At 57.7% G+C, this 110,208-nt stretch carries 115 protein-coding genes and 8 pseudogenes (1 of these 123 running past the window's edge); 54 read left to right on the top strand and 69 right to left on the bottom strand.

The window, feature by feature from the left end; translation table 11 throughout:
- Positions 1-137 precede the first annotated feature (137 nt).
- From ASD52_RS06225 to ASD52_RS06215, 4 genes are all read right to left on the bottom strand, one after another.
- Complete coding sequence (locus ASD52_RS06225) at positions 138-737, bottom strand: hypothetical protein (RefSeq protein WP_057223702.1); 600 nt, start codon at positions 735-737, stop codon at positions 138-140.
- Between the two features lie 285 nt (positions 738-1,022).
- Complete coding sequence (locus ASD52_RS39805; RefSeq protein WP_082571742.1) at positions 1,023-1,214, bottom strand: hypothetical protein; 192 nt, start codon at positions 1,212-1,214, stop codon at positions 1,023-1,025.
- A complete protein-coding gene (locus tag ASD52_RS36960; RefSeq protein ID WP_244497431.1) occupies positions 1,201-1,911 on the bottom strand; it encodes a UdgX family uracil-DNA binding protein in 711 nt (236 codons plus the stop codon). The genes ASD52_RS39805 and ASD52_RS36960 overlap by 14 nt, the downstream gene beginning before the upstream one ends.
- A gap of 95 nt (positions 1,912-2,006) precedes the next feature.
- Positions 2,007-2,300: a BON domain-containing protein gene (locus ASD52_RS06215; RefSeq protein ID WP_156612927.1), complete on the bottom strand. Its 294-nt coding sequence runs from the start codon at positions 2,298-2,300 to the stop codon at positions 2,007-2,009.
- A gap of 354 nt (positions 2,301-2,654) precedes the next feature.
- Between ASD52_RS06215 and ASD52_RS39800 the strand changes: the two are divergent.
- The 6 genes and pseudogenes from ASD52_RS39800 to ASD52_RS06175 all read left to right on the top strand — a co-directional run.
- Positions 2,655-2,795 (top strand): annotated as a pseudogene (locus ASD52_RS39800) (DUF2934 domain-containing protein); the annotation flags it as partial.
- Between the two features lie 904 nt (positions 2,796-3,699).
- Positions 3,700-4,164, top strand: a complete 465-nt coding sequence (locus tag ASD52_RS06195; RefSeq protein ID WP_057223616.1) for a CBS domain-containing protein — start codon at positions 3,700-3,702, stop codon at positions 4,162-4,164.
- On the top strand, positions 4,161-4,430 hold the full coding sequence (locus tag ASD52_RS06190; RefSeq protein WP_057223614.1) for a DUF982 domain-containing protein: 270 nt from the start codon (positions 4,161-4,163) through the stop codon (positions 4,428-4,430). The genes ASD52_RS06195 and ASD52_RS06190 overlap by 4 nt, the downstream gene beginning before the upstream one ends.
- Before the next feature lie 111 nt (positions 4,431-4,541).
- Positions 4,542-4,736, top strand: a complete 195-nt coding sequence (locus ASD52_RS36955) for a hypothetical protein (protein ID WP_082571740.1) — start codon at positions 4,542-4,544, stop codon at positions 4,734-4,736.
- 575 nt (positions 4,737-5,311) lie between these two features.
- Positions 5,312-6,340, top strand: coding sequence for a substrate-binding domain-containing protein (locus ASD52_RS06180; protein WP_057223610.1), 1,029 nt, complete (start codon positions 5,312-5,314; stop codon positions 6,338-6,340).
- Positions 6,341-6,467: 127 nt separating this feature from the next.
- A complete protein-coding gene (locus tag ASD52_RS06175) occupies positions 6,468-7,565 on the top strand; it encodes an ROK family protein (protein WP_057223608.1) in 1,098 nt (365 codons plus the stop codon).
- A gap of 6 nt (positions 7,566-7,571) precedes the next feature.
- Here the strand turns inward: ASD52_RS06175 and ASD52_RS06170 are convergent, their stop codons facing one another.
- From ASD52_RS06170 to ASD52_RS06145, 6 genes are all read right to left on the bottom strand, one after another.
- Complete coding sequence (locus ASD52_RS06170) at positions 7,572-9,848, bottom strand: xanthine dehydrogenase family protein molybdopterin-binding subunit (protein ID WP_057223606.1); 2,277 nt, start codon at positions 9,846-9,848, stop codon at positions 7,572-7,574.
- Between the two features lie 14 nt (positions 9,849-9,862).
- A complete protein-coding gene (locus ASD52_RS06165; RefSeq protein ID WP_057205472.1) occupies positions 9,863-10,885 on the bottom strand; it encodes a xanthine dehydrogenase family protein subunit M in 1,023 nt (340 codons plus the stop codon).
- Positions 10,882-11,385 (bottom strand): 2Fe-2S iron-sulfur cluster-binding protein, encoded by a 504-nt coding sequence (locus ASD52_RS36950; RefSeq protein WP_082523460.1) that lies wholly within the window; start codon positions 11,383-11,385, stop codon positions 10,882-10,884. The genes ASD52_RS06165 and ASD52_RS36950 overlap by 4 nt, the downstream gene beginning before the upstream one ends.
- A 156-nt stretch (positions 11,386-11,541) precedes the next feature.
- Positions 11,542-11,793, bottom strand: coding sequence for a WGR domain-containing protein (locus ASD52_RS06155; protein WP_057205477.1), 252 nt, complete (start codon positions 11,791-11,793; stop codon positions 11,542-11,544).
- A gap of 226 nt (positions 11,794-12,019) precedes the next feature.
- Positions 12,020-12,388: a hypothetical protein gene (locus ASD52_RS06150; RefSeq protein ID WP_057223602.1), complete on the bottom strand. Its 369-nt coding sequence runs from the start codon at positions 12,386-12,388 to the stop codon at positions 12,020-12,022.
- Between the two features lie 282 nt (positions 12,389-12,670).
- Positions 12,671-13,246, bottom strand: coding sequence for a TetR family transcriptional regulator (locus tag ASD52_RS06145; RefSeq protein WP_057205481.1), 576 nt, complete (start codon positions 13,244-13,246; stop codon positions 12,671-12,673).
- A 125-nt stretch (positions 13,247-13,371) separates the two neighbouring features.
- On the opposite strand from ASD52_RS06145, the gene ASD52_RS06140 reads away from it, so the two are divergent.
- The gene (locus ASD52_RS06140; RefSeq protein ID WP_234908117.1) at positions 13,372-14,415 is read left to right on the top strand and encodes an aldo/keto reductase; all 1,044 of its coding nucleotides are present in this window, start codon (positions 13,372-13,374) and stop codon (positions 14,413-14,415) included.
- Between the two features lie 523 nt (positions 14,416-14,938).
- A pseudogene (locus ASD52_RS39795) lies at positions 14,939-15,352 on the top strand (nitrilase-related carbon-nitrogen hydrolase); the annotation flags it as partial.
- A gap of 288 nt (positions 15,353-15,640) precedes the next feature.
- Here ASD52_RS39795 and ASD52_RS06135 read toward each other — a convergent pair.
- Both ASD52_RS06135 and ASD52_RS06130 read right to left on the bottom strand, forming a co-directional pair.
- Positions 15,641-15,847 carry a hypothetical protein gene (locus ASD52_RS06135; protein ID WP_057221707.1) on the bottom strand — a complete coding sequence of 69 codons (207 nt, stop codon included), beginning with the start codon at positions 15,845-15,847 and terminating at the stop codon, positions 15,641-15,643.
- A gap of 216 nt (positions 15,848-16,063) precedes the next feature.
- A complete protein-coding gene (locus tag ASD52_RS06130) occupies positions 16,064-16,600 on the bottom strand; it encodes an NUDIX hydrolase (protein ID WP_082571750.1) in 537 nt (178 codons plus the stop codon).
- Between the two features lie 1,987 nt (positions 16,601-18,587).
- Here ASD52_RS06130 and ASD52_RS06125 point away from each other — a divergent pair.
- Positions 18,588-20,609, top strand: coding sequence for a methyl-accepting chemotaxis protein (locus ASD52_RS06125; protein WP_234908116.1), 2,022 nt, complete (start codon positions 18,588-18,590; stop codon positions 20,607-20,609).
- A gap of 295 nt (positions 20,610-20,904) precedes the next feature.
- Here the strand turns inward: ASD52_RS06125 and ASD52_RS06120 are convergent, their stop codons facing one another.
- The 4 genes from ASD52_RS06120 to ASD52_RS40710 all read right to left on the bottom strand — a co-directional run bounded on the left by ASD52_RS06120 (position 20,905) and on the right by ASD52_RS40710 (position 23,012).
- Positions 20,905-21,294, bottom strand: coding sequence for a GNAT family N-acetyltransferase (locus tag ASD52_RS06120; protein ID WP_244497430.1), 390 nt, complete (start codon positions 21,292-21,294; stop codon positions 20,905-20,907).
- A 155-nt stretch (positions 21,295-21,449) separates the two neighbouring features.
- The gene (locus ASD52_RS06115; RefSeq protein ID WP_156612924.1) at positions 21,450-21,758 is read right to left on the bottom strand and encodes a DUF1778 domain-containing protein; all 309 of its coding nucleotides are present in this window, start codon (positions 21,756-21,758) and stop codon (positions 21,450-21,452) included.
- 754 nt (positions 21,759-22,512) lie between these two features.
- A complete protein-coding gene (locus ASD52_RS06110; protein ID WP_057223597.1) occupies positions 22,513-22,839 on the bottom strand; it encodes a BrnA antitoxin family protein in 327 nt (108 codons plus the stop codon).
- Entirely contained in the window at positions 22,836-23,012 is a 177-nt protein-coding gene (locus tag ASD52_RS40710; RefSeq protein ID WP_234908119.1) for a BrnT family toxin, read from the bottom strand. The genes ASD52_RS06110 and ASD52_RS40710 overlap by 4 nt, the downstream gene beginning before the upstream one ends.
- A gap of 10 nt (positions 23,013-23,022) precedes the next feature.
- Here ASD52_RS40710 and ASD52_RS06105 point away from each other — a divergent pair.
- Positions 23,023-23,316 (top strand): annotated as a pseudogene (locus ASD52_RS06105) (hypothetical protein); the annotation flags it as partial.
- A 58-nt stretch (positions 23,317-23,374) separates the two neighbouring features.
- On the opposite strand, the gene ASD52_RS06100 reads toward ASD52_RS06105, so the two are convergent.
- Both ASD52_RS06100 and ASD52_RS06095 read right to left on the bottom strand, forming a co-directional pair.
- On the bottom strand, positions 23,375-24,628 hold the full coding sequence (locus tag ASD52_RS06100; protein WP_057223593.1) for a HipA domain-containing protein: 1,254 nt from the start codon (positions 24,626-24,628) through the stop codon (positions 23,375-23,377).
- Positions 24,621-24,923 carry a helix-turn-helix transcriptional regulator gene (locus ASD52_RS06095; protein WP_057223591.1) on the bottom strand — a complete coding sequence of 101 codons (303 nt, stop codon included), beginning with the start codon at positions 24,921-24,923 and terminating at the stop codon, positions 24,621-24,623. The genes ASD52_RS06100 and ASD52_RS06095 overlap by 8 nt, the downstream gene beginning before the upstream one ends.
- A gap of 289 nt (positions 24,924-25,212) precedes the next feature.
- Here ASD52_RS06095 and ASD52_RS06090 point away from each other — a divergent pair, with 289 nt between their 5' ends.
- Positions 25,213-25,401: a hypothetical protein gene (locus ASD52_RS06090; protein ID WP_057205499.1), complete on the top strand. Its 189-nt coding sequence runs from the start codon at positions 25,213-25,215 to the stop codon at positions 25,399-25,401.
- Between the two features lie 169 nt (positions 25,402-25,570).
- On the opposite strand, the gene ASD52_RS06085 is transcribed toward ASD52_RS06090, so the two are convergent.
- The 5 genes from ASD52_RS06085 to ASD52_RS36580 form a co-directional block, all read right to left on the bottom strand.
- The gene (locus ASD52_RS06085; protein WP_057223590.1) at positions 25,571-26,425 is read right to left on the bottom strand and encodes an NmrA family NAD(P)-binding protein; all 855 of its coding nucleotides are present in this window, start codon (positions 26,423-26,425) and stop codon (positions 25,571-25,573) included.
- Between the two features lie 113 nt (positions 26,426-26,538).
- On the bottom strand, positions 26,539-26,802 hold the full coding sequence (locus ASD52_RS06080; protein ID WP_057205504.1) for a hypothetical protein: 264 nt from the start codon (positions 26,800-26,802) through the stop codon (positions 26,539-26,541).
- Positions 26,777-27,307 (bottom strand): pyridoxamine 5'-phosphate oxidase family protein, encoded by a 531-nt coding sequence (locus ASD52_RS06075; RefSeq protein ID WP_057223587.1) that lies wholly within the window; start codon positions 27,305-27,307, stop codon positions 26,777-26,779. The genes ASD52_RS06080 and ASD52_RS06075 overlap by 26 nt, the downstream gene beginning before the upstream one ends.
- Before the next feature lie 586 nt (positions 27,308-27,893).
- A complete protein-coding gene (locus ASD52_RS06070; RefSeq protein ID WP_057223585.1) occupies positions 27,894-28,421 on the bottom strand; it encodes a hypothetical protein in 528 nt (175 codons plus the stop codon).
- A 184-nt stretch (positions 28,422-28,605) separates the two neighbouring features.
- Positions 28,606-29,037, bottom strand: coding sequence for a transposase (locus ASD52_RS36580; protein WP_063978406.1), 432 nt, complete (start codon positions 29,035-29,037; stop codon positions 28,606-28,608).
- A gap of 1,434 nt (positions 29,038-30,471) precedes the next feature.
- Here ASD52_RS36580 and ASD52_RS06055 point away from each other — a divergent pair.
- Positions 30,472-31,449 (top strand): YihY/virulence factor BrkB family protein, encoded by a 978-nt coding sequence (locus ASD52_RS06055; protein WP_057221695.1) that lies wholly within the window; start codon positions 30,472-30,474, stop codon positions 31,447-31,449.
- Positions 31,450-31,640: 191 nt separating this feature from the next.
- Here ASD52_RS06055 and ASD52_RS06050 read toward each other — a convergent pair whose 3' ends face one another.
- The 3 genes from ASD52_RS06050 to ASD52_RS38185 form a co-directional block, all read right to left on the bottom strand.
- Complete coding sequence (locus tag ASD52_RS06050) at positions 31,641-32,714, bottom strand: PAS domain S-box protein (RefSeq protein ID WP_082555697.1); 1,074 nt, start codon at positions 32,712-32,714, stop codon at positions 31,641-31,643.
- A 302-nt stretch (positions 32,715-33,016) separates the two neighbouring features.
- Entirely contained in the window at positions 33,017-33,391 is a 375-nt protein-coding gene (locus ASD52_RS06045) for a hypothetical protein (protein WP_057218525.1), read from the bottom strand.
- A gap of 388 nt (positions 33,392-33,779) precedes the next feature.
- Positions 33,780-33,956 (bottom strand): hypothetical protein, encoded by a 177-nt coding sequence (locus ASD52_RS38185; protein WP_156408519.1) that lies wholly within the window; start codon positions 33,954-33,956, stop codon positions 33,780-33,782.
- 671 nt (positions 33,957-34,627) lie between these two features.
- Here ASD52_RS38185 and ASD52_RS40555 point away from each other — a divergent pair.
- The 4 genes and pseudogenes from ASD52_RS40555 to ASD52_RS39785 all read left to right on the top strand — a co-directional run.
- On the top strand, positions 34,628-34,870 hold the full coding sequence (locus ASD52_RS40555; RefSeq protein ID WP_255569864.1) for an autoinducer binding domain-containing protein: 243 nt from the start codon (positions 34,628-34,630) through the stop codon (positions 34,868-34,870).
- Between the two features lie 44 nt (positions 34,871-34,914).
- On the top strand, positions 34,915-35,115 hold the full coding sequence (locus ASD52_RS40550; protein WP_277996380.1) for a hypothetical protein: 201 nt from the start codon (positions 34,915-34,917) through the stop codon (positions 35,113-35,115).
- The gene (locus ASD52_RS39790; protein ID WP_337797724.1) at positions 35,076-35,246 is read left to right on the top strand and encodes a LuxR C-terminal-related transcriptional regulator; all 171 of its coding nucleotides are present in this window, start codon (positions 35,076-35,078) and stop codon (positions 35,244-35,246) included. Before ASD52_RS40550 ends, ASD52_RS39790 begins: the two co-directional genes overlap by 40 nt.
- A 40-nt stretch (positions 35,247-35,286) precedes the next feature.
- A pseudogene (locus tag ASD52_RS39785) lies at positions 35,287-35,400 on the top strand (GNAT family N-acetyltransferase); the annotation flags it as partial.
- 134 nt (positions 35,401-35,534) lie between these two features.
- Here ASD52_RS39785 and ASD52_RS06030 read toward each other — a convergent pair.
- The 3 genes from ASD52_RS06030 to ASD52_RS06020 form a co-directional block, all read right to left on the bottom strand.
- On the bottom strand, positions 35,535-36,173 hold the full coding sequence (locus ASD52_RS06030) for a BON domain-containing protein (protein ID WP_057221694.1): 639 nt from the start codon (positions 36,171-36,173) through the stop codon (positions 35,535-35,537).
- A gap of 333 nt (positions 36,174-36,506) precedes the next feature.
- The gene (locus ASD52_RS06025) at positions 36,507-36,875 is read right to left on the bottom strand and encodes a PRC-barrel domain-containing protein (protein ID WP_057223583.1); all 369 of its coding nucleotides are present in this window, start codon (positions 36,873-36,875) and stop codon (positions 36,507-36,509) included.
- Between the two features lie 99 nt (positions 36,876-36,974).
- On the bottom strand, positions 36,975-38,330 hold the full coding sequence (locus tag ASD52_RS06020; RefSeq protein WP_057221692.1) for a sorbosone dehydrogenase family protein: 1,356 nt from the start codon (positions 38,328-38,330) through the stop codon (positions 36,975-36,977).
- Here ASD52_RS06020 and ASD52_RS39780 point away from each other — a divergent pair.
- The gene (locus ASD52_RS39780) at positions 38,329-38,619 is read left to right on the top strand and encodes a hypothetical protein (RefSeq protein WP_057223581.1); all 291 of its coding nucleotides are present in this window, start codon (positions 38,329-38,331) and stop codon (positions 38,617-38,619) included. The two genes, ASD52_RS06020 and ASD52_RS39780, sit on opposite strands and share 2 nt — an antisense overlap.
- A gap of 226 nt (positions 38,620-38,845) precedes the next feature.
- Here the strand turns inward: ASD52_RS39780 and ASD52_RS06010 are convergent, their stop codons facing one another.
- Positions 38,846-39,295: an HD domain-containing protein gene (locus ASD52_RS06010; protein ID WP_057223700.1), complete on the bottom strand. Its 450-nt coding sequence runs from the start codon at positions 39,293-39,295 to the stop codon at positions 38,846-38,848.
- 37 nt (positions 39,296-39,332) lie between these two features.
- Positions 39,333-39,761: a CBS domain-containing protein gene (locus tag ASD52_RS06005; protein WP_057205530.1), complete on the bottom strand. Its 429-nt coding sequence runs from the start codon at positions 39,759-39,761 to the stop codon at positions 39,333-39,335.
- A 292-nt stretch (positions 39,762-40,053) separates the two neighbouring features.
- On the opposite strand from ASD52_RS06005, the gene ASD52_RS06000 reads away from it, so the two are divergent.
- Complete coding sequence (locus ASD52_RS06000; RefSeq protein ID WP_156408518.1) at positions 40,054-40,269, top strand: hypothetical protein; 216 nt, start codon at positions 40,054-40,056, stop codon at positions 40,267-40,269.
- A 252-nt stretch (positions 40,270-40,521) separates the two neighbouring features.
- On the opposite strand, the gene ASD52_RS05995 is transcribed toward ASD52_RS06000, so the two are convergent.
- The 6 genes from ASD52_RS05995 to coxB all read right to left on the bottom strand — a co-directional run bounded on the left by ASD52_RS05995 (position 40,522) and on the right by coxB (position 46,349).
- Entirely contained in the window at positions 40,522-40,797 is a 276-nt protein-coding gene (locus ASD52_RS05995; RefSeq protein ID WP_057221689.1) for a hypothetical protein, read from the bottom strand.
- Between the two features lie 123 nt (positions 40,798-40,920).
- The gene (locus ASD52_RS05990) at positions 40,921-41,943 is read right to left on the bottom strand and encodes a c-type cytochrome (RefSeq protein ID WP_162254150.1); all 1,023 of its coding nucleotides are present in this window, start codon (positions 41,941-41,943) and stop codon (positions 40,921-40,923) included.
- A 17-nt stretch (positions 41,944-41,960) separates the two neighbouring features.
- Positions 41,961-42,599 (bottom strand): cytochrome c oxidase assembly protein, encoded by a 639-nt coding sequence (locus ASD52_RS05985; protein WP_063991812.1) that lies wholly within the window; start codon positions 42,597-42,599, stop codon positions 41,961-41,963.
- Entirely contained in the window at positions 42,596-42,973 is a 378-nt protein-coding gene (locus ASD52_RS05980; RefSeq protein WP_057223575.1) for a hypothetical protein, read from the bottom strand. Before ASD52_RS05980 ends, ASD52_RS05985 begins: the two co-directional genes overlap by 4 nt.
- Positions 42,974-42,981: 8 nt before the next feature.
- Positions 42,982-45,501 (bottom strand): cytochrome c oxidase subunit I, encoded by a 2,520-nt coding sequence (gene ctaD, locus ASD52_RS05975; RefSeq protein WP_057218544.1) that lies wholly within the window; start codon positions 45,499-45,501, stop codon positions 42,982-42,984.
- On the bottom strand, positions 45,498-46,349 hold the full coding sequence (gene coxB / locus ASD52_RS05970; protein ID WP_057223698.1) for a cytochrome c oxidase subunit II: 852 nt from the start codon (positions 46,347-46,349) through the stop codon (positions 45,498-45,500). The genes ctaD and coxB overlap by 4 nt, the downstream gene beginning before the upstream one ends.
- Between coxB and ASD52_RS39775 the strand changes: the two genes are divergently transcribed.
- The 3 genes from ASD52_RS39775 (at position 46,254) to ASD52_RS05960 (ending at position 48,608) form a co-directional block, all read left to right on the top strand.
- Complete coding sequence (locus tag ASD52_RS39775) at positions 46,254-46,676, top strand: hypothetical protein (RefSeq protein ID WP_244497434.1); 423 nt, start codon at positions 46,254-46,256, stop codon at positions 46,674-46,676. The genes coxB and ASD52_RS39775 overlap by 96 nt on opposite strands.
- A gap of 32 nt (positions 46,677-46,708) precedes the next feature.
- Positions 46,709-48,043: a sorbosone dehydrogenase family protein gene (locus ASD52_RS05965; RefSeq protein WP_156612921.1), complete on the top strand. Its 1,335-nt coding sequence runs from the start codon at positions 46,709-46,711 to the stop codon at positions 48,041-48,043.
- A gap of 112 nt (positions 48,044-48,155) precedes the next feature.
- A complete protein-coding gene (locus tag ASD52_RS05960; protein WP_057218545.1) occupies positions 48,156-48,608 on the top strand; it encodes a hypothetical protein in 453 nt (150 codons plus the stop codon).
- Between the two features lie 59 nt (positions 48,609-48,667).
- Here the strand turns inward: ASD52_RS05960 and ASD52_RS05955 are convergent, their stop codons facing one another.
- From ASD52_RS05955 to ASD52_RS05940, 3 genes are all read right to left on the bottom strand, one after another.
- Positions 48,668-49,927 (bottom strand): DUF763 domain-containing protein, encoded by a 1,260-nt coding sequence (locus tag ASD52_RS05955; protein ID WP_057223573.1) that lies wholly within the window; start codon positions 49,925-49,927, stop codon positions 48,668-48,670.
- A gap of 239 nt (positions 49,928-50,166) precedes the next feature.
- Positions 50,167-50,772 carry a DNA-3-methyladenine glycosylase gene (locus tag ASD52_RS05950; protein ID WP_156612938.1) on the bottom strand — a complete coding sequence of 202 codons (606 nt, stop codon included), beginning with the start codon at positions 50,770-50,772 and terminating at the stop codon, positions 50,167-50,169.
- A gap of 403 nt (positions 50,773-51,175) precedes the next feature.
- Positions 51,176-51,490 (bottom strand): hypothetical protein, encoded by a 315-nt coding sequence (locus ASD52_RS05940; RefSeq protein WP_057218552.1) that lies wholly within the window; start codon positions 51,488-51,490, stop codon positions 51,176-51,178.
- Positions 51,491-51,668: 178 nt separating this feature from the next.
- On the opposite strand from ASD52_RS05940, the gene ASD52_RS05935 reads away from it, so the two are divergent.
- From ASD52_RS05935 to ASD52_RS05925, 3 genes are all read left to right on the top strand, one after another.
- Complete coding sequence (locus ASD52_RS05935) at positions 51,669-52,592, top strand: hypothetical protein (protein ID WP_057218554.1); 924 nt, start codon at positions 51,669-51,671, stop codon at positions 52,590-52,592.
- 127 nt (positions 52,593-52,719) lie between these two features.
- Entirely contained in the window at positions 52,720-52,947 is a 228-nt protein-coding gene (locus ASD52_RS05930) for a hypothetical protein (protein ID WP_057218687.1), read from the top strand.
- Between the two features lie 138 nt (positions 52,948-53,085).
- Positions 53,086-53,745: a DUF6766 family protein gene (locus tag ASD52_RS05925; RefSeq protein ID WP_057205612.1), complete on the top strand. Its 660-nt coding sequence runs from the start codon at positions 53,086-53,088 to the stop codon at positions 53,743-53,745.
- A 592-nt stretch (positions 53,746-54,337) separates the two neighbouring features.
- Here ASD52_RS05925 and ASD52_RS05920 read toward each other — a convergent pair.
- Both ASD52_RS05920 and ASD52_RS05915 read right to left on the bottom strand, forming a co-directional pair.
- Positions 54,338-54,952 carry a general stress protein gene (locus ASD52_RS05920; protein ID WP_057205552.1) on the bottom strand — a complete coding sequence of 205 codons (615 nt, stop codon included), beginning with the start codon at positions 54,950-54,952 and terminating at the stop codon, positions 54,338-54,340.
- A 38-nt stretch (positions 54,953-54,990) separates the two neighbouring features.
- Positions 54,991-55,305: a hypothetical protein gene (locus tag ASD52_RS05915; protein WP_057205554.1), complete on the bottom strand. Its 315-nt coding sequence runs from the start codon at positions 55,303-55,305 to the stop codon at positions 54,991-54,993.
- A gap of 528 nt (positions 55,306-55,833) precedes the next feature.
- Here ASD52_RS05915 and ASD52_RS05905 point away from each other — a divergent pair.
- The 3 genes from ASD52_RS05905 to ASD52_RS05895 all read left to right on the top strand — a co-directional run bounded on the left by ASD52_RS05905 (position 55,834) and on the right by ASD52_RS05895 (position 59,408).
- Positions 55,834-58,167, top strand: coding sequence for a PBP1A family penicillin-binding protein (locus ASD52_RS05905; protein WP_057223569.1), 2,334 nt, complete (start codon positions 55,834-55,836; stop codon positions 58,165-58,167).
- Positions 58,168-58,291: 124 nt separating this feature from the next.
- The gene (locus ASD52_RS05900; RefSeq protein WP_057218557.1) at positions 58,292-58,681 is read left to right on the top strand and encodes a hypothetical protein; all 390 of its coding nucleotides are present in this window, start codon (positions 58,292-58,294) and stop codon (positions 58,679-58,681) included.
- 211 nt (positions 58,682-58,892) lie between these two features.
- A complete protein-coding gene (locus ASD52_RS05895) occupies positions 58,893-59,408 on the top strand; it encodes an alpha/beta fold hydrolase (protein WP_337797723.1) in 516 nt (171 codons plus the stop codon).
- A 539-nt stretch (positions 59,409-59,947) separates the two neighbouring features.
- On the opposite strand, the gene aac(3) is transcribed toward ASD52_RS05895, so the two are convergent.
- Positions 59,948-60,766: an aminoglycoside 3-N-acetyltransferase gene (gene aac(3), locus ASD52_RS05890; protein WP_057218559.1), complete on the bottom strand. Its 819-nt coding sequence runs from the start codon at positions 60,764-60,766 to the stop codon at positions 59,948-59,950.
- A gap of 396 nt (positions 60,767-61,162) precedes the next feature.
- Here aac(3) and ASD52_RS05885 point away from each other — a divergent pair, with 396 nt between their 5' ends.
- Complete coding sequence (locus tag ASD52_RS05885) at positions 61,163-61,378, top strand: hypothetical protein (protein ID WP_057218560.1); 216 nt, start codon at positions 61,163-61,165, stop codon at positions 61,376-61,378.
- A 769-nt stretch (positions 61,379-62,147) separates the two neighbouring features.
- Positions 62,148-62,393 (top strand): hypothetical protein, encoded by a 246-nt coding sequence (locus tag ASD52_RS05880; protein ID WP_057218561.1) that lies wholly within the window; start codon positions 62,148-62,150, stop codon positions 62,391-62,393.
- 272 nt (positions 62,394-62,665) lie between these two features.
- Here the strand turns inward: ASD52_RS05880 and ASD52_RS05875 are convergent, their stop codons facing one another.
- From ASD52_RS05875 to ASD52_RS05845, 7 genes and pseudogenes are all read right to left on the bottom strand, one after another.
- On the bottom strand, positions 62,666-63,970 hold the full coding sequence (locus ASD52_RS05875) for an adenylate/guanylate cyclase domain-containing protein (RefSeq protein ID WP_057218562.1): 1,305 nt from the start codon (positions 63,968-63,970) through the stop codon (positions 62,666-62,668).
- A 31-nt stretch (positions 63,971-64,001) separates the two neighbouring features.
- Positions 64,002-64,721, bottom strand: coding sequence for a DUF4405 domain-containing protein (locus ASD52_RS05870; protein WP_057223566.1), 720 nt, complete (start codon positions 64,719-64,721; stop codon positions 64,002-64,004).
- A gap of 16 nt (positions 64,722-64,737) precedes the next feature.
- Positions 64,738-65,220, bottom strand: a complete 483-nt coding sequence (locus ASD52_RS05865; RefSeq protein WP_057223564.1) for a cytochrome P460 family protein — start codon at positions 65,218-65,220, stop codon at positions 64,738-64,740.
- Between the two features lie 13 nt (positions 65,221-65,233).
- Positions 65,234-65,776, bottom strand: a complete 543-nt coding sequence (locus ASD52_RS05860) for a cupin domain-containing protein (RefSeq protein ID WP_200954004.1) — start codon at positions 65,774-65,776, stop codon at positions 65,234-65,236.
- On the bottom strand, positions 65,773-66,135 hold the full coding sequence (locus ASD52_RS05855) for a carboxymuconolactone decarboxylase family protein (RefSeq protein ID WP_082557491.1): 363 nt from the start codon (positions 66,133-66,135) through the stop codon (positions 65,773-65,775). Before ASD52_RS05855 ends, ASD52_RS05860 begins: the two co-directional genes overlap by 4 nt.
- A gap of 142 nt (positions 66,136-66,277) precedes the next feature.
- Positions 66,278-67,341, bottom strand: a pseudogene (locus ASD52_RS05850) (alpha/beta hydrolase).
- Between the two features lie 62 nt (positions 67,342-67,403).
- Entirely contained in the window at positions 67,404-68,483 is a 1,080-nt protein-coding gene (locus ASD52_RS05845; RefSeq protein WP_057223561.1) for an alpha/beta fold hydrolase, read from the bottom strand.
- Positions 68,484-68,523: 40 nt separating this feature from the next.
- On the opposite strand from ASD52_RS05845, the gene ASD52_RS05840 reads away from it, so the two are divergent.
- Genes ASD52_RS05840 through ASD52_RS05830 form a run of 3 tightly spaced genes read left to right on the top strand, consistent with a single transcriptional unit; the run spans position 68,524 to position 70,927 of the window.
- On the top strand, positions 68,524-68,751 hold the full coding sequence (locus ASD52_RS05840) for a hypothetical protein (RefSeq protein WP_057218570.1): 228 nt from the start codon (positions 68,524-68,526) through the stop codon (positions 68,749-68,751).
- 29 nt (positions 68,752-68,780) lie between these two features.
- Positions 68,781-69,503 (top strand): response regulator, encoded by a 723-nt coding sequence (locus ASD52_RS05835; protein ID WP_057218571.1) that lies wholly within the window; start codon positions 68,781-68,783, stop codon positions 69,501-69,503.
- Positions 69,500-70,927 carry an ATP-binding protein gene (locus ASD52_RS05830; protein WP_057218572.1) on the top strand — a complete coding sequence of 476 codons (1,428 nt, stop codon included), beginning with the start codon at positions 69,500-69,502 and terminating at the stop codon, positions 70,925-70,927. The genes ASD52_RS05835 and ASD52_RS05830 overlap by 4 nt, the downstream gene beginning before the upstream one ends.
- A 499-nt stretch (positions 70,928-71,426) precedes the next feature.
- Here ASD52_RS05830 and ASD52_RS05825 read toward each other — a convergent pair whose 3' ends face one another.
- Positions 71,427-71,633, bottom strand: coding sequence for a hypothetical protein (locus ASD52_RS05825; RefSeq protein ID WP_057218573.1), 207 nt, complete (start codon positions 71,631-71,633; stop codon positions 71,427-71,429).
- A 503-nt stretch (positions 71,634-72,136) separates the two neighbouring features.
- The gene (locus tag ASD52_RS05820) at positions 72,137-72,547 is read right to left on the bottom strand and encodes a PAS domain-containing protein (protein ID WP_057218574.1); all 411 of its coding nucleotides are present in this window, start codon (positions 72,545-72,547) and stop codon (positions 72,137-72,139) included.
- Between the two features lie 363 nt (positions 72,548-72,910).
- Here ASD52_RS05820 and ASD52_RS40705 point away from each other — a divergent pair, with 363 nt between their 5' ends.
- The gene (locus ASD52_RS40705) at positions 72,911-73,318 is read left to right on the top strand and encodes an alpha-hydroxy-acid oxidizing protein (RefSeq protein ID WP_057218576.1); all 408 of its coding nucleotides are present in this window, start codon (positions 72,911-72,913) and stop codon (positions 73,316-73,318) included.
- Positions 73,319-74,168: 850 nt separating this feature from the next.
- Positions 74,169-75,445 (top strand): annotated as a pseudogene (locus ASD52_RS05810) (MgtC/SapB family protein).
- A gap of 855 nt (positions 75,446-76,300) precedes the next feature.
- On the opposite strand, the gene ASD52_RS05805 reads toward ASD52_RS05810, so the two are convergent.
- The 6 genes from ASD52_RS05805 to ASD52_RS05780 all read right to left on the bottom strand — a co-directional run bounded on the left by ASD52_RS05805 (position 76,301) and on the right by ASD52_RS05780 (position 83,087).
- Positions 76,301-77,611 carry an extracellular solute-binding protein gene (locus ASD52_RS05805; RefSeq protein WP_057218578.1) on the bottom strand — a complete coding sequence of 437 codons (1,311 nt, stop codon included), beginning with the start codon at positions 77,609-77,611 and terminating at the stop codon, positions 76,301-76,303.
- 77 nt (positions 77,612-77,688) lie between these two features.
- Entirely contained in the window at positions 77,689-78,540 is an 852-nt protein-coding gene (locus ASD52_RS05800) for a carbohydrate ABC transporter permease (protein ID WP_057221680.1), read from the bottom strand.
- Positions 78,537-79,418 carry a sugar ABC transporter permease gene (locus tag ASD52_RS05795; RefSeq protein ID WP_057223559.1) on the bottom strand — a complete coding sequence of 294 codons (882 nt, stop codon included), beginning with the start codon at positions 79,416-79,418 and terminating at the stop codon, positions 78,537-78,539. Before ASD52_RS05795 ends, ASD52_RS05800 begins: the two co-directional genes overlap by 4 nt.
- A gap of 1 nt (position 79,419) precedes the next feature.
- Positions 79,420-80,517 (bottom strand): sn-glycerol-3-phosphate ABC transporter ATP-binding protein UgpC, encoded by a 1,098-nt coding sequence (gene ugpC, locus ASD52_RS05790; RefSeq protein WP_057218581.1) that lies wholly within the window; start codon positions 80,515-80,517, stop codon positions 79,420-79,422.
- A gap of 26 nt (positions 80,518-80,543) precedes the next feature.
- On the bottom strand, positions 80,544-82,052 hold the full coding sequence (locus ASD52_RS05785) for an alpha-N-arabinofuranosidase (protein WP_057221678.1): 1,509 nt from the start codon (positions 82,050-82,052) through the stop codon (positions 80,544-80,546).
- Between the two features lie 114 nt (positions 82,053-82,166).
- The gene (locus tag ASD52_RS05780; RefSeq protein ID WP_057223694.1) at positions 82,167-83,087 is read right to left on the bottom strand and encodes a metalloregulator ArsR/SmtB family transcription factor; all 921 of its coding nucleotides are present in this window, start codon (positions 83,085-83,087) and stop codon (positions 82,167-82,169) included.
- Between the two features lie 388 nt (positions 83,088-83,475).
- Here ASD52_RS05780 and ASD52_RS05775 point away from each other — a divergent pair, with 388 nt between their 5' ends.
- From ASD52_RS05775 to ASD52_RS05740, 9 genes are all read left to right on the top strand, one after another.
- Positions 83,476-83,679 (top strand): hypothetical protein, encoded by a 204-nt coding sequence (locus ASD52_RS05775; protein ID WP_057209358.1) that lies wholly within the window; start codon positions 83,476-83,478, stop codon positions 83,677-83,679.
- Between the two features lie 361 nt (positions 83,680-84,040).
- Positions 84,041-85,693, top strand: a complete 1,653-nt coding sequence (gene ccoN, locus ASD52_RS05770; RefSeq protein WP_057221675.1) for a cytochrome-c oxidase, cbb3-type subunit I — start codon at positions 84,041-84,043, stop codon at positions 85,691-85,693.
- 4 nt (positions 85,694-85,697) lie between these two features.
- Positions 85,698-86,450, top strand: a complete 753-nt coding sequence (ccoO, locus tag ASD52_RS05765) for a cytochrome-c oxidase, cbb3-type subunit II (RefSeq protein WP_057209355.1) — start codon at positions 85,698-85,700, stop codon at positions 86,448-86,450.
- A 17-nt stretch (positions 86,451-86,467) separates the two neighbouring features.
- The gene (locus ASD52_RS05760; RefSeq protein WP_057209352.1) at positions 86,468-86,635 is read left to right on the top strand and encodes a CcoQ/FixQ family Cbb3-type cytochrome c oxidase assembly chaperone; all 168 of its coding nucleotides are present in this window, start codon (positions 86,468-86,470) and stop codon (positions 86,633-86,635) included.
- Positions 86,626-87,507: a cytochrome-c oxidase, cbb3-type subunit III gene (gene ccoP / locus ASD52_RS05755; RefSeq protein WP_057223557.1), complete on the top strand. Its 882-nt coding sequence runs from the start codon at positions 86,626-86,628 to the stop codon at positions 87,505-87,507. The genes ASD52_RS05760 and ccoP overlap by 10 nt, the downstream gene beginning before the upstream one ends.
- Complete coding sequence (locus ASD52_RS40700) at positions 87,507-87,698, top strand: hypothetical protein (protein ID WP_082571737.1); 192 nt, start codon at positions 87,507-87,509, stop codon at positions 87,696-87,698. The genes ccoP and ASD52_RS40700 overlap by 1 nt, the downstream gene beginning before the upstream one ends.
- A gap of 22 nt (positions 87,699-87,720) precedes the next feature.
- Positions 87,721-88,527: a DUF2189 domain-containing protein gene (locus ASD52_RS05750; RefSeq protein ID WP_057223555.1), complete on the top strand. Its 807-nt coding sequence runs from the start codon at positions 87,721-87,723 to the stop codon at positions 88,525-88,527.
- A gap of 2 nt (positions 88,528-88,529) precedes the next feature.
- Positions 88,530-90,779, top strand: coding sequence for a heavy metal translocating P-type ATPase (locus ASD52_RS05745; RefSeq protein WP_057223553.1), 2,250 nt, complete (start codon positions 88,530-88,532; stop codon positions 90,777-90,779).
- 186 nt (positions 90,780-90,965) lie between these two features.
- Positions 90,966-91,265: a hypothetical protein gene (locus ASD52_RS05740; RefSeq protein WP_063991811.1), complete on the top strand. Its 300-nt coding sequence runs from the start codon at positions 90,966-90,968 to the stop codon at positions 91,263-91,265.
- A gap of 463 nt (positions 91,266-91,728) precedes the next feature.
- Here the strand turns inward: ASD52_RS05740 and ASD52_RS05735 are convergent, their stop codons facing one another.
- Positions 91,729-92,985 carry an arsenic transporter gene (locus tag ASD52_RS05735; RefSeq protein WP_057223550.1) on the bottom strand — a complete coding sequence of 419 codons (1,257 nt, stop codon included), beginning with the start codon at positions 92,983-92,985 and terminating at the stop codon, positions 91,729-91,731.
- A 128-nt stretch (positions 92,986-93,113) separates the two neighbouring features.
- On the bottom strand, positions 93,114-93,563 hold the full coding sequence (locus ASD52_RS05730; protein WP_057223548.1) for a MerR family transcriptional regulator: 450 nt from the start codon (positions 93,561-93,563) through the stop codon (positions 93,114-93,116).
- Between the two features lie 78 nt (positions 93,564-93,641).
- Here ASD52_RS05730 and ASD52_RS05725 point away from each other — a divergent pair, with 78 nt between their 5' ends.
- A complete protein-coding gene (locus ASD52_RS05725) occupies positions 93,642-94,685 on the top strand; it encodes an SDR family oxidoreductase (RefSeq protein ID WP_057218588.1) in 1,044 nt (347 codons plus the stop codon).
- 369 nt (positions 94,686-95,054) lie between these two features.
- Here ASD52_RS05725 and ASD52_RS05720 read toward each other — a convergent pair whose 3' ends face one another.
- From ASD52_RS05720 to ASD52_RS36925, 4 genes are all read right to left on the bottom strand, one after another.
- Entirely contained in the window at positions 95,055-95,336 is a 282-nt protein-coding gene (locus ASD52_RS05720) for a hypothetical protein (RefSeq protein WP_057223546.1), read from the bottom strand.
- 8 nt (positions 95,337-95,344) lie between these two features.
- Complete coding sequence (locus ASD52_RS05715) at positions 95,345-95,644, bottom strand: DUF982 domain-containing protein (protein WP_057218591.1); 300 nt, start codon at positions 95,642-95,644, stop codon at positions 95,345-95,347.
- A gap of 66 nt (positions 95,645-95,710) precedes the next feature.
- Positions 95,711-96,187 carry an Hsp20 family protein gene (locus ASD52_RS05710; RefSeq protein ID WP_057218592.1) on the bottom strand — a complete coding sequence of 159 codons (477 nt, stop codon included), beginning with the start codon at positions 96,185-96,187 and terminating at the stop codon, positions 95,711-95,713.
- 240 nt (positions 96,188-96,427) lie between these two features.
- Positions 96,428-96,700: an usg protein gene (locus ASD52_RS36925; protein ID WP_082555694.1), complete on the bottom strand. Its 273-nt coding sequence runs from the start codon at positions 96,698-96,700 to the stop codon at positions 96,428-96,430.
- A gap of 275 nt (positions 96,701-96,975) precedes the next feature.
- On the opposite strand from ASD52_RS36925, the gene groES reads away from it, so the two are divergent.
- Together groES and groL are read left to right on the top strand one after the other, a co-directional pair.
- Positions 96,976-97,290 carry a co-chaperone GroES gene (gene groES, locus ASD52_RS05700; RefSeq protein ID WP_057218594.1) on the top strand — a complete coding sequence of 105 codons (315 nt, stop codon included), beginning with the start codon at positions 96,976-96,978 and terminating at the stop codon, positions 97,288-97,290.
- A gap of 41 nt (positions 97,291-97,331) precedes the next feature.
- Positions 97,332-98,960 carry a chaperonin GroEL gene (gene groL / locus ASD52_RS05695; RefSeq protein ID WP_057221670.1) on the top strand — a complete coding sequence of 543 codons (1,629 nt, stop codon included), beginning with the start codon at positions 97,332-97,334 and terminating at the stop codon, positions 98,958-98,960.
- Positions 98,961-99,403: 443 nt separating this feature from the next.
- Here the strand turns inward: groL and ASD52_RS36915 are convergent.
- Together ASD52_RS36915 and ASD52_RS05690 are read right to left on the bottom strand one after the other, a co-directional pair.
- Positions 99,404-99,556 (bottom strand): annotated as a pseudogene (locus ASD52_RS36915) (glutathione-dependent formaldehyde dehydrogenase); the annotation flags it as partial.
- 341 nt (positions 99,557-99,897) lie between these two features.
- The gene (locus ASD52_RS05690; protein ID WP_057221669.1) at positions 99,898-100,653 is read right to left on the bottom strand and encodes an SDR family oxidoreductase; all 756 of its coding nucleotides are present in this window, start codon (positions 100,651-100,653) and stop codon (positions 99,898-99,900) included.
- An 888-nt stretch (positions 100,654-101,541) separates the two neighbouring features.
- Here ASD52_RS05690 and ASD52_RS05680 point away from each other — a divergent pair.
- From ASD52_RS05680 to ASD52_RS05670, 3 genes are all read left to right on the top strand, one after another.
- On the top strand, positions 101,542-102,369 hold the full coding sequence (locus tag ASD52_RS05680; RefSeq protein ID WP_057221667.1) for a transporter substrate-binding domain-containing protein: 828 nt from the start codon (positions 101,542-101,544) through the stop codon (positions 102,367-102,369).
- A 61-nt stretch (positions 102,370-102,430) separates the two neighbouring features.
- Positions 102,431-103,711 carry an FAD-binding oxidoreductase gene (locus ASD52_RS05675; RefSeq protein ID WP_082555703.1) on the top strand — a complete coding sequence of 427 codons (1,281 nt, stop codon included), beginning with the start codon at positions 102,431-102,433 and terminating at the stop codon, positions 103,709-103,711.
- 22 nt (positions 103,712-103,733) lie between these two features.
- Positions 103,734-104,705: an amino acid ABC transporter permease gene (locus ASD52_RS05670; protein WP_057209309.1), complete on the top strand. Its 972-nt coding sequence runs from the start codon at positions 103,734-103,736 to the stop codon at positions 104,703-104,705.
- A 266-nt stretch (positions 104,706-104,971) separates the two neighbouring features.
- On the opposite strand, the gene ASD52_RS05665 is transcribed toward ASD52_RS05670, so the two are convergent.
- Positions 104,972-105,784 carry a PfkB family carbohydrate kinase gene (locus ASD52_RS05665; RefSeq protein WP_057218694.1) on the bottom strand — a complete coding sequence of 271 codons (813 nt, stop codon included), beginning with the start codon at positions 105,782-105,784 and terminating at the stop codon, positions 104,972-104,974.
- Positions 105,785-105,866: 82 nt separating this feature from the next.
- Positions 105,867-106,880 (bottom strand): SIS domain-containing protein, encoded by a 1,014-nt coding sequence (locus ASD52_RS05660; RefSeq protein ID WP_057223544.1) that lies wholly within the window; start codon positions 106,878-106,880, stop codon positions 105,867-105,869.
- Between the two features lie 208 nt (positions 106,881-107,088).
- Here ASD52_RS05660 and ASD52_RS05655 point away from each other — a divergent pair, with 208 nt between their 5' ends.
- From ASD52_RS05655 to ASD52_RS05645, 4 genes and pseudogenes are all read left to right on the top strand, one after another.
- The gene (locus tag ASD52_RS05655; RefSeq protein ID WP_057218601.1) at positions 107,089-107,820 is read left to right on the top strand and encodes a GntR family transcriptional regulator; all 732 of its coding nucleotides are present in this window, start codon (positions 107,089-107,091) and stop codon (positions 107,818-107,820) included.
- A gap of 43 nt (positions 107,821-107,863) precedes the next feature.
- Positions 107,864-108,075 (top strand): annotated as a pseudogene (locus ASD52_RS36910) (GSU2403 family nucleotidyltransferase fold protein); the annotation flags it as partial.
- A 110-nt stretch (positions 108,076-108,185) separates the two neighbouring features.
- The gene (locus tag ASD52_RS05650) at positions 108,186-108,443 is read left to right on the top strand and encodes a CopG family ribbon-helix-helix protein (protein ID WP_057223693.1); all 258 of its coding nucleotides are present in this window, start codon (positions 108,186-108,188) and stop codon (positions 108,441-108,443) included.
- Positions 108,443-108,685, top strand: coding sequence for a type II toxin-antitoxin system RelE/ParE family toxin (locus ASD52_RS05645; protein ID WP_057221664.1), 243 nt, complete (start codon positions 108,443-108,445; stop codon positions 108,683-108,685). Before ASD52_RS05650 ends, ASD52_RS05645 begins: the two co-directional genes overlap by 1 nt.
- A 78-nt stretch (positions 108,686-108,763) precedes the next feature.
- Here the strand turns inward: ASD52_RS05645 and ASD52_RS05640 are convergent, their stop codons facing one another.
- Positions 108,764-108,991 carry a hypothetical protein gene (locus ASD52_RS05640; RefSeq protein ID WP_057221663.1) on the bottom strand — a complete coding sequence of 76 codons (228 nt, stop codon included), beginning with the start codon at positions 108,989-108,991 and terminating at the stop codon, positions 108,764-108,766.
- Between the two features lie 248 nt (positions 108,992-109,239).
- On the opposite strand from ASD52_RS05640, the gene ASD52_RS05635 reads away from it, so the two are divergent.
- Positions 109,240-110,208: the 5' portion of an ATP-binding cassette domain-containing protein gene (locus ASD52_RS05635; RefSeq protein WP_063991810.1), read on the top strand. It continues 861 nt past the right edge of the window; only the first 969 of its 1,830 coding nucleotides appear in the window; it begins with the start codon at positions 109,240-109,242; its stop codon lies off the right edge, out of view.

The following is a 110,208-nucleotide window of genomic DNA, read 5'->3' as shown; positions in this document are numbered from 1 at the left end:
GCGCCCTGCGGCCATTGGCACCGAAAGGATGTCGACGACAATTTTCACAGATTCGGGTTTTGCCGCCCTCTCGCTCCGTGCCCCCGATCACGGGCGCCTTGAGGAGCCTGAATGGGCTAGATCAACGTGCGCATTCATCAAGGGATGCGGGTGTAGCGCCGGCGTTCTTCTTCGATTTCACTTGCGCTGTAAGGCGCGGCTCGGTCATCAAACCGCTGCCAACCGGCTTCTGCATATGCCTGCCGCCTTCCAACGGGATCGACCGAATTGGCGCGCAGTATTGCCTCAGCGTCCGCTACCAGCCCTTCATCAACGCGCGCTGTGACAACGCTACCACCACGGCGCACACCCTCGGCATAAACGTGAGCGTCGCTTTCGTTTACCCCGGAATTGGTCATCGCTCCGATCATGCCTCCGACAGCTCCTCCGGCCACCGCGCCCGCGGCAGCTCCTGCTGCGGTTGATGCCAACCAACCCGCCGCCACCACAGGGCCAACACCTGGTATTGCCATCAATCCTAGGCCCGTTAGAAGCCCAACCGCTCCGCCTCCTGCGGCACCAAGACTCGCACCGGCACCGGCGCCCTCGGCAGCATTCGTATCGCTATCGGAGTAGCGGTTATCAGCGTTGTTGGCGATGAGACTAATGTCGGATGAAGGCACGCCCACCGCTTCCAACTGCGCAACGGCGTTCCGCGCGTCATCATGATTATCAAAAAGTCCACTTACAGTCCGCATGTGAGGCTCCTTTTTCGTGTCATCAAGGCACCACCACAGATGACAGTCCTTATTTCCGTCTCCATTCATATGCTCCTTTGCCGGAGCCGCATTGAGTTGGCGCGGGGGCCCAGGTGCGTTCAGGTTTGTTCGGACGGTTACTGCCGACGTTTCACTTTTTGCAGAGCGCGGTTTGCCAGGTTGGAAGGACCAGAATGACAACACCATGAATAATGCGCTTTCGCTTGATTGCTCCTCCACAGTCGTCTGCGACCTCCAAAACTCGGGAATTTACGTTTGGTTCCCTCAGGACGTGGCTTTACAGCCGCTGCCATGGCCGGATAGATATTTGGGGGGGTCACTCACCTCATCTGGGTTGGGATTCCGCTTCTCGTCCGGCAATTCATCCGGTTCCGGTTCTTCGATCGGCCTGGGAATCCAGGTCGGCGCGGGCATCGGAGGCTGCTCGTCAGGGTTTGGCGGTTTAGGTGTAGCCATGATCGCTCCTTCCCGGTCGAATCTCACTCGACGATTCAACCCGTCCCGTCGCCTCTATAGCCAGGCTGGCAGTAACGAGGTCGGCAACGAAATGTTGGCGTTCCTCTTCGGCTCTCCGTCGATCCGGAATGCGCAGGAGAAAGGACGGGTGCACGGTCACAAGCGCCTTGAACGGGCGATCGCTCGCAAACGCATGCCCACGGTCCCGCGTCACCTTAACAGATGGGCCGAGAAGAGCGTGGGCCGCAGTCGCGCCCAACGCGACGACGACCTGGGGAGAGACGAGATCAAGTTCAGCGCCGAGCCACCAAGAGCATCGCTGGATCTCACCGGCATTCGGACGCGAATGAAGCCGACGTTTGCCGCGCTGCTCGAACTTGAAGTGTTTAACAGCGTTGGTCACATAACACTCCGCCCGATCGATGCCAGCCTCAACCAAGCACTCAGCAAACAACTTTCCCGCCGGTCCGATGAATGGGCGTCCAGAAAGATCCTCCTGGTCGCCAGGCTGCTCCCCGATAAACATCAGGCGTGCGAACCGCGGTCCTTCGCCGAAAACGAGCTGGGTCGCGTGCCTGTAAAGATCACAGCGTTGACAGACTTGCGCCTGTGCTTCCAACTTGCTTAGCGTCTTCGCCTCAGCGTGTTCGCCTGCCAGCGCGGGGCCCAATCGCGGTTTGGGATCTGCTTTATCCAATGTCTCTGTCCGTGTGCTGTTTGGGTGAGACGAAGCGTCCGACGGCAGGCGTTGTCGTCTCAATTTCCCTGCGGCTGGTCGGCTCCTGCTTTGCTTCATGTCTCGTTTAAGTGGCCCTGTTTAAGGTCCACTCGCAAATTGTTCCGTACATGGCTGACGCTGCGCACGCCCTCCGCGATTTCTTCCGCTTGACGCCGTGCCGACTTGCTGTTGACGGTACCGGAAAGCACGACTTCGCCTGAGTAAACGTTGACTTCGATTTCCGTTGCATCGAGGGTTCCAGCGAGGGTCAGCCGATCCTTGACAACCTCTTCGATGCTGCAGTCACTTCGCGGGTAGGCTTTGGGCCCCATTCCCTGAAATGGGCCAAGCGGTGATTCCTGTCTCACCGCCCATGGCTCCGGGACCGAGGGTGACAATCCCCGACCGCAGGGGCGTCATTCGCGCTGGAAAATCCGGTTCCGTCAAACGTTCTTGCGCGATTGTAGGACAGGTATTGTTCCTCTCGGGGATTTCTCTTAGAGAACCCCTTTCCTCGGGAATGGTCCCATAAATCGAGTTCTCGTAGTCCGCTCCTCGGGGGCGTGCGGAGTAGTCATCAGCCGTGCTCCGATGTTTTGGCATGTCATTTCTCCTTGCGACCACCGTTGGAAAAACCGCCGAGCCGATTATGTGTTCCCACAATCGGCGTCATCAAACCGGAACAAATGGTCGACTGGCCGGTTAGCAGCTCCGTAGTTGACATGAAATACGGAGATCAGGCCATGAACGACAGGGACGAAATAATACGGCGCCGAGCCTATGCGATATGGGAGAATGAAGGACGCCCCGAGGGACAGGAGAGACGTCATTGGGAACAGGCAGCCCGAGAGATAGGCCCCGACGAGGTGCCTATGCTGAGAGAGACGAACCGGAATCAAACCTTGCCATCCGACCCCACCCAAGATGAAGCGCGCGATACAGGTGATGATCGCAAACCATCTTTGTAAAGGCGAAGAAGAGGCATCGCGAAAATAGCCAGCAATGCCGGCTCCGCCCGATGGCGGTCGTGAGCCGCCATATTGCCATGAGATATCTCAGTATTGCGAAACAACGCCAACCTGTCTCGGACCATGTGGGTGAACCTCAAACTCGATATGGACGGAACACGCTCGGACACGGGCCGTTGTGAAGTCGAGCATGAGCGTCCATGAGCTCCACATGCGAGATCAGTTTCCTGACGGTCTCTATCGCACCTGGGAACCAAGCAGGCCAGGTGAGTTCGAGTGCAGAGTGGAGCAACGAATGGAGCCAGAGATGAACAAGCTGGAATTTCAACTGGCAGCGCACAGAGAGCTGCTGATTGGACTACTGGGCATTCTTCGCCAAGCTCGCCCCTAGGAATGGCAAAGCCTTCTAGGACAGGTGGAGGACGATTTGGTCGTGAAGGATCATGAGGAAGATCCAGGCGTCGTGCCGAGTAATACCCTCAGTGAGGAGCTCCAAGCGATATTACACGCAGTCGAGGCACGTTTTGGTGAGGACCGTGACCAGCAAAAATCGGAACAATTACCAGCGGATTGAGTTGAGTTTTGACAATCAACTGAAAGGGACCCATTATGCGCCTCCGCTTCAAACGTCTTCCGCCGCGCCCACCGAAGCCCGAATATTTCGGGCCGCCCACACATGGCAAGAACAAGATCCACGATGCGCAAGTCGTGCCACCGGACCGCGTCGATCTTCCTTTGCCAAAATCACCCGCTGACGAAATCGCGGTGCCGGCATCGATCAATGGCAGGAGCTTGATCGATGGCAAGCTCTGAGCAGATTACAAATGTGGGTTCACTTATGACACCGACGCCCTTTACGATCTCACCCAATGATAGTGCCCAGTCCGCCGCCCGTTTGATGGCGGCAACGGGTGTCGGAATACTTCCGGTGGAAGTCCCCGGTGTCGGCGCCATCATTGGCGTTCTTACCGATCGAGATATCGTTGTGTCGGTGCTTGCCGAAGGCACGCCCCCTACTCGTGCGGTGCGCGAATTTATGGTCGTCTCGCCAGAAACCTGCACTCCTGAGGATAGCATATTGAATGCGGCGCAAAAGATGGCAGAACGCAAGATCCGCCGTCTTGTCGTTGTGAATGATCGCCATGAGGCGGTCGGGGTTCTTTCGCTATCAGACATCGCACGTGTTCATCCGGAAGTTGCGGGCATGATCCTGAGCAGATCGACCGAGCCCGCCCAGTTCGCAGTCATGGAGGTCGAAGCATGAGAGAAGAATTGGGTGTCGATCGACTTTGGGATGAAGAGATCTTCCTGGCGGATGGTGATCGGATATTTCGCGTACAGAGCACTCGCGATGCATATCTCATCTTGCGGAACCACTGGCATCACGACGACGGGCCGGCCCGACAGGCGGCTTTGGCAATATGCCATATGGGAGAACACAGCTCGCGTTCGCCCGATGACGCCCGTCGTGCGTTTATTGAGGCCGCGCGCGAAGCTCGCATTGCCGTCAACAGTTGGTCTGGGTCGTAGTAGCAGACAGTGCTCGCTGGGCCAGGTCGTTGGCCTCACCTCAGGTGGGCCGAGTGGCGGGATGTGGAGACGCAAGTCGACTTGTTATGAACTCAAACAAAGGAAAAGAAAATGAAAACGCCACGTGATGGTAAACCTGGCACCACCGATCAGTCGCCGCGGTGGGAAGGGCCAAGACAGACCCGCCCCCGCGGCTACCTTCCGGCAGTTGATGATCCGGACAGTGATCGTGATGCTGTTGGTGAAAATCTCAGCGATCCCGATCGGACCAAGCTTTCGGACGCTATGAAAACAAAAAAGGTCTGAGCTTCACTCTCAGCTGCTTAGTGCACGATCCTGCCCGCCGTACGTCAGGACATAAGACTTTGTCGTGATCGATCGCGCCGGGCTGGTAAAGCTATCTTCCCATGAGAAGCCCGTAGTTCGGCGGTCTCAAGCATTAATCTGAAGAGCCACCGACGAAGGTCCATGCCGATGCGATAGGATTTAAGTTCGGAGACGGCTCGACGTAACGTACGCTCGACCAGAAGCTTTGACCGTTGCGGATCCATCTCGAGTGTACTGGCGAACTGCCTCAGCGACGGAAGCAATCCAATCACGTCGAACTCCTTTTTGGTGCCTTCGGTCATGACCATCCTCGATCATTGCTCACACACAACGTACGAGTAATCGTGTTCGTTCCAGCGCCCTCCACCGCTAACAACATCTTCCTAATATAAAAGGCCCGTCACCAGGGATTCCCAGACAAACGTCCAGGACGTTACGTAACTCTTCGCGGCGATCAGCATCCCTTGCTCCACTCACTTTTAAAGTTCCCGCAGCCCCAGGGATCTAATTGGATGGAAAATGGTTTCCCATCTATGCGGAGCTTAGGACGATAGATGAGATTGAAGGATTTTGCTGAGAAGTTGGGCCTATCCCCAACGACTGTCAGCCGTGCGCTCGCCGGCTATCCAGAGGTGCGCGAGAAAACGCGCCAGCGCGTTTTGAAAGAGGCTAGCCGGTTTGGTTATCGTCCCAACAGCACGGCCGTCCGCCTTGCAACCGGTAAAGCAGGCGCTATAGGCATCATCTTTGACCGTTCGCTGGCCTACCAGACCGCAGAATTCATAACGGGAGTGGGACGGGCCCTTGTCGCCCGGGAGTGCGAAATGCTGATAGCCCCTGTGGCATCCGGTTCCCAGGATTCCGATATAGAAATGTGCGACAGGTTGGCGAAAGGCGGACGCGTAGACGCAGTGATATTGAGCAGTCCATTGGCGGGTGACGCGCGGATCACTTCGCTCCTCGAGCAGCGCGTTCCCTTCCTGACCTACGGCCAATTGCCGGAGTGCTCAGATCACGCTTGGTTCGATATCGACAGCGTAGGGTTGGCGAAACTCGCCACGGAACATCTGCTGGATCTCGCGCATCAACGTATCGCCCTGATAAACGGCCCACAAGAACTCGCTTTTAGTTCGCAACGCCACCGAGGATATCGGGAAGCACTCGCCGAACGGGCGCTGCCATACGATACTGAAATTGTAGCGAATGGCGACCTGACCGATGAGAACGGATTTGTCGTGGGGCGGTCCTTTTTTGAACAGCACCCGCGCCCCACGGCCGTTGTTACAGGGTCTACAACCAGCGCACTTGGCGTCTATCGCGCCGCAAAAGCTTGCGGCCTTATAGTGGGTAGAGACGTTTCGGTCGTGGCTCATGACGACAGACTCGCATATCTGCGCGCCGAACATATGTCACCTACGTTGAGTGCGACGCGTTCATCCCTGCACCGAGCCGGCATGCGTGCAGGCGAGTTAATCCTCGAACTTCTTGCCGGACGACCAGCAAACGAGATCCACGAACTGTGGCCGGCCAACTTCGTGCAGGGCCAATCAACGGCTCGCCATCACGGCCGGCGGAGTCATTAGCCAATCGCGAGAGGCAATCCGTCGGGACACTGGCGGAAATCGAGCGTCACTCAGGAACTGCCGCGGCCCAAGGAACCTCAACGCGGAACCCGCGTTTGGATGGTAGTTAAATGGCGGGACGAAATTCATGGCAAAAGCGACCAGGGCACGGGCGGAAATGGAACGAAGCAAGGGCAAGCACATTGCGCATGGGGCAGGGGATCTCCCCCGGGTTCGTGTCGATGAGTATAATTTTGAAATCAAAGACAAGAACGGCTTCATTGGCGACAGAGCCAACAAGGAAGCATTCAAGGAGATGATCGCACGCTGGCGCAAGATCGCATCCGACAACGCCCCCGACCCTCTGGGACGCAAGCAAACGGAAATGCTCTCGAAAAGGACGATCGATCGTTTCCTGACTGACGGAAAGCCGGCGGCGGCGGTGACAGTGTGGAGTGCGATCGAGGAGTTCGCCCATGAGCTCGTGTCAGTCTTGCTGCGGTACCTGGCGGAGAAAAGCTGGAGCGGTACACAGAAGGTGGTGGTGGGGGGCGGCTTCGTTTCCAGCCAAGCCGGGGCGTTGAGTATAAAGCGAGCCCAGATGATCCTGAGGAAGCAAGGTTCAGCAATGGAGCTCAATATAATTCGTCATCATCCCGACGACGCGGGGCTGATCGGAAGCGTGCACCTTTTACCTCATTGGATGCTCAAAGGGCACCAAGCGATACTCGCTGTGGACATCGGTGGAACCAATATTCGGGTTGGTGTCGTCGAACTGAACACACAAAAGGCTAAGAACTTTGCTCATGCGAAGGTTGGCAAATCGCACGTATGGCGGCACGCCGACGATGAGCCGAACCGGACCACGTGCGTTGAAAAGGTCGCCGCGATGCTCAGGCATATGGTGGAACATGCGCGAAAGAAAAAGCTCGATCTCGCTCCAGCAGTCGGCATCGCCTGTCCCGGGATCATCGAAGAAACGGGCTCGATTACCCGCGGTGCGCAAAATCTGCCGGGAGGCAACTGGGAGAGCGAAAGCTTCAACCTGCCCGAGGTCTTGCGACGTGCGGTACCGAAGATTGGAGACCAAGACAGTTTTTTCGTCATGCACAATGACGCCGTCGTACAAGGGTTGTCGCAGCTTCCCTTTCTCGATGATGCACAAAGCTGGGGCGTATTGACGATTGGAACAGGCTTGGGCAACGCGCATTTCTCCACGAAGCCTGAACTCAATAAAGTGGCCTAGGTTCCATCAGAGGTGATGCCGAGGCCCGTTATCGCTCGACGTGCCGCTCATTAGTAACTTGTCGATAGTAATGGGAAAGTCGCGGAAACGAGTCCCTGTTGCGTGAGATATCGCATTTGAAACGGCAGCGGCAACACCGATAATGCCGATCTCGCCCAGTCCTTTTGCTCCGATGGGGCTCACCTTGTTGTCATCCTCCTCGACAAAAATCACCTCAAGCCCGTCGATATCGGCATTTGTGGGCACGTGATACTCGGCCAAGTTATGGTTGACGATCCGGCCGATGCGGTGGTCGATCATCCCCTTTTCATGCAACGCCATGCCAATTCCCATCACAATGCCGCCCAGAATCTGGCTTCGAGCGGTCTTGGGATTAAGGATGCGGCCCGCGGCAATGGCGCTGACAACTCGCGTGACGCGAACAACGCCGAGATCAGCATCCACCTTGACCTCGGCAAACACGGCTGAATGGGTGTAGGCAGCAAATGTCTTGGCGAGTTTCTTGTCTGGCCCGGCTACTCCAAGTTCTTCGATGGCCGAGACGCCGACAAAGCTCATGATGTCGGACAAAGCCAGACCGAGCTGGTGATTGGTCTTGAGAACGAGGCGACCCTCGGCAATTTCGACTTCCTTGGCTGCGGCGTGTTTTAGCGGCGTGCCAGACATGACATGCGCATGCTTGAGGAGAGTTTCAATGACACGCTTTGATGCTGCCTGGACGGCAGTACCAGATGATGCAGCTGTGTAGGATCCGCCTTCGACGGCCGTCTTAGGAAGAGAAGAGTCCCCGATCTGAACGGTGACGTTGTCAATTGGAACATCGAAGCAATCAGCGGCAATCTGGCCGAGGATCGTATAGGTGCCGGTCCCGATATCGGAAGCGGCAGCCGAGACGTAGACCTTGCCATCAGAAGAAACCCGCACTTTGGCTTCAGCTGGCGACATTTTAGCTTCCCATAAGCCCGTTGCCATTCCCCAACCCACAAGGTCATTTCCCTCGCGCATCGAGCGCGGTTCTGCCGAACGCCCTGACCATCCGAAGCGTGAAGCGCCTTCATGGTAACAAGCCATCAACGCCTTGGAGGTGATTTCCTTGTCTTGGTTCTGGTCCCGATGGGCGAAATTGCGGATGCGGAAATCCAATGGGTCAGTTCCTGTGGCGAAAGCGAGTTCGTCAATTGCCACCTCAAGGGCCGTTATACCTGTTGCCGCCCCGGGCGCGCGCATATCGCCTGGAGTAGAAACGTCGAGCTTGACGATTTCATACGTAATCTTGACGTTTTCGCAATGGTAGGCGAGGCCGGACCAATTAGCGACGTTTTCCTGGTAATCTTCATGACGGGACGTCGAATGGACGGCGTGGTGCATGACCGATATCAGGTTTCCATTTCCATCGGCTGCAAGGGAGACCTGTTGGAAACTAGAGGGCCGCCAAGTCAGGTAAAACATCTCGCGGCGGCTCATCTCGACCTTGATCGATCGTTTCAGATCAAGGCTCGCCATCACAGCCAAAAAGAGTTGGTACTTCGGCCGCAATCCCTGCCCGAAAGCACCTCCTACGAAACTGTTCTTCACCGTTAATTTTTCGGACGCTAACCCGAATACATTGCAAATGTACTCGTGGGAGTTCTGCGAGCCCTGGGTTTTGTCATACACGGTCAAATCGCCGTTGCCATTTCGTATCACTGTCGTGGCGAACAGTTCCATCGGATTGTGATGTTCACCATCCATCCGGTACTCGGCGGAAATCTTGTATGGCGCGGCTGCGAAGGCAGCGTGCGCATCGCCGCGAGGCGGCGGCGGCATAGATTGCTCAGAGCGGGGCACCGGCGGCACGTAGCTTTCGTCGAGATTGCGCTCAAGATCAGTTTGCGGACGGTTGGGCAGATAGTGTACCCGCACACAGCTCGCTGCATCTCGTGCCGCCTCGTAGCTGTCGGCAACCACAAGTGCCACGGGCTGACCGTCGAAAAGTATGCGGTCATTTTCTAGCGGGCGGAAGGGATGACCGGGCAGAGCGACCTGATCCTTCCACTTGCTATTTCGGTAAGCGACCGCCGGGCGGTTTTCGTGCGTGAAGACCTTCACGACGCCGGGCATGCAGGCCGCATGGTCTATGTCGATCGAGGCAATCTTACCCGTTGCAATATTGGCGGACACCACGCATCCAAACAGCAAGCCTGTGTCAAAATATTCCGCGGCATACCGCGCCTGACCGGTTACCTTTAACGGGCCATCCACGCGTGAATGTGGCGCGCCGACCGCTTTGTTTTCGCGTAGCATGTAAAAGCCCTTTACTATCGTGTCTGTCGCGGCCCATTCCCCTGAGATTGGGACGGACGCGTCGCCGCCTCGGTCAGTGCACGCGCAATGGCACGCTTCGCCAACACTATTTTGAAATCGTTGTCACCGTATCCTTTGGCGCCGGTCAACAGCCTGTCGGCAAGACGGCGGAACGTTGCATCTTCCGCCATTTCCCCAGCGAACTCCGCCTCAACCAGAGGGTCTCGCCAAGGTTTGTGCGCCACCCCCCCGAGGGCCAGCCTCACATCAACGATGCGTCCGTCGGATAGATCAATTGCTGCGGCAACGGAGACGAGCGCAAAGGCATAGGAGAGGCGGTCACGCAGCTTCAAATAGCTGTTGTGCGCGACGAAGTGGTTAGGCTCGAGTCGGATCGCGACGACGATTTCGCCAGGTTCCAATGAGTTGTCCCGGTCTGGCTCCTGGCCGGGAAGCCGGTGGAAGTCGGCCAGCGCAATACAACGTTGGCCTTTCGGTCCTATAACCTCGACTGTCGCTCCCAGGGCGGCCAGGCCAACGCACATATCCGACGGATGAACTGCGATGCAGCTTTCGCTCGCACCAAGGATAGCGTGATTTCGATTAAAGCCGCCGCGCGCAGAGCAGCCCGAGCCGGGACGGCGCTTATTGCAAGGCGTGGCAGGATCGTAGAAGTAGTAGCAACGGGTTCGTTGCAGAAGATTACCACCGGTCGTAGCCGCGTTTCGCAATTGTGGTGATGCACCAGCCAGAATGGCGCTTGTGAGTAGGGGATAGCGATTTATCACTCGTCGATCATGGGCGAGCGCCGAATTGCTGACCAGCGCGCCGATCCTCAGCCCGCCATCGGGCAACTCTTCGATGTCTTTCAACGGCAGGCGGTTGATGTCGATGATCGCTTCTGGATGCACAACATCGTATTTCATCAAGTCAACGAGATTGGTCCCGCCCGCGAGGACGAAAGCGCGCGGATTGGCTGAAAGCGCGCGTATCGCATTCTCCACGGATTCGGGCCGGGTGTAGGAAAACGGCTTCATCGTCCGGATCCGTCCGATTTATGCCGACCATTCGACTGCAAGACTGTTTCGATGGCGTCGATGATGTTGGTATAGGCGCCGCACCGGCAGAGATTACCGCTCATCAGTTCACGGATCTCGGCGCGTGAATACGCTCGGCCTTCATTGACCAGGCTTATCGCGGAACAAATTTGCCCTGGCGTGCAGTAGCCGCATTGAAACGCATCGTGATCAAGAAAAGCCTGTTGCATCGGGTGCAAAGCATCCGGAGTGCCGAAGCCTTCGATCGTCCTTATATCAGCCCCATCCAGCGATACGGCGAGCTTAAGGCAGGAATTTATGCGTTCACCATCAATCAAGACCGTGCATGCGCCGCATTGTCCATGATCGCAGCCCTTCTTAGTGCCCGTAAGCTCGAGCGGACCGCGCAGCAGATCCAGCAGCGTAATCCATGGGGCGATTTCGACGTTTGTTGTTTGGCCGTTGACCATGAATGATACCGCGCACTTTGGTGCGTGCATCGACGAGCGTGTGATCACGGGAAACCCTTTCACTGCTGCTCTGGGCCAAACGGCAGTCGCTTAAGAATGTTCCAATAGGCCAGACGAATGTTTCCCCGTCGCGCCGATGTCAACAATCATCGGTTTTCCGCGAAAACAGCAGTATCCTAGTGATTTTCAACAAGTTCCCTTGAAAACATAGCCCTTCGCGGACTTCCGGCGGACGATTTTCCGAAGAAGCACCAAAGCGTCCGTCTCGGATGCAAAGTGGTGGCTCATCTCCTGGCCGCGCGTACCGATACGCCCCCAAGCTCGAATGAGGGAAACTTCGCCAAACAGCGTCGGCTGTATCGACAACATATAATAGCGCGCCATGTTGCGGCTTGGATCTATCCGTTGAAAGTATAGGTTGGAGCACTGCTGGGTCATGAACACAGCATCACGTGTTCAAGATTCCGCGTCCAATCAGACTTTTGAATCGGTTGGGGCGAACTGATTCACGTTGTTGATGTAAACGCCCGTTCAGAAACAACGGAGAATCTAATGCGCCGGTGCAGCGATGGAGAACGGGACCGCGGCAGCGAAACCCTTTCTTCCGGCGGAATGAATGTGTTGCGGGCGCTTACTGATCAGAATTCATACACAAACTTTGGACCTAGGAGAGCCGATGCCCGACGAAAGCGTGATCCGCGCCTGAGCGTCGCCAGATAATCTTGGATTCAAAAAGATTGTTTAGGTTGAGGAAATCAGCCTGTCCAAACGGATGCTTTTGGATCGAGCAGGTGTTCTTGGCGGTCACGATGACGGTGTCGCGGGCGGCGATGGATCCGACCTGACACAGCGACGAAGACGGACATCGCACTGGAGCGGTCCTATCGGCATCGGCAAGAAACTTGCCTCGTATGGCGATCGCAGCCGTCGTCGGATCGAGGAGATCGGGCGCCTTGATACCAGGTTGATGGTGCATATTGATCGGATTCTTCGGGAGCAGTTTGAGAGAGCGACAGCAATCCTTGAAGGGCATCTGCGTGCGTGAAGCTGGCGGCTTGGTCTTGCGTCTCGAACTCCCCGCCTGGAAGTCTTGGACCGCTTGACCAAGACAGCAGCGGTAAGGGCTGGATCTGGTATGCGATTTCGAACCTCGGGCTGGTAGGCGCACCTACGAAATCAAGATTTCTGGGTCGGCGAACAGCCGCCGCCCGTGAGAGTCCAGGACTCCGGGGAAGGGGATTCGCGTCATGCTAATCCCGGAGATCCGCCTTCTCGACGTCAGATCGCATGAGGGAGCTATGCGGTCTTCGTCGTGTTACGCCGAAATCGGTTGGTCCTGGGCCTTTCCGGTCACCCGGTCGCGCACGCTCTCCAGAATCTCGTCGGACAAGACGGGATCGTTCACCGCCCGGGACATGACGAGAGCGCCGACGAAGCTTGCGACATCCGCGATCGCTTGGCTGCGGTCAGGCTTGAAACCACTCTCCGTCTGCCAGTTCTCCATATGGGCGATCAACCCGCGGATATGATCTGTCACCGGGCCTCGCTCCGCCTCCGGCAGTCTTGCGAGCTCCGGCCCAAGAGCGGCCACGGTGCATCCCGCTCCAACGGCGGCGCGATGCTCTGGTGAAAGATAGGATTTCGCGAAATCGTCCAACGATCCACTGAGGGCATCGGCGCCCAGCATGTTCTGCATCGCATGGGCCAGCGCTTGCTCTGCAAGATCGCTCTTGGATTTGAAGTGGCCGTAGAAGCCGCCATGGGTGAGGCCGGCCCCTTTCATGACGGCATCGACACCGACGGCATGGATGCCATTCTCGCGAAACAGCTTTGCTGCCGTATCGAGAATCCGCTGCCGGTTATCCTTTGCCTGTTCCTTGGTCGGACGCATGCGCAACTCCTTTCGGAAAATACCCTTGACAATTTATATGACGACCGTCATTTAAATGCAATGCATGACGATCGTCATTTAAATAAACAAACCCGGCGGAAACGCTTTTTAGAAGGATGAAGCACATGAGCATGCGTTATAGAGTTTTCGGCCGCACCGGCCTTCGCGTTTCGTCGTTGGCGCTGGGCACCGGCAATTTCGGCACCGGCTGGGGCTACGGCGCGGACCGAGAGACTGCGAAGCAGATATTCGAGGGTTACCGCACCGCCGGCGGCAATTTCATCGATACGGCCGACCAGTATCAGTTCGGCCACTCGGAAACGCTGACCGGCGAATTCATCACTAGCGAGCGCGACGATATCGTGCTCGCTACAAAGTTCTCGCTGGGCGATGCGCCGACCAGCGGCTTGCAGCGCACTGGCAACAGCCGCAAGGCGATGATTCAATCCGTGGAAGCCAGCCTGAAGCGCCTGAACACCGATCGCATCGATCTTCTCTGGGTGCATATGCCGGATGCCGTCACCCCGATCGACGAAATCGTCCGCGGCCTTGATGACCTCTCCCGTTCCGGCAAGATCCTCTATTCCGGCCTGTCGGACTTCCCAGCCTGGCGCGTCGCCACCGCCGCCACCTTGGCAGACCTGCGCGGCTGGTCGCCGATCTCGGCGCTGCAGATCGAATACAGCCTCGTGGAACGCACCGTCGAGCGCGAGCTGATCCCCATGGCCAATGCCTTTGGACTGGGCACCGTTAGCTGGTCACCGCTTGGCGGTGGTCTCCTCACCGGAAAATATCGCAAGGGCGAGACGGGCAGGGCGCAAGGGCTCGGCGCGGTCATCCATGGTGAAAGCGACGATCGCAAGACGGCAACCGTTGACGTGGTTCTGGCGATTGCCGAGGAAACCGGACTTCCTGCCGGTCAGATCGCCATCGCCTGGGTACTAGCCAAAGGCTCAACGCTGCCGATCATCGGTCCGCGCACCAAGGAGCAGCTCGACGACAATCTTTCAGCACTCAATGTTCGCCTGACCGAAGAGCAGATCGCCCGCCTCGATACCGCCAGCGCCATCCCGCTCGGCTTCCCCTACGATATCGTTACCGGCAGTCGCGGTCGTCTGGCGGGCGGCAAGGAGGATGTGATGGACTGGCCGGCCGCTGCGGTGAAGTGAGGCCGTTGATCGGCCGAATTTTCCATCCGTCATGCTCGGCCCGGGGCGAAGCTTCCGTTTTCGCGGGGTGAGTCCTCGGCTCACCACCCGGGGATGACGGAGTGGCTCCCGGACAGAAGCCCAATGTCGCCGCGACGATGTCGAAGCAGCCCTCCATGGACGTGTTCTTTCGACGTCGGCAAGGCTTTGCCGTTGTCGCCCTGGGACTAGGGAAGCGTAAGACTGGGACAGTGAACGACGGGCGTCAAGCTTGGCGAGAGGTGTTCGCGCCAGGAGTGCGGTTGTTACCGTTCTATGTCATGTTATTTCATTACATAAAATCAGATAAGAGTAATTATGGAACTTGGTTGTGTTCTTCCATGGGTTCCTTTTTGCATACCGCGCATTTCAGTTCTCCCGAATAGGTTTTCTGGCTTTTCCGAACCCAAGGATGATCTGGCAGGTTTGGGCCACGACTATTTCGCCCTTTCCGCGCAAGTAGGGACCGCCGATTTTAGTCCCGCCATCTGCAGCCAAGGAAACTCCCGTGTTCGAACTACCGTTCGGCCGCGTCGGCATCGCTATCTGCTACGATGGCTGGTTTCCTAAAACGTTCCGCTCGCTTGCGCTGGCTTGCGCCGAACTCGTTTGCGTTCCCACGAACTGGGTGCCGATGGCGGGGCCGAGAGCGTCGCCGCGCCAGTGGCGAACATTCTCCATAAAGCGGCTGCCCATACGAACGGCCTCTTCATCGCCTGCGCTGACCGGGCGGGAACGGAACGCGGACAGCGTTTTATCGGGCACAGCCTGATCATAAGGATGGCTGACCAGCGCCCTGCCCGGCAAGCGCCGATCGCCAGGAATTCCTCGTTGCGAAAATCGATCTGTGGAGCGTCGCCGGGACCCGGGCGCTCACCGTTTCAACCATCTGCTCGGCGATAGCCGCGCGGTGGAAGGAAGTAAACGTCGCCAGTGTGCTCTTCTGGTGGACTATCGTCCAATTCGACGTGGCCTATTCGCATCGAAGCCGTCCCAACCGAGCGCAGGATTACCCCTCGATCGCGGCAGACTGGCGTACGTGGCCGCCGGGTCATGTGTTACCCGCGAGCATGACGACGAACAACGCGCCGATCCCAACCGCACGGTTTTGGTGCGGTGAGCGGCCCGTCATTCGCCGTCGTCTCCGGTGCAGTGCGTCTAACCTACGGTGAGCGTAAGTCCCCTACGCAACGTTGCCGGCATCCGCCTAGAAGCTGGCTCCTTCCAATTTCGCGATCAGCATATCGCGGTCCTCTCCGGACTTCAGCCGTACCGTCAAGGCCGTGCTCTTGACAGGCACCTGGGGCGGTAGGGACACGGCAACGCCCGGAACGTTCTTGGCTGCCCATTGCCTGAAGCGGGGCAGCTTGTTCGGGCCGCTGATGGGGAAAGTGTGGCTGTATCTGAAGCTCATTGCGGGTTCTTTCTCAAAATGGGCAACGGCCGGCACGCGAATCGTCAGCGTTGCTCCGCAGGGTTCGATCTGGGATTGGACAAATTCCTGGCGCCCCTCTTGCCGTCGCAGGTAGCGGCGCCAGGCGGTCAGCGTCTGGCGTTGACCCTGCGGATGGGAAATGCGGTGCGCCGCCGATCGCGCCGGGGGAAGATCGTTGAAGACATCCGTGTTTCCTCAGCTCCTTATCTTGCTCGGCCCAGCGCGTGCAAGATGACGGCTGGCGGGCCGGTCGGAGGGCTCCAGGCGCTCCGGCGCGGTCGCCAGCGCCCTGACGAAGGCGGAAAGCTCGATGTCATCGAGCCTGTCCGCAGCCGCCTCAACGGAGAACCAACGCCGCTGCCTCTGATCTTTTTCTCGCCAGTGGGTCAGAGTGCCTCGTACATTCATGCCGAACACGGCGACGCGGCAGGGGATCTCCGAGCCGTCGTCCAATGCCTTCATGTATCGATAGGTGGTGACCGGTGAAGGCCACATGTCACCAATGATCCCGGCCTCCTCGAAGGCCTCCCGCGCCGCTGCGACAAGGAGCGGGTATCCTTTCATCGGCCATCCCTTGGGCACGATCCATCGCCCCCGCCTGCGTGACGTTATGAGTAAGACCTTCGGCGCGCCGTCGCGCCGAATGCGCCAGGGCAAGACCCCAACCTGCTGCAATTCGTCGATGCCGCTGGCCCTCAATGCATGATCGTCGATTTTTGTGTTGTGGCTCATCGTCGGCATCCCTCCTCAAGAAAGGTGGTTGCAACACAAAGCGGACGCCGGTTGTGACCGACGGAAAAAGCGCGGCGGGCGGCCAAGCTAAGAATTGGCGTCTTGCACCATGGGCAGCGGGCCGCGGCAACGGGAAGATGGCGATTGCAGGTGACGCAGATCGGGCGAGATCGTAAGTGGGACATGGATACGCTCCATTAACGCGCCGTGTGTTCGGCACAAATAGAACCGCACTGTTCTTGATCATGTGTTCCCGGAGCGGCGGGTCTGTGGCGGCGTTACAGAGTCAAGGCTGCCTGCTCCGGGAGGGGGAGCATGCTTGATCGGTAAGACTCAAAATCTTGACAGACGTATCCATACACATGCCCTGCATTTAGACAGCGCATGCAGCAATTTCAAGGGTAAGCTCCTTTCAACGCCTCCGTTTCCGGAACGCCGCGGAAGCCGCCCGCAGAGCCGCATGGGCAATATTCAGGTGCGCGTTAATTCTCATCATTTGTTGCTCGATGAGGTGACGGGCCTTGACGTCACCACCCGGGCCGGATCATCCAGCTTCTTTCCGATATCAGAGCCCGCATGGGCATGGCGATGCTCTCCGTCACCATCATCTCGCGCTGCTCGCTCAAATCGCCGATCGCGTCATGTATACCGGCCTCTCGTCGAAGTCGCCCTGCTTGACACTTACGGTAAGGCATCGGTGGCGACCGACTTGTCGGGATCATCCGAGCCCGCTCTGAGGGTCGCCCTGCGATGGTTTTCGCTGCGTTATCTTACGCTTTTTCACGCGTTCGACCTTCCCTATCGCGGCTGGATCGATGACAGAATGGCTAGCCCGTCACAACTCCGGCCCCCGAGGTCCGTGTCGGCTGGCGCGCGGCGTGCTCGAATTACCGGTCGTGTAGCCAGCGTCCAAAGGCCGCATCTCGACAAATTGAATCCAATGCCTCAAGTGACCACATGGGAATCATGACTACTTCACGTCGACACAAGAAATACTTGGTTCTCTCAGCGTCCCTGCTGACGCGCTCGTAGCCCCGAGCGGCTCGAACGCACCCGTTCGCCGTTTCGGGGATCCCTCTCAAATAAACGATCTGGCCACGGCTACTCGCGCTCGGCGCTCAGCGCCGTTGCGTCTGCATGCCCGTTCGCCGCTTCGCTTCCGCGACCACGCGAGCGGGCCGATCATTGCTGCGAAGGGCAACAATGTCCGCATACGAACACTCATCACCCCAAGACCGCCAGGATCCGACGCTGCGCAATTTCAGCGTGACGAAACTTCTTCTACGTACCCTGCAACGCCGGCAGCGGAGGCGGGCGACCGCCGCGCTTCACAACCTCGACGACAGGCTGCTCGAGGACATTGGTATAACGAGGAACGATATCCCGCGGATCGTCGAAAGGCTCCTCAGCTACAGAGCAGAAACCGCACTCTTTGGAACTACAAGATATGCCGCTGATAAGGTTTTGAGGCCGCCTTGCGAAGCTTCCGGGAGGTCAAAACGGGCCATTGGGACGAAGGAACTCGGAAGACACCGAACGGCAAATAACGCCAACTGGAAGCCTTCGATGAAGACAAAACGTCGACTGCTGGGAATGCCTCGTTGACTCTACTCTTCTCCGAACTCCAGCGGCATATCGCGGCTTCGTGCAGAATACTTAGATGCGAATCCGATCCGCCGCCACTATGCAGGCGGTGATGTAACGCGCGAGCAACGATGTATTGCGCCGATGGACGAAATAACGGCTTACGACATGTCGGAGCATCGCAGATATTTATAGGTGCAACTCTAAACTGTATTCAGGCAAAATATTGAATCTATGCCCGATCCATTGAAAGATTCTCACTTTGCTAACCATTTTGCATCACGTTCCCTTAGCCACCCGACGATGATCTCGGGAATTGCACTTGTGTGCGACATGACTTCATCACGTCAGAAATGAATTCGGCGCGCCAGAAGAGACATGTCCACGTTGAGAAATGTCCATCATGAGAATCAAGAACCAATTCATCATCCTGGCATCCGCCACCGGTATCGCTATTACGGGCCTGGTCGGTAGCCTGTGGGGATACGACGGCGCTGCCACGGATGTGACAAAGGCCTACGACCAGAAGTACCGATCTTATCTGCTTGCCGATAATTTGCGCCAGTCGTCCGACGACCTCACTCGTTTGGTGCGGACATATGCCGAAACCGGCGACGTTTCTTTCAAGGAACAATACAATGCCGTCGTAGAGATCAGAAACGGTACACGACCGCGCCCGGAAGACTATCACCGGATCTATTGGGACTTCGTCGCAAGCGGAGAGACCAAGCCTCGGCCCGATGGTGTCGCCGTTTCCCTAAACGACCTCATGAAGCAGGCCGGCTTCACGGACGAGGAATTCTCGCTCCTTGACGAGGCCGGCAAGCGCTCCGACGGGCTGATCAAGCTGGAAACAGAGGCGATGGATCTCGTGGACAATGCCGCGACGAAGGGGCCGGAGTCCCAGCGCAAGGCGACGCAGATGCTCAACTCGCCGGACTACCATCGCTACAAGGCCGAGATCATGAAGCCGGTCGATACCTTCTTCGTCAAACTCGAAGCGCGCACCCAGGCGGCGGTGGATGAGGCGAACGCGCGTGCCTCATTCTACTGGAGCCTTACGATCGCTGCCATGTCCGCTCTCGTTTTGATGCTGGCCATTATCGGTCTCGTGACCTTCAAGCGGATCATTGGCGGCATGTACAAACTCGGTGCGTCGATGGGCCTCGTCGCAGGTGGGCAGTTGGACGCCCAGATCGATCTTGCAAAGAACGATGACGAGATCGGCGACATGGGCAAGGCGCTGGAAGTTTTCCGGCAAGGCGCGATCGCCAACAGACGGTTGGAGAATGAGGCGGAAGAAAATCGCAGGCGTGCTGAGGTCGAGCGGATTGCGACGCAGGAAAAGGCCGAAGCCGATGCAGCCGAACGCCTCCGCGTTGCGACCTCCGGACTTGCCGCCGGCCTGAAGCGCCTTGCCTCCGGCGACCTCGCTTTCCAGCTCAACGAGGCCTTCGCGCAGGATTTCGAAGCCTTGCGCCGCGACTTCAACCATTCTGTCTCCCAGCTCGGCACGACGATGTCCGAAATATCGAACTCGATCTCTGGGCTTGATACCGGCACCCGCGAGATCGCCGACGGTACGGACGACCTATCAAAGCGCACCGAGCAGCAAGCGGCCTCGCTCGAGGAAACGGCCGCAGCCCTTGACGAGATCACTGTCAACGTCGCCAATTCCAGCAAGCGCACCGAAGAAGCCAAGAATGTCGCGAGCCGCGCCAATCAATCGGCTGCTGAATCTGCGCAAGTTGTCTCACATGCTGAAGAGGCCATGCGCAAGATCGAGGAAAGCTCACAACAGATTTCCAACATCATCGGCGTCATCGACGAGATTGCTTTTCAGACCAATCTCTTGGCACTGAACGCCGGGGTGGAGGCCGCACGGGCGGGCGACGCCGGCAAGGGTTTTGCCGTTGTAGCCCAGGAAGTGCGGGAGCTAGCCCAACGGTCCGCCCAAGCGGCCAAGGAAATCAAGGGGCTCATCCATAACTCGTCTACAGAAGTCGGAAACGGAGTGAAACTGGTTCGCGATGCCGGTTCGGCATTGAAAACCATCAGCGGCTTCATCGTCGAAATCAATGCGCACATGGAATCGATCGCCACATCTGCGAAAGAACAGTCAGTGGGGCTCGCCGAGGTTAACACGGCTGTCAATTCGATGGACCAGACGACGCAGCAGAATGCGGCAATGGTGGAACAATCGAACGCGGCGTCAAACACACTTGCCTCGGAAGCCGTCAGGCTGCGGGAACTGGTCAGCCAGTTCAGGCTCGAAGGCATGACCGCAACGCATCCCGGCTCACCGCGCGTTGCCCGTAGTGCTGATTCCGCAGTTGCCTCCCCTGCCCGCTCCCTCAGCCGTAAGGTCGCATCCGCATTCAGCGGCAATGCGGCGCTGGCAACCAGCCACTGGGAAGAGTACTGAGAGGTTGATATTTAGCATTTCGTCTTGGACGCGCTCGCGACAACGGAGCGCGTCCAACGATGGCCTTTACACGCACAAGGCTCGCCACCATCGTAGCTCTCTCTATTTCGTAAAAAGCGAGGAGATCAACCCGCAGGGACAACCGCGCTGCCTGCTCGACTCACGGATCCTTGTCTCAGCCGATCGCTACTTTAATCAACGCATCGCGCCGGCATCGAGGCAGCCATGACCGAGATCAAGGGTGAAACTTTCAAACAAGGCTTTAACTTCTCTTCACGCAAAGGAACGTGGCCGATCAATCCAATAGGCCTTTGATCGTCGCGACAGGCAAAAACATGCGCATCGGCATCGATGGCAGCGACTGGAAGCCATACCAAGCGTAGAGTTCGACGCGACGCTTCGTCTTTTCCTCATTGCCACATTCGAGGACGTCAAGGAGAACAACGGCGATCCCGATCTGGTCGGCAATGCGGGCGATCCGTTTGAGACAATCGGCAAGGAGATCGCCACCGTAACCGCCACTCCTACAGCGCTCATCGCGCCCCACCATCGAGATATAGGCTGCAGGAATGCTTCCATGCCCAGGCCGCGAACGGGCATATTTCTCCGGCAGGTCGCGAAAGCTGATTGAATGACTATTGATTGCGTAAGAACCGATGACAGTCGTGCCGTCCTCCTCGGTCATCACATAGACCCGAAGATTGCCGGCTCTCGACAGTTTGTTGGCCGTCTTTTTGAAGAAGTTGTCGACTTGAGGGATACCGCAGGAAAAAGCCGCTCGATCATGCCTATTCGGATCGAGCAGCTCGATAACGCGTTTCGACGCTCTGGAATCTGCCATTATTTGGAATCTACGATGTTGCCGTGACGCTTGAACGCCTCCTTCAAACTATCAGCCGGCGCTGGCGGATTGTCGAGCGCGTCGAAAAACACCTGATGATCGGCCGGCTGCAAGATCGTTGTCTCATGCGCAGCGATCGTTGCAATGGCGGATTGATATGCGGCATTGATCGTAAAGGCGGAATCGTCGAGACCGGACAGTGCAGCGGCCCGCTGGATCGTCCTCTTAACGCGTTCCTTCGTACGGAAATTCATTCGAGCGCTGTTCGGCTCATTGATTTCGGTCGTGATATCCTTGATCGCGCCCATCATCGCCTCCTGCTATGAAGCGTGCATGTACTCTTAATGGGCGTACACGTCAATATAATCCGCCAAATGTACGTCAGCTAAACATACAATGAGGTCGATCGCAATACAGTTTGTAAAGCATCAGGGCGCGACGACCACGAGCGCGAAGAACGCCGCTCTCGTCAAAAGCTTCGGTGCGGATGTGGTGATGACTACACCAGCCAGACTTTGAGAAAGTTCTCTTGAACTACGACGTCGTGCTGAATAGCGAGATCCGAAGATACTTGCGAAATCCTAAACGTTCTGAAACCAGACGGCCACCTCGTTTCGATTTGAAGCCCCGCCGGATGCGGCATTCGAACGGGTTTCCAACGCCTCAGGAAGATACCCAATGCCAATCTGCGCAAGTGCCGAGTATTGGCGTCATAAGCTTTATGTGGGCATCGACTCGTTCCAGCACTTTTTCAGGCAGGAAGCTCAGAGTACAACATCGAGTGTCCGACATCTGGGACAACAATCGATAAACTGCGACTAGCGGCGGCGCACTCACAGGCCGAACAGATATTGCCAAATTGACACCCGTCCCCGGATAGTCCGAGGGCGAGGTTAGCTGGCTTTTTTCAATCCCGCGACCTTTCTAAGGTCGTCGTTCAATCGACTTTGCNCGGTCATTCATCTCGCCCCAATCGATAAACTGCGACTTGCGGCGGCGCGCTCACAGGCCGAACAGATATCGCCAAATTGACACCCGTCCCCGGATAGTCCGAGGGCGAGGTTAGCTGGCTTTTTTCAATCCCGCGACCTTTCTAAGGTCGTCGTTCAATCGACTTTGCCAGCCCTTGCCGCAGTTGCGCTTGTAGTGCTCGATGATGTCGGGGTCCAACCGAATGGATATCTGTTGCCGAGGTTTTTCGATAGCCGGGCGCCCTCTAGACCTCTTGATGCTTTCAGCCAGGTCAGGGAAAGCTTCCGCAAACGGCCTTGCTTGAGCTAACTGATCATCTGTTGCCTCTGGCGCGTCGGGGTCACTGGCTATCTTACGTTGGATTTCAGCCTCTTCTTTATCGGAGAGGTAGCGAACCTTGYGGGGTTGGTTGGTCATAGTAGGTTCCTTTCCTTCTGGCTGGCGTCACGCATGGAAATGATGGAAATGCCTTCGGTTCCAAGGTGGGCGAACACGACTGCGATAACGCCGTTGCGCAGGACGCCGATTGCCATGAAGCGGCCTTCCTTTGCCGGGATCACGAGAGACGACATGAAGAACTCGCCGTCCAGATCGTCAAANGATAACGCCGTTGCGCAGGACGCCGATTGCCATGAAGCGGCCTTCCTTTGCCGGGATCACGAGAGACGACATGAAGAACTCGCCGTCCAGATCGTCAAATTCATAGCCGTGCTTGGCATTAATGCAAGAATAAACGTGATACGTTTAATCGAGGAGATGAACCACAATTTCGCATCCGACGCTAAGGCCGCTCGACTCTTGAATTACGACGTCGTGCTGAATAGCGACGATCCGAAGATGCTTGCGAAAGCTTTAAATGTTCTGAAACCAGACGGCCACCTCGTTTCGATTTGAGGCCCCGCCGGATGCGGCATTCGAACGGGTTTCCAACGCCTCAGGAAGATACCCAATGCTAATCTGCGCAAGTGCCGAGTATTGGCGTCATAAGCTTTATGTGGGCATCGACTCGTTCCAGCACTTTTTCAGGAATAACGGCACGTTCAGGCAGGGACCACCAAAGCCGGTTTACACATTCAACCGTCTCGGTCACCGCTTTGAGCACAGCAGCTTCCGGCAGACGTGAACGGTTAGCGAAGGCCTTCCACCGTTGTGCATTCATTGCCTTGAAGGAGCGGTCGCCGGCAAGCGACAGCGCCATAGCATCAGCCGGAATATAGGGAACCGTCGAGAGCACGTCGTAGACCGGTGCAAGTGCCGGCTTGTCGCCTGCGCCGCGATAAATCAGCGACCAATTTTTGAGGTGCATGTCACCATTGCCAGTGATGGCGGCCAAAGCCAACCGTCGGACGAATTCCAGCGCGGCCGAAGAGGAAACCGCAACGCCGAGTGCAGCGGCGATATCGTGATAGGCCGCGCCTTCGTATTTGCGCGAAGGATAGATGCCGAACACCTGAGCAAAATCCTCGATATGGATCCGCTCACCATCCACGCCGCGATCGAAGCGTTTGACGAGCAAGACTTTCCCGTCGGACAGCGTATTGAATTCCTCCGGAATACCCGCGAATTCCGATTGTTCGACAAGCTCACGTTCCGGCACAACCATGCCGATCGCATCGGCCAGAGCTAGATTGGCATATTCGTTCTCCGAGACGCCCGGAAACGAAGTCGAAGGAAACTTGGCGATATAAGCCCCCTGCTCATCCCCGAGCGGGATGGTCAGGCCCCCACACTTGCCCGTGTTCTTGATGACGGAAAGTTTCATCTGCACACCCGCGAGCGAAAACCGGGCCTTCGGTTCGGGACGTGACAGAGCGTCGGCATTAGCAACCACTCCTTCGCTTGGTACGACGCGGACAGCACCTGGTAAATCCGACCCGAGGGCCACAAGCAGATCGAAATCGTTCCCAGCGCGAACACTGCCTGCGTGGTGCTTCTCCATCGCCTCGCGCAGTTTGTCCTCGGGAAGAAGATTGGCAAAAAATGCGGGCAAAGCTCTAGCTACAGGTTTTGGATCCTTGCGCAATCCTCCGGTTGCCGAGCGAAAAGACAGACTGAGCACAGGGAAACCACCCGTAGCGCGATAGCTGTTCTCGAAGCTGAACGCGTTGAAATCGCCGGGTGTCCTGACGATCGTGCCGACCTTCAGATTGTTCAACAACACCTCAAGCGATGAGACCGATTTGGGATTTAGAGACGTATTAGACATCAGTGTCACCGTCGGGACGGGACATGAAGGCGGGCAAATCGTCGTCGTCATTCGGTCGTAGCAACGCATCAACGGCTGGGACCATCGCCTGAGGGATAAGCATAATTTCGAGACCGAGGGCGCGAGCAATGTTGATCAGCGTCGTCGTACGGGCCGCGGCGCTCCCCGTCTCGATTTCGCGATACCGAGGACGCGATATGCCTGCCATGCCGGCAACTTGCTCTTGTGTGAGCCCCAAGCTTTTACGCTTCGTCTTTAACAATCGCCCGATTTGAAGTAGAGCCTCTGATCTCATAATTGATACCTAAACCTATCATTACCTTTGAAATGATACGTATAAATATCTAACTCCACAGTCAAGAGGAATGATATGTATGGGAACCTTTGCAGAGAAGTGATCCGTTTACGGATCGTCTTTCTCAGCGATTAGGCAGTTCCCAGATCGAGCGCGCGGCTCCAGCGGCGCGGAGAAGAGGTGTGAGGAACATCGCCCGAGTATGGACGTTCAACTGAAATCGGAAACTTGTGTTCCTGGTCGAGACCTGGCGTCCACCGTTGTGGGAACAAAACTCTGGAGATTGAAAATGAAAGAGGCCAAAAAACCAACGCCCGCAGGCGAAGAGTCGGCCAAAGGCTTGAAAGAGAGCGCTGAAAAGGAGGAGAGACGGGTGGAACGCCAGAAAGGAAGCCCGCTGGCAAAGGGAGAGGACCGATTTGAGGAGCGTTCCAGAAGCTCTGACGGTAAGAGCGCTGGAGACAAACAAAGACCCTGAAGTCGATGCCGAAACATGAAATTCCAAAAGCGCCGCTACGCGCACCTGTGAGGCGCCGGGAAACTCTCGGTCGGCTGGAGATGTCGCTGTCGCTGAAACCATTCATCATCACGGAAAGCGGCGCACGCAAAACTCGAAATCGTGGGTAGTGACGCATTCGACGCTTAGATTAAGTCTGCGAGACGAGTGAATTGACATGCTCTTCGAGTGTGACTTTCCCACGGATCGGCTCGTTAGGCAGTTCGGCACCGTCAATCGTCGCCATGGTCATGCGGGCATAGGAGCGGGCGGCGGCCTCGGAAAACCCCTGCTCTCGGAAGCTCTTTTCGATCCGTTGACGGGCTATCCCTTGTAGTGCGACAGGAAGACCAAGCGCGTTTGAGAAGGCTTGCGCCACTTCCGTAAAAGTGTATCTGCGGGGGCCCTCGACATACTTAATACCGACGTCATTGTTGGTGCTTGAAAGTCGTATCGCCGCTACCTCGGCGAGGTCCGCAGGAGAGACCATCGGCAACACAAGATCTCCAGGGAAAGGCGACGACAGATGTCCCTCTTTAGCTGTCTCCAGCAGATTATCCAGATTGGTGAAGTAATAGGCCGCCCGGTTTATCGCAGTCGGTACCCCAGTTCCTTGCACAAGCTGCTCAAATTCGTAAAGGACGGACAAGTCACCAATGCCGTCGCCAGCCTGAGCGCCATAAGAGGATGCAACGACGACCTTCTCCAGGTCTGATCCTCCGACAGCTCTCGCGATGCTTCGAGCGGTTTTGAGTTCCTCGCTGTTGGTATCGGAGGCTGGGCTTGCCGGCGGATTGAGAAGGAAAGCGCGTTTTGCCTGCCTGAAAACCGCGTGAAGCCGATCCTCATTTGCCACGTCAGCGATAACTACTTCGACGTTGTTTCCTTGGATAGTTTTCGCCTTTTCCGGATCATGAGCAATGGCGGTAACGTGCTCGCCTGACGAACCGAGAGCCGCGACAACGCTCGAACCGACATGTCCGGTGGCTCCCAGGACGACGTACATGTTTATCTTCCTCTTAAGCTAAAAATGCTGCCCTCGGGGAAGCCCGTCGGCAACGCAAGACTCGATTCGCTGCGTCACTCAGCGCTGCGATCCGCTTCATCGAAGTGTTGACTTCAGCCTCGTTCCACGAATTTGTTGAAACGGCTGAGGTTGCCATCGCTTGTCTTATCTTGGTAGAGGAAGGCGAGCTTTGCCTCGTCGAAAATCCTGAAGAATTCCTCCCACTCGACTTCTTCAAAAGCCTCCTCTTTTTCTCCGAAATCGATACGAAGCACGCCGCCCTTTCCTTCCGTGCGGATGACGGAAGGGGTTCCACGGCGTTTTTCAACCCATGATCGGATCGTGTCGTGATCAGTAGTACTTTCTGAACTGCTCATAATCACTTCCTCCCTGGATCGTTCCCATAGTGACCTTGGCGTTGTCGCCCATGTCCGTCCGGACATGGCTGACTGCGGCCGCAGCCATTTTAATGTAGCTAACGATCGTGCCCGGACTGTCCCAGTATTCGGCGAAATCAGGGGTGACCTTGAGGACACGGATCGACGGATCGTCTGCGCTATCCCACCAAGCCTTGGCAGGCGTGGCCCACAGGTCGCGAATTTTTGATCGATCATTTAGCACTTCAACGGCGCCGGAAATCGAAACGTATTTCTGCCCCTTGGATTCTGCGAGAGCGAGGCAGACGGAGCGATTTGTCTCGATCTCGTCATCCTTGTGACTTGCGACGTCCGTGAGGAAATAAAAAGCATTTTCGCTCGCCTGTGGATGTGCAGACATTGGTCGGGAGCGAATGCTGCAGCCGACCTGGGTAGCAAGCATGCAGAATCCGATCTTCTCAGCAAGGTTCCAGACTTTTGCCTGCTCATCTTTGTCACGTGTCATAGAAACTCTCCTCTAGAGGTCTGCCGTTCCGTAGGCCACGCACGGTCTTGGCTATCACGACACCTATGTCCTCAGCCGCAAACTAGCGGCGAGCGACCATTAAAATTGTCGCCATCGCGCACCCTGACTGGCTTTGCCTCAGACTTCGTTTCATGGGACACAGCGGACCGGCCCGGCGCCGGAGACGACAAACGGAAAAACCGTTTGTCCGTCGAAAGGTTCCCAATGAACAGCGGTTCTGGCGCGGCAAGGTTTGCCGATGCGCTTCAATCAGTCGTCCTCGCTCTGCCAGAGTGGCTGCAAGGAGCTTACCGCGAGCGCTCTGCATATCGTGCTGAGATCAAAAGACGATCCTTAACGGCTCCTGCTCACGGAGCCCTCTTACGGACTGCTAAAGAACCGGGTCAGCGGCTGCCTACCACTGGGCGACACAAAAGCGGTCGAGAACCGCGGCATTCATCTCGACAGCAGGCGGAGAAGCTGGGGGCACATTGGGCGACAGCACAGAGCAGCTAGTTCTATCATAGCATCGCACACTTGCATCCCACCCGCCCGCCTTGCGGCGGTAGGTGGGCTTATGTGGTGATCACTTGAATCTTTGGAGCATTTTCTGCATCATGAGATTCTCGGAATGGAGCTTTTCAGCTAGCAATCTCTTCAGCCGCACATTCTCGTGTTCAAGTTTATCTAGCTCAACACGGGAGGCAGAATCGAGACCAACTTCAGTGGACGCGTTGTGATTGAGGCGCGGCAGATTATCCAATACCTCTGCCGCCTGCTCTCCAAGAGCCGCCTGTTTTTGGGGCGGTGACGTTCTTATTTTCCGGGGCAGTTTAATTTTGCGGTCGTCCGGTGTGATGGCCTCTCCTTCAAGCTCTTTTGCGCTTGCGGTTAGATCCCCAGTGAACACGGGCAATGAACTTACGGTATTGTCAGCTGGCGAGCTGGCCTCGACGAAAGGCTCGTCCAGATGTGATGCATGAGGCAAGAGAACTTCCACCTCGCGAGCAAGCGACTTAAAATCGGTACCACCCCAAATCGACGTAGGCTGGGGCTTTGGGCGCCGCCGAGACGATTTGAACTCCACGACGAAACTTCTCTTACTTGGCTTCATATGAGCCTTCACTCCGCAACGAACTAGCAACGAGAATTAGCGACCCGAAAGGAGCACCCATCGCCGAGTGCGGTTCGCTACGAACTGATCCTTATGATCGAACAAGTGGAACAGCGCCCCATGAGAACACCGACGCTTCCCGACCGGAGCGGCGTTGTGACGCCGCCGCCCATGAGCCTAGTGTCTAGTCCAAACCAAGCCGTTTGCGCAACACGGCATTTTCCGAGCGCAGCTTTTCAGCCAGGTTCTTGCGAAGTCGCAAGTTCTCTTCTTCAAGCTTCACCAAATCTTCCAGATCGTCGGGCAGAGCCTCAATACTCGGCTGCATTACGACCTGGGCACCGGCGGCCTTTTTCCAGTTGTAATAGGTCTGTTCGCCAATACCAACATCCTTTACAGCATCCTTGAGCGTGGTTTTGCGTTCGCGCATCAAGGTCTCAATCCGATTGAGCTTTGCTGTTTTCTCCTCCTGCGAGTGCCTGACAGACCTGCCTGCGGGAGCCTTGGCTGGGGATGCCTTGTCCTGGCTTTTAGATGCCGCGGGCTTCCGTGTCATTTTATCGCTGATTGTTTCGCCGTGAACTGCGGGTTGCTCGATATTACTCTCATCCACCATGTTATTCTCCCATATTGGACTATTCGCTTTTCCCGCGTAGAGCCTCAGGGCGTCAATGTCCAGACGTGCATCCACGCATTATCGTCAGCTACGGAGTGAGAGGTTTGGAATATCCAAGCCGATGGTACACGTCAAGCGGAGCACCCTGTCGATATTCAGTGTCCAGATCCAGCAATATCAGTACCGGCCGGAGAACTGGTACGGGCCGAGGAAGCACAGCCAATCCGCTGTTATTATGATATACTTTTGCAGCCGTCAGTCCACTGATAAGGAGGCTGCGATCCGGGATGTTGCGGGAAAAGCCAAGCAGGGGAGCCCGGGCGAATTGAAGTTCCTGCAGGGCGTTTTCGATCGGGTATGCATGTGGTGTGACGTTGCGCGCCCTAGCGAGCGAGCGGACCGTTTAGCTCGCTTCATCATGGATGAATTCCACGGAACCAACGACGAGGTGACGCTGCTTGCACACACTATATGGTGTGAGGCGCGGCAGTCTAGAACCCGGCATAGACGGGGGAAACTGAAGGTGTCAGCTTGAGACGCACGGGCAAAATTTCTTGCCAAATGCTGGAACCTTCTTCAGCGATCGCTATTGGAACTGTCGTCAGCAAAGTCTGACATTGCACCTTGTGAGCCCGGCTCCTCCGATTTTTTGTAAGCGGAGGGGCCACTTCTTCGCGCCAATCTCGCCGGCGCACCTGATTAATTGTACAGCTCCTTTCCACCCACGAGGCAATCTCTCGGGCAAACGGTTTTTGCCTTTCGGTCCGCGGATTGATCATCACCAAGGATGCGAACCCCATCGCAGCACTCGCCGACCACCCGAAAGCCTTCCGAGCGCTTCCCTCTGTATTCGTCAGCTTAGAATTGGGCTACAGCGCCGTCATAACAGCGCTCCAAGGCAAAACCGCTGTCGATGAATTTTAAGGAAGTCGATTGGCAGCGCCAGCAATATTGCCGCGACAACACTATAGAACCCTTAGCAGCAAGAAGTGTGGCCGCGGCAAATGACATGCTTGCGATCGCCACAACATTCGAGACGGCCATTCCCCTTAAGATATCGAGGCGCATGCGACGTGAAGGATCTGCCTTAAGTCAAAGGCCAGACGATCCCCTTTCCATGAAACACTTTGATGCGCCGACGCTTAACGGCCTAACGATGAGGGCATTGGGTTGGTCCGCTCTTCCAGCAAGCCGCGGCTATCGCTGATCCGGTTCTTTGGAACATTCAATTTCGCTCGTGGTTGGTCTCGATATGCGCGCTCCGATATTGCAAGACCGAGAACGCAGGAGTTTCGACGTAGCATCGGTAGATGCGCTCGTAACCGGCCACTGGCCGACCACACACGCAATTTGGACTGCAGAGGGTCGAACCAGTTTCCCACCAATCCGTTTAATCGAAGACGGAAGCTATCGACGGCGAAAGGGAACCCCAGAGTGCCAGAGAACAACGCCGGGAACGACCCAAAGGGTCGAGACGCCAAATCGCCAGGGCAGATACCCGCGAACGGACTGTGGGATGTGACCTGGCGGGTTTATGTCAGCTTTACCGAGGACAGGGTTGCGATGATTGCGGCCGGTGTGACCTACTACCTGTTGCTCGCAATTTTCCCCGCATTGGGCATCTTTGTCTCTCTGTATGCCTTTGCCGCGGACCCAGCAGATATCTCAAGGCAGATGGAATTCCTCGTATATATCGTGCCATCGGAGGCCCTGAGACTGATCCTGGACCAATTAGGCACACTTGCATCGCAGAAGCCCACCACGGCAGGCCTTGGACTGCTGATCAGCTCAAGCATGGCGTTATGGAGCGCGCATAACGGGATCGCGGCGGTTTTTGAAGCAATGAACATTGCGTACGGCGAAAGCGAGAAGCGCAGCTTCTTGCACCGCACCAGTTTAGCGATGGCTTTCACCGTCGGCGGCATGATTGCAGCTATTTTGGCGGTCCTGGCGGTCGCGGTGTTACCTGTCTGGCTGGGCTTCATCGGGCTCGAGCGATGGGCTGAACTACTCGTCGATTTCGCTCGATGGCCGATACTGCTACTTATGTTCACCGGAGGTGCCGCGATGCTCTATCGGTTTGGACCAAGTCGTGAACCGGCGAAGTCTCCATGGCTTACCTGGGGTGCTGCCTTTACCACCCTCATGTGGTTGGGCACATCACTGCTGTTTTCATTCTACCTCGACCATTTTGCAAACTATAATGCAACCTATGGCACACTCGGCGCGTTTGTCGGTTTCATGGTTTGGACCTGGATCTCGGTCATCATCCTCATCCTTGGGGCGGAAATCAACGCTGAACTTGAGCATCAAACGATGTGCGATTCCACAACAGGTAGACCTCTTCCGATGGGCGAACGAGGCGCCTATGTCGCGGATACGGTGGGTGACCCGGCTCCCCCTCCCAACTGAAACGTTTTGTTACCCGGCGCCGTTCGGACGGCCGGCTATCGCGACCCCTCCAGTTCGTGCAAGTAGAAGAACGGCCCTAGTAACGTTCCTGCAACTAGAGGCTCGCTAAGGTTCTCCGGGCGGACGACGGTAACCGTCGAGCCGAAGCAATCTCGTACCGACCTATCGCCGCGCCGCCTTGTTGCCGGGCATCATATCGTATTTATGTCATTGATTACCGCGATGGGAAACAGTGCTCGGATAACGATGCCTTCGCGGCGCCACTCACGCATGATCTGGCATTTAAGGTTGGTTCTCAGCACCGTTTCCAGGCGACTCCCAAAGCCTTGGGTGCCAAGTTCTGCATCCGGCGGAGACACTGGAGGGCCGCCGGATTCTCGCCAAGTTAGGTGCAATGTCCCGGAGTGAAGTTCGCTTTCGACCGAAATATCGCCCGTATCGGCGGAAAATGCCCCATATTTGACGGCATTGGTCATAAATTCATGCAAGAGGAGCGACAGACTTGTCAAGCTCCCAGCACTAATTTCGACGTCGAGGCCTGACATGACGCATCTCGGGCGCGCGCCCTCCTGGTAGGGCGCCGTCAAGGTTTGCAAGAGCCGGAAAAGCGTCGTGGTATGTTGCGCAGGGACGCTGTCCATTTGGAGATTAGGCAAGGTGATCTCATGTGCCTTGGCCAAGGCATTCAATCGCTCCCTCAACCCGTGTGCAAGTTCGGAGGGCGTCTCAGCATTCTTTGCTGCAAGGGTCACCAATCCACCCGCCAAGGCAAACAGGTTCTTCACCCGATGATGCATTTCGCGGAGCAGCAGGGATTGTTGTTCGGCATGACGTTTACGCTCGGTGATATCCCGCGCGATCTTGGAGGCCCCGACGATCTTGCCTTGCGTATTACGGATAGGTGAAACCGTCAGCGAAATGTCGAGCAAAGTACCGTCCTTGCGACGTCTAATTGTTTCAAAGTGATCGACACGTTCTCCCGCCTGAAGTCGAGCCAGAATAGCAGGCTCCTCATCCAGCCGATCGGTGGGAATAAGAATGGTGACCGGTTTGCCAATGACCTCATCGGCGCTATAGCCGAATAGCCGTTGAGCTCCTTGATTCCAGCTCGTGATAATCCCCTGCAGGCTCTTGCTGACTATTGCATCATCAGAGGATTCTACGATTGCAGCGAGAAGAGCGCCAGCATCCGGTCCCTCGGGACAATCGCCTACCGGGGGCACGGCTTCACCACGCGACGCTTCAACACAAGAATTAGAAGACATATTCACTCTCACGAACCATGCTGGGACCGCGCCATCCTTGAACAAGAAAAGCGGCGACGCAAGTCCGTCCCCTCTCGTGCGAGTTGAAAAAATACATCGAACGCTGCTAAATTTCACGCGATAAGCACCCGGCGACGCATCGCACAAGGACGGCCCGCGTTTCTCCTTGAATGGTGAGGTGTGAGGTCATGTCTCGTGCCTTCAAAACCAATCGAAGCCGAGCTCATTTTCTCAATACCGGCCTGGTCGCGTTCGCTATGTTGACCATCGCTATAATGGTTGCATTGCTTTAGTCGCGGGACCTACTTGGTCTTCTCCGTTCCGGTTGGCGTCCTGATCTCTGACGGACCACCAGTTCCAGACTCGGCGGTCGGATCGCGATCGACAGGGGCAGTTTGCGCGCTCCCATTTTCTGAAGAATTGTTGTCGATGACGCCTTGGTTGCTCGGAGTTACTGCTGGTTTTTCCGTTGTGACCTGTTCTGGGGCGGTCGCGGCGTCATCGTCGATACCTTCACCGTAAAGACCCGCTATGCCCCATGCGACCATGGCAAGAACAAGTCCACCGACAAGCACAGCGAGAACCGGAACGCCAAGAAAACCTTGGCGGGCGCGGACCGCGGGAATTGGCGCGGCGTCGTGTTGTTTGGTTTTTTTGTTGTCGAGATAGCTGGCCATGGAACTCTCCTGTCGCGTTTGTCTCTCATAAACCGAGCTCAAGGTCCAAGGTTCCACTAGATCCGGAAACGCGAATGTCATCCTTGGCAACATCGTTGCCACCTGGCCCCTTTTTTTGAAAATGGAAAGACGAACCCGACATCGCGTCTCGATGGCGCATCCCCGCGCAATCGCCGCCGCAAGCCAATACGATCAAAGTGCATTGATGACGACCCTGCTGGCAACGGCTACGAGCAATCCTGCCAAAGCTACCGCCGTGCCATATCGCGCCACCCTCATCCGCCGCCAGCGAGCGCCATTCCAGTCATAGCCCATCAGTCAACTCCGACATTTCGTTCGGTTCTGAAAGTTAACCAAAGTCCGTTATGAAGAGTTTGCGGGCCATGGCTCAGGCTTCGGGGAGCAATTCGTCCGACGAGCCGTCAGCGCCAACTTCTTCAGTCGCACGATCCTTCAGATCCGCCAGCTCATCCGCCAGTTTTCGCAGCTTCAACGAAATGTCTTGAAGTGCCATTGCACTAGGCATCTCATCAATCGAGCCGCGCTGATCCTTGTGGTCATTCATTAGAAGCTCCTCTCTTCCGACTTTCGGAAACTAAGTCGCGGGTGCGTTCCGGCAAGAACGGCTCAAGACTGTTTCCTCAAAACCCTTTTTGATGTGCCAGAGTGATGTCGAAATCGCAACAACTCCCGGTCCATCTCCAGTCCATCACCAGCCGCAAGGAGAGGGTTTCAAAGCCAGCTGATTCACTCCGCTCGCGCTCATGCCTTACGGTAACGTCAGGTGCTTTGCCGTCAGCCATTACCTTTAAGGCGTCTCTAATTAAAGCAGAGCCCAATCGGACTGTCACGCCCTTCATTGAGGAGCCGCTTAAACGACTTGTGTTCTTTCCGAACGGCGGCCAAGTCTGCTCGTACCGCCGCCGATCGCAGTCGATTGTTACCCGCGCTACGTGCCTTTGACGGAACTGCAGTCTGCAGTTTCAGGTGCGCCCCGCATCTGCTACCTGTATTTCCTGCAGTTCCGCTGCCCAAGCGCCTCCATTAGGATCTGTTCTGAGATCTGAAAGTTCGGTTCGGGAACACAGGTCCAAATGGGCGGGACACTGGAGTATTCCCCGATGGTCGATAACCGCAGACTGTCATTGTCCTTGAGGAAGCTACGGGCAGCCAGTTGTGCGGAAGATCTTCAACCCTCTGCTGGGCGAACTTCGCAAGCGATACGGCTTGTCGCAGATGACCTTCCTCTTGGTTTGCAGCGGAGGAACCTCAGCCTTATATCCGTATTACTGCACGACCTGTTCGGATAAGTGGACGGAGATCTACGTCGACAAGTGCTATTTCGACATAGATCCGGTTGTTGACGTCGTTCGCTCGGGATTCTTCCCGGTGGATTGGTCGTCTCTTGATCAGCGGCCAACACTAACCTCCCGTATGTTCGAAAAAGCGCGTTCCTACGACATCGCCCCCACGGCCTAACGATCCCCATCCGTGGCCCGAGAGGCGAACGCAGTCTCTTTTCCGTGACCTCAAACCTATCCAAGCGCAATTGGTTAAGGCAACGCGCTTCGAGCATCCACGAGCTGCAGATCCTTTCTCACTTCCTTCATGAGACGATGCTTTCTACCGCTGCACTTCGAGAAGTCGGTCGTTATCGGACCTCTCTAAACGCGAATTCCAGTGCCTGCAGCTGCTGGGAACAGGTCGGATTTCCAAGCAGATAGCAGCGAACCTGGGCATTTCGGAAAATGCGGTGAAGTTGTACCTGCGTTCGGCAAAGCTCAAGCTCGGAGCCTCTACCAGCCATCAACACGCCGTCGCCAAGGCAAGTTACCTCGAATTGATAAAAATCTGACCGCGCTCGATCGTTGTTCGCCGTCGGCGTTCCCGGAATGGCGATCCGCTTCTACGAACGCCACGGGTTCGTAAGGGTTGGGCGTATTCCAAACGGCCTATTGGGCCACGACACGGAAATCGACGAACTCATAATGGCGTTACGCTTGGAGTAGCAATCGACAGATGTTTCGTCACAGGGCGCACCGCGAAAGCGGGAACAAAATCCGCATCCGACAATCCTAGAAGATCGTCTCATCGCCATCTGATGAGACGACATCTGTTCAGGTCCGTTTGCCTGCCGTTGTCGCTAAAGCTCGCCAATACCAGTAGTCGTATCCGTGGTGCGGACCCGCAAATTGTTTTGGACATGCGAGACGCCAGTGACGGCGTCGGCGCAGTCTTCCGCACGCCGCTTATCCTGGCGTGACGATACCAGCCCGGTGAGCGTCACCTCGCCGCTCGAAACCACAACCTCGATATCGGAAGCATCCAGCCACCCGTCATCCGTCAACCGATCGTTGACATCGTCTCTGATGCGTTCGTCGGAACGCTTGTATCCGCGTGGGCCCTTGCCGCGAAACTGGTCCATCCGACGGCGATATTCCGCATCCTCGTCGCCGAGCCAGGACGCAACCTCGTCTCCCGCCTTTTCGAGAAATCCACGTTCTTCGTCGTAACCGCGACCGCTTCGCGCGTAGCTATCCTCATTGGCGGAGTAGCGTCGACGCTGGCCGTAGCCAGCCCGATCTGCGCGCTCGGTGTAGCCTAGATCGTCGGTGCTCCAAGCCTCGGGACTGCCGCGCTCGAAATCGGTCTCCGGGCGGGCTCGTCCTTGACCCGACAACGGGCGTTGATGGCTGCGCTTTTCCGGTCTGCGGTAACCGTCTCGTTCAGCCTCGTAGTCACGGCCATACCGTTCCTCACGTTCATATCGATCTTCTGCCATGGTGATGATTCCTCCTTGTTGCCGCAGAACAACGCTCGCGCGCTCCTGTTCCATCCCAATGACAACAAATCGACTCAACGACACAGATGGTCTCGATAATCGCGTCGTACGAGTTACTGAGAATGAACCCGAGCGAAGAAGGTCCGCCGGGAGCCAAGAATGTCTCGATCCATGCGTGATTTGGCGAGCCTTGGTCTGTGCAGTTTCGCCGACGTGCCCTGCAAGACGACCCAAGCCATGTCGGTTTTTTTCTCTCCGAATGTTATGAGTCGTAGCAGTTGAGTTGGTTCGATCTATCGCAAATCCGACAGACACTGTTTAGACTTTTTTGAATTACACCCAATAGGGCGCAATCCCATAGTAGTCGTAAACCTGTCGGCCTCTCTCGGCACTCCAATCAAAATCCTGGTCTCGCGGATATCTTGGTGCTCCCTCGAGTTGATCCTTTGTGATGCTTACCTGGAAGCCGCCGAGGCCGGGATTATAGTCGAGTACGTCCCACGGAAGGGGAAAGTGGTCATCTCCAATTCCCAAAAGACCGCCGAAGCTCAGCACAGCATAGGCAACGCGTCCACCACGCTTTTCGAGAATGATCTTCTCGATAGATCCTATGTGATTGCCGGTCCTGTCGTAGACGTACGTCCCCACCACCTTGTCGCTGGCAATGAGGTCATGAGATAGACGCATATCAAGGGTACCCATTTTCATTCCTCCTTGGACTGGAGATCTGCTGTTTTTGAAAGTTGTTCCCTGCCTTTCGGAAGGAGACGCTCACGACAGAAATCCGCGCAGAAGGTTGTCTCATTCCCCGCGTTGGGCGGATGTTACCCGCCAGATGACGTTGCCCACGTCGTCGGCGACGAGCAAGGCGCCCGTCTTGTCGAAAGTCACCCCGACCGGGCGGCCCATGGCCGTATCGCCAGCGCCGATGAAGCCCGTGAGAATGTCCTTCGGCCGGCCGGCTGGTTGGCCGTTGCGAAACTGCACGAAGATCACTTTGTAGCCGCTGTGCACGCTTCGGTTCCATGAACCGTGCTGGCCAACGAAGGCGCCGCCGCGGTACGGGGAAGGAAGGGATGATTCCTTGTCGAAGGTTAATCCCAGGGAGGCAGTGTGGGAGCCGAGCGCATAGTCGGGCTTGATTGCTTTGGCGACGAGATCCGGGCGCGGCGGCTTTGCGCGGATGTCAATATTCTGGCCGAAGTAACTGAAGGGCCAGCCATAGAAGCCGCCCTGACGCAACGAAGTCATGTAATCCGGCACGAGGTCGTCACCGATCTCGTCGCGCTCATTGACGACCACCCAGAGCCTGCCGCTGTGCGGATTCCAGGCAAGTCCGTTGGGGTTTCGTAAGCCCGAAGCGAAAATCCGTGTTTTGTGGCGGGCGGGATCTACTTCCAGCACCGCGGCACGGTTTTTCTCCGCCGCAATGCCATTCTCGCCGACATTGCTGTTAGATCCGACGGTAACGTAGAGCTTCCCACCGTCGCGCCCGGCGATCAGATCCTTGGTCCAGTGGTGATTGATGTCTCCGGCCGGCAGGTCGACGATCTTTTGCGGCGCCGCCGTTATCCGGGTTTGACCGGAGGAATAAGAATAGGCGACGACGGCGTCGGTATTGGCAACGTAAAGCTTTCCGTTGACGAGCGCCATACCGAACGGCGAATTGAGCCCCTCGATGAAGGGTCTGCGCAGATCGGCAACACCATCGCCATCCGTGTCCCGCAAAAGCGCAATGCGGTTGGCGCTCTCCGTCGCCGCGCCCGCCCGCTTCATGGCCTGCGCCATGAAGACCTTGCGCAGGCTGAAGCCGCTGTCCTTCTTGGCGGGCGCGTTTGTCTCGGCCACAAGCACGTCGCCGTTCGGCAAGACATGAATCCAGCGCGGATGATCGAGGCCCTTCGCAAAGGCGTTGACCTTCAGGCCCTTCGCCGGCTTTGGCCTCGCGCCGCCGTTCCACCCTTTTGCTTGGGCGATGTTGATCGTCGGGATCAGTGTGGGTTTCGGTTTCGGAAGCGTCGGATGAGGGCCGTAGCCGCCGTTCGTCGGCGCCGTTGCGGTACTTTGGGCGGTCGCGGCGAGGCAACCTGCCGTGATCGCTCCGAGCAAAATGACCCCCGGAACACCAAGAACGAGCGGAACTCTGCGAGAATTCATGATCGTGGTCCTCAGCAAAACGTCGCCGACTGGGTATAGTAAGACACAAGGGCGTTTCGAATTATTCCCTATCGCCCAGCTAACGGCAGGCTCGATCATCGGACTGAACACGCAGCCGTCCAAGTATGTGCTCGGCCGCAGAGACGAGGCAATGCGTGAGGCAGCTCTTTTCATCGCGACGACACCGAACTTCACGATTGCTCACTGGTCCGCTGCACAACCCGCCCGCGACATGGAGACGGTCCAGCGCTTGGCTGAAGGTTATCGGATGGCCGGATTGCCGGAATGAACGGGGAGCCTGTTGAGCTCTGCGCAAATGGAGCGGCGACGCCTCGTTCCTACTTGTGGATTTGCTACATAGTTTTGCAAAGTGCGAGCACCAATCTGAAATCGTGATCAACAGGCAACCGCCTCCCGCACTGGACGCCATCAGGGCGGCTAAGTCCCGCATGGGCTTGTACCTGCGATGGGAATCCCTTGCATTAAGCGTCGACGCGCTCATTGCTGCGCGCGGATCAAGCCGAGTGGCAACCGAATTCGGCTTCAAGGATCCGCAGTCCATCGAGGTATTTTTGCGTTTCCATCCTGCTCGCCAGCGCCTGTTCCAAATTGTCCAAGAGATCTGCATGCTTGACCGGGAGGGCAAGTGGGTTTGACGCCGCCCGCCTTACAAAGGCTGGTTCCGGCTCGGCCGGTTCTTTTGTCAGCGCCACGACAGCGCCAACGATCACGGGATCAAATCCTTTTTCCAGCAATCGCTGAGCCGACCAGCCCGGTCCCTTCTCCAGGACGTCGTGTAAATAGGCCACGACCTTGGCATCCATCCCGTCCACGGCGTTCGCAACACGCTGACAGTGCCTGAAATACGGTTGCCCCGTTTTGTCCAATTGCCCCTGATGGGCCTCAGCAGCAACTTCGCTGGCGAGAAGCAATGCATCGTGCGAGCTCAAGACACCGCTGTCCATCGGTTCGTTTTCGTTGCCCGGCATCTCAGGCATGGGCCTATTCCTGGTTATGGGCGCCACCAGGTGCCGTCACGCCCTGCAATCCCGCACCCGCGAGCGAAGGATCTCTGCGGGCGGCGTCTGCAAGAGACACGACACCCACCAGCCTTTTGTCGCGATTGAGCACTGGAAGTCGTCGAACCTGAATATCGCCCATGTTACGGGCAACGTCGCCGATTTCTTCATCTTCAAAGCAGTATTTGACGTCCGCCGACATCACCTCAGCCACTGTCGTATCCCCGTCGCGGCCGTCGGCCACGCACCGCACGACGATGTCCCTGTCGGTGATCGTGCCTACGAGGCGGTCATCTTGTTCGACAGGAAGAAATCCAATGTCGTTGTCAGCCATATGGCGGGCGACTGCAGCCACGGTATCATCCGGGCTGACGATATGCACGTTCTTGGTCATGATCTGGGCAATTTGCATGCTTAGCTCCTATCTTGCTCGAAACCGCAGTTCCCTCCCATGGCAGCGAGCCGCCGGGCGGCAAACGCGCCGAAGCTGATCAATCATGCTCAGGGAAGCTCGAGCGGCGGAATCGTTTTCCGCTTCGGTTTCCATTGGGGTTCCTTCCGCTGTGATGTTGTTTGCTAACGGTCGGCCCTCTCCTTTGTTCCGCTCATTCGTTGCCACGTTCGTGATCGATTTCTTCTGGGCGATCGGAACCGATAGTCGATTTTGAGGTTTGGGATGGATCGCGAGGTTCATGAGGTTCATCATGCCGACGCTGATCAGGTTCGTTATTTTGAATGTGGGCGTGGGGTTTCTGCTTGGTGCAGCAACCGCCGCTTCGATCGCAATAGTCGCTCCGGGCGCCCTCGGGCACGGCGAGGGTCTTGATCCGCTTGCATTCGGGCTGCAGATCTACGCTTTCGGCGCATCCTTTGGCCTCGGTGCCCTGGCGACGGCTTTGATGATGATTGCCGAGGATTGATAGATCCCAAGTGCGATCGACGATTGAAGCGGCTTTGCGCCCATCGAGATGATCGAACCGTGGCCATTCCTATCTGTTCCGTGCTGGCGCGTTGTCGCCGTGGAACCAACTCTCCCGCGAGAGGCTTACACCAAGCTTCTTGAAGTAGATTGTGTTGAACAATCCCCAAGCCCTTGGCGCCAAATGAGAAAAAGCGGGCCGCCGATCCATGTCCAGAGTGAAAATCGCTGGCATTTCTGTGGCACGATGGCATCACTTGGCTTCGGGTAGATCCAGCGGGCAACCAATGCGGACGATCACGCGCTCGGCCCCGGCAATCTCCTCGGCTATCCGTCGAATGGTGTCTGAAGCGTCTCGTTCCCGCAGCACGCCTTCAATAATCACCACATCGCCGAGCAAACGAAAACAAAGGCCTCCTGTATCGAATGTTGTCTCGGAACTCACGGCACAGCGTATAGAAGCCAGGAGCGCGGCTGCGTCTGCGCTGCGTTCCTGAGGTCTGCCACCATCGGGCGCGATCAGGACCATTGCGAAACTCCTCTCATCTCTTCATATGAGCAAACCCTAATTATTCAGTATTGTTCCCTCTGGGCGTTTGTGAAGTTTCTTCAAAACCGCCACCTTGGGGCGGTTTCGCCGTTTATGCGATCGTCAACGCGCCAATGGCTGCGACGCATAGTAATCGGCAAGCCGGGCCACATCCTCAACGGTTAGATGGCGCACCGCACGGCTCATCAATCGTGCCGTTGGACTGTCACCGCGTAGATCCTGTTTGAACAGGAGAATTTGCTCTATCAGGAAGGTGCGGGACTGGCCGCTAAGCAAAGGATAAAGAGGATTTCGGCCGTCATGGCAGGCTTGGCAGGCAGCGATCTTTTTCACGGGATCGCCGGTTTGCACCAGAGACAATGTGCGCTCGTCGCCGGAGCGAGCTCTCGGCGTCGCTGACAGCAACCCATCCTTGCGGGCAAAGTGGCCGGCCGTGGCATCGATGTCCGCATCCTTCAACCGCGAGACGACGACCTCCATGAACCCACTTTCACGGCTCCCTTTGCGGTAGGCCCGAAGGGCTTCAGCAAGATAGGCGTTTGATTGCCCTGCAATGACTGGAGCTATCGGGTCATTGCCTTCGATACCTTGCTCATGGCACCCCAGGCAGCCGGATAGCGTATCGCCGCTTTCGGTATCCTTCGCACCGGAAAGCTCTTTGTAGCGGGCCGGGCTCATCGTCTGCAGCTCCTTTAGAAACGCAACCATTGCCCAGACCTCATCGTCGCGCCCAGCGCCGGGCCAGGCGGGCATCCCGGTATAGCGCAGACCGTCGCGCACGATGACGAACAGTTCCTCATCCTTCCAGTTGCCAACAGTGTCCCTGAGGTCGGGCGGTGGCGGCAGCATCGCGAGCATTTCCGGGGAGCGGCGGCGATCCGGAGAACCATGGCATTCGGCACAGCTCATCTGGAAATGAACTGCCGTGACCTTGAGGTGTTTGGCACTTTCGAAACCGGAAGGCTTTTTGATGCCGAGCGCCGCAGTTCTCACTGACGAACGCATTGTCCAGTGTAGGAACCACTCAGTGACTGCCCAATGACCGCCGGTTGCACCAACATGAATGATGCCGAGCCAGGCGATCAGCAAGCCGGCAACGGGCGCCAGGGCGGCGGCGGCAGCCAAACATTTCAGACAGCGCTTCATGGTGCCTGCCCTTCGGTCGGTTTCGCAAATGACGCACGCAAGAGTCTCGCGGCCAGGCCAACGCCACCTGCAAGGTAGGCAACTGCCCCAACAAACAGCATGACGATGCCGCCAAGCTGCTGATCTTGGCTCGCAGTCATGGTCACGCCAAAGCAGGTCACATCAGCCACGCCATAAAGAGGGCGCGGAGCCATCGTCAGCAGCACTGCGAGAAGCGTCATATGCATCGAGGTGAGAAGGAGTGCGACAGCGCCGCTAAGCCCTGCATCTGCTTTCCTGCCGGCTCCAAGACACGCAATCCAGAGAAGGCCGCCCGCGACCAGAAAAATTGCAAGCTCAGCCAAACGCATGCCAATCGAGGCTTCCGCCAGATCCCTCATCGCCGGGACATGCCAAACCCAAACGACGACGAGCTCGACGAAGGACAACAGAAAGCCGGCGCCAGGATGCCAGTGGCTGCTCGGGTCCCATCGTGTTCCCGAGACAGCGAAAGCAGCGAGCGGGGCGACCACAGCAACGAGCGCCATGTGCGTCCCCATATGTTCGGAAAATGCCCGTGGGTCGAAAACAAACAGAGATGTGCATACCGCCGCCACCAGCAAAATCATAGCAGCGATGAGACTGGCCCATCTCATGAAAAGCACCCGTTGATCAGCATGATCGGGGTCGCCACGAACAGGACGGCGACGAAACTCAGGGCCGATAGAAGCAGGGTTGCAAAGCCCTGGAAGAGTCTGCGCGCCCGATGCGTCGATTCATCATGCGGTGGGTCCGCCGTGCCAAATCCCCACTGTCTCCAAGCGAGATAGGCAGAAATCGCGATCGCTACGAGTGCCAGCAAAGTTAGGGCGCCAAGCATCAACTGAAGGCCGACATATTGTTGCGCGCTTCCTCCCTTGGCGCAGAAGATCGCCGCCGTCAGATAACAGACGAGGAAATGCAGCGCCCAGACAATCGGCGCCGTAAACAGCGTCCAGAAAGTCTCGATCTCTCGCGGTAATAGCCGCATAGTTCCTCTCACATCATTGCCGGGAACAAACCGATGACACCCAGGGTGGTAAACGCGGTGATCGTCAGAAAGTGCCAATATAGAACCACATTGACGAGATCGATGTCATGAGCAGCGGTCAGGTGACCGAAAAAGCTTCGCGCCAGGCAATAGACCTGCATCACCACGCCTACGCCGGCATGACAAACGAGCCAAAGCACCAAAACCCAGACGATGGCCGGATAGACATGCTGCGTCGGATCCATCTGCGAGAGCCACGGCCCGGCCAATGTAGCGACACTGCCGAGAAGCGTCAGAGCAAGTGCACACAAGACAAGCAGACGCATCGCAAGTCTCTGACCCCTGCGGTTCACCGACCGCGCCGTAACCATTGCAAACCAAGCTACGAGAAACAGGCAGAGGGACGCCATTGGCCATCCGATACCAGGCCCGGAAAGGCCGGCCGTGAAGTCGCGATGGATGGTCCAATAGAAGAAGTAGCCGAAAACCAGGCTACCGAACGCCGTTCCGTCACCAACCATGGTGATGAACATCGCCCACCAGCCAACCGATGCGGGTCCAGAGACGTAGAGTGGCAAGGAAAGGCCAAGGCCGACATCTTTTCCCGCTTTCTCGGGCACGGTCGCCGTGCCGGTCCACAACCAGCTGACCACGAAAACAAGGAAGGCGGCGGCAAACAACGTGGCCAGGAGCCACCAGTGAAAGGTAACGGCCACAAACACCCCGCCTAGCGCGGCCGCACTGAGGATGGTCAGATAGGATGTACCGCCGACGCGCAGACATTGGATCGGTTCGGCATCGAGCACAGAGGTGACGAGCGTCTCGCGAAAGCCCTCTGCTGCATCGGGCAGATAAAAGCGCGCGTTGTCTATATCTTCGCGAATTCCCGGCTGGTCCCAAAGCGGGTAGCGACTGCTTATGATCGGGATCGAGCGCACACCCCAGTTTTCCTCTGGTTCGGATATCCACTCGAGGGTTCCGGCATTCCAGGGATTAGCCTCGCCCCTGGGCTGGCGATGCTTTGGCCTCAAGACATCGACGACAACAATGAGGATGCCCGAGGCGAAGATGAAGGCGCCCACCGTCGAGATCAGATTGAACCAATGCCAACCGACATCGCTTGGATAGGTAAAGACACGCCGGGGCATGCCGCGCAATCCGGCGAGGTGCATCGGAAAGAATGCGAGGTTGAAGCCTGAAAACATCAGCCAGAAAGCAATCTTGCCCAACCGGTCAGAGAGCTTCCGGGCATTGATGAGCGGATAGTAGTAATAGATGCCGGCAACGACGGGAAAGAGCATGCCGCCGATCAGCACGTAGTGCAGATGCGCGACGACGAAGTAGGTGTCGTGCGCCTGCCAGTCGATCGGTACGAGCGCAACCATGACGCCTGTCAGGCCACCGATGACAAAGATCACGAGACCGCCGCCGCCAAAGAGCATCGGTACGGAAGGGATCACGCGCCCTGCCAGCATCGTTGCTATGAATACGAATATCTGGACGCCGGTCGGAATCGCGACGGCCTCGGAGGCCGCGGAGAAAAAGGCAAGGGAGATTTGCGGCAGGCCCGTGGTGAACATGTGGTGGACCCAAAGGCCGAAGCTTAAGAAACCGGTTCCGACCGCCGCCAGCACGATCCAGGAGTAGCCGACGATCGGTCGTTGGGCGAAGGTTGGAACGATCATCGCCATCAGGGCGATCGCCGGCAGGAAGATGATGTAGACCTCAGGGTGACCGAAGATCCAGAAAAGATGCTGCCACAGCAGCGGATCACCGCCACGCTCGGCATCGAAAAATGGCCAGTCGAACATCCGCTCCATTTCGAACAGGATGTCGCCGGCGATAAGAGGCGGGAAGGCAAAAAGGATCATACCGGCGACAATCAGCAGATACCAGGCAAAGAGCGGCATCATGTTGATGCGCATGCCCGGAGCGCGGCATTTCATGATGCCGACGATCAACTCTACTGCTGCGGCAATCGACGCCACTTCGATAAAGGATAGCCCGAGCAGCCAGATGTCAGCGCCAATACCCGAATACTGTTTGTCCGTGGCCAGCGGTGGATACATGAACCAGCCCGTATTGGGTGCTGCGTCAAAGAAGATCGATCCGCATACAAACAACCCGCCGAGCAGGAAACTCCAAAAACCAAACGCCGAAAGCCGCGGAAAGGGTAGTTCGCGGGCGCCGAGCATCGGCGGCAAAAGGAAGATCGCCACAGCCTCGAAGATCGGCACGGCAAACAGAAACATCATGACGGTTCCGTGCAGGGTGAACGCCTGATTGAAGAAATCCGCCGACAGGAAATCGTTTTCGGGTATGGCGAGCTGCGCGCGCACGAGCAACGCGAGGACGCCGGCAAACAACATGAAGATGAAGGCAGTGGCCGCATACCAAAGGCCGATTTGGGTATTGTTGACCGAAGTCCAATAGCGCCATCCCGACGGATTGGCCCAGACAGCTCGAAGCTGCCGCTCTTCCTCGCTCTTCGACGCCTGTTCGCCGAGCCGGTCCTCGGTGGTGGTCATGTTTCACCTGCGAGGTAGTCGATGATTTCGTTCAATTCGTCCTGCGGGATCATAGGGAATGCCGGCATTTGGGCGCCGGGCTTGACGGAGGAAGGATCACGAATGAAACGGGCGAGGTTTTCCGGCGTGTTGGCCAGCGCCCCTGCTCCCACATGCTTGCGCTGCCCGAACCCTGTCAGGTTCGGGCCTGTCAAGCCTTGTGCCTGTGTCCCATCAAGCGCGTGACAGGCCGAGCAGCCATGAACGAGAAAAGCGTTTGCGGCGTGGTTACTTGTTGATCGCCTTTTCGCGCGGCTTTGTTGCCATGTCTGAAAATCTTCTGCGGACAGAACGTCTGCGGTAAGGTTCATGAGGGCATGCGACGTGCCGCAAAACTCCGCGCATGGCCCGCGATACGAACCGATGCGGGTCGGCTCCAGCCAGAGGGTGTTGGTTCGCCCGGGCAACATGTCCATCTTGCCCGCAAGCGCGGGGATCCAGAACGAATGGATGACATCGTGCGCCTTGAGCGAAATCCGGATCCGTCGATCGACGGGCAGTGTGAGTTCGTTTGCGGTTTCGAAAGCAATCCCCCCTGACTTGTCGAGGTATCGAATGCGCCACCAGAACTGTTCGCCCGTGACCTCGATCGCCAGGTCCGCCTGCTGCCGATCGAACCATGGTCTCGTCGCCGGCATGCTCCACACCGCATAGGACAGAAGCGCAAAGAGAGCCGCCGTGGGCGCTGTCACGCCGCCCCAGGTGATAAACCTTTGGGCCTGCTCTTGGCTCAACTGGCCTCGGCGCGCACGGCCGGCGTAGATCAGGAGGGATATGACGACAAGCCAGACGAAGGCTGCACCGACCACCGTTACCGTGATCAGGTTCTCGATTGCCGAAGCCTCGCGGCCAGCCGCTGCGAAGGTGGATTGCCGATCGCCGCAGCTTGCGAGCGGCATGGAAAGCAGGAGGGCGACGGAACCGCGAACGCCAATGACAATGTGACGGTGGATGAAACTACTCTTCTTTTTGCGAACAAGACTACGCATCGCCCAGCGGCTGCATCGACAGGTCAAATGGCCCTCCCCTTCCCTGATGAGATGGAAACTGCGACCTTGGCGGGAAGTTCCTTCCGAAATCACGTTTCGGCGCATTTGGCGACAAGCGATGAAACGAACGACGGATTGGCGAGTTAGACGGCTGTCACAGTCTTCCGAGGAGTGTCAGCATGCAACGCGTTCTGATATCGATGGCGGCATTGTTCGCCGTCCTTCTGATTGTCGGTGCAGCGCTTGTTTTCTTATCTCAAGAGCAGGCGAAACTAACGGCTGAACAGGGTTACGGAACAGCCCCGCTACTGCCTGAACCCAATCCCACCCTTATCCCCACGGTCAATGTGGCGGAGGCGTCCCACTGGGCCCCAGGCGAAAAGCCGACGGCTGCCGATGGGCTCGTTGTCGGCGCTTTCGCCGAGGAACTCGATCATCCGCGTTGGCTTCACGTCCTGCCAAATGGCGACGTTCTTGTCGCGGAAACGAACAAGCCAGAAAAGGAAGACACAGGTTTCAGCTTGCGCGGCTTTGCCATGGGACTGTTCATGGGGCGAGCCGGGGCAGAGGTTCCGAGCGCTAACAGGATCACGCTATTGCGCGATGCGGATGGCGATGGCGTTGCAGAAACCCGGTCAGTCTTCCTCGAACACCTCAACTCGCCATTCGGCATGACCCTGTCGAACGGGGTCCTCTATGTCGCCAACACCGATGCCATCTTGGCGTTCGACTACAAGGATGGCGACACGACGGTAACGGCACAGGGCCAAAAAATCGTCGATCTGCCTGCCGGTCCGATCAATCACCATTGGACCAAGGACGTCATTGCCAATCGGGAAGGAACCAAGCTTTACGCAACCGTCGGCTCCAACAGCAATGTCGGTGAAAACGGCATCGAGGCGGAAACCAACAGGGCAGCCGTGCTGGAGGTCGATCTGGTGAGCCGACAACTCCGCCTTTTCGCATCCGGACTGCGCAATCCCAACGGGCTTTCATGGCAGCCCGAATCCGGCGCGCTATGGGTTGCCGTGAATGAGCGTGACGAAATCGGAAGTGATCTCGTCCCTGATTACATGACCTCAGTCAAGGACGGCGGGTTCTACGGCTGGCCGTACAGCTATTTCGGCACCCATGTCGACGTCAGAGTAAAACCGCAAAGACCCGATCTCGTCGAAAAGGCAATCGTGCCGGACTATGCACTCGGACCTCATACAGCTTCCCTCGGATTGACGTTTTACACCGGCGAGCTCTTTGGAGCGCAATATCGGAATGGGGCTTTTGTGGGCCAACATGGCTCTTGGAACCGCCGACCGCGTAGCGGTTACAAGGTAGTTTTCGTTCCCTTTGCCAACGGTCAGCCGTCCGGGCCACCAAAGGATATTTTGACCGGGTTCATCGGAGGCGACGACAAGGCCCGCGGTCGTCCCGTCGGCGTTGCCGTTGACCGGCAGGGTGCGCTTCTCGTCGCCGACGACGTCGGCAATGCGATCTGGCGGGTGACGCCCGCCAAATGAGAGACCTTTCGATAATACGGAACCGGTTGCCGAGCGCGCCGTTTCTTCCTGACAGGGGAATTCCGACCCCTACCTACTGATCAACCGCGGCCGAACCCCGAAGGAGATAAAAATGTCCAACAATGTGCAGCGTGGTGGCGACGTGAAGTCCACCGGCGAGAGCGATACGGAGTTTGGCAGATCAATGGAAAGCAAGGCACAGTTTGCCGATGCGCGGCGCCAATCGACCGATTTTGTCGGGGATGGCGAGACGTTGAACGTCTATCGGCTGGTGCCGGTGGCCGCACCCACGGACCCGCGGTGGCAGAATGCCCTCAATCAAGGTGAGGTGCTGGTGGCCGCTCGTTCGTCGGGCGATGCGCGTGTCGTCGCTTCGGGATGCGAACTAGACTACATGGAGGTCGATGCCGCACCCGCCGAAGGCGTCAGCACGCTGGATGCAAGCGCGTTCCGTGACGAAAAGCTCTACACGGTCATTGAGGTCGAGCATGCAAAGCCAGGGCTTGTGCGCGGCCTGATGGAAGGCGACATATCGATAGCGACTATAAAGCCGGTACAGATCTGAGTGTCACGCTGGGAGAAGCTCGGTCTTTCACGATGGCGGCAGTCTGAATGCTTCAGCCTCTATTCTCTTGATAGCTCGGTCTCTGACGGCGGCTCCCAGCCGAAGACACTGCGTCCGCCAAGTGAGGCGGAGTTTCGGAATTCGCCGGCAACGATTTCCTTCAGGTCAGGGCCGGTCACGTAATGCTCAAGGCGACGCGCCTGCTCGTCAAGGCGCCGAAGTGCGTCGAGCTCTTCGGTGTTACCGAGCTTGCCTCTTGAAACGGCGGACTTCATCACCTTGAGTGTTTCGTCATAGACTTTCAACGGAACGGGGAACGGATGACGATCCTTGCCGCCGTGAGCCAACGAAAAGCGTGCAGGGTCGGAAAAGCGGCATGGTGCGCCGTGGACGACTTCAGCAACCATGGCCAGTGCTTCGACGGTTCGCGCGCCGACGCCAGGCGTCAAAAGCAGCTCCTGAAAATCCTTCGGTCCCCGCTCGGCTGCAGAGGCGAGCGCTGCATGCAGACGTCCCATGTTGACGTCCTTTTCGCGCACGTCGTGGTGAGCCGGCATGATCAGATGCGGGAGCGACAGTTGATCTGGAAGACTTTCGACAACGGGCCCTCCCCGCCGCACGGCGAGGGCCTCGCGCACGATGCTGTCGGGTCCCATATTTGCAAGCAGGTCAAGCTGTCCTTCTCGCGATCGCTCAGCGCGTCGGTCGGCGAGGTTGACGATGATGCCTTGGGCGTTTCCTTCAATGGCAGCATGCGGGGAATCGAGAAAGCTTTCCAGGTTTTCCGACAGCCAGTGATAGCGCCTGGCCTGTCGTTGATCGCCGTTCATACCCTGCTGGACGACGACCCATTGTCCATCGTCGGTGACGATGAAACCGTGCAGGTAGAGATCAAATCCATCTTGAACCGCGGCACTGTCGATCTTCGCGACGAGGCGGCTGGTGGTTACGAGACGGTGAGCGTCGAAGCCGACCCGATCACCGATCGCAAGCAGTTCCGCGGGAGTTTTACGTGACTGCGCACCACGCCCGCCGCAAACATGAATTCCAAGCTCCGCGGACAGCGGCGTCAGTCCGCGCTTCAGAGCGCCAATGACGCTGGTGGTGATACCGGAAGAGTGCCAGTCCATGCCCATCACGGCGCCAAAGGACTGAAACCAGAAAGGGTGGGCCATTCGACGCAGGAATTCGTCTCGTCCGTAGTGCAGGATGACAGCTTCGGTAATGATGGCACCGAGCTTCGTCATGCGATCTCCGAGCCACTTCGGCACGCGCCCGCCGTGGAGGGGAAGATCAGCACTACCGGAACGTTTTACCATGAGCTTATCCTGTTGATCCGCAACGACGGATGGCGCGTTTTAGCATTTGCGGTGCCGGATTGGGAAGTTTGCGCTTGAGGCGGACGGTCGCAGGCTGGACGGGTAAGAAGCTCGACTGCCGTTTCGTTGGCCAAAAGGTGAAAGCGGAAAAACCCTGATGTTCTCCATCCCCATCGCGTCCGCTTGGCACAGCCTGTGACCTTTAAAGGGAATGCACCCGGTGCTGGGATGTTCCACCGTCATTCCCTTCGATGGATTGATTGTGACGCCGGCGCGTCAATTTCCGACAAAACGGTCGGGTCTGGAAAACTCCGGCTTAGAAAACCAGAACCCCTTGCGCCGAATCGCCACGGCAGATCGACAGCCTTGCTGATGCCAACACGCGGACCTCGGCAAACCTCGACTGCACTGCTGCCGGCGGAAAGCCTGAAGGGGGCCGAAAAAAGTGACAATCCGTCGAACTCCTGTGACACAGCCAGTGCCTGGCAAAGGCGCCCGGGGCCTGCACATAAAAGAAATGTGTTGGCGCCGCTGCGTCGCTGTCGCATCGATTCGATGCCAGTGGTCGGTTCGATCGCCCGGATCAGCACAGCGCTGCCTGCTTCGCACACGAAGTTCAGGCACCAATGCAGCCCATAGGACCTGTAAACGTAGGCATTGCCAGCTGCAGCGAACATGGAAGCGTTGCGTTTCGTCGGGCCTTTGTGACTATGGGAAGCGGGGTCTTCGATTGTGTAAGCTTCTGTTTCGACGATTATGCCGCCGACGCCGTCGACCTCCAGGACGGTCCCGATCAGCGCTTCGGCAACATCAACAGCGTAACGATTGAAAAACGCGTGCGAAATCACTGCTGTTCCTCCTTTCTCCGGTGGCCTTGTGGGCGACGAAATTGGGCCGTTCCCAACAGAAGCCGCCAGCGTCTGGCGGCCCAGATCGATAGGCAAGCTCAGTCGACCTTTCGCCGACGTCTTACGCAACCCGTCCTATGTTTAAAAGCGGTACGCTCGTCTCAAAAGGCAATAACTTGCAATGGACGAAACATCGGTACAAATCCTCGCGTTCGCTTAGCGTTGGAACACATCCGAACCTTTCTTGGATGCCAGAAGCGCGACGGCATCATAAAGAACCGAAGATCGACCATCGCGATCAAGCTTGCCGGCTGGTACGTGTTTACCTTTTCGATCCACGTGAGCGATCAACATCGAGCGCGCCGGATCAACGGCCTGATCTGGAAGGCAGAGACGATCATTAACGCCGTCGGATAGACGCCCCCCAGAGGTATCCTATGGCGGCGGCCGCAATCAGAACGGGGGCGAGGTGGTCTCTGATCCGGTTCTGCGTTGTTTCAAGTGCGACGACAGCCTCAGTCACGGCCAACCGGGACGTCCCACCAACGATTGCGGCGAGTTCCGCGCGCAGGTTCACAATTTCTGTCCGCAGCGCCTCAAGTTGGGCCTGTCGTGCCAGTGTGGCGTCATTTTCTGGTGCCGTCTCGAGTGGCTCGTTGACGACCCCGACTTTTGCGAAATCGCCATCGCTTTCGTAGCCGGTCTGATCCACCATCGCTGTTTCCTCTCACATGAAGGCAATGCCACTCAACGGTGAAAACGTCGTGTTGTTCCATCGGAAACGACCGCGGCGAGCATTTACAAATGCCAGCCCCAATGGAGCGTTCGTGACGAATGAACCTGTGGCGTTCGTGAGCGTTAGGCTCACCAGATAGTATTTTACGGTGACGACGATGCCTAAGCCCAAGGAAAGGTCTGATAGCGAACCCCGTCGTGGCGCCACAGCGAAATTCGCCTACGACAGAATGACGGTGGAACGCTTCCGCAATGCATTCCCACGCGCTCGCTGGAACGAGGAGCAACGCAGTTGGTTCGTGCCGGGCAAGACCGCCGGCAAACGCATTGCACAGTGGCTGGCGCGCGAGAGCGAAAACCTCGATTTATATGCGGATGCCAAAGGCCGCGATGCGTACGCTTTCGATCCTATTTCCAGTCAATATCTTCAAATCGAAGACGATATCCAGATACGCACCCCTTATTCCAGGGACGTTGTTGAGCAATTGCGGTTAATCCCTTGGGCTCGGTGGGATGATGAGATGCACGCTTGGCGGGTGCCGTTCCGATCCTACGAAGCACTGCGACGTTCATGGCCTGATATAGACGCAGCTGCGCGCGCTAGCGAACCTGAGGAGCGCAAGCGCCGGAAGGAAGCGGAAAAACATACGGCGAAGTCCGAGCGCGCGAAATTGCGCTATGCCGAACGTCGCCGCCGGCGTTATCCGGTTCCAGCCGGGGCGCTACCACCGATCGGTCAGGCGGTGACGACATGTTCCTACGGCGTGGTGATTATAGCCGAGGTGGCCGGAGAATACGCCGAGCCGGATGATATCAAGCGCTTCTATCCCCATGCTGCAGGCGATCCGCGCGATTTTGTCTGGGTTCGTTGGCGCCCGGCGTCGCTAGCCGAACTGGTGGCAACCTGGCCGGCGCGTGAGAAGCCGAACGCGTTCGAGATGGCGCGGGGCTGGTGGCGGCCAGTTCTGGACGAGCTGCGTGAAGCGCGATCGGAGGCGCGCCGCCTGGAGCGAAAAAAACAAAGGAGAACTGCGCCCCCCAGTGAGAGGGCCCGTGGTGCTGCACACGAAGGCACCCATTGAGCATGTCAAGCAGTTGGAAGTGTACGAGAGCGTGAACGTCGTTCTGCGGAGGCAGCGTGCACTGATGCTCGTCATCCTCGGGAAGAATGAGGGCTTTTCCTGCTTTTTCCTTTCGATTGGAGGTTTGATGACGCGCTATTTTTTCGATCTTCATAACGGTGACGGCGAAACACGAGATGAGCAAGGCGTCGAGCTTGGTTCGCGGGATGCCGTGACGCAGGAAATCCTCTTGGACGTTGCTCGGGATGAACTCCCAGATCGCAACCGCACAGACATATCCGTTTTGGTTCGTACCGACATCGGCAAAACCGGTTCGGTCGCAACGCTCACGTTTCGCAATCAATGGCTCGATTGATTGTCGCGAGCCGGGGAAGTTTTACGGCGTCGCTCGACCAGCTCTTAGGATTTACCGCCTTGCGCCTCGGAGATTGCGATTTCGGAACTATCTTGATCCGGTCGCGGTTAGTGGCACATCCAAATGGAGGAGCGTGACGTGCGTTTTCTACGAGACAACAGCCTGACGATCGTCCTCGTGACCGCGACACTCATGACCATCGCCGGCATGTACATAGCCGGCTGGCTGGCGAACAATGAAGAGTTGGCGGCCCACGGATCGCCGGCGCTGACATTGATGCAGTATGGCTTAAGCGGCGACTTTCTATCCGCCGTCTTCGAGAACTGGGAAAGTGAATTTCTGCAAATGTCGGTTTATGTCGTGCTGACCGCCTATCTCTATCAAAGGGGCTCTGCGGAATCCAAGGATCCTGACGAGAGGTCGCCTCAAGATGAAGGACTTGCGCACCGAGAAGAAGATCCCGAGGCGCCGTGGCCAGTCAAGAGGGGCGGTATGGTACGGCTGCTTTATGCGTACTCGCTGGGAATTGTTCTCACCGGTCTCTTCCTTGCGAGTTTCGTACTCCATCTTGTCTCCAGCGCCAGATCGGAGAGCGAGACGGCGCAATTGCATGGCCAAGCGACAACGACGGTCATGCAGCATCTCGGCAGCGCACAATTCTGGTTTGAATCCCTTCAAAACTGGCAATCGGAATTCCTGTCAACGGCGCTGATTGTTGTTTTGTCGATCTTCTTGAGGTACCGGGGCTCTCCTGAATCCAAGCCTGTAGGCGCGCCTCACCGCGAGACCGGCTCATAAGAGCAGCGCTTGGCCCGCGCGTGCGCCGATACGGTGCGGATAGCTGATAGTTGGCCGGGCCGATCGCGGTCCGGAGTGCCCGAAAAAATGTCTTGGTGCGGCCGGCCAATGGATATGCCGATGCGGTAGCTATGTCGGACACAGCTTTTCCGCAACGACCGGCGTGAAGCGCCACTCTTCTTGCACCGTTACAGGCCGGGCTCGGCAATCATCACAACCGGCTCGGTCACGGGTCTTGACGGCGAAAAAAGCTGTTTGACTATTCGATGGACAAGGGAGGTATCCACGCCATGAGACCCGGTGTAGAGGCCGCTCAATCCAAGCGACAAGGAGGCATCGCCGAAGTTCGGGCCCAACCTTCCCATGAAGCGACCGCGCAACCCTACATTTTCTTATCTGCATTGTTCTAGAAACATGAGCAGAGAGATCCTCGCCGATTACTGGCGACTCAAGGCCAAAGTACGTGTTCCCAATGGATCGCCCACTATCGTTATTGGCCAGAGGCATGGATGATCACGTTTGTCGCTCTGAAGCAAAGTAAACAAATAAGAAAGGCCGCCCACATGGACGGCCTTTTCGAAGTTCTATTTGGTTAGATCAACGTTCCACGGCTAGCGTATCGTGTGCGTTCCTCTTCAATTTGCGCCGGGCTATAGGGATCGAGTGTCTCATCGAATCGGTTCCAACCTTGCTCGCGATAAGAGGAGCGCCGCTCCTCGAGATCCACCCAGTTCGATCGCCTGAGGATCGCCTCCGCCTCGGCAGCCTCGCTGTCGGCAACGCGCGCTGTTACCAATGTGCCGCCTCGGCGCACACCCTCGGCATAGACATGCGCATCTTCTTCCGGCACGCCGGAATCCGTCAGCGCCCCGATAATCCCGCCGACCGCACCACCGGCAACCGCACCGGCAGCAGCACCCGCAGCAGTCGCCGCAAGCCAGCCGGCAGCAACGACCGGGCCGACACCCGGGATCGCCATCAGCCCGAGGCCGGTCAGAAGACCGCCTGCGCCGCCGACCGCAGCACCGATGCCAGCACCGGTACCCGCCCCTTCGGCCGCACCTTCTGTGTCGTCAACCTTGTATCGGCCCTCGCCGTTGCTCGCGACCATGCTGATGTCGTCATCGGGAATGCCGGCGGCTTTCAGCGCTCGTACAGCTTCAGATGCTTGGTCATAGGTGTCGAAAAGTCCAGTCACGGTTTTCATGTTGGTTTTCCTTCGATGGGTTTGCTGAGATAACAACTTCAGTTGGCGACGATGTTGCCCTGGTAGTCGAGGGTGACGGTTACGGGCTTTCCGTCCTTGGTGGCAGAGGCGTGCCATATGCCCTTCTCGTCCAGCTTCAGCCCCGTCACCGCGGTGTAGCCGTTCTCCTGAAGTCGGGCGCGCGCCTGCTCTTCGGTGAAGCTGTTGGCGCCCTCGACAGGCGCGGTCGGATTGGTGGTGTCGGGCGTGGCGATTGCCGGCGTTTCAGGGTCCGGCGACGTTGTTGCGGTCTGTGCATAGGCACTGAATGCGCTTGCCGCCAGAAAGGCTGTCGCGACGATCATTTGTCTCATTGTTGTCTCCTCGATGCGAAAATTGAACGACGCTGAGACAACGCGGGTGCTTGGCGATGGTTCCTTTTCCGTCGCAAAGAAGATTTTGGTTATCTATAAGTTACAATGGCTTACAAAAACCGTTCGTATGCCAACCACCTTCCTAGGTGAGGCCGAACTTCTTAAAAATTCGCTCGATGACGAGGCGCTTCAGTCAAACTTCGACGCGAGCTGAAAGTTCCCCAATTCGACCGCCGAGGCGCTCAATTCGGATGCCGAGGTTGGACGTGCGGGTTACCGCAAACCCGCGGCAGGAACAAAACTAACGATGTCCGTACTGCGATGGAAATTCGACTGGCAGATCATCGAGCGCCTGAATTTGCGGATCACGTACTCCAAGTCACGATGAACGACGAAGCGCTTGGCGTTCGTTACAGCCAGGCCGCTCGTACTCGGTCTCTATAGCGATCGCGGCCGGTTGGCATCAACGCCTTTCTTCTGCCCTTTCTCGCACTAATTTCTTAGAAGGAACAATATCGCCGGCAGGAAATGACCCACTCCGCTGACAGCCCAAATCAGACCGATGATGAAGATACCAATTCTTCGACGATTGGGGTCGAACCAGAAGCCATTCGGGCAGCGGTGGAGCCGGCTGTCAGCTCTAGCGACAGCGCCGCTGCGGTTGCATCGTCAGACGAGAGCGAGCCGCACCCACCCGCCTTTACGGAAAGCAAGCGCGCACTTCGCCATCTTGCATCCGCTTTTCGCCGCGATCTCGGCACAGTCGGACAGCGTTGCCTCGCAGGTTCGCCCGCGCTGATCAAGAAGCTCAAACTGGTCGCGAGAGCTTCGCGCGCCTCATTCCCCCCCAAATTTCGACAGAGGGCGGCATCAGCCATGGCCCCCCTCCGCAAAGGAATATCCGGTGCAGTAGGCGTCGTCTCCACGCCGGCATGGTTTCCCGCCTTGCGACTTCAGCCTCGCTCATGGAAAGCCGGGATCTTGATGGTGACGTTGACCTTTGCGATCTTCGTGATCGGAATGCTGATCTGGGCACTGAAGGATGTGCCGTGGCGAGAAATCGCCGACGGCTCCCTAAAACCTATCGTGGTCCTTGAAGCCGCGGACGGCCAGCCAATCGTAAGACAAGGTCCTTTCCAGGGCCCCTACGCCCGATACGAGGAATTTCCAGCGCATTTGGTCGATGCCGTACTTTCAATCGAGGATCGGCGGTTCATGGATCATTACGGAGTCGATTTGAAAGGCATCATGCGGGCCGTATTGAGAAACTTCCAGGCCGGCTCGGTCGTTCAAGGCGGCAGCACGATTACCCAGCAACTGATCAAAGTGCAGTACCTTGAAAGCGATCGCACGCTGAAGCGCAAGCTGCAGGAACTGGTTATCGCGTTCTGGCTCGAGTGGAAGCTTGGCAAGCGGGAGATCCTCACGCGATACTTGAACTCCGTTTACCTCGGGTCCGGCGCGACAGGAATGCCCGCGGCAGCCCGGATCTATTTCAACAAGGAGATTGCCGCACTCAACGTCCAGGAAGCTGCGATGCTGGCCGGACTGTTGAAGGCGCCGAGCCAATTGAATCCGATCGACAATTTCGAAGCCGCACGCGAAAGGACGACAACGGTCCTCGACGCGATGGTGGCAAACGGCAAGCTCGCAGCGCAAGATGCGTCCGCCGCCAAGGCGAAGTTTGCCGAATTGCATCCGACCACGCCGACGCGGCGCTCGGGCAGTTGGTTTGCTGACTGGATTTCGCCCCAGGCCGGCGAAATTGCAGGTGCCTCTCCAGGTTCGACAACAGTGCGCACGACGCTGGTGCCACGCCTTCAGCAGCTTGCCGAAGATGTCGTCGCTCGCAATCTTGATAAGGAAGGGAAAACTCTGGGTGCGTCACAGGCCGCACTGGTCGCAATGACGCCAGATGGAGCGGTGGTCGCGATGGTCGGCGGACGCGACTACAAGGCCAGCCAGTTTAACCGCGCCGTTGCCGCGAAGAGACAGCCTGGCTCAACGTTCAAGCTTTTCGTCTTCTATGCCGCATTGAAGAACGGACTTACCTTGCGTGATCAGGTCTTCGATGGCCCGATTGAAGTCGACGGGTGGTCGCCGCAAAACTCGACAGGCCGCTATCATGGATGGGTAACAATTGCGGAAGCCTTCGCCCGATCTCTCAATGGTGCAACGGTTGCGCTGGCGCAGGAAGTGGGCATCGAGAATGTTGTAGCGGCCGCAAGAGAGCTCGGAATCGATGCTCCACTAAATCCCGTGCCGGCATTAGCGCTCGGATCATCCGAAGTCAGTCTGCTTGACCTGACGGGCGCCTATGCCTCGATCCGCCTGGGAAAATCGCCGGTCGAACCTTGGGGCGTAATCGATTTTCAGGCGTCGACCCAAACCAAGGCGTTCCGCGTCGGCCCGCTCACAGCCGCTTCGACCGATCTCTCCACCTACCAACAGGATCTGGTGAGCCTATTGCAGCTTGTGGTCGAGCGCGGCACCGGACGTGATGCTTTCCCGGGTTCATTTGCAGCCGGAAAGACCGGCACCAGCCAGAACAACCGTGACGCCTGGTTTGTAGGTTTTACGGAAGATCTTGTTGCCGGCGTCTGGGTCGGTAACGATGACGACACGCCTATGAAGGGCGTCACCGGTGGTGCGCTCCCGGCGCGCATTTGGCGGGATTTCATGCAAGCGGCAATGGCCCAACCTGAACCTCAGATTGATCCAGATACAGGGCTGATGACAAGCCAAGAAGGGCCAGCAGCGTCCTGCAATATTAGGGCTTGCGCGCGGAGCTATCGATCGTTTCGAGCGTCCGACTGCACCTACCAGCCTTATCGGGGAGAGCGCCGGCTGTGTGAGCGGTAGCTGTTCGCGATACGATCATATTTTCAGACGAATTATGATTTTTGCTCGATTGGCAGTCTGTCGGGCCTCGAGGGGGAACATCTGCCGTCCGAAGTGGTTCTCCTTATCACCAACGGAGATAGCTATGAACATCATCGGACAACAGGTGCTTTCCGACCCAGGGGGCGTGATGACTGTTGAATGGGTCGCAGAGGGTGGCAACGTGATCTCGGTTCGGCTGCAGGACAGCGAACACGATCTGGACGTTGATAGTGCCGTCGCAAAGGCTAAGGCGCTCATGGTCCAGGTGGCCACGTTCGATAAGGTCGCCACCGAGGTGGAGCCAGAGACAGATCCCCAGGTATCGCCCGCTGTAGAATCACTGCGCAGCGCGCGCACCGCCAAGGACACGGGCACATTGGAGGAACAGCTTGACGAAGGTCTGAAGGCGTCTTTTCCAGCAAGTGATCCGCCCGCCGCCACCGTTAGCACGATTCCCACGGGAAGAACTGATCATCCTGACGCCAAATCATGATCACAAACGGTGACGCGGGCAGTCGTTCATCCACCGGAGGATGCGCGGAGCGGGAGTTTCGTCATTTGCAACGAAAGTGCAGATCGCCGCACGATGACACTATTTTGGAAGTTGATCTTATCCCCAGAAAGGGAAGCCCAAGTCCGCGCCTCGATGGAGGAGAGTTCAAAAAGCGCTTTCTGCAACAGTTTCAGGACAGTTCCTCGATAGGATAACAGGCCTCATCATTCAGAACGGCGACATCTACGAGGATTTCATGGGCCCCAAGTATGCGGCGCTGAAATCCTGGTGGGCGGATCGCACGACCGAGACGCACCGGGTGTTGGAAGACGCGGTATCGGAAGCAGGCTTTCGCGCGGAATTTGTGGGTGAAGTGTCGGCCGAGGTTGCCGCACGAGTTCCCCCGGATTTGTGGAAACTGCATTGGCCCTTGATGAATACGCCGGAAAGACGAAGGATTTCAGTCCGGCTGATCGAAATCTGGGAAGAGAATTTTACCTGGTTTCCCCGCTATCAAGCCTATTTGCGCCAGAACCAGCCTTCGACTTTGATCGTATGGGGACCAGAAGACGGCTACATGCCGGCCCAGTCTGCCCGAGCCTATTTGCGTGATCTGCCGAATGCGCAGCTGCATCTGATCGCTGGTGCCGGTCACTGGCTGCTGGAAACCCACTTCGATGAAGCACGAGTGCTTGTGCGCGAATTTCTTTCTCGGCTGTCCGCATGACTTCGGGGCAAGTTGCCGCACTTGAGCCTGCCGCACGCTTCGGGTTTTCACAGCCCGGTAGGATGATTGCGGCGATCGACTACTTGGGTATCCGGTCGATCATGGCTGCGTGCGCCTTACAAACTGGAATGTGGAGGAATTGGTAGCCATCACCATTCGATCAACCGGGCGAAGATCTCGCTGATGCCGGGGATTGTATTCAACAGCTTCACATTGCATTGGCTTTGGTAATCGCCAGGATCGTTACCAACTCCCCGCCTGAATGGCGATCGAGGATGATTAATCGGGCGAAAGACCGTCAAGGCGTCGCGAACAAGCAGCGAACATCCACAGGACATACCGTGTATATCTGGTCTGGATTAGCTTCCCCGGAGTAGGAATGAGTTGAGGGCGCCTGTTGGCCTAGACGGCCGGGGCGAAATAACACTGACTTTCGTCATCATGGTCAAAAATTCAAAGCGATGCCGTGATCCATTCTGCGCTCATAAGCAATGCCGATAACGAGGAATCCGTTCACCGCCAGCGGAGCCAGCCCAGCATCAGGTAAGTCCCGCCGCGCCAAAATTCCGCTCAAGATACTCGACGCCAAATTCGACGATGTCCTTGGCATCGAACAGGTAGCTGTGCGCACGCGCCACCGGGCCTTCGCGATGCCGACCCAAGAGCACGTACGCATTTGCAATCGTTTCGACGGCATCGGGCTCTCCATCGATCGCAAAGCAACTCAGGATGCCGTTCGAATCGAAGTCTTCCGTATGCGCCCAGATGGTTTGGCCTTGCGGGTCGAGAAGCGGCATCTCATAGGTCACGCGGCGCTTTCCAGGAATTTCGGCTATTGCCTCGGCATAGTGTAGAACAGTGACGGCATCCAGGGGAGCACCGAGCAACAGCACCTTTCCGCCCCGCTTGACAAAACGCTCCAAGGGAGACCCTTGACCGAATGCCCGTCCGAGAACATGCGGCTCGATCATCTCTCTTGCAAGCGATCCCACCGCGACCATGGATGCATCCGGGTGCGCACTGCGCAAAGCATCCGGCGTATCGACGAGGTACTGGTTAAGGACGCCAAAGCCGCGGTATGTTCCCGCCGTCTCGGGGTGGAACGGTGGCCAATTCCGGCGTCGCTCCTCGCTCAATTGGGCGCCGTTCAGAGTCTCGTCATAGGGTGATCGATCCCATGAGGCATAGCCCATCAAAGTGCCGTTCGGCCCGACGGCCTCAAGGATCGATGCCACAATGGCACGCGGGCCACCCTCCACGGCGCCGATAGCCTTCAGCGATGCGTGCACCATGAGTAGATCGCCAGATTGAACGCCCAGCGCTCGAAGGTTGCCGGTGATTGTCGCTTTGTCGTTCATCTATCGGCTCACCCCTCACGCGTTTCGTGTAGGCCCTGGGCGATATCTAGCCGATCGACTACGCACCGGATGACCAGCACCAGGCAGAGAAATTCATGGTGGCATCGTCCCATCGATGAGATGCTCGTGCAATGCGCGCGAGACGCACCCACAGACCGCCCGCAAAGCGCGAGCGGAACGTGGCCCCCATATCTCGCCAAATAAACCCGCTGCCCGACGTCGGCGATAGCCTCCCGGCCCCTTCAGCAAGGGCCTTTTCTTTATGCGCCACTGCGTCCTCTACCAGAAGCAGTCCGCCGCCATAAAAATCTCAACTTTTGCTCACTTGGAGCCAATTGGAGATTTCGCTATCTTTTCTCCCCCGGTGAAAGCGATAGCTCATAGAGGGAGGTCTATATGGCTATTCAGTTTGACCAGTCAGGCTTTGAACTCGCACCTCAGCAGATCGGCACCCTGCAAAGGATATTCGATCGAATTTGCTTCGAAGCGAGAATCCCGCGCCAAGACATTCGCGCACGCCGCCTCGCAAAATTCTTGATGGATGAACTCAGGTTCGGCAATACTGATGAAGTGGCATTGACCGAATGTGGCCGCTGGTTCTGCAGGCGGTAGCCCCCACACCTCGTATTCAGAGCGAACAGCCGACCTGGATGCACCACTAAGCTCTGTCATTTTCACATGGAATGCTCCGTGCAGTGGCTGGAGCTAATCCAGATACTAAGCCTTTGTGATAAATACTGCTGGAATACGCCACAATCTCCAAGGAGTGACAACAAAAGCAGCTGGGACCTTCTTCGAGAAGGTCCGATCTCCACGCGAAAATCCCAGAACGAGGGCTTGATTACGGCAACGTCCGCCTATCCCCGAGGGGCCGGCTGGGATTAAGGCTATGAGTAAAAGTGATTGGACTTCGCACTGAGGTGATAATGCCTGACCACTTCAAGAATTTAGTCGGCGTCTCCAGGGAAGCAGTTCGGGAAAGGCACCTCCCCCTAGGCAGTGAAGGAGCCGCGCGGCGCGCCTGATCAGTCTGAGGCGCCTAACGAGATGGCCAGATAATTCTGGTTCTATGACGGTTCGAGAACGGAGAACCAATGTCGTCCACCTTCATTCGAAGGTGCCAGCAAGACCCGCCTCGTTGATGCGGCGTGTCATAATGGAACCATTCTTTCCGGTTTCGGTTGGAGTCCTGAGGTTTAAAAGCTGCTGATCGGCGGTGGACTTCGGAACGATTGTCTGGAGGCTTTGATGGTCCAACTACCTGCGTATCGCCGGCAGTAGGACGCGTCGGGCTGCCTGCCGCGCCGAGCTTCGGCGTAGCCCTGTCACGGTCCTGGCATCGTAATGTTCATACGTCCCATCACATCGGAGGCGAGATAAAATGAACCGCTGGAACAAGGACGGCCAAGGCAACATAAGGGTGTCGCCTATCATTGGCTGGAAGACCGCGACGCTTATAAACCAGAACTCCGATGTTTTCCTTCGCCTCGAATTCGGTGTCGATCACGATCTGGAACAAGTTTCGGCTTTGCAGTTTGGACTCACCGCCCTCCAAGCCAAAGCACTCGGAGAACAACTCGCCTCCCACGGGGACAAGTTGGCTGGGATAGTCAAGGTGATCAAATAATGACCAAGCGAACGACCGAACACTTGGCTTTCAATCGGAATTAACAGCCCGTTTGGAAGAGGCCAGTCCGACACCACTGTGAACTCACAATCGCCTGGCGGGTTTCGATGTTGTTCACGTCCGAGGAAATCGCCGCTATCTCAGCCTCCATTTCAAATCGCGTCGGGCCGTTAAGTACCGATTACGGCAGGAAGTCCGTGAAGAATGCACTTGGGGTCGCTGAAACAGCGGATCAAGCGCCGAGCTCGAATGCAGCGGCGGGGCTGACCCGCTCAGCGCCTGAGGGCAAAAACCTCGACCGCGGTTTGACGTCCACGCACCTGCACCGATCCCATCGCAACTGCATCAACGCAACTCTCACGCGCGGCGTTAAATGTGGAGCCGCTAATGAGGCAATCGGTTGAAAACTCCTTATTCAATTCCTCGAGTCGCTGCGCCAAATTCACCGTGTCGCCATACAGTGTGTAGGTGTGACGTTCCTCACCCCCGACGGTCCCGGCGGCCACCTGGCCTGTAGCAACACCGATTCTCAGACGGAGCGCGTGGCCTTCGAATTCGCGTAATGAAACCAGAGCCAGCAGATCGCGAGCGGCGGCAACCGCCCGTGCCGGGTGGTCTTCGGCGGGAAGTGGCGCATTGAAAGCCGCGATCAAGGCATCACCGATGTAGTTTACGACGACGCCACCGCGCTCATCGATGATCGCCGTCGCCGCGCTAAAAAAGCTATTGAGGATGGTGATCACGCGCGAGGCCGGCAAACTTTCCGACAGTCGCGTGAAGCCTTCGATATCGGCAAAGATGATGCTAGCCATGCGCAGCTGAGGTGCGAGCTGCCCGGAATGAATGAGCTGCTCGGCGACTTGCGGCGGGACGTAACGCCCAAAAATTCGCTGTATCCGGGCGCGCTCCGCCTCGATGGCAGCATTCGCGCGGACCACGTTGCGCGCACGGTGGACCGCCAACGCCGCGATACATGTCACGAGCAGGATCACCACTCCCTCGATCACGCGAACTGGAATGCCGAGGAAGTCGGGACTGAGGAGTACCGCAAAGACTTCCGTGCGCGAGGGCGAAGACGGCAGATCCCCCAGACTAACGATCTGTTCCATGCCCGATATGATCCAGACGGTAGCGACAGCTAGACCAGTCACGGCACAAAGGCCCGTCCATATGACCAGCGCAGGCGATAGCGCTAAAATGGAAGCCGCAACAATGACGTAGTAATATTCGGTTCGGCTGGAAAGAAAGACGAGATTCTGCGGAATATCACCCCCGCTACTGAGTGGTGCGAATGCAAGTATGGCGCTCGCTGCCGCCGCGTCGAATGTGAACAAGGCAAAGCGTGCCATACGTTCATATCGGCTGTTGACCGGCCGAAGCGAGAACGTGCCAATTGCCGCCGTGGAAAGGACCGCGGCCGCTGCATAGGCGTTGTTGGGGTAGGCATAGAGCGAAAGGTAGAAAAAAGCGAACGCAACCAGGGCACCGGTTCGGCCAATGACAGCAAGCCGGAATCCTTTGCGTTCCGCCTCAGCCAGCGCCTCGGCAGCGGAGGATTGACCACGGTCCGATTGCACTGAATCAGTTATTTGAGTTCCTCCGCAGCGATTAACGTTTCGATAGTACGCGAGCTTGGCCGTCAGCAGTATGGGACGTCCGACAGTTTCTGGCCTGGGCCCACTTCAGAAAGTAAAACGTCAGGCAGATGTAGAGCCCGGCAACCGCGAGGCAGTGGATGAAGAAGCCCGCGACCGATTCCTCGAAGTTCCACCAGTCGAGCGTTACCTGCATGGAGAGCTTCGTGCCGATGGCAAGTGCGAACGAACTCCAGACGCCGTGGAGCGCGATGAGGATGGCGATCGCACGAAGCGCCAGGGTACGAGCGACATTTGGCTGTTTGATGCCGGTGAGCTTGCGCGCCACGCCCATGAGCATCGGCCAGCGCAAGCCCAGATGGACGGCGACGATCACCAGGACCCAATAGGCGGCGAGCGTGTGGATCTGCCGCACGGTGAAGCCACCATAGGCTGACATCACTCCGGAGAGCGCGTTGGAAATGAGCACGCTGGTACCAAGCAAAGCCAGCATCGCGACGAGCAGCAGAAGGGTTACCGCGATGTTGAACAGGCCGCGCGCCTCATCCCGAGCCTTCGAGATCGTGCCGTACCAGCGGCGATTGAACACGTTGTGCACAATGATCAACAGGAACATGGCGGTCCCGGCCAGTTCATGCGCGACGTTGCCGAGCCACCAGTAGGAAAATGCAAACAGCAGCAATCCGGCGGCGATGAGATCGAACACCAGCCGCGTAAGGAATATAGGGTTCAAACGCTCGACCTCCCGCTTATTCGACCGGCGTGCCGGTGAACCGGGGGATGCGATAGGCCGTATAAAGGTAGTCGCTGTCCTGCTGGCCGCTATGGCAGGACTGACAGCGCGCCGTGTTCTCATCCATGTTGATCGATTTGTCCGGCCAGAACCACTGGAACTGCCAGTCGGCGGTACGGCGGCTTGTGTCATATTCGGCGCCGAACCCCTCGCCCTTTTCCATAACGAAGTAGCGATAGAGTTCGCCATCGCGATGGTCGACCAGCACGAAATGGGTGCCAGTCGGGATCGGATGGCCGTTCTTGACGGCCTCCATGGCCGCGGGCGTCGTCATGATGTGTTCCATCACGTTGCCGCGCCGAACGGTCGTATAGTGCACCAGCGCGTCGAGGTCAGGAAACTGGACGCGGTTGGGTTCCGCATGGACCTGCCAACCGACGAGAGAGGCGGCGCAGGCGGCAAGCGCGCTCAATGTGACGGGGTATGCAATTCTCTTCATGGAGAGGCTCGCTTTAATCTCTAAGGACGGGATTGGCTGGGCGACAGACCGCCATACGGGCGGCCTGCAAGAGCTTCGCTTCGTCGGAAACCTTTTCCATCCATTCGACAGACTTGCCGTCGAGCGCTTCGGAAAAGGCGATGTGGCTCCCGACCGTGCTGCTCGCGCCGTGCCAATGCTTGACGCCTGGCGGGATCCAGACGGTGTCTCCCGGGCGGATTTTCTGAACGGGGCCATCTTCGTGTTGCACCAGGCCAACCCCGTGCATCACGATCAGAGTCTGGCCGAGTGGATGCGTGTGCCAGGCGGTGCGCGCTCCCGGTTCGAAGGTGACCGTTGCGCCGCTGATCCGCGCATCACCGCTGCCCTTGAACCGATCGTCGACGCGAACGGCGCCGGTGAAGTTCTCGGCCCCGCCTGCCGTAGATGGCTGCGATCCGGCGTGCGACACGGTGACCGCCTGATCGGATTGGGCCCAAGCGGCCGGAGCCGCAACGATGAGCGAGGCGAATGTCATGGCAGCGAGTTTCATTGCGTTCCTCTGCCTCGGCGTCATTTCTTGAAGACGTCCTTGGCGATCGCAAGAGCCGACACCGCGCTCGGCCAGCCCGAATAGAAGGCAATGTGGGTGATGGTCTCGATCAGTTCCTCTTCCTTGACGCCGTTCTGGCGCGCGATATTGAGATGGGAGCGAAGCTGATCAGGCCGATTGAGGGCGATGAGGGCCGTCACTGTGACCAGGCTGCGGTCACGCTTGGAAAGCTCAGGCCGCTCCCAGATGTCGGCATAAAGCACTTCATCGGTCAGTTCGGCCATCTTCGGGGCGATGTCGCCATAGAGTTGCTGCGCGCGCGATTGCCGCTTGCCGGCCGTCGCATCGGGCGCGGCGGGTTTCTGATCCTGGGCGATAGCCATGGTTGAGATTCCTCCGAACAGGCTGGCTGCGATGAACAGATTTCTTGCGAGCTTCGTCAATGTGGGACTCCTCGAATTGCGGAAGAACGCGACGCCCCGCAACTGAACCGGGGCGTCATCGCTAAGCGACGGGATCAGCGGGTTACGATCGGTCGGAAACAAGGGTTCGGGCGAAGAACGGCGTCAGCTTGCCCATCGCGGCATCCACATATTCGGGAACCCAGTAGGTCTCGATATGCGTTGCACCCTCGATCTTGAACAGTTCCTTGTCCGTCGTGCCGGTGGCCTTGGCGAAGGCATCCTCGGTCATGTAGAGGCTGTCGGCCTTAGCGCCGGCGATCATCAGGAGCGGCTGGTCGATCAGTTCGATCCGATCGGTGGCATCCCAGCGCATCAGGTCCAGCAGGCTGCTCATCGTGTACTTGAACGTCGAATTGGGATGCGCGTGCGTCTTCCAATAGTACTCGTAACCCTGCCGGTACATTTCAAAAGGCAGTGCAGCGATCTGCTCGTCCGTCAGGTTGGCGTCGCCGGCATAGAGAATTTCTCCGCCGGCGACTTCTTGGGCGCGGGCCTGCGAAACCTGCTTAAGGCGCTCCTGGATGGTGCTCAGTTGCGAATCCGCGAAGCCATTGCGGCGAACCCGCCCGGAGTTGAACATGCTGAGCGTCGCGATAGACACGAAGCGCTTGTCGGTTTTCGCCGCCGCCAGCGAATACCCGCCGCCGCCGCAGATGCCGAGAAGGCCGAGGCGCGCGACATCGACGCCCGGATAGCGGGTGATGAAGTCGGCCATGCCGTGGATGTCTTCGATGCGGTTTGAGGGTTTGTCCACGCTGCGCGGCTGGCCGCCGCTACCGCCCTGATACGCGGCGTCCGCAGTGATCGTGATGTAGCCCTGTTCAGGCGCTGGGCATAGAGGCCCGCGACCTGTTCCTTGATCCCGCCATTGGGGTGGGCCACGACGATTGCAGGATATTCCCGGCTCGGATCGTAGTTTGCCGGAGTGTAGACGTTGGCGACGATATCTAGGCCGTTCAGCTTGTACGTGACCGGGTGGATATTGACCTTGCCCGGCTCGTTCTTCGTGATCGCGCCTTCATAGACCAGGGTGAACGGGTTCTGTTTGTAGTCCGCCGCCCCGGCCGCGCCAGCCGAAAACCCCGTCATTGCCGCCAAAACCGCCGCCTTTACCGTACGCCTCATATCGATAATCCTTTCAACTGTTCAGTGTTTGGAGATCACGGCGTGCATCGCCGTGATGCCCGTCAGTCCAGTTTCTTTTCGATCAGGAACGTCGAGACCTGATCCGCGATCTCGAGGTTGTTCAGGTCGGAGAATGGGAAGTGCGTGTTGCCCTTGATGCCGATCTCGGGCAGGTGCACCAGCTTAGCGTCACCGCCACGCTTGTTGATCGCCTCGACCCAGAGCTTCGCCATGGCGAGGCGCACACGCCAATTGTCCTGTCCACGCTCGTTGGTCGGCTCGACTGGAAAATTGTCGCCGTAATAGATGACGATCGGGATACGGGTCAGCTTCTCGAAGTTGGCCAGCGGCACGGCTTCGGGCTTCAGGGTGCCGGCCGCGCTCGGCATCTCAGCTGGAAGTTCACCTTCCGGGAAGATGAAACCGCTGCCCGGTTCGAAGGCGACGATCGCCTTGACGTTCTCATTCTTGATCGCCGTCAGCCAGCCCGGTCCACCGGCCTGCGAATGGCTAAAGAGGATGCCGGGGCCGGTCTTATCAAACAGCGCAGCCATCGCATCCGAAATCACACCGGCGTCGTAGGGGCCGGTGTTCGGCGTGACCGAACGAAAGAACTGATCCAGCGTCTCAGGCTTACGATTGAACTGCACGTTGTCGAAGTAGTTCGGCCACTTGCCAATGCGGAACTGGTCAAAGAACAGCTGGTCGTTGGGCGTCGGCTCGACCACCGTTGCAACGGTGCTGTTGCCTGCGCGACCGCGGCGCGGCTGGTCGACAAGATATACGGGGAAGCCGCGGCGCAGGAAGATCGTCTGGAACCCCTCGCGCCCGTCCGGCGTCGTCTCCCAACTGCGCGCCGACTGAAACGCGCCATGCAGCATGACGATGGGCAGCGCCTTGGCGTTCTGCGGAACCTGATAGAATGCGTAGAGATGGTCGCCGTGGAAACTCTGTCCTTCGGCGCTCGGCTTGTTGTTATCATAGGTGCCGGGCGTTTTCGCCACCGTTCCGCCGATGGCGAAGCTTGACTGCTCCCTGATCGTCAGGGGTTCCATTCGATCGGCCGCCGCCACATGGGACGATGCAAAGATGGCGGTCAGCAGTAGTGCCGGAACGGCGTTTCTCAGGCGTGTGGCGTACATGGATCTCTAACCCGTCCTCAGAATTGCGGATGTTTGCAACATGCTTGTTGAAACGTCGGATGCCTTTGGTCCGGCCGCGTCGAAGAAGCTCTTCGTCGGCAAGCAATGTGCGTTTGGGTATAGAAAAATTTTGTCGCAGAGCTTTGTCAGCAACCGCAGACTTTGTCGCAAAATGTACGAACGCAACAAGGTCTTAAGAGCTGTCGCACGCGCGGCTGACACACTCTTTTACAAATTTCAAAATGCGCCGATCACCCCGCTGCTGTAGTGTTTCTTCCAACAGATCGGATCTGCTGAATGGAAGAAACACTTCACATCGCCGTCGTTGACGACCACAGGGACATACGCGACCTCGTCGGTAAATACCTGGCCAAGCAAGGCTATAGGATCAGTCTCGCAGAAAGCGGCGCTGCACTGAAACGCATCATGGCGCACGGCGCGATCGACCTCATCGTGCTTGACGTGATGATGCCAGGCGAAGACGGCATCTCCGTCTGTCGCGAGATTAGAGGAACAAGCCAGGTACCGATCATATTCCTGACCGCCGTGACGGAGGAGATGGATCGCATCGTTGGCCTGGAGATCGGTGCCGACGATTATCTGGTGAAACCGTTCAACCCGCGAGAGCTGCTGGCGAGGATCCGCGCGGTGCTGCGCCGGGTTAACAGCCTGCCCCCACAGTCGAGACAGTCCAGCAAGGCGAGGATCATTCATTTCGCACATTGGCGCCTGGATGTCGGTCGGCAGGAATTGACCGACGCCGATGGTGTCGGGATCCCGCTGAGCACGGCCGAATTCCGGTTGCTGAAAGCCTTCCTCGAACATCCCGGCATCGTGCTCACGCGCGATCAGTTGCTCGATCTGACGGTGGGCAGGGCCGCAGATGTGTTCGACCGCAGCATCGACAACCATGTCAGCCGTCTCAGAAAGAAGATGGAAGAGGATCCTAAAAATCCTTCGATCATCCGGACGCATTGGGGCGGAGGTTACAGTCTTTCCGCCGATGTGGTTTCGGAATGATCTACTGGTGGCGCAGGAGCCTCGCGGCGCAATTCATTGGGTTCGTGCTGGTCACGCTGATCGTGTCGCAGGCGCTATCCTTCTTCATATCGCGGAATGAACGCGAACGTGCCTTGTACGCTGCTTCCAAGAGCGAGTTCTATACGCGCGCCACATCCCTTACCCGGCTGATGGGATCCGTTCCGGCCAGTTTGCAGCAGGAAGCCTTGGAAGCCAGCGAGACGGCTCATTCGCGTTTCTGGATTTCTGACAGCGAGCCTGTCGATCCCGATGCCTGGCGCAAACAGGCTGCGGACGAACTGGCGCGGCCGCTGGCGAATTTCGTCGATTTCCCTCAGCATGCGGGTTTCAATGTCTCCTCAGCCATCGATGATGCCACACGAGACGTGATTGCCTCGGCCAATGCCGGCCAGCCATGGGCCACGCCCTCCGAGGCAACGTGGAATTTGCCGCAGGCTGCCAGGTTCATGCCTCTTGGCGGCAACGATGGGGTCGGGTTTGGCCTCGCTGTCCAGCTGGGCGACAGCACGTGGCTTAATACGGCCTACTACACCGACTCTTCGGCACCCTGGTGGAACTCGCAAACGCTCTATTCACTCGCAGCAGCGGCCACCTTTCTATCTGTGATTGGGATTTTTGCCGCCAACCGCATCGCCCGTCCCCTCAAGCGGTTAGCGGCGTCAGCAGAGGCGATTGGGAGAGGAGAAAACGTACCTTCCCTCCCGGAGGAAGGAACAGACGACATCCGTCAGACGACAGCGGCCTTCAACCGGATGCAGGCCCGGCTTTTTCGCTTCATTGAAGATCGTACCCGGATGCTCGCGGCAATCGGCCACGATCTTCGCACGCCTCTGACCTCGCTTCGGCTCAGGGCAGAATTCGTCACCGATCCGGACATTCAGCAGCGGATGCTCGAGACGATCAACGAGATCCAAACCATGACGGAAGCGACGATTGCTTTTGCGCGCGGCGAAGCAGCGGCGGAAGAGACGCGCACCGTCGACCTGAACGCGCTGGTCGGCAGCCTTTGCGATGACCTTGCGGAAATGCATCAGCCCGTCGTCTATTGCGACGGGGAAAAGTCGACCTACCGTTGCCGCCCAGACAGCCTGCGGCGCGCCATTCGCAACATCATCGAGAATGCTGTGCGGTACGGCGGTGAGGCACGCGTACACCTTCATGATGGGGATCAGTCCATCGATGTCGTTGTCGAGGACAATGGAACGGGCATTCCCGAGGAGATGCATGAAAAAGTGTTCGCCCCGTTCTTTCGCCTCGAAGCCTCCCGAAACCGCGAGACGGGCGGTGTGGGGTTAGGCCTTGCGATCGCAAGGACGATAGTCCGGCGTCACGGCGGCGATATTGTCTTTTCTCACGGCAATCCGGGCTTCAGCGTAACGGTCAGTCTGCCAAAGAAGCCATAATAGTTTTCTGTAGCCGTGGAACACCGCTCGTGGCTTGGGTGCTTACGGTCCGGTGCTTGTCTGGGCACGAAAAGTCTGCCGCCCTGAAAAGCAGGTGAACAGGCCGGCGATATCACCGCCAGCAACCGCATGGCATCTTCGACGTAACCGGACAAGTCGATTTGCTCAGACGGTATGATCTCGCGGCGAAGGCGGCTCACCCTCGCGATCGAGGGGCTTTGTAGTGGCGGAAGCCGTACCCAAACTCAGCGAGGATGAAGCTAGACGCAGCGTCGGTCTGAACGCCTCGAAATTGAAGATTTATGTGACCATGCGCGGATGGCGAGCGGGGTGTGAGGTAAGATATCTCGGGTACATAACCACAGATCCGGCGCCCTGGGACGGCGGCGCCTCTTCTGATCTCAAGAAACGGACAGGCCGCTACCCACCCAATCCTTAGTACCAACGTTGCTGAGCCACTGAGGCGCAGAACGAGCTACATATGAATTCGAGCGACACACTATTTCCAGGCGGCTTCGTTCTTCAACTCATAGTCGGTGAATGCTTTTACCAATCCACCAAGGACTTCTGCCGAAGTTTCGCATAGGGCTCTCAATTGCGTGTCGTCGACGGCATTGACGTCTTCGCGCAGATGCTGGATGAGGGCGTTCATTTCGGATTTTATCTTGTTGGTGTGATGCGCTGAACTGAAGACGGAAGTGGTCATGATGTATTCCTTCGTCGCGAATCGATCATGTCTCTTAAACTCTCAACCGCTCCGTTGGTTCATTCGAGCTTTAGCCGGCCGTCATGCGCCCTGGAGCACTCGGCGACGCGAGTTGTCAGCGGCTTATCATCTCTGGGCAGCCCTAACGAAAGAGCCCTGGTCCAGGAACCAGGGCTCGTCCGATGACTTTGAATCTTAACCTGCAAATATCCAGCAATCGGCGCCGCAATATGCCTAGTTTGTTAGCAAATTCGTCAAGACCAGGTTGGTGCCCCGCAGTGCAAGTCTATGGGTACGGAGAAGAAAATCAATTAATTCTTATGGGTTATCGTGATCAAACCTCAAAAGGTCCAACACCGGTTGGCCGGCGGTCGGTGGACCAACGAGATGTAGCACCTGTGCCGTTCAATCGGCGAACAGCTTGGTAGCGATTTCGCGACAGGCTGTTACCAGGTCAAAGGACTACAATCCTCCCGGCCGCGTGCTGTCCCGCCGCAAGCAAATCAGTGTTTTCGGTTGTCGTTTGTTGAGGTCGCGCTTTCCAGAACCACGATACCCGAATAGAGAACCGGACTGCCTTTGCGATCGCGGAAGCATCTACCGAAGGCAATGACTGAAACATAGCGGCCACCATGCGTTTTGACGCGATAGGCGGATTGCTGCGCCCGCCCTCCAACTATTGTTTCGGTGATCTTCTTTGCCAAGCGTGGCCGATCTTCGGGATGGACTCGATCAAGGTAGAGTTTGAGGGGCAATCCGCAATTGGTCTCCTCGGCGACAAGACCGAAAAGCTCCGCCAAGGCGGCATCGCCATAAACAAGGTCTTGGGCAATATCCCAGGTAAAAATTCCAGAGTCCGTTGTATCCGCATCGGGCAGATCCACAACGAACGTGCGCTCTCCAACCTCTACCATCGATCCTCCCTGTTTTGGGCTACACGGTTGTAGACAATGCCCTCTAGGGGCATCGTCAATCCCAGCGTCACAGTCGATTGGCGATTTTACATCTCCGGCATTCGCAGCCACCAATTTTTTCCCAAAAATCATGAAGATTTGTTTGTCGCGGCATCCGATGCTGTCGTCTTCAAGCGAATTTAGATAGACCTGCGCCCGCCTTGAATTAGCATAAACTAACAACTCCAGCCAAGATCGAACAATCGCTAGGGGGCAAAAGCGTGGGCACGACCTTGCTGCAGCAGCAAATCTCGCAAATGCGGCCTGTCGTTCCGACCATAACCCCCAAGAGCCGGTCAAATTCACCGGGAAACCGGCAAGGCGATGAATACCATACCGCCCAATGATTTCAGCTATTTCGAGATGATCAATGACCTGGTGCAAAAGGAACCGGCAGAGGCGCTCGATCCAGAGATTATGGGGTCGCTGGCCGCACTTGGCATCATCAAGGGCAAGCCCTTCGAGCCCGACGCCCAACGCCGCAGCTACCGATCGGTTGCGCTTGTAGGCCTATCCCGAACCTGCCGACTTATGCCGAAGAGAGACCCGAGGGCTTGGTGGTCAACGAGCGCGTGCGGGAACATGGATTGCGCGCCGACGGCGGTCGACGCGCTTCCCGGGATCGCCGACACCGTGGGCGGACGCATGACCATCCTCGCTGACAGCATCATCTGCCGTGGCAGCGACATCTCGATCAATGTCGGGCATGCTGCGCGAGTCGTCAGCGCATGAGGCGGCGGGCAGTCTTGCTAGTGCAGCGGGTCGGCGTCCGCGGTGGATTTGTCAGCGGCCAGCCCAAATAGAAGGGTTGCGTATATTCGCGCGCCCTAATGGAACTTTTAGCATCAGGTCCGATTCTACAATTATTCACCCGGTCACAAGGGGCCATCTCGCAGATGCAGCCTCGCCGACGCAGAAGAAGCCGTGCGGACGAATTCTTTCGATTGGGAGAATACAAAAGCCAAGGTGTAGTGGGCGGTTTGTTACATGCGTCGATGGAAAGCTCGTCGCGTTGGGCACGACCATCGCTGAGACGGTCAAGTCGGGGCTAGCGGGGGATGGGATGGCATCATTGGTTAAGGTAAGACGATCGTCGCCTGCGCACCAACCCACCAAATCTTGTCGCTGGGGGAATGAACCCTCGTCGAGACGGGTTCCATAAAGCGGCATAGGAGTAAAACCGGACGGCTCACCCCCGGGGGGGCAGGCACGATGAAGGGTGAGATACCGTCCGGCTCACTCACAACTGCCAAAACTTCTTTCGAATAGAAATGTTCCATCGTGTTCCTGCCGTTCGGACAGAGGAAGATGCTCACGACAGAAATCCCCGCCAGCAGGTTGGCTCGTTCCCACGTTAGACGGGTGTACCCGCGAGATGACGTTGCCCACCGCGTCGGCGACAGTGGGCGCCCCGTCTGGTCGAAAGTCACCGCGACCGGCTCCCCATGGGCGTATCGCGTGCGCCGATGAAGAGAATGTCCTTTGGCTGGTCGGCTGGTTGACCGTTACGGAACTGCATGAATGTCACTTTGTAACCGCTGTGCACGCTGTCCTTCCGCCCGCCGGAAGATTATGATTTCGAATGGAATTTGTTGAAGCCTTCCAACGACTCGGTGTGGCGCTTGCAATCGGGCTCATTGTGGGTTGCGAGCGAGGCTGGCAGGACCGCGATTTGCCATCCGGCGGCAGAACCGCGGGCATCCGGACGTTCGGACTTTCAGGTTTCCTCGGCGGACTTGCCGGCTATCTCCACCTACGATCGGGTCCTGTCATGCCTGCGGTGCTGCTATTGCTCTTCGGCACTGCTTTCGTCATTTTCAAGCGGCGCGAGGCGGAGGAAGAAGAGGATTACGGCGCAACGACAGTCATCGCGAGTTTCGTGGTCGTCGCGCTTGGCGCGGTTGCGGTCGTGGGCGACATACGGCTAGCCGCCGCCGGTGGGGTTGCAACCATGGCACTTCTTGCGGCCAAACGCAGCCTGCATGGCTTTCTCCGGCAATTGACCTGGCGGGAGGTTCGAGCAGCCCTCGTTCTTCTTGCCATGAGCTTAGTTGCTCTCCCGCTGTTGCCGAACGAGCCCATCGATCCGTGGCAGGCGCTAAACCCATTCGCGCTGTGGCTGCTGACGATCACGATCGCCGCCATCTCCTTTGCCGGCTATGTCGCAATCCGCGTTGCCGGCCCCAATCGCGGAATTCTGTTTGCTGGTGCCGCCGGTGGACTGGTCTCCTCCACGGCGCTGACACTCTCCTTTGCTCGCTTCGCAGCTGACGCACCGGAGAGTGCTCGGCGACTGGCTTGCGGCGCGGTGATTGCCGGCGCCCTGTCGCTGGTCCGTGTCGTCATTATCGGTGCCGTCATAGCGCCTGTTCTCCTGGTACCTCTCGCGATCGTGTTAACGCCGGCCGTGTTCGTGCTACTGGCTGCAAGTGGTTTGATTCTGTGGCGAAGCGGCGGTAAGCGTGATGCGCCGGATCTTCACCTGAAAAACCCATTCGAACTCGGCGAGGTAGTTTCGGCGCCCTGCTCGGCGGCGTTACCGTGGCGTCAAAGTTTCTGGTCGAGAGAATCGGCCAGGTCATGCTTTTTGTGGTTGCCGCTGTCTCCGGCCTGATGGATCTCGATGCGATCACGCTTTCGACTGCACGGCTTACGCCGACGTCGGTCGATCTCACAACTGCCGTCGCGGCGATCCTGATCGCGGTGATGATCAATTTGCTGACGAAAGTGGTGCTGGCCTTTTCAGCCGGCGGCAAAGGATCATACGCGCTCACGCTCGCTTTGGCGACGCTTGCTGCAATCGCCGCAGGTTTGTTCGCCTATTTCGTGCTTGGTACCAGCTTTCCCAATTCTCAGTAAGCAGCACGTCCCAGCAATCCGAAAATCGACGAGAGTCGCTTCGCCAGCCGTGCGATTGGCGGCAGTAAAGGCGCGCAGCCGAGATCAATCACCGCCGCCGCAAGATTTCTTTTGCAGTGGCCGGGACGCGGTTACGAGGTCTGACAGGCTCGCCGTTTGGGTTCGGCGCTGGCGTCTCTCTCGTGTCTCGGCACGGATGATTGAGATCATCGGGTTCCGGTATCGTTTCCTGGTGCTTGGGGCGGCGGTCCGCTTGCTTCTTAGCTACAGTAATTTTCTTGGGCATAGCCAGTTACTCCCGTTTCAACAAGAGGAAGCGGCGTGTGGGGCTTAAGGTTCCAAAGCAAACGTGAATTGAAGCGGGCTCAGCTCGAATTGGTTTTCGGCACCGAGTTCGGTGAAGGCGAGAAAGGCTACCCACCCGCCGATCGAACGCGCCATTTGCTACCGGTTCCCACCAAAAATCCCGTTTGGGCCAGGTTCAAGGCATGGAAGTAACGTTGAGATCCCGCCGTCGGCTTCATCCCTCACCTCGATACCGAGACACTCCTCTCCGGTCAATTTCTCAAGCCGATGAACCGTCCCGGCACTGCCGCAGACCAACGCGTCTGACCTGCGGGCGGCGCAGTCTCCCAGTGAGCAAAAGCGGCCTGGTCGGAGACGATCCCGTTACCACCCGCCATTCCGGGGGAACAAAACTGTGCTTTAGCGGTTATATTAGTGCACGCGCAAAAAAACGATCCAGATGATGATCCGTCGGGATCGTGTGCAAGGATGACCTTCGCCACGGAGGTCATCCTTTTTTGCATTCGGGCGTGGGACCCAGGTCCCACGCCCGAATTGGTCTGTTTGCCATCAGAGATTGGCAAGCAGGTCGTTGATGCGGCTCTCCGCGCTGCCAAGAGCTTCGTCGACTGTTTTGTCGCCGTTCACGGCCGCGCCCACCTCTTCGCCGATGATGTCCTGGATGGCGAACTGACGCTGGACAGCACCGGGCAGCGAGCGACCAGTCTCGGCAATCTCGGCGATGTTTTCACGGTGCGGCAGCGAGTTGAATTCTGGCATGTCGAAGACGACCTTGACCGCCGGAAGGTGACCGGTGCGAGCCCACTGGAAGTCGTTCTCGGCGAGGAACTTGAAGAGCTTGCCGATCGCTTCGATCTGTTCCGGCGAGCGATCCTTGTGCGGCATAACCCAGCTGTGGCCGTCGGCATAGGTACTGTCACGACCAGGATAGAGCTGCGGGACCGGATAAACGGTGTAGCCCTTCGCAAGAGCCGTACCCTCCTTTTCCGACTGGGCGACGAAATCGCCAATCAGCCAGGTGCCGTTGACCGCAATGCCACCATCGCCATTGGTGAAGGCCGTAACAGCAGCCGCATAGTCGAGACCGGTTGTCGTCAGGCCTACGTCCTTGATCTTCTTCATCAACTCGACGACGTTCTTGGCTTCCGGCGTGTTCAGCGTGATCTTGGTCGGATCGGCGAAGAAGTCAGCGTTCTGCTGCTGCAGCAGCGTGTAGAGTACACGCGCATAGGCGGCCGTCTCATTGGCGAGGATCTGCACGAGATAGGGCTTGCCAGTCTTTTCCTTGAACTGCTTTCCCTGAGCTATGAGTTCGTCGGCCGACTTCGGAAGAATAGGCGTGCCGTCTGCGTTCACGAGGCCGGCTTCCTTCATCAGGTTCATGTTGACGTGGAAGAGCATGGTCCAGTTGTCGAAGGGCAAACCGAACATCTTGCCTTCCTTGGTCACTCCGTCACGGGCGGCATCCGTGAAACTGTCAGGCGAGATGCCTTGGGTGGAAAGAACCTGATCGATCGGGTCAATCAGGCCCCGCGACTGGTAGTCAGAGATCGCGGAGTAGTGCATGGAGACGACATCTGGAGCGGCGCCCGATGAGAGCTGGGCGTTGAGCTGGTCGTAACCCGGCCATTCCACGGTGGTCACATTGACGTCGATATCCGGATTGTCGGCCTCGAACTTGTTGACCAGCGAAGTAATGATGCCGCACTCGCCGACGGCCTTGGAAACGTCGGTGACGGAACCATACTCTGCGTCGCAGGCGCCGAAGAAGCGCTGCAGCTCGATCTTCGTCTGCGCGTGGGCCGAGGTGCCGCAGGTCAGCGCAATCAGTGCTGCCGTACTGAGTAGAAAACGTCTCATGGTATATCTCTCCCTTTGAGGGGCTCTCGCCCTGGTTCAAGCCTGCTGCGGCCCTTTCCTCCCGGCCACAGCAGCAGTCACTTCACAGCACCGCTCGAAACCGCGGTGACGATATGGCGCTGGAAAATCACGTAGACGATCAGCACGGGCAGGCTGGCAAAGACGGCCTGTGCGCTGAGGAAGCCGAGACCTTCGCTTTGGGCGAAATTGGTCTGAGAGGAGGCGATGCCGATGGTGAGCGTGAACATCTCCTTCCTCGTGGCCGAGATCAGCGGCCACCAGTAGTCATTCCAGGCATGCAGGAAAGTAAAGATACCAAGCGTCGCCTGGGCCGGCAGCGTCAGCGGCAAAAGGACCTTCCAAAAAATGCGCAGCGACGAGGCATTGTCGAGCAGTGCCGCCTCGTCGATCTCCTTAGGGATCGCCTTGAAGAACTGGGTCATCAGGAAGACCCCAAAGGCAGAGGACATGCCAGGCAGCATCAGCCCGATATAGGAGTTATGCAGGCCAAACCAGTTGACCATCTGGTGACGGGCGATGATGACCGCCTGCTCGGGCACGGCAAGGCCGAAGAGCACGATGACGAAGATCGTCTTGCGAAACGGAAATTCGAGGCGCGCGAAAGCATAACCTGCAAGCGAGGACAGGATCAGCACGCCGGCCGTCTGCCCGATCGCAACTACGACGCTGTTGAAGAACCAGCCGAAGGCCTGCGACGAGTGGATGATATTGACGTAATTGACAAGCGTGTAGGGCAACTGGAACACCGATTCCGTGCCGAGCATCAGCTCCTTATTGTCCTTGACCGACAGGCCGACGAGCCAGGCGACGGGCGCCATCATGACGACCGAGAGCACAATGGCGATCGTAAGCAGCGTCCGATTACCGGTCAGGGCCTCAGGGCGATAGGTCGTTTGATCCGTGCTCATTCGGAGGCCTCCGTCTTGCGCGTCGAGACCACATACTGCGCCATCGCCGCCACGAGAATGATGAGGAACAGGAACTCGGAAGCTGCAGCAGCCTTGCCGACATCCCAGCGCACGAAGCCTACTTCGTAAATATACATGACCAGCGGTCGAGACGTGCCGTTGGGGCCGCCATTGGTCATGATCTGCGCCTGTCCGAAAAGCTGAAACTGCATGACGATCTGGATAATCGTGACCAGCATGATGGTGCGAGCGATCGAGGGGAGCGTAACGCGGGTGAGCACGCGCCAAGGGTTGGCATTGTCGAGTGCTGCTGCTTCATAGAGATCGTTCGGGATTTGTTGCAGAGCGGCAAGAAACAGCATCATCGGCAGGCCGAGGCACCACCACACGGTCGCGACGCCAACCGAAAACAAAGACCAGCCGCTCGTCGAGAGGAAGTTTATCGGCTGTACCCCAAGCTGTTCAGAAACAACCGCCAACAGTCCGTCACCGGGGATGAAGACGAAACGCCAAATCAGCGTCACGATCGTCACCGAAAGTACTGACGAAGAAAAGAACAGGCCGCGCAGGAACGAGGTTGTCCGTGTCGTTTTATTGAGGGCAAGTGCTAGGAAAAGTCCGAGCGCCACCAGCGACGGCACACTCACAAGCACGAAGACCATCGTGTTGCGCAGAGCCTGCAGGAAAACTGGGTCGGCAAGCACGCGCGCATAGTTTCCAAGACCGACGAAACGACCCGGCCCGAACAGATTGGCCTTGTGCAAGCTCAGCCACGCGCCCCAGAAGAGCGGAAAGACGAGCAGCGCCATAAAGACGGATAGGTAAGGTACGATGAAAAGGCCATTGCTCCACTGGCTGCGGCGATAACTCTCGGCCATGTCAGTCGCGCTCCGAATGGTGGGCGATACCGGCGGCGTCAAAAAGATGGATGGCAGTCGTATCGATAGCGATCTGCAATATCTCGCCGCCGCGCGCCTCGCTGCGTCCGTCGGTTTCGGCCGTCAACTTAGTGCCGTCAGACATTTGTCCGTAGATCAGCGTGCGATCGCCAAGCCGCTCGACGACTTCGGCCGTAAGAGCAATGCCTTCCTGACCGGCCGGCAGGACGGCCACATTCTCGGCGCGGATGCCGAGGCTTGCACCTTCTGGCGAAAAACTCGGTGGCAAGCGGAAGGCAGCATGGATGTCGCCAAGGCCCCTCGTCCCGAGCGTCAGTGTGTTGCTTTTGTCGGCCACACTCTTGATCGGCACGAAGTTCATGGCTGGCGAGCCGACGAAGCCTGCAACAAACCGGCTTGCGGGACGTCGATAGATTTCCATCGGTGTGCCGATCTGCTCAATCCTGCGGTTCTGCATGATGACGATGCGGTCGGCGAGCGTCATCGCTTCCACCTGATCATGCGTTACGAAGATCATCGTGCTGCCGAGGCGGCCGTGAAGCTGCGCAAGTTCCAGCCGGGTGCGCCCGCGAAGGGCAGCATCAAGATTAGACAGCGGCTCGTCGAACAGGAAGGCCTTCGGCTCCTTGACGATGGCGCGCCCTATCGCCACGCGTTGGCGTTGTCCACCGGAAAGTTTCTGTGGCTTTCGATCGAGAAGATGGGCGATTTCCAGCGTTGCGGCGGCCTGCTGGACGCGACGCCCGATCTCCTTCTTCGGCATGCCGATGTTTTCTAGGCCGAAGGACATGTTCTGGGCGACGGACATATGCGGATAAAGCGCATAGGACTGGAAGACCATGGCGACGCCGCGCTTGCCTGGTGGCAGCGTGTCGACGCGCTGATCGCCCACCGCGATCGTGCCGCTCGTCACATCCTCCAGACCTGCAATCATACGCAGAAGGGTGGACTTACCGCAGCCCGAAGGCCCGAGGAAGACGACGAACTCGCCTGCCTTGATCGACAGCGAAATGTCGTCCAGCACGGTAAGCGCACCGTAGCGCTTTGTGACGTTGCTGATCTCGATCGATGCTGACATGGTCCCTCCTCCCTGTCGTTGCCGTCTTACGCGCCGAGCCGGATCATCCGGTAGCTCAGCGGCGCGATTGCGGCGACCAAACGCCTGCCAGCAACCGATGCACCCGAGCCATCCCGCGGCTCGATCGCTTCGCCTCCGGGACCATTGACGGCGCGAAGATCGTGACCCTCCATGACCTTGTCCATGATCACCTTGCGGTCGCCGAAGCCTTCAAGAGCGAGTTCAAGCTCGATCGCTTCCTTCTGGTGTCGGTTGACGATGAAGAAGGTAAGGGCACCATCGGCCTCAGTCTCGACAGCGGAAACGTCGAGATAGGCGACATTTTCTGCAAAGTCGGTGGAATAGCCGGGGCAGTCCAGCGCCAATTGCAGCGCCTTGCCTCGACCATATCGCGAGGCGTAGGCGTAGGGGAAGAACGTGGTCTGCCGCCAGGCGGGTCCACCCGGGACAGTCATGATCGGTGCGATGACGTTGACGAGCTGTGCCAGGCAACCGACCTTTACCACGTCCGAACGGCGGATGAAGGTGTTGAGGATGCAGCCGACCTGCAGCACATCCTCGAAATTGTAGATGTCTTCCAAAAGCGCCGGGGCATGCGGCCAACCGTCGTTGCCTTCCAGCACCTTCCGGTCGGCCTCACGCGAGTGATACCAGACGTTCCACTCGTCGAAGCTGATATAGACATCCTTCTTCGAGCGCTTCTTGGCCTTGGTGTAGGTGATCACACCGGCAACGGTGGCGATGTAGTCGTCAAGACGGGCGTTCTGCGCCAGATAGTCAGCCGTGTTTCCTGCATGATTATCGAAGTACATGTGGAGGCTGATGTAGTCGATGGAATCGTAGGTGTAATCGAGAACCGTGGCTTCCCACGCCGGGTAGGTCGGCATCTTCGGCGAGGACGAACCGCAGACCACAAGTTCGATCGACTTGTCGAAGGCGCGCATGGCCTTTGCGGTCTCGAACGCGATGCGGCCGTATTCTTCCGCCGTCTTCTGGCCGATTTGCCAGGGGCCATCCATCTCGTTGCCCAAGCACCACATCTTGACGTTCCAGGGCTCGTCGCGGCCGTTCTTGCGGCGAAGATCCGACCAGTAGCTGCCGCCCGGATGATTGACATATTCGAGGAAGGCGCGAGCCGAATCCAGGCCGCGCGACCCGAGATTGACGGCGAGCATCATGTCGGTGCTGGCCGCTTCCGCCCAATCGGCGAATTCATGGATACCAACGTGGTTGCTCTCGGAGCTGTGCCAGGCGAGATCGAGGCGCACGGGACGTTCTTCGCGCGGGCCGATGCCGTCTTCCCAGTTATAGGCCGATACAAAGTTACCACCGGGATAGCGTACGATCGGAACATCGGCTTCACGAACGAGGTCGATCACGTCCTGGCGCATTCCGTTCTTGTCAGCCGTCGGGTGATCCGGCTCGTAGATCCCCGAATAAACGGCGCGGCCGAGATGTTCGACGAACGAGCCGTAAAGGCGTGGATCAACGGTACTGATGACGTAACCGCTGTGTGCGGTACCGACTGCGCGCATGCTTTCCTCCATGTATATCCAAAATACGGATATATATCAATTAGTATGATAATTTACACGGGAAGGCGCAGGCGTCAATCCGCCAATTTCGGCAACAAGCGCCCAATCGCCAAATCAGATCTTCAAACGCAGCACGATGTCTTGGTCGTAATTGCCAAAACCTCGACCGAAGATATTGATTCCACCTGGGTGTTCGGCCGTTTCCGGAACTTCAATCCGTAGACGAATTGAACGATGTTCGAGCAGGTTGAGGTTAGCGAGATTGGTGTCGGAAAAGCGCACACCATCAATGAAGGTACCATGTTCGGTGACGCGGAAGGACTTCAGTACGCCATACTGGCTGCCCCGAAGCTTCCACCAGTCGGGAGTATATTTTCCCCGGCGATCGCCAAAGTCGCCAGGCGAGGTCCACACGAAGATACTCTTGCCATTGATGGAAAGCGTGATGTCCGATGGCCAGTTGTCCGAAGTTCCCGGCACTTCGGAGGAGAGCTCTAGGATGACCTCGAGTTCCTTGACCTCCGCACCCTTGATGCGAGCATTGTTGGGAAACTGATAATCGACATATCCCTTTGAAAACCATAGTAAACCAGCCTTCATACGGTCTGGCGCGAGGAATGTGTCGGGGCTGTCGAGGTAACCGATGATGCCGTCACGGGAGCACATGCCGCAGGGCGCGTAGACCTCGTATCCGCTATAGAGACCGACTGGCATCGCAACCTCGATCAACTCCTGCGCTGTTCGGGCCGGGCTGGCAAAAGAGAGAATGATCTCCTCGTGCACGGCGTGGCAGATCTTTTGGCTGCCCTTTCGCGCCTTGGAAACCTCGGTTCGGATAAGACCCGCTTCCTCCAGTAGATTGAGATGCGTTGACGTGGTCGACTGCGGCAGCTCCAATGCCTCCGCTATTTCATTGACGTTCAGCGGTCCGCGATTGTGCAAAAGCTCCAACATCGAAAGACGCGCGGGAGCGGCAAGGCATCTCAACACGTCCTTGCCGTCTTCCGGGCTGATCATCAGAAATCGCGTACTCATATGTCCTCCGAAACGTCGCACCCGATCTGTATCAGATACCTTGATATAATCAATTGCCACAGAGCCATTCCGGAACTCGACGCCTCGCGCGTTTCCCCAGCTGAAAATTGCGTTCTCCAGGCTTTGGATGATGTGGTTGGTCAAGCCAGGGACGTGCAGTTCGATATTGAGATGCTTGCCGCCAAAGTGGGCGAGCAACACCGGCCCGCTGACCGATCCCTGCGGACAGCGCGACAGCAAATTCGCCAATTCTGCCGCAACACACACCCCAGCGCATGAGCAGGCTTACTCCCGGAAATTCTCGATTGCACCGCGCCAAATGCGGTGCATAATTATCTGCGCTGGGACAGCATGACATGTCCTCCTTACCGGTGGGGAGTTATGTGTGATGAACAAAACCGTTGGATCTCGCCAAGAGATAATAGCGCCTGAAGACTTTAGGAAAATCGAAGGTGTGTTTCGCGAATTGGTGCGTCGAAAGCGGGTTGCACTGGAAAGTGAAGAGGCTGATGCGCTCGCCGCCCGCCTTATAGGGCTGTACCAAAGCGGCATCCAAGACGCGGAGGCCCTCAGGCACCTTATGAGCTGTTAGCGGTCGTCGCCGCTCCAAAACAAGCGGGCACTGCGTAGGCCGCAACCGCTCAAGATTTCGAACCGGCCGAGCAATGAGGGCAGGATCGATAGCTCGTCTTTGATCCTGTCCGGGTCTTGGAAAGGTCCACTCCATTCAAGCCGCGAAGCGGCTTTCGACAACTCTTCATGGCCCTTGCGAGGAAAGTTCTGCTACCTTGCTAGGGCGCAACCGACTGACCACGGCTTCAGTGAACAGTAGGGTAGTTTGTTGTCACCTCTCGTGTCCCACTGACGAATATCAATTCGTTGTTTTCGCACTTGAAAAGCACTTAGCGGAAGATAGATGGTCGAACACGAGGCACCGCAGGAGGGGTCGAACCATGGGACAGTTGACGACCATCGAACGGGGGCTGGCGTCCGCCATATTAATTTTGCTCGCGATTATCGGGATCGCGATGGGAGTGGCTGGTCGAACCGACCCCCTGGGCGTTCATGGCGCAATAATCTTCTTCTACAGTGTCGCGCTCATATTCATCATCATTTCGCGTGCATTTGAGGGTGTGCCCGATCCGACCCGTATCGAGCGATACTATGATGATCCGATCAAGGCCGGTGTCGCATTCACCCTCGCCTGGGCGATCTTTGGGATGTTCATCGGTGTTTGGGCGGCCGCACAGCTCGCTTGGCCCAGTCTTAATTTCGATACGGCATGGACAAGTTTCGGCCGCATCCGTCCAGCGCATACGACGGGCGTCATTTTTGGATTTGGTGGCAATGCCTTGATCGCAACTTCATTCCACGTCGTCCAGAGAACGTCCCGCGCAAGGTTGGCCGACCAGCTCAGTCCGTGGTTCGTGCTGATGGGCTATAATCTATTCTGCATATTGGCAGTCACCGGGTATTTCATGGGGATCACCCAATCGAAAGAATATGCCGAGGCGGAATGGTATGCTGATCTCTGGCTTGTAATTGTCTGGGTGACCTACTTCATCCTGTACATCAGGACTTTGGCGCGTCGCCGTGAACCTCACATCTATGTCGCCAACTGGTACTATATGGCTTTCATCCTGGTGGTCGCTATCTTGCACATCGTCAACAACCTGACGATCCCCGTCTCACTCGGCCACGCAAAAAGCTATACAATCTGGGCAGGCGTCCAGGATTCTATGGTGCAATGGTGGTATGGGCACAACGCTGTTGCTTTCTTTTTGACTGCAGGCTTTCTGGCAATGCTTTATTACTATTTGCCGAAACGAGCCGAACGACCTATTTTTTCGTATCGCCTATCGATACTAAGCTTCTGGGGTATTACGTTCTTTTATATGTGGGCCGGATCCCATCACTTACACTACACGGCATTGCCCCATTGGGTACAAAATCTTGGCATGACATTTTCGGTCATGTTGCTCGTTCCATCATGGGCCTCAGCGGGGAACGCGCTGCTCACGCTCAACGGCGCGTGGCATAAGGTGCGGGATGACGCCACACTTCGTTTCATGATGACCGCCGCCTTTTTCTATGGGTTGTCCACCTTCGAAGGCTCGTTTCTCGCCATACGCCCGGTGAACTCCCTTTCCCATTATACCGATTGGACCGTCGGGCACGTGCATGCGGGTGCACTCGGGTGGGTGGCGCTGATCACCTACGGATCACTGTACACGCTGGTGCCCGCCATCTGGAAACGGGAACGCATGTATTCAGCCACGCTGGTCGAAGTCCACTTCTGGCTCGCTCTTGCAGGCACGCTGATCTATGTGTTTGCCATGTGGAACTCGGGCATCATCCAGGGTCTGATGTGGCGCACCTATAGTGAGGACAACAATCTTACCTACTCGTTCGTCGATTCACTTGTTGCAATGTATCCCTATTATATCGCCCGCGCCTTCGGGGGGTTCCTCTTCCTGTTGGGCGCGATCGTTGCGACCTACAATATCTGGATGACCGTTCGGGAAGCCCCTGTGGGGGGTTACGCAGGAGATGCGCCGCCCATCACGTCAATCCCACAAAACACGGCAACAGGCCCAGCGGAGTAAAGCGATGCCAGAACTGTTTCATCGCAAGCTCGAACGGACTGCAATCGGATTTGTACTGGCAATCATCGCTGCGGCAAGTGTAGGAGGCATTGTGGAGATTGCCCCCTTGTTCACGATCGACGAGACGGTCGAAACTGTGGACGATATGCGGCTTTATACGCCGCTCGAGTTAGCAGGCCGCAATATCTATGTCCGGGAAGGTTGCTACGCCTGTCACAGCCAGATGATCCGCACGCTACGCGATGAGGTTGAACGGTACGGCCCCTACTCGCTTGCAGTCGAGTCGAAATACGATCATCCAATGTTATGGGGATCTAAACGCACGGGACCCGATCTTGCCCGCATCGGTGGGAAGTATTCAGACTTCTGGCACGTCGCTCATCTAAGCAATCCTCGTGACGTTGTGCCGGAATCGAACATGCCGGCATATGCTTGGCTTGCGAGGACGCCATTGCGGATGAACGACCTTGCCGAGCACCTCCAAGCTCAGCGAGTGGTTGGCGTGCCCTACACAGACGCTATGATTGCCAATGCCTCGTCTGACGCCTACGGCCAGGCAATGCCCGACAGCACGCAATCCTCAGGCGTCTCCGAGCGATACGGGGAGAATACGACAGTCACTGCCTTCGATGGCGTTGCCACGAACGTGACCGAGATGGATGCGCTCGTGGCCTACCTCCAAGTGCTTGGCCGTCTGACCGAAGCCGCCTATGCCAACACGGCAGCGACGGAACAAGCACCCGATCCCAACGATTGAACCCGGGGAGAGCCGAAATGTTTACGCACGATACTCTGGTTGAAGCAGCCAAGAGTTGGGGCTTATTCTACCTCATCGGCTTCTCGATTTGCGTGCTTGTTTACACTTTCTGGCCGTCTAACAAGGCTCGGTTCGACCGGGCAAAACACAACATTCTCGATGAGGACGATGTGCCATGGAAGTAGACGAAATCGATCCCGTTAGCGGCCGCAAAACAACCGGGCACGAATGGAACGGCATAAAAGAACTGGACACTCCGGTACCGCGAGGGGTCCTTCTTTTCCTCATCATCACGCATATTTTCGCGCTTGTATGGTGGGTGCTGCTTCCTACATGGCCGCTTGGTTCGACCTACACCAAGGGGCTGCTGGGTATCGACCAGCGCAAAACCGTCGAAGAGAAATTGGCAAGTGCCACATCAGCCCGGGCCGCCCTGACGACACAACTTGAAACCCTATCTTTCGACGAAATCAGAGCCAACGAACGTTTGATCGCCACCGTCAGATCGATGGGGCACCAATTGTTCGGAGATAACTGTGCTGCCTGTCATGGCGTCGATGGGCGGGGTAGGAATAACTACCCAGACCTCACGGATGACGATTGGCTGTGGGGCGGCAGTCCGGAAAACATCGCTCAGACGCTCAAAGTCGGGATCAACACCCAGCATGAGGAGAGCCGGGTGGCGCAGATGCCCGCCTTTGGCCGTGACGAAATGCTGGATCGCAATCAGGTCAGGGATGTCGCATTGTATGTTCGCTCCCTCACTATTCCCGCCGCCTCCACTGCCGATAACGTCGGGCAAATGGAGCGCGGCCGCGAAGTCTTCCTCACAACGTGCGCTGCGTGCCATGGTGAGGATGCCCAAGGAAATCAGGAGGTTGGGGCACCCAACCTTACAGACCAGTATTGGGTGTATGGCGGTAGCCTTCAAAATATCATCGATACAGTTCACGGCGGACGGCAGGGCCACATGCCAACTTGGGACGAGCGGTTGACGCCCCTCGAGATCAAGGTCCTGGCTCTTTATGTGAACTCCCTTGGAGTAGAGAAGCCGTGATGACGACAAGACACCGATCAAAATCGGCCATCCTGGTTTTCTCTCTCATTGCTGCGGCATGCGCGCTCTTTGTGGGCGCGAATGCTCATTTGTTGTTTGTGGCGTACGACAGCGATCCTGGATGTGTAGCGCATCTGAAGGATGCCGGAACTGGACCGGGGCAGTTCAAGGCAGCCAAGTCATCGTGCTGATCGCGAGCTTAAGGAGAGTCATATGGTTTCGCACAACAAAACCAGGCGTCTCATTAGTGAGGTCTCGGGTATAGAAGAAACTTGGAACCCAAAATGGCAACGACACCTGCCCATAAACGCCCCGTTCACCTGGCTGGCTAAAGGCTGGCGCGACTTCTTGATCTCCCCTGCCCAAAGCCTGGCCTATGGCGTCGTCGTCTGCGCTCTTTGCAGCCTCTCGGTATGGGTATTGTTTGCAACCGGGCGCGATTACTTTCTCTTTCCAGTTGTTGCCGGTCTGATGATCATCGGACCACTTCTGGCGTCGGGTCTCTATTTGAAGAGTGCTCGCCTTGAGAGCGCGCAGCAGACCACGTTCGGTGGGATGCTTGGCGTCCGCCCGAGAGCTGGCGCTCAGGTATTTTTCACAGGATTGCTCCTTTGCATGCTCACGCTTTTGTGGATGCGAGCCGCAGTCCTGATCTATGCACTCTTTTTTGGCGTTCGCCCCTTCCCCGGCCTCCAGCACGTCGCCGAACTGCTCCTCACCACGCCGACCGGCTGGGCGATGCTAGCCGTGGGTCTATTTGTGGGGGCCTTGTTCGCAGGTTTCTCGTTTGCAATCAGCGCCTTTTCGATTCCAATGCTACTCGACCAGCAGATCGATGCCTTCACGGCGATGGGTCTCAGTGCCGCGTTGGTCTGGAACAACTTGCGTCCAATGCTGCTCTGGGGTGCGCTGATTTTGGCTCTGTTTGTGATCGCAGTGGCCACCGCGGGCATCGGGTTGATCGTCATTTTCCCGCTTCTCGGCCACGCAACCTGGCACGCGTATAAAGCGGTGAAATAGCCATGGCTTGCTGCTCGTTCGCTGATATTTGTCCAGACAAGGATGCGGTTCGTTCTCGTGGCGAGGAAATATTGCTGGCAAGCCGAGGTGTTGGAAATGGACTTCGACAGGTAACCCTTTCTACACCTGAGGTGCATTGCGCAGGTTGTATCGCAAAGATCGAACGGGCGTTGGGCGACCTCCAAGCTGTTGAATCCGCGCGCGTGAACCTGTCACGAAGACGCGTCACAGTCAGTTGGGACAGCGAAAAGGCCCAATGCCCCGATTTCATCGGGGCGTTAGCCAGGGCGGGCTATTCTGCTCACATCGTCACTGATGTGTCCGCCGATGAATCCTTGTCGTCGTTCTTGGTAGCGCTTGCGGTTGCCGGCTTTTGCTCAATGAATATCATGATCCTCTCTGTTTCGGTCTGGTCAGGGGCAGATCCAGCAACACGAAACGCATTTCACATGATTTCCGCTGGTTTGGCCCTTCCGGCTGTCTTCTACTCCGGCAGGATTTTCTATGCATCCGCATGGAGGGCGCTGCGGAGCGGACAGACCAACATGGATGTACCTATCAGTGTCGGCATCATCCTCGCTTTCATCCTCAGTTTGTACGATACCTTTACAGGCGCGCGACATGTTTATTTCGATGCCAGCGTGTCGCTCATCTTCGTCCTCCTGGCTGGCAGGACCCTGGATCAAATGATGCGGGGCAAGGTACGTTCCGCGATCGAGGATCTTCAAAAACTCATACCGATGGGCGCCAACGTCGCGCATGAGGATGGGACGTTTTCTTACACCCCACTCGAGGAAGTTCAGCCGGGAATGCGCCTGCTTGTCCGGTCAGGCGATCGCGTACCGGTCGACGCCGTTGTGCACGAGGGAGGAACCGAAATCGACTCGTCCTTAGTGTCAGGGGAAAGTCGATGGAGGTCCGTCGACGTGGGCGCAACGTTGTCAGCGGGCGTACTGAACGCTGGTAGCCCAATCCTGGTTGTTGCGACCAAAAATGCCGGCGACTCTTTTTTAGCAGAAATGGCACGCATGGTGGACGCGGCCGAGAGCGCTCGAACAAACTACAGGCGCGTGGCGGATCGCGCCGCAGCCTTGTATTCGCCGGTGGTCCACTCCATTGCCGCAATCACGCTTGCTGGCTGGTTGTACGTCTCGGGAGACCTTCACCAAGCCGTCACAACTGCGATCGCGGTTCTGATCATCACCTGCCCATGCGCACTTGGATTGGCGGTTCCCATGGTCCAGGTCGTCGCAACACGGCGGCTTTTCGAACGGGGCATCATGGTGAGGGACGGTTCTGCCCTGGAACGGGTATGCCACGCGCGCACCGTGTTGTTCGACAAGACAGGAACGCTGACGTTTGGCCTACCTCAGTTGGTCAAGGCCGAGCAAATACTTGCCGGCGCTCTTGGTATTGCAACCAGCCTTGCGCAGCTTTCAAACCATCCCGTCGCACGAGCAGTTGCCGATGCGGGTACGCGCGCGGGTTCGAAGCCGGAAGTATTCGACAGTGTAGACGAAATTCACGGTCTTGGTATCGAAGGGCGCAGGCACGGGCAGACCTACCGTTTGGGCCGAGCATCCTGGGCAACGAACCTTCCGGACTTTTCACGAGACTTCGATGGGACCGCTTCGGTGCTCACCAGAGACGATCAGATACTTGCCGTCTTCGAATTTGAGGACGTCGTCCGACCAGGAGCGTCAGAGCTGGTTCAGACACTGAGGGCGGGTGGGACCTCGCTCGGTATTGTCTCGGGAGATAATAACCGTGCCGTATCTCGCGTTGCAAACCGTCTCGGTATTGAAAGATACAGCGCGGAGCTGCTCCCGGCTGACAAGGTTGCCGCGATAAGGGCTCTCCAATCCTCATCAGATAAAGTCGTGATGGTTGGCGATGGGTTAAATGACGCCCCTGCCCTCGCCGCAGCCGATGTTTCGATCGCGCCATCAACGGCCTCGGACATTGGCCGAAACCATGCTGACTTCATATTCCTGGGCGATAATCTGTTGGCTGTGCGAGACATTATCGAGACCGCCAAACGAGCAAACGATCTTGTCCGCCAAAATTTCGGTTTCGCGGTGGCCTATAACGTCGTCAGTATTCCGTTTGCGATTGCGGGAAGCGTCACGCCGCTAGCAGCAGCCATTGCAATGTCGTTGTCGTCGGTTCTTGTCGTTTGCAATTCCATGCGGTTAGCTAGCCCGATATTTCGCTGGGAACAATGGAGCGGCCACACCGCCGTGATATCATGAGTTATCTGGTGGCTCTCATCCCCGCGGCACTCCTTATGGGCCCAGTCGGCCTGTGTGCTGACAGTTCAGCAGTTCAGCGATTTGGACGGTGCAGCGGCGCGAATCCTCTTGAACGACGGTGAGGGTCGCCGGCGATACAAGGGCGTTTCGCAAGTCGGCAATTGAAGCGGCGATAGGGAGTGGAAAATGGAGCACATGGCAGAAAACGAACATCCGCCGATTGATGACACCGCACGTTCAACAATGATCGATCCGTCGGAAACGGTGACGGGCTTCGCAATTATGCTTGGCATTGTGGGTGCCGTTTTGGGGCTGGCGGCAGGGATTTACGTGCAGGCCGCGTCCGGCCTGCTGCCTGCACTGCTGAACGCCTTCATCGCAGTTCTTGCGGGCGGTTCCGCAGGCGCGGTTACAGGTGGAACTTTGGGAGCGGTTCTGGGCGTCGTCCGGGGCCGCCGCGCACCAAAGGCCATTGAGCAACCTTGAGCCGAATGGCCATCCATAAGCCTAGGTCAGCTTGACGGAGCGGCGGCTCTTGATGCGTAGCGGCGAAGTGATGGGGCGTGATCCTCGCCCGGCTCGATCGAAAAGCCGAGATCGGCGGCAAGCAAAACACCGCCAAGCCCGGCGACACATCCTGACAGACAAGCTGGTTACTACTGCCTCAGCGACAGTCGGCGCTCTTATGAGAGTGAGGCTCCACCTGCCCCACCAGCTGACAACAATCCAGGGCGGCGCTTTCCAGGCTACGGGCAGCATGAACCCTGTCAGCGCTAAACCGTAAGGATCGAGCACAGCATTGGCCCGCACAGGGCTGTAGAGAGCCGACAGTTCGCCCAACATCAGCATCAAATCAGCCTCATGCGGCTCGCCTCTAGTCTACCCCTCGCTACCTACGAGAGGGCAGGATTGTTGCCAAGCGATCTCCAGCAAAGCCTGGCCACTTTGATCACTGGATCGCGAGGACGGCCAACGAAGCAGCGAGCGCGGGCACCATCACGACAAAGCCAGTCTTCATGAATGCCCAGGCTCCGATCTGAAGTCCCTCGCGGCGAAGCGCGGTTAGCCAAAGTATCGTCGCAAGCGATCCGGTGACGGAGAGGTTGGGGCCAAGATCGACGCCGATCAGCACCGCGCCGGCAATCTTATCGGACGCGTGTGCCAACTGAACGGCGCTTCCAGCGACAATCCCCGCGGGCAGATTGTTGACGAGATTGGACGTCAGAGCCACGACTGCGCCCGCAGCAGCTGCGGTCTGTGCCGGAGAGGCCGATGCCTGGTCGGAAAGATACTGCGCGAGATGATCAATCAGTCCTGTTCGGTTCAATGCCTCAACAACGACGAACAAGCCGGCGACCAGAGGCAGCACACTCCACGAAACATCTTTCAGCGTCTCGATAGGGCTTTTTCGCGTGATCAGCAGAACTGCGGCGGTTGCCACACAACCGGCGAGAAACGTAGGGAGACCGAGATCGAAATGCAGCGCCGATGCGCCAAGCAGTATGACGGCCGTCCCGCACAAAGCAAAACCAGCAAGCTTCGCACTGAAGGATAATGGCACGGCCTGTACATTGGACGCGACGCCATCAGCCGCAATGACCGAGCGTTGCGTCCAGTACAGTGCGAGAAATGTAACGATGATGGAGGCGAGCGAAGGCTGTGCGAAGTTGGCGAACCAACGCGATAGTGGCGGCATGTCCCCGCCGCCGAAAATCACCAGGTTGGCCGGATTGGAGATGGGAAGGACAAAGCTTGCAGCGTTGGCGATGAAAGCGCAGATAAGGAGATAGGGCATAGGGTCCCTCACCTTCGCTGCCCGGCAGGCCGCATAGACTGCAGGAGTGAGCACGACCGCTGTAGCGTCGTTCGACAGAAATACGGTCACAACAACTCCGACCGCGTAGATCAGGACAAACATGCGTTTGGGCGATCCCTTGGCGTGGGTGGTGGCGATCGAAGCCAGCCAGTCGAACAGCCCCTCCTGACGAGCGAGCTCGGAGAGCAACATCATGCCAATTAGAAACAGATAGACATCGGTACCTTTTGCAATACCAGCCCAGGCATCGGTCGGACCGATAAGCCCAAACCCAACAAGCAGAACCGCGCCGAGCATCGCCCATATTGATTCCGACCAGGCAAAGGGCCGTGTAATCACCCCGAGTGCGGTCAAGCCAGCTATGCCCCAGGTCATGGTCAATGCGTTCATCGTGTTTCCAAATTAGATTTCGGAGGCTGCAACAGCAGGAAAGAAGGGCGGTATATCCGCAATCGCTCACCGAAAAAAGGCCCGTGGAAATGCGCTGCCCTGAGTTGGGGTAGCCAACCTGTCCGGAATCAATCCGCGTCTGAAGAAGTGCAGCTGAAGCCGGAAACCGGGCGCTGGATTAGGCAAAGCGTGTCATCGGTAAATCGGGGTTCATCGCCCGGCTTGCCGCATACGACCCAGTCGCGCTTCGCCCGCAGGTAATTGGTCAGCTCGGCCAATTGGGTTGCCTTCTGCTCAAGCTTGACGAGCTGGATGTTCATGATCTCGATTTCCCGCGCCGGCGATAAACCCTCGCGTTGGAGTTCCGTAGCAATCTCCGCGATCTCCTTGAGTGGCAGACCCAGTGATTGTGCGAAACGGATCATCCGAACCGTCGAGGCGTCCCGGTCGGTGAAGATCTGATAGGGATTGCGACCACCTTTGGCACCGAGTTGCGGCGTGAGCAGACCTTTGCGGACATAAAATCGGACAGTGTCCTGGCTCAACCCTGTCCGCTGGGCGAATTCTCCGATCAGCATATTTCACCCCTCAAGCTCTTGACCATGGACCTTAGTCCAGCCTTATACGAGGTGTTCCCTCAAATATGGAACACTTTCATGCTGAACTATCCCAATAATGATTCCCATGCGCCCACTGCCTTCGTGACGGGCGCAACCGGCCTCCTTGGCAACAATCTGGTCCGCGAACTAATCGCCGACGGCTGGAGCGTGCGAGCGCTGGTTCGCTCGCCCGAAAAAGCAACATTGCAGTTTGCCGGGCTGGATTTGGAGATCATCACCGGCGACATGCTCGACGTGCGGGGTTTCGCTGACGCGCTTAAGGGCGTGGACGTGGTTTTCCACACAGCGGCCTATTTCCGCGACTCTTACAAGGGCGGGAGTCATTGGGACGCGCTCTACGCGGCCAATGTCGCGGGAACCCGTGGCTTGCTCGATCACGCTTATCGAGCCGGCGTCCGGCGCTTCGTCCATACCAGCTCGGTCGCTGTACTGCGTGGTGCGAAGGGACAGACCATAGACGAGTCCATGTTGCGGGATGAGCGGGATGCCGATGATTATTATCGCAGCAAGATCCTGGCGGACCGCGTGGTGCTCGATTTTCTCGACAAACATCCCGATTTCTGGGCGGCCATGGTGCTACCGGGTTGGATGCACGGGCCGGGGGATATCGGGCCGACCTCGGCTGGCCAGACGGTGCTGGACGTGGCGCTCGAGCGCTTGCCCGGTGTTCCACCCGGCTCCTTCTCGGTGGTCGATGCGCGCGATGTGGCGCGGGCGATGATCCTGGCTAACCGCCGGGGGCAACGGGGCGAACGTTACCTTGCCGCCGGACAGCATATGACCATGACCGATTTGTTGCCCTTGATCGCACAAGCCACCACGGCAAAGGCACCGACGCGCCGCATTCCGCTCATTTTGCTTTACCTGATCGGCGCTGGCAATGAACTCTACGCTCGGATAACTGGCAAGCCGGTCCTCTTGAGTTGGGCCATGGCGAAAACGGTGGCAGCGGAGAATGATCGCTCTCGCTATGATTGTGCGAAGAGCACACGAGAATTGGGTCTGGAGTTCCGGCCGGTGATCGAGACCCTGCGTGATGAAGTGGCTTGGTTCCGTACGCACGGCTTCCTGCCTAGCTGAAACGTTCGGTGAGAAGGCCCTCATGCGAGTCCATCGGCAAGATGGTGCCGAGGTGCAATAGCAATGCGCCGATCATTTACGCTCGCAGCCAATGGTGGTCCCGATCTACTCGAGGACCCACCCCACGCTGGCGGGCGTCACCTCTCATGTGATGGGGCATCAAAGTCGGGGACGTTTCTTCGACCGCCACCGCGTGCTCAGGTTTCGGGTTGGCCAGCACCCGACGGCACCATGGTGGCGAGGAGCGACTGCGTTTCGGCTATTCTCGGCTGTTCATCCATGTTTCTTCGACGGAGCTGAGAGCCCTGTTTCTTCGACGGAGCTGAGAGCCCTTCCTCGTCGCTACTGGCTCCCCTCCTGGAAATGCCGTCAGGTTTGGTAACGACAATCGAGTTCTGCCAAAGCGCGCTGAACCTCGTCAATAAGGACCGGTTCAGGTGTTCCTGGAATTTGACGCAGGGCCGGTTGTGAGTCTATCGCGTAATAGTCCGAAGCCCAGGCAGCGAGGATCGCGCGCTTGTCATCGACAGAAAGTGCGGGTGCCATCACAACGTCGATTGGCCGTTGAAACACCAGACCTTGCAAGGCCAGAACTGTTGGTCCTTTCGTCATCGCATCGTTGACCGCGTTTTCCAAAGTCTTGTGGATCATTGGGCCACTCAACGCACGTGCGGATCTCTATCGCGCGGCAGGCGAAACGCAACGATGGATTTGGTGTCCGGCGTCAGCACATCGTGTTTCTCTGCAAAGGCCGCGAACAAGCCACGCGCGGTCTCTGCTTCTATCTCGCCGCGAAGCGCGGCTCCACATGCCCTTAACGCAATAGAATGTGCCGTGTCTCTGAGTGACGTCGGACACTCGGAGAGATAGCGGTAGGCCTCGAGGACGCTGCGAACCTCTGCGGGAAAACCGAGGCCAACAAGAATGGATACGGGCTCTTTGAACATATCGGGTTTCATCGTCTCTCTCCTTCCTGACCCGAAGTGTCATAGGGCGCCGACGCATCGGCGCCCCCTCACAGCTTCTCAAGCAGCCTTGTCCGCTTTGATTTGTGCCGGAGCGGTTGATGGCGCCAGAGATGGTTCGCTCTGGATGGAGATTTTCCTCGGCTTCAGTGCTTCTGGGATTTCTCGAACGAGATCGATGGACAGAAGACCGTTCTTCAGATCCGCGCCAGTCACCTTGACATGGTCGGCAAGCTCAAACCGGTGTTCAAACGGGCGGCCGGCAATGCCACGATGCAGATAGCCGTCCGTGGAAGGTTCCTGCCTCTTGCCGGTCACGGTCAGCAGGTTGGACTGAAAGGTCAAGTCAAGATCGTCCTGCGCGAAGCCGGCCACTGCGATCGAAATCCGGTAGCTGTCCTCGCCGGTCTTGACGATGTCATAGGGCGGCCAGTCGCTGATCGAGCGGCCGCGCTGCGCGTCTTCCAAAAGATTGAAGATCCGATCGAAGCCGATGCTCGAGCGGAACAGCGGTGCGTAGTCGTAAGATGTTGCCATAGCCATATCCTCCTTGAGCAACATGGGTACGGAAGCGCCGAAAGACGGGGCTTCCAGCAAAGCCAGCCCTGATCGCAGCGGCTGGCGACAATTGATCTGGTTTTCGCGAATTTCGGATTCAAGAGCGATGGCTGGGAAAATTTTCGGCCTTCAGACCAGCGGTAAATCTCTCGTTTCCCGATCAAGCTCATCGATCCTCGCGAGCACATGGGCCAGGGAGTAACTAATTCCGTTGAAGCCTCAATACAATCTGAACTCGCCGTCGACGCGCCGCCATTCATTAGGCCCGATCAGACGCTGATACGAATAGCGGACAGAGTGCAGCGGACCTTCAAGATTGGGCTGCCAGAAGTCGAGGAACCTATGCAATTGCGGGAAATCGGGAGCCAAATCGTAGTCCTGCCAGACATAGGCCTGCAGGACGGATTCGAAATCGGGAATGCGATAGAGGATATGCGCAGTGGTGAGACCATAACCGTTAAGCTGGCAATCGAGATCTGATGAGAATTGCATGCTTCACCTCCGTCCATTTGACTTTGTAAGGCGGTGCCTTTGCGCCTATAGCAAAAAAGCGAAACGCGGCGCGAAGGTTTGTTGTTCCTTTCCAGTGCCTTAGCAGCCACCGAGCTCGAGTGCTATTTTTTTGCGTCTTCCTCTTGAAATCGAAAATTCGGCAAACCAGATCATTTCGCGCAAGACGCTCGATTGAGGTTTTGTACCTGACCGGACTGGTCATCCAGGCCGACTGGGGGAACACCAACATCATTGTTTGTCCATTGGAGGAAAACATGTCGTTCCGACCGCTTCATGATCGCATTCTCGTCCGCCGGGTCGATTCCGAGGAGAAAACCAAGGGCGGCATCATCATTCCCGACACCGCCAAGGAAAAGCCGCAAGAAGGCGAGGTCATCGCCGTCGGCTCAGGCGCGCGCAACGAGGCGGGCCAGATCCAGGCGCTGGATGTCCAGGCGGGTGATCGCATCTTGTTCGGCAAATGGTCCGGCACCGAGATCAAGATCAACGGCGAGGATCTGCTGATTATGAAGGAAAGCGATGTCTTGGGCGTCATCGAGCCACAGGCCGAGCAGATTAAGGCCGCCTGATCCACGTCAGTCAACAAAGCTGCCTATTGAAGGAGTGAAAAATGGCCGCGAAAGAAGTCAAATTCAACACCGATGCCCGTGACCGTATGCTGCGCGGGGTCGATTTGCTTGCTAATGCCGTGAAGGTGACACTGGGACCGAAGGGTCGCAATGTCGTGATCGACAAATCCTTCGGCGCCCCCCGCATTACCAAGGATGGTGTTACGGTCGCCAAGGAGATCGAGCTTGAGGACAAGTTCGAGAACATGGGCGCCCAGATGCTGCGCGAAGTGGCATCCAAGACGAATGATCTCGCTGGGGACGGTACGACGACCGCGACCGTCCTTGCCCAGGCGATCGTGAAGGAAGGCGCGAAGGCCGTGGCCTCGGGGATGAACCCGATGGACCTAAAGCGCGGTGTCGACGTGGCCGTCGACGCGGTCGTCAAGGAACTGAAGACCAACGCCCGCAAGATTTCTAACAACTCCGAGATCGCTCAGGTGGGCACCATTTCAGCCAACGGCGACGAGGAAATCGGCCGGTACCTCGCTGAGGCAATGGAAAAGGTTGGGAACGAGGGCGTCATCACCGTCGAGGAAGCCAAGACAGCGGAAACCGAGCTTGAAGTCGTCGAAGGCATGCAGTTCGACCGTGGCTATCTCAGCCCATATTTCGTTACCAATGCCGACAAGATGCGCGTTGAGTTCGAGGACCCCTATATCCTCATCCATGAGAAGAAGCTCTCGAACCTGCAGTCGATGCTTCCGGTTCTCGAAGCTGTCGTTCAGGGCGGGAAACCGCTCCTGATCATTGCTGAGGACGTCGAAGGCGAAGCTCTTGCCACGCTTGTCGTGAACAAACTGCGTGGCGGGCTCAAGATCGCTGCCGTCAAGGCACCCGGTTTCGGCGATCGCCGCAAGGCCATGCTGGAAGACATCGCCATCCTCACCGGCGGCACGGTCATCTCCGAAGACGTCGGCATCAAGCTCGAGAACGTCACTCTCGAAATGCTCGGACGCGCCAAGAAGGTGGCGATCGAAAAAGAGAATACCACCATTATCGATGGTGTCGGTTCGAAGACGGAAATTGACGGTCGCGTGGCCCAGATCCGGGCGCAAATTGAGGAGACCACCTCCGATTACGATCGGGAAAAACTGCAGGAACGCCTTGCCAAGCTTGCCGGCGGCGTCGCTGTCATCCGCGTTGGCGGCTCCACCGAAGTTGAGGTGAAGGAAAAGAAGGATCGGGTCGACGACGCTCTGCACGCGACGCGGGCTGCGGTCGAGGAAGGTATCCTGCCCGGTGGCGGCGTCGCGCTGCTGCGCGCGGTGAAGGCGCTCGATAGCCTGCAGACAGCCAACCGGGACCAGAGGGTCGGCGTCGACATCGTTCGCCGCGCAATTGAGGCCCCCGTCCGCCAAATTGCAGAGAACGCCGGTGCGGAAGGCTCTGTGATCGTTGGCAAGCTGCGCGAAAAGAGCGAGTTCTCCTATGGCTGGAATGCTCAGACCGGTGAATATGGCGACCTTTACTCCCAAGGGGTCATTGATCCGGCGAAGGTCGTCCGGACCGCGCTTCAAGACGCAGCATCTGTCGCGGGTCTGCTGGTGACGACGGAAGCCATGATCGCTGAAAAACCGAAGAAGGAACCCGCCCCGGCCGTGCCTGCTGGTCCTGGGATGGAATTCTAATTCTTAAGGCCCGCCCCGACCGGCGGGCCCTGTCCAGAGTGTGCCACGCCCCAGGCGGTTCTTACCATCAAAGCAGAGGTGCGTTCGTGTGCGAGCGCACCTCATGGATGACAACAGGACACCCGAGTCTGGATCTGGGACTCCAGCCGAGGCGATTTAGACCGCCGAGTGTTGACGATCACCGCCGGCGTTGGGTCCGAGCGTTTCGTCCGCGTCCGATAACATGCCAGCATCTCGGCAGGCATCAATGAACGCTTCTCGCGTTATCGGGACTGGCGTTATTCGGCTTAGAGCACGTCGGCGCGTTTGAACCGCTCGATTGTGTTTTCTCCCCGTAACCTTACTGTTCCTCGGGACAGGACGATCGACGATCACGGTCGAGGTGGCTTTAGCGCAGGCTTTCTTGCGCGTTCTGCCAAGTGCGACCGCCATGGTCTTTGGCTTTAGGGCTTAAGGACCACCTTGATGCAGCCGTCCTGCTTGTCGCGGAAAGTCTTGTGGAGGTCAGGTCCCTTTTCCAAGGACGCTCGGTGGGTGATGATGAAGGAGGGATCGATCTCACCCTTTACGATGCGCTCCATCAACAGCGGCAGGAACCCTCCATAAATCCCCACGATGCCTGGCGCTACATGCCAAGGGGGCGCCGGCCGCCGAAAACCGGGCGTTCGAGATCAAATTGGTTGGATATAGCCTTATAGTGCTTGTCCAGCCAGGCCGGGTGCGCAATCTGAGGCGCGATGGACGGCTGTACACATCCATTCAGGAAAGAACGCGTTGTGCTGCAAGCCAGCCTTTGCCACTGAAACCACCTGTACCGCGATGACCAGTGGCGGGGAGCTCCGCCCCGCTCTGCCAAATTCATGCGTGAGCTGCTACAAACGCGCTAGCTGGATCAAGCTAGCGAAAAAGCCGAGATTGTCGCGCCCGGGCGTCGGCCTCACAACGAGGCTGTAATACCGCCGTCGACGTAGAGCACGTGGCCGTTGACAAAGGAGGAAGCGTCCGAAGACAAAAAGATGCAGGCGCCGACGAGTTCCTCGACCTTGCCCCAGCGACCGGCCGGCGTGCGCTTTTCCAGCCAGGCGGAAAAGGTCGGATCCGCGACGAGTGCGGCGTTCAGCGGCGTGTCGAAATAGCCCGGTGCGATCGCGTTGCATTGCAGACCGTACTTCGCCCAGTCGGCCGTCATGCCCTTGGTCAGGTTACCGACCGCGCCCTTGGTGGCCGTATAGGGTGCAATGCCAGGGCGAGCGAGCGCTGTCTGCACGCTGGCGATGTTGATGATCTTGCCGGAACCGCGCTTTATCATGTGGCGGGCAACCGCCTGACCGACGTTGAAGACCGTCGAAACATTCGTCTTCAGGAGCCGCTCGAATGCATCGGCCGGAAAATCCTCCAGCGGCATGCGGTGCTGCATTCCGGCATTGTTGACGAGGATGTCGATTGCGCCGACCTGCGCCTCGAAGGTGTCAATGGCCATCCGCACTGCATCATGATCCGTGGCGTCGAAGGCTAGTGTATGCCTTGCCCCGAGGCTTTCGGCGGCAGCCTTCAGCTTTTCCTCGTCGCGTCCATTGAGAATGATCTCGGCGCCTGCCGCTGCCAGCCCGTTTGCCAGCGCATGGCCGATGCCCTGCGAGGAGCCCGTAATGAGGGCGCGTTTGCCTGACAGGTCGAAGAGTTGGATGCTCATGGTTCCTCCCAAATCGTTTGGTCGCTTCGCATATCCGCTAAAATCGATCTGCGCCTTCCTCGCCCTTTTCCGAGCCAATATTGAAAGCCTTGAGCGCATCCGACAGTGGCAGAGTATGGGTGATTAGCGGTTTGACGTCGATCAGGCCACTCTGCATCAGCTTTACAGCAACGGCGCGCGCCTAGATGCGCGGAAACGGCACGGCCGAGCTTCGGCAGCCATTTCGGTCGCGCCCGTCCTTGGTATCCCACGAGATCGCCTCTAACGGTGGCGCTTGCTCACTTGGCATTCCACAGGCCCAATCGAGCTCGCTTGATAGTCACACTTGTGCACGCTCTGGCAAAGCAGGGTTTGAGTCGCGGCGCGCAGGTTTCGCTCTGCATGGGCCTTGGATCACGACGCGGATCACTTCTTGGCGGAAAAGCCGGCGCAAGGCCAATGCCAAGACACCGATCAGAACGGATAATGATCGAAGGCTTACCGCAGCGAGAGATCAGAGATGAATTGCCGGTTCAAGTGAGCGCCATCCTGGCCTCGTCGTGATGTCGCACCTCCCGTTCGGCCTCACCAGGTGTTTGACGAGCGCATCCAGGATGCGACGAAATTGGAGATTGATTTCCTTGATCTTGGATCTCCTCGGAGACCGCGCTTTCGCGTTCATCGGCCCCAAATGGCAAAAGCGACCGTCACGGTCAAAGCTGTGGGACGATTTCGAATGCTGCTTCTTTAGGTTGCCACTCATCACGAAAAGATATGATTCCATCTGAACCTTTCATGATTTCGTCTGCTCGACGGCCTTGACTCGGGAATATAAGCACTGACACATTCGGTTGTCAGACATCTTACATAACAGGGGATCATGGCTGACGGATCGAATAGGAGGATCATGTGAGGAAGCTCTTTGTACGATTGGCCGTAGGCGCCGCATTTATCGCCGCGGCCGCGTCTGCCCATGCCGGGCAGACGCTCGACCGCGTTATGGAAAAAAAGGCGATGGTCGTCGCCACCAACAGCGGCTGGCCGCCCCAGAGTTATCTGGACGACAGCAACGAGATGGTCGGCTTCGATATCGACGTCTCCCGGGAAATCGCCAAGCGCCTCGGCGTCGAAGTTAGCTTCGAGACACCGGACTGGGCGACGCTGACCGGCGGCCGCTGGCAAGGACGCTACGATCTCGGCGTCGGTTCTGTAACGCCGACCAAAGCGCGCGCACAGGTCATCGATTTCGTCGGCATCTACTACTACAGCCCCTATGTCTATGTCGTGCACAAGGACAGTGAGGCGAAGTCCGTTGCCGACCTCAACGGCAAAGTCATCGGCGTCGAGACCGCGACGACGTCGGAAGACTTCATCAACCGCCGACTGGAAATCGACGCGCCTGGCCTGCCGCCGATCGAATACAAACTGGAGCCGGGCGAAGTGCGAACCTTTGCCGATTCCATGCTGCCGTTCGACGATCTTCGCCTTGGCAGCGGCGTGCGCCTCGACGCAGTCATCGCGCCTGAGCAGACGGCCCTCAATGCCATCAAGAATGGCTATCCGCTCCGCAGCCTGGAAGGTGAATATGCCTTCCGCGAGCCGCTCGTCGTAATCGCCGAAAAAGTCGATCCGGAGTGGACGGCAAAGGTCGGCAGCATCATTGAGGAGATGAAGAAGGACGGCACTCTCAGCACGTTGACCACCAAGTGGTACGGCAAGGACTACAGCACGGACTGACGACATGGCGGCGTGGGTCGATCTGTCTCACGCCGCACCAAGCATCTGGGAGCCGGACAGCATGACCTATCCTGATACCTACTATAAACGCACCATGGTAGATCTGACAGCGCGTCCTTCGCTGTCGAGCTCGCACGATTGCGACGTCGTGATCGTCGGCGGCGGCCTCGCGGGGCTGTCGACGGCCCTGCAACTGGCGCGAGCCGGCAAAAGTGTTACGGTTCTGGAAGCCGAAAGCGTTGGTTACGGCGCATCCGGCCGAAACGGCGGCTTCGTCAGCCCGGGCTATGCAACCGACGGCGACGAAATCACGCGTATCGCCGGTGAAGAAGCAGCCCGTAGCCTCCATCTGCTGTCGATCGAAGGCATGGAGTTCATCCGCGAAAACATCCGCGACCTATCGATCGATGACGCTCAACCGCAACCCGGCCTGATGAGCGTGCTGCGCTACGACAATGCTGCAAGCCTAAAGACCTATGCGGAAAACACCAGCCGGCGCTACGGCTACGAACTCGAATTCATGGATCGCGAAGCGGTCCGCGCGGCCCTCAAGTCAGACCGGTATTTCCAGGCATTGCGCAACGACAATGCGTTCCACATGCACCCGCTGAACTATCTGCGCGCCATCGCCCGCGAGATCGAACGCCTTGGCGGCCGCATCTGCGAAATGTCCGCGGTACAATCCGTGGACCTTGCAGGCGCCCAGAAGCGGGTGAAAACGGCAGGTGGACACGTGACCGCCCGCGATGTCGTCTTCACGACAGGTGGTTACACCGGATCGCTCAATGGAAAATTGAAGCGCTCCTTCCTGCCGATCGCAACCTACGTCATGGTCAGCGAGGATGCACCGGATCTTATCGCCTCGGCGATCGCAACGAAGGATGCCATCGGCGACAATCGGCGCGCGGGCGACTACTACCGCGTGATCGATGGCGGCCGGCGCCTCTTGTGGGGCGGTCGCATCACCACCCGTGCAGCCTCGAGCGACGCGCTCGTGCGCGAACTGCGCGCCGAAATGGTCGGCACCTATCCGCAACTCGCCGGGTTGAAGACCGAAATTGCCTGGTCCGGCCTGATGTCCTACGCCCGCCATTTGATGCCCCAGATCGGGCGCATGAGCCCCGGCGTGTGGTATTGCACTGCCTTCGGCGGGCACGGCCTCAACACGACGGCGATCGGCGGCAAGGTCATCGCCGAAGGCATTCTCGGTGAGACCGAACGCTACAAGCTCTATGAACCGTTCGGCCTCGTCTGGGCGGGCGGGCTTGCCGGGCTTGCCGTCGCCCAGCTCACTTATTGGAAGCTCCAGGCACAGGATTGGTGGCGCGAGCGCGCCGCCTGAGAAGACGGGAAAGGTCTAAACCATGATCGGTCGATTGATACTAATCTATCCCGAGGCCTCGCGCCGTGCCGGAGCGCTGCTGATCCTCACCCTGGTGGTCCTTGCGCTCTATATGCTCGGTGTCAGCTCCGCCTGGATCGGCCATGTCTTGCCCGCCACGGCCGGTTGGCTTGGCGAAAACCCCACGATGGGACGGCTGGCTTCGTCTCTCCTGATCGCGCTCATCGTTGCCGCCAACTGGAAGGCATTGCGTCAGCTGTCACGGCGCCAGCAGGTGGTCGGCGTCTGGCTTGAGCTTTTCGTTCTTCTGATGCTCTTCTTCTACTCGTTCGATCTGTCCTTCGCGTTCATCGCCAAGAAGATCGGCTTTCTCATTTCACAGGGCGTGGTGACGACGCTCTACATTTCCGCGATCTCCATCGTGATCGCGACGGTCATCGCGTTGGCGGGCGCAATCGCCAAGTTGTCCAGCAACGGTGTCATCTACGGCCTCGCCACCTTCTACACCTCGCTGTTTCGCGGCCTGCCGCTGCTGATGCAGATCTACATCATCTATCTCGGCCTGCCACAGGTCGGCTATGTGATCGGCGCGGTGCCTGCCGGCATCCTGGCGCTTTCGCTGTGCTACGGCGCCTACATGACGGAAATTTTCCGCGCCGGCATCCAGAGCATTTCACGCGGCCAAACGGAAGGCGCCACCGCGCTCGGGCTCAGCCCCAACCAGACCCTGGCGCTCGTAATCCTGCCGCAGGCGATGCGTGTCATCATTCCTCCGACCGGAAACCAGTTCATCGCCATGCTGAAGGACTCCTCACTCGTCTCCGTCGTCGGCGTCTGGGAAATCATGTATCTCGCCCGCACCCAGGGCCAGACGGAGTTCCGTCACATCGAGATGCTGATCACCGCTTCGATGATCTATTGGATCCTTTCGATCGGCCTGGAATACGCCCAGTCTCGCATCGAGGAACGTTTCGGCCGCTTCAATGCCCGTTGATGCGCCCGCCCACGACCCGCGGCGGCGCATCCATCGTGCCGCCGAACAGCCGTGGACCTTCTTGTTGTTGCCCTCGCGATCTTCTCCGCCCACTGGTGCCATCTTGAAGGTCATGGCATGGGGGGTTGCCGGCGCCTAAGGCGACCTTTCTTGTAACCGCGGCCGCCCTCGTGGCACTGTAGATCCAGTCTTTCGCAACCGGCCGAAGGCTGCGGCTGTTACCGCGACAGCCTGGGCTCGCCGTCTGACATGCATCGCCCGCCCCGTCAGAGCGGCTGCGGCACCTGCGGAAAACCGCCAACATGCATGCAGGTCATTGCGGCCCGATCGCGCCCGGCCGCAAGGCAATCAGGCAGCGGCAGACTTGCAATACGGGCTGCGAGAAAGCCGGCAATGAAGCTGTCGCCGGCACCGGTCGTGTCGACCACCTCGACCGGCCGGATGCCGATCGAAACAGTTTGTCTTCCATCGCTGACCAGGGCTCCCTTGCTGCCTCGGGTAACGACAGCGAGCGGCACGCCGCATTCCAGCAGGCGGCGCAGCAAGTCTTTGGCCGTTGCGTCGTCGTCGCCGGCGGAACCAAAGGCGATCGTCAGACCTTCGATTCCCAGATTGACCGGATCGGCATTGACGGACACATCCTGGGACACACTGACACCGGCATCGGCGAGCGTGCGACGCAGAACGCCTTCATCGTCCATCCAGCCGAGATGCACGTGATCCATGGTCTTGAGGACGGCAATTTCGTCCGCGTCCGGCTTGTAGCCGGCGCAGACGCCGAAATCCTCGAAAGTGAAGACACGCTCCCCGGAGGGAAGCACGTCTATCTCCGTGTAGGCGGTGATGCCGAAACGTTCCTGCATGTGGGTTACGTCGACACCGTTTTCAGCCAGGAGATGCCGCGTTCGCTGTCCGGCCGGATCCGAACCGACTGCGCCGAAATAGTGCGAGCCGTGGCCGAGCCGGGCGAGCTGTACCGCAACGTTAACAGCGTTGCCGCCAACCAGCGATTGCGAAAGCGGAGGCTGGAACCGGTCTATGCAATTGTCGCCGACGGCGGCGAAGCGGAGGGTTTTCATGCGTATCTCGGGATAGGACGCGGAAGCCGCGAACGCGATGATGCGTGTTCGCAGCTCCGGATTATAGCGTCAAGCAGCTATATCAGTAGGCGACGCGCTTGTAGTAGCGCCTTGTCGTGAGAGGATGATTGCGCAGGACTTCAAGATGGGCGCTGATGCGCTCCAGCACAGTCGCCATCAGCACCGGCGACACCAGCGCCCGCACATCGGCCGAAACGCCGGGCAGTTCGAACTCGGCAGTGTCGAGAACGGTAAGCTTGTCGGTGTAGCCCGGCGCAAAGTTCTGGACGCGTTCGGCAAGCGGGCGTGCCGCATCCTCGCCCTTGAAGAGAATGACACTGACGCCCTTTTCGACGAGTTCGAGCGTGCCATGGAAAAAATCGGACGCGTGCACGGGACGGGTGCGGATCCACTGCATCTCCTCGAGGATACACATACCGTAATAGAACGCTTCCGGCCAGACGTTCCCGGCGCCGGTAATGATGTGGTAGTCCGAGGCGGCGAGGACTTTGGCAAAGGCCTCTGCCTTGGGCTCATAGGCTCGCTTCACCTCCAGTAGCAGCGCCGGCATGCGGGAGAGCTGGCTGACGATCTCGGCGTGGTTTTCGATCTCGTCACGATGGTTCAGGATCGCGAGCGCAATGAACAGCGACTGCAGATAGAAAGATTCGCAGGACGTGTCGTCCTCGGCAAAGTTGACGAAGACGTGGTCCCCGCCCTTGCCGAGCGGTGTCTCCTGATGGCCGACCAGGGTAATAACGGTCGCGCCGATTTCCTTCAGCCTGGAGAGAAGGGCTACACTTTCCTTCGTCGTCCCGGAAAGCGACGGCATGACGACAATCGACTTGTCCGTCAGCTGCGCCGAGCCTGCGAGCACCAGTTCCGCCGGCATGTCTATGAAGGTGGGAAAGCGCGAGCGCCGTTGCAGCAACTGAGCTGCGGGCTGCATCAGTATCGCCGCGCCGCCGGTGCCGAGGAAGAAAATGTTCTCTGCGCCCGCCGAAAGACTGGATACGATCACGGTTTCCAGGCGGCTCTGCAGTGCGATTGCCCCGGATTGGATACGCAGAAATCTCTGTTCGTCAAAATTCAGCATGGTTCTGTTCTCGGTGTCTACTTGAGATAGTTGTAAGACAACTGACATCATCAGGAATATCTGTCAAGACGGCTTTTCCGCGATCTACGGAAACGCCACGTGAACCGAGGCGGACGCGCTGCCCAAAGCGGGGCCTTCGTACACTTGACCGGCAAGGATTTGTCAGACAAGAACGATTGAACGATTAACAACGACATGAGGCGTTTAAGTGCAGGAGCCCCTTCGCGACTCGCGCACCCTGGCCATTCAGCTTCGCGACCGGATTGCCGATCTCATCCGGTTGGAGGGGCTGAAACCCGGGGACAAGCTGCCCACAGAAGCGCAGCTCACGCAGCGTTTCAAAATTTCCCGCCCGGCGCTTCGCGAAGCACTGAAGCTGCTCGAACAGGACGACGTCATCTATGTCGAGCACGGTCGCGGCCGTTTCGTTTCGGCGCTCGCGGCCGTGCAGGTCGATCGCCCGATCACGGTCTTCGAGAGCGTCACCGACATGGCGCACCATTACGGTTATACGACCGTCAACAAGGTGCTGTCGATTTCCGAGGAAACACCCGACGCGCGCGTCGCTGATAGCTTGCATCTCCCACCCACCGGTCGCGTGATCCGCATTGAGCGCATCCGTTTGCATGAGGACGAGCCGATCCTCTACTGTATCGACTACGTTCCGCGCAGCATTATCCCGGCGAAGCTCTACGACCTCGACTGGAGCGGATCGCTGATGGACCTGCTCGAGGAATGCGGCAGCCGCCCGCGTATGTCCGCCGCAAGCGTATCCTCCGTCATGCTTCCCGATGACGTCGTCGCGCGCCATGACCTCAGGGATTTCGGGCCAGCCCTGCTCATCACCGAAACCTGCTTCAACGCAGCCGGCATCCCGGTGAACTACGCGATTGACTATCATCGCGGCAGCCATTTCTCCTTTAGCCTGATGCGCAAGTAGGCGCTTTCCGAGAAGGCGTGCCGGCCTCGATGTGGGGCCGTGCGTCGGCGTCCGGGGGCCCGCGACGGCAATGCAGACTGGCGATGCCGACCTGGCTATGGATTTTGCGATCTCACAGGAAGTCGATGACAGTCTGCCTCCGATCTTGGGTGTCCTGGAAGCTGTCGATCCCTCGTTTCGGGCCGTTCCCCATCAGGCCGACAAGGCGCGCGTGTGACCGCATTCGTCAACCGGACCAATTTCCTGACGGGAAACCCGGCGTCGCCGGCTGCCATTAGCGTTAAGATCATCGCACACGAAAACTCTGCAAGAAGGATCGCTTGAACCTTTACGAACAGAGTGGTTCAAATATATTCAAAGTGAACTTGAAAGGTCCGCTCACGGCAGCATTCACAATCCGCGTCCCGGACGAAGTTGCCGACCGTCTAAACCAACTTGCCCAAAAACACGACCGTTCCCGCTCCTACATGGCCGCACAGGCTATTGAAGATTTCGTATCATTCGAAGAGTGGCAGGTTGCGGAAATGGAAGCTGGTATTGCCGAGGCGGACCGAGGTGAATTCGCGAGTGACGACGACGTGGCACGCGTGATCGGCAAATACGTCAAGGCGGCTTCTCGGTAATGAAGCAGAGGCGCATCCGCTGGACCGTGTGGGCGTTGCAGCGGCTTGACGAAATCGGTGCGTACATCGAACATGACGATCCAAATGCTGCTGCACGGGTCGTTGCCCGTCTCGTAGCGTCTGTCGATATGCTAGCAGAGCTGCCGGCAGCTGGACGCATCGGTCGCATCGCAGGCACGCGCGAAATTGTATTATCCGATATTCTTTACATAATCCCTTATCGGGTTCGACAGGACATTTAAATCATTACTATGATGCAGAAGCCGTAAGCGCGCGCATTCATTTCAACGGCCTTCCATTTCCGCGCGTCGCTGTTTGTCCTATCCTTGCGGAGCGAGGCTCGTTCTGATGCCGGCCTCGGCAAAGCGGGTCAACTGCATCTGAGTAGCGTCGTCGGTATAAAGGACGTGAACGGCACGGCCGCTTGCAGTGAGCTTTTTGGCCTGCTCGAAAGCCTCTTCAAAACTGACAGGAATCGCATCGGTGGGGCTGGAGGTGTCGTGCTGTTCCAGGACGTAAAATGTCGAGCTTCTAATATCTCGTGTCATCGGTATTCTCCTTTTAGGCACCAACAGCTCGCGAGCACGATAGTTCCCGACGTCGGTCGTCAAACCCGGCCAGCAGCAGCGGAACCGGCCGGCCTCTCGACTACCGAATTGACAAAGTCTGATCGGCGCCCCAATTCATCAAGATGAGTTTGAGCGAGGTCGTGCGGAGCAACGCACAACGAGCAACAGCACTGGTCAAATGGTCCCTCCGCGGAAAACGCCGACGCCGGAGCAGCCCTGTTTCCTCAATGCGCAGCTTCTGGGGCCTATTGCTGGCTTATTGGCTATCTGAACGGTGGCGCGAGGCCTGGGGCTTAACGTTCCTCATCCTTCTACTCACCGGTTTGTCGGCTCAAGCGAGCGTCTGGTTCGCTTTGACGTCCGGCGAGCTCGTCAATCGGATTGCCAACTTCCACCATCCAACCGTGCCCACCACACCTTCGTCGCTGCTGACTACCGCGGCGACCCTCGCCGCGATCGCGATCACTAGGGATGCGGGATTTACTGCGGTCCGTCACTTCTTTTCGACCACGCTCCATCGGAAATGGCGCCAATGGCTTGACGCACGCTTTAACCAGGCCCTGCTCGATTCCAACCATACCCATTTTCATCTTCAGCAAAACGGGTTCGGGGCGACGACGGGCCAGGACACTTCAACGCCCGACAACATCGATCAGAGGGTACAGGAAGCCATAAAGGGCATGACGGGTGGCGCCATCGGCCTTGGCGTGGGAATCGCCGGCGTTGTGCTATCGCTGGGATTTGTCGGGACAAAACTGATCGAAACCTCGAGCCCCGTCAGGGGAATTGAGTTTCTGGGTAGCTACGGTACCGCCTGTCTGACATTGCTGGCCATCGCGATCTACGTGCCACTCAATACATTTGTCGCAGCCAAGCTCGGCAGTGTGATGCAAGGCCTATCCGTGGGCATTCAGTCCGCAGAGGGGAGTTATCGTGGCGAACTGAACCAATTGTTGCACCGTAGTTTTCATGTTGCAGTTATCAAGGGCGAACCGGCCCAGAGAGCCATCAACGGGCGCCGATATCGCGAGATTGACCAAACTTGGGCGAGCCTTAATCGCGTGACCGCCGGTTACATGGGCTTCGAGCTGGTGCATAACTTCCTAGGATCGCGTATCGTCGCCTATGCGCCCGGACTGATCCCCTATGTCGACAAAACGATCAGCTTGCAGGATTACGTCACCGGCGCCGAGCTG

The organism is Ensifer sp. Root142 (assembly GCF_001426785.1).
Lineage (GTDB): Bacteria > Pseudomonadota > Alphaproteobacteria > Rhizobiales > Rhizobiaceae > Ensifer > Ensifer canadensis.
Note: the sequence above shows the minus strand (reverse complement) of the source record. Positions and strands in the feature narration are given on the sequence as shown.

Excerpts from the sequence above, each read along its gene's own strand:
- ASD52_RS06225 (WP_057223702.1), bottom strand. The coding sequence starts at position 737 with ATGCGGACTGTAAGTGGACTTTTTGATAATCATGATGACGCGCGGAAC.
- ASD52_RS39805 (WP_082571742.1), bottom strand. The coding sequence starts at position 1,214 with ATGGCTACACCTAAACCGCCAAACCCTGACGAGCAGCCTCCGATGCCC.
- ASD52_RS06195 (WP_057223616.1), top strand. The coding sequence starts at position 3,700 with ATGGCAAGCTCTGAGCAGATTACAAATGTGGGTTCACTTATGACACCG.
- ASD52_RS06190 (WP_057223614.1), top strand. The coding sequence starts at position 4,161 with ATGAGAGAAGAATTGGGTGTCGATCGACTTTGGGATGAAGAGATCTTC.
- ASD52_RS36955 (WP_082571740.1), top strand. The coding sequence starts at position 4,542 with ATGAAAACGCCACGTGATGGTAAACCTGGCACCACCGATCAGTCGCCG.
- ASD52_RS06180 (WP_057223610.1), top strand. The coding sequence starts at position 5,312 with ATGAGATTGAAGGATTTTGCTGAGAAGTTGGGCCTATCCCCAACGACT.
- ASD52_RS06175 (WP_057223608.1), top strand. The coding sequence starts at position 6,468 with ATGGCAAAAGCGACCAGGGCACGGGCGGAAATGGAACGAAGCAAGGGC.
- ASD52_RS06170 (WP_057223606.1), bottom strand. The coding sequence starts at position 9,848 with ATGCTACGCGAAAACAAAGCGGTCGGCGCGCCACATTCACGCGTGGAT.
- ASD52_RS06165 (WP_057205472.1), bottom strand. The coding sequence starts at position 10,885 with ATGAAGCCGTTTTCCTACACCCGGCCCGAATCCGTGGAGAATGCGATA.
- ASD52_RS36950 (WP_082523460.1), bottom strand. The coding sequence starts at position 11,385 with ATGCACGCACCAAAGTGCGCGGTATCATTCATGGTCAACGGCCAAACA.
- ASD52_RS06155 (WP_057205477.1), bottom strand. The coding sequence starts at position 11,793 with ATGACCCAGCAGTGCTCCAACCTATACTTTCAACGGATAGATCCAAGC.
- ASD52_RS06150 (WP_057223602.1), bottom strand. The coding sequence starts at position 12,388 with ATGCCCTTCAAGGATTGCTGTCGCTCTCTCAAACTGCTCCCGAAGAAT.
- ASD52_RS06145 (WP_057205481.1), bottom strand. The coding sequence starts at position 13,246 with ATGCGTCCGACCAAGGAACAGGCAAAGGATAACCGGCAGCGGATTCTC.
- ASD52_RS06140 (WP_234908117.1), top strand. The coding sequence starts at position 13,372 with ATGAGCATGCGTTATAGAGTTTTCGGCCGCACCGGCCTTCGCGTTTCG.
- ASD52_RS06135 (WP_057221707.1), bottom strand. The coding sequence starts at position 15,847 with ATGAGCTTCAGATACAGCCACACTTTCCCCATCAGCGGCCCGAACAAG.
- ASD52_RS06130 (WP_082571750.1), bottom strand. The coding sequence starts at position 16,600 with ATGAGCCACAACACAAAAATCGACGATCATGCATTGAGGGCCAGCGGC.
- ASD52_RS06125 (WP_234908116.1), top strand. The coding sequence starts at position 18,588 with ATGAGAATCAAGAACCAATTCATCATCCTGGCATCCGCCACCGGTATC.
- ASD52_RS06120 (WP_244497430.1), bottom strand. The coding sequence starts at position 21,294 with ATGACCGAGGAGGACGGCACGACTGTCATCGGTTCTTACGCAATCAAT.
- ASD52_RS06115 (WP_156612924.1), bottom strand. The coding sequence starts at position 21,758 with ATGGGCGCGATCAAGGATATCACGACCGAAATCAATGAGCCGAACAGC.
- ASD52_RS06100 (WP_057223593.1), bottom strand. The coding sequence starts at position 24,628 with ATGTCTAATACGTCTCTAAATCCCAAATCGGTCTCATCGCTTGAGGTG.
- ASD52_RS06095 (WP_057223591.1), bottom strand. The coding sequence starts at position 24,923 with ATGAGATCAGAGGCTCTACTTCAAATCGGGCGATTGTTAAAGACGAAG.
- ASD52_RS06090 (WP_057205499.1), top strand. The coding sequence starts at position 25,213 with ATGAAAGAGGCCAAAAAACCAACGCCCGCAGGCGAAGAGTCGGCCAAA.
- ASD52_RS06085 (WP_057223590.1), bottom strand. The coding sequence starts at position 26,425 with ATGTACGTCGTCCTGGGAGCCACCGGACATGTCGGTTCGAGCGTTGTC.
- ASD52_RS06080 (WP_057205504.1), bottom strand. The coding sequence starts at position 26,802 with ATGAGCAGTTCAGAAAGTACTACTGATCACGACACGATCCGATCATGG.
- ASD52_RS06075 (WP_057223587.1), bottom strand. The coding sequence starts at position 27,307 with ATGACACGTGACAAAGATGAGCAGGCAAAAGTCTGGAACCTTGCTGAG.
- ASD52_RS06070 (WP_057223585.1), bottom strand. The coding sequence starts at position 28,421 with ATGAAGCCAAGTAAGAGAAGTTTCGTCGTGGAGTTCAAATCGTCTCGG.
- ASD52_RS36580 (WP_063978406.1), bottom strand. The coding sequence starts at position 29,037 with ATGGTGGATGAGAGTAATATCGAGCAACCCGCAGTTCACGGCGAAACA.
- ASD52_RS06050 (WP_082555697.1), bottom strand. The coding sequence starts at position 32,714 with ATGTCTTCTAATTCTTGTGTTGAAGCGTCGCGTGGTGAAGCCGTGCCC.
- ASD52_RS06045 (WP_057218525.1), bottom strand. The coding sequence starts at position 33,391 with ATGGCCAGCTATCTCGACAACAAAAAAACCAAACAACACGACGCCGCG.
- ASD52_RS38185 (WP_156408519.1), bottom strand. The coding sequence starts at position 33,956 with ATGAATGACCACAAGGATCAGCGCGGCTCGATTGATGAGATGCCTAGT.
- ASD52_RS40555 (WP_255569864.1), top strand. The coding sequence starts at position 34,628 with ATGACCTTCCTCTTGGTTTGCAGCGGAGGAACCTCAGCCTTATATCCG.
- ASD52_RS06030 (WP_057221694.1), bottom strand. The coding sequence starts at position 36,173 with ATGGCAGAAGATCGATATGAACGTGAGGAACGGTATGGCCGTGACTAC.
- ASD52_RS06025 (WP_057223583.1), bottom strand. The coding sequence starts at position 36,875 with ATGGGTACCCTTGATATGCGTCTATCTCATGACCTCATTGCCAGCGAC.
- ASD52_RS39780 (WP_057223581.1), top strand. The coding sequence starts at position 38,329 with ATGATCGTGGTCCTCAGCAAAACGTCGCCGACTGGGTATAGTAAGACA.
- ASD52_RS06020 (WP_057221692.1), bottom strand. The coding sequence starts at position 38,330 with ATGAATTCTCGCAGAGTTCCGCTCGTTCTTGGTGTTCCGGGGGTCATT.
- ASD52_RS06010 (WP_057223700.1), bottom strand. The coding sequence starts at position 39,295 with ATGGACAGCGGTGTCTTGAGCTCGCACGATGCATTGCTTCTCGCCAGC.
- ASD52_RS06005 (WP_057205530.1), bottom strand. The coding sequence starts at position 39,761 with ATGCAAATTGCCCAGATCATGACCAAGAACGTGCATATCGTCAGCCCG.
- ASD52_RS06000 (WP_156408518.1), top strand. The coding sequence starts at position 40,054 with ATGCCGACGCTGATCAGGTTCGTTATTTTGAATGTGGGCGTGGGGTTT.
- ASD52_RS05995 (WP_057221689.1), bottom strand. The coding sequence starts at position 40,797 with ATGGTCCTGATCGCGCCCGATGGTGGCAGACCTCAGGAACGCAGCGCA.
- ASD52_RS05985 (WP_063991812.1), bottom strand. The coding sequence starts at position 42,599 with ATGAGATGGGCCAGTCTCATCGCTGCTATGATTTTGCTGGTGGCGGCG.
- ASD52_RS05980 (WP_057223575.1), bottom strand. The coding sequence starts at position 42,973 with ATGCGGCTATTACCGCGAGAGATCGAGACTTTCTGGACGCTGTTTACG.
- ctaD (WP_057218544.1), bottom strand. The coding sequence starts at position 45,501 with ATGACCACCACCGAGGACCGGCTCGGCGAACAGGCGTCGAAGAGCGAG.
- ASD52_RS05965 (WP_156612921.1), top strand. The coding sequence starts at position 46,709 with ATGCAACGCGTTCTGATATCGATGGCGGCATTGTTCGCCGTCCTTCTG.
- ASD52_RS05960 (WP_057218545.1), top strand. The coding sequence starts at position 48,156 with ATGTCCAACAATGTGCAGCGTGGTGGCGACGTGAAGTCCACCGGCGAG.
- ASD52_RS05955 (WP_057223573.1), bottom strand. The coding sequence starts at position 49,927 with ATGGTAAAACGTTCCGGTAGTGCTGATCTTCCCCTCCACGGCGGGCGC.
- ASD52_RS05940 (WP_057218552.1), bottom strand. The coding sequence starts at position 51,490 with ATGGTGGATCAGACCGGCTACGAAAGCGATGGCGATTTCGCAAAAGTC.
- ASD52_RS05935 (WP_057218554.1), top strand. The coding sequence starts at position 51,669 with ATGCCTAAGCCCAAGGAAAGGTCTGATAGCGAACCCCGTCGTGGCGCC.
- ASD52_RS05930 (WP_057218687.1), top strand. The coding sequence starts at position 52,720 with ATGACGCGCTATTTTTTCGATCTTCATAACGGTGACGGCGAAACACGA.
- ASD52_RS05920 (WP_057205552.1), bottom strand. The coding sequence starts at position 54,952 with ATGAAAACCGTGACTGGACTTTTCGACACCTATGACCAAGCATCTGAA.
- ASD52_RS05915 (WP_057205554.1), bottom strand. The coding sequence starts at position 55,305 with ATGAGACAAATGATCGTCGCGACAGCCTTTCTGGCGGCAAGCGCATTC.
- ASD52_RS05905 (WP_057223569.1), top strand. The coding sequence starts at position 55,834 with ATGACCCACTCCGCTGACAGCCCAAATCAGACCGATGATGAAGATACC.
- ASD52_RS05900 (WP_057218557.1), top strand. The coding sequence starts at position 58,292 with ATGAACATCATCGGACAACAGGTGCTTTCCGACCCAGGGGGCGTGATG.
- ASD52_RS05885 (WP_057218560.1), top strand. The coding sequence starts at position 61,163 with ATGGCTATTCAGTTTGACCAGTCAGGCTTTGAACTCGCACCTCAGCAG.
- ASD52_RS05880 (WP_057218561.1), top strand. The coding sequence starts at position 62,148 with ATGAACCGCTGGAACAAGGACGGCCAAGGCAACATAAGGGTGTCGCCT.
- ASD52_RS05865 (WP_057223564.1), bottom strand. The coding sequence starts at position 65,220 with ATGAAGAGAATTGCATACCCCGTCACATTGAGCGCGCTTGCCGCCTGC.
- ASD52_RS05860 (WP_200954004.1), bottom strand. The coding sequence starts at position 65,776 with ATGACGCCGAGGCAGAGGAACGCAATGAAACTCGCTGCCATGACATTC.
- ASD52_RS05855 (WP_082557491.1), bottom strand. The coding sequence starts at position 66,135 with ATGGCTATCGCCCAGGATCAGAAACCCGCCGCGCCCGATGCGACGGCC.
- ASD52_RS05845 (WP_057223561.1), bottom strand. The coding sequence starts at position 68,483 with ATGTACGCCACACGCCTGAGAAACGCCGTTCCGGCACTACTGCTGACC.
- ASD52_RS05840 (WP_057218570.1), top strand. The coding sequence starts at position 68,524 with ATGCTTGTTGAAACGTCGGATGCCTTTGGTCCGGCCGCGTCGAAGAAG.
- ASD52_RS05835 (WP_057218571.1), top strand. The coding sequence starts at position 68,781 with ATGGAAGAAACACTTCACATCGCCGTCGTTGACGACCACAGGGACATA.
- ASD52_RS05830 (WP_057218572.1), top strand. The coding sequence starts at position 69,500 with ATGATCTACTGGTGGCGCAGGAGCCTCGCGGCGCAATTCATTGGGTTC.
- ASD52_RS05825 (WP_057218573.1), bottom strand. The coding sequence starts at position 71,633 with ATGACCACTTCCGTCTTCAGTTCAGCGCATCACACCAACAAGATAAAA.
- ASD52_RS05820 (WP_057218574.1), bottom strand. The coding sequence starts at position 72,547 with ATGGTAGAGGTTGGAGAGCGCACGTTCGTTGTGGATCTGCCCGATGCG.
- ASD52_RS40705 (WP_057218576.1), top strand. The coding sequence starts at position 72,911 with ATGAATACCATACCGCCCAATGATTTCAGCTATTTCGAGATGATCAAT.
- ASD52_RS05805 (WP_057218578.1), bottom strand. The coding sequence starts at position 77,611 with ATGAGACGTTTTCTACTCAGTACGGCAGCACTGATTGCGCTGACCTGC.
- ASD52_RS05800 (WP_057221680.1), bottom strand. The coding sequence starts at position 78,540 with ATGAGCACGGATCAAACGACCTATCGCCCTGAGGCCCTGACCGGTAAT.
- ASD52_RS05795 (WP_057223559.1), bottom strand. The coding sequence starts at position 79,418 with ATGGCCGAGAGTTATCGCCGCAGCCAGTGGAGCAATGGCCTTTTCATC.
- ugpC (WP_057218581.1), bottom strand. The coding sequence starts at position 80,517 with ATGTCAGCATCGATCGAGATCAGCAACGTCACAAAGCGCTACGGTGCG.
- ASD52_RS05785 (WP_057221678.1), bottom strand. The coding sequence starts at position 82,052 with ATGCGCGCAGTCGGTACCGCACACAGCGGTTACGTCATCAGTACCGTT.
- ASD52_RS05780 (WP_057223694.1), bottom strand. The coding sequence starts at position 83,087 with ATGAGTACGCGATTTCTGATGATCAGCCCGGAAGACGGCAAGGACGTG.
- ASD52_RS05775 (WP_057209358.1), top strand. The coding sequence starts at position 83,476 with ATGAACAAAACCGTTGGATCTCGCCAAGAGATAATAGCGCCTGAAGAC.
- ccoN (WP_057221675.1), top strand. The coding sequence starts at position 84,041 with ATGGGACAGTTGACGACCATCGAACGGGGGCTGGCGTCCGCCATATTA.
- ccoO (WP_057209355.1), top strand. The coding sequence starts at position 85,698 with ATGCCAGAACTGTTTCATCGCAAGCTCGAACGGACTGCAATCGGATTT.
- ASD52_RS05760 (WP_057209352.1), top strand. The coding sequence starts at position 86,468 with ATGTTTACGCACGATACTCTGGTTGAAGCAGCCAAGAGTTGGGGCTTA.
- ccoP (WP_057223557.1), top strand. The coding sequence starts at position 86,626 with ATGGAAGTAGACGAAATCGATCCCGTTAGCGGCCGCAAAACAACCGGG.
- ASD52_RS40700 (WP_082571737.1), top strand. The coding sequence starts at position 87,507 with ATGACGACAAGACACCGATCAAAATCGGCCATCCTGGTTTTCTCTCTC.
- ASD52_RS05750 (WP_057223555.1), top strand. The coding sequence starts at position 87,721 with ATGGTTTCGCACAACAAAACCAGGCGTCTCATTAGTGAGGTCTCGGGT.
- ASD52_RS05745 (WP_057223553.1), top strand. The coding sequence starts at position 88,530 with ATGGCTTGCTGCTCGTTCGCTGATATTTGTCCAGACAAGGATGCGGTT.
- ASD52_RS05740 (WP_063991811.1), top strand. The coding sequence starts at position 90,966 with ATGGAGCACATGGCAGAAAACGAACATCCGCCGATTGATGACACCGCA.
- ASD52_RS05735 (WP_057223550.1), bottom strand. The coding sequence starts at position 92,985 with ATGAACGCATTGACCATGACCTGGGGCATAGCTGGCTTGACCGCACTC.
- ASD52_RS05730 (WP_057223548.1), bottom strand. The coding sequence starts at position 93,563 with ATGCTGATCGGAGAATTCGCCCAGCGGACAGGGTTGAGCCAGGACACT.
- ASD52_RS05725 (WP_057218588.1), top strand. The coding sequence starts at position 93,642 with ATGCTGAACTATCCCAATAATGATTCCCATGCGCCCACTGCCTTCGTG.
- ASD52_RS05720 (WP_057223546.1), bottom strand. The coding sequence starts at position 95,336 with ATGATCCACAAGACTTTGGAAAACGCGGTCAACGATGCGATGACGAAA.
- ASD52_RS05715 (WP_057218591.1), bottom strand. The coding sequence starts at position 95,644 with ATGAAACCCGATATGTTCAAAGAGCCCGTATCCATTCTTGTTGGCCTC.
- ASD52_RS05710 (WP_057218592.1), bottom strand. The coding sequence starts at position 96,187 with ATGGCAACATCTTACGACTACGCACCGCTGTTCCGCTCGAGCATCGGC.
- ASD52_RS36925 (WP_082555694.1), bottom strand. The coding sequence starts at position 96,700 with ATGCAATTCTCATCAGATCTCGATTGCCAGCTTAACGGTTATGGTCTC.
- groES (WP_057218594.1), top strand. The coding sequence starts at position 96,976 with ATGTCGTTCCGACCGCTTCATGATCGCATTCTCGTCCGCCGGGTCGAT.
- groL (WP_057221670.1), top strand. The coding sequence starts at position 97,332 with ATGGCCGCGAAAGAAGTCAAATTCAACACCGATGCCCGTGACCGTATG.
- ASD52_RS05690 (WP_057221669.1), bottom strand. The coding sequence starts at position 100,653 with ATGAGCATCCAACTCTTCGACCTGTCAGGCAAACGCGCCCTCATTACG.
- ASD52_RS05675 (WP_082555703.1), top strand. The coding sequence starts at position 102,431 with ATGACCTATCCTGATACCTACTATAAACGCACCATGGTAGATCTGACA.
- ASD52_RS05670 (WP_057209309.1), top strand. The coding sequence starts at position 103,734 with ATGATCGGTCGATTGATACTAATCTATCCCGAGGCCTCGCGCCGTGCC.
- ASD52_RS05665 (WP_057218694.1), bottom strand. The coding sequence starts at position 105,784 with ATGAAAACCCTCCGCTTCGCCGCCGTCGGCGACAATTGCATAGACCGG.
- ASD52_RS05660 (WP_057223544.1), bottom strand. The coding sequence starts at position 106,880 with ATGCTGAATTTTGACGAACAGAGATTTCTGCGTATCCAATCCGGGGCA.
- ASD52_RS05645 (WP_057221664.1), top strand. The coding sequence starts at position 108,443 with ATGAAGCAGAGGCGCATCCGCTGGACCGTGTGGGCGTTGCAGCGGCTT.
- ASD52_RS05640 (WP_057221663.1), bottom strand. The coding sequence starts at position 108,991 with ATGACACGAGATATTAGAAGCTCGACATTTTACGTCCTGGAACAGCAC.